This is a genomic window from Streptomyces sp. NPDC005302 (genome assembly GCF_040607345.1).
Classification (GTDB): Bacteria; Actinomycetota; Actinomycetes; order Streptomycetales; family Streptomycetaceae; genus Streptomyces.
On the sequence record NZ_JBEXGN010000001.1, the window covers coordinates 115,344 to 228,224 of the forward strand.

Consider the following 112,881-nt stretch of genomic DNA (forward strand, 5'->3'; position numbering starts at 1 on the left):
ATCGTGCCGCCGTCCGTGCCGCCGCCGAGCGTGTCCCGCGTCATGCCGTCTCCTCCGCCGACGGCACCGGCAGGAACACCGCCACCTCGTAGCCCCCGTCGTCCGTCACCCCCGCCGTCATCTCGCCGTCCAGCATCGTGACCCGCTCGCGCATGCCGGTGATGCCGTGCCCAGCGCCGTGCGAGGACTTCTCCAGCGACGTCACCGGCGCGGGGCCGTTGACTATCCGCAGGCCGAGCCCGCCGAGGACGTAACCGATCTCCACCCGGGCCGGCGCGCCCGGCGCGTGCCGCAGGGCGTTGCTCAGCGCCTCCTGGACGATCCGGTACGCCGACAGCTCGACGCCCTGCGGCAGCTCGCGCACCGCTCCGGTGACCGCCTTCTCCACGGTCAGGCCCGCCTCCCTCACGTTGGCGAGGAGCGCGTCCAGGTCGGCGAGCGTGGGCTGCGGGGCGTCCGGGGCCTCGTAGTCCTCGGCCCGCACCACGCCCAGCACCCGGCGCAGTTCGGTGAGCGCGGCGACGGCGTTCTCGCGGATCGTGACGAACGCCTGCTCCAGCTCGGGAGGGGGGTTCTGCACCCGGTAGGGCGCCGCCTCCGCCTGGATGGCGACCACCGACATGTGGTGCGCGACGACGTCGTGCAGCTCGCGGGCGATCGTCGTGCGCTCCTCCAGCAGGGTGCGCCGGGAACGCTCCTGCGCCGTCTCCGACTGGTGCGCGGTCACCTCCTGCTCCGCCGCGCGGCGGATGTTGCGGACGGTGACGACGAGCAGGGCCAGTGCGGAGACGAACAGCAGCGGGAACGTGTTGGAGCCGTAGTAGCCGCCTCCGAACAGGGCCTCGGAGAACATGCCGTACGCCGCCGTCAGCAGCCACATCCACACGGCGACGCGGGGGCGGCTGCGCAGTGCCACGACGGTCATCACCGTCACCTGCGCGACGAAGCTCCCCGGCGCCCACGGCCAGTCGCCCATGACGCCGCCGAACAGCGCGACGACCGGGGCCGCCGCGATCGAGAGCCAGAACGCGCCGATCGGGCGGGTCAGCGTGGCCAGCACGGGGAGCAGGGCGAGGAGGCCGCAGAACAGGGGCCCGAAGCCGCTGTCGCCGTCGGCGGCGGTGTAGCCCGCGGCCATCGCGATCAGGCCGGCCGCCACCACCGCCGCGTGCGGGGTCCAGGCGGCACAGGCGCGCAGGGTCCCGGAGAGACGGCGGGTGAGGGGGCCGTCCGTGCGCATCGGGGGCAGCGGACGGTAGGCGAAGACGTCGCGGAACATGTCCTGCCGCAGGTCCGCGACGAGGCGGTACTCCGGGCCGGGGTGGCTGGTGTCGGTCACGTTCGAAACGGTAGGCGGCGGGCGGCCCCCGGTCGTCACCTCCGAGGAGGGTCCTTCGGGGTCCGTCTCAGGTACTACACGCCCCGGGACCAGGAGCGGACACGCGATTTCCAGCCCCTCCGGCGTTTGAGGAGCGGGGCCGTGGAACGGGGCCGTGATTTCCAGCCCCTCCGGCGTTTGAGGAACGGGGCCGTGGAACGGGGCCGTGATTTCCAGCCCCTCCGGCGTTTGAGGAACGGGGTCCGGGGCGGAGCCCCGGGGACGGGAAGGGCAGGGGCGGAGGGGGCGAAGAAAGTCTGTGCCCGACAGGGCAGGGCCGACGAGCCGCCCGGTGTCAACTGGGCTGCTTACCAGGCCAGTTGGGCGATCTCCTCGGCAACCACCGCACAGGCGTCGGCAGCCGGATCGATGAGAGGGAAGTGACCGACGTCCTCCAGGAGCGTCAGGCCGACCACCTCACCCGCCTTGGCCGCCGCATCGGCATACGCCTCGGCGACAGCCTGCGGCACCACGACATCGTTCCGCCCCTGGACCAGGGTGGTGGCGATCCCGGTGGGCAACAGCCGGACGGGGTCGGCGTACGGCAGACGCTCGTCGAACCCGGCCTCCCCGCCGAGCAACTGCCGAGCCGCCCCGCCACAGACACCCAGCTTCTCCGCGACCTCGAAGTCCGCGATCGGAGCGAGCGCCACGACCCCGCGCAACGGCGCGGGGCGCTCGATGTGCCAGGGCGCGTCGGCGGGCAGCAGGTGACGCGCCGCGGCCCACAGGGCGAGGTGCCCGCCCGCCGAGTGCCCGACGACCACCAGGCGGCGGGGGTCGGCCCCCGGCACCGCCTCACGCACGAGCGCCGGCAGCGCGTCCAGCGCGGCGGCCACGTCGTCGAAGGTGTCGGGCCAGCGTCCGGCGACCGGACCCGCGGGGTCCACCGGCCCGCCCTGCGCGGGGATCGGGCCACCCGACGCGGGCGCCGGAGCCTCGCCGCGCCGGTACTCGACGTTCGCCACGGCGAAGCCGCGCCGGGTCAGGAAGTCCGCGAACGGGGTGACATGCCGGCGGTCGTACGGAGCCCGCCACGCGCCGCCGTGCAGGAGGACCACGAGGGGCGTGGGGATCGCCGGGTCGGGGTCGCGCGGGGCGTAGAAGTCGATCACCTGGTCGGGGTGGTCGCCGTACGCCACCGTGACGTCGGGGTCCACGGCCGGGTGGGAGAAGGCCGACGCCTCTTCGGCGTCGGAGCCGTCCTGGGGTGCGGCGTCGTCCTGCATGCTCCAACCTCTCAGCGGTGAAACGGATTTGGCGGACCAGGGAAGAATTCGGCCGTTGGCCGGGACGGTATCAGGCCGGTGACGTGCGTCGACACGGGGTTGTGACGCTCGGTGAGGGTTAAACGGTTCTGCTGTTTCGTTACGCTGGCGGTCGGCACCCCTGCCGTCCGTACGTGATCCGCGAAGGAGACCGACATGTCCGCCGAGCCCGGCACCGTACGTCCCGGCGGCCGCACCGCACGTGTCCGCGCGGCCGTCCTCAGTGCCGCCGGGGACGTGCTCGCCGAGGAGGGTTTCGCGCACCTCGACCTCGCCGACGTCGCCCGGCGGGCCGAGGTCGGCAAGACGACCGTCTACCGCCGGTGGGGCTCCGTGACGGCCCTGGTCGCCGACCTGCTCGGCGACATGGCCGAGCAGTCGCTTCCCCGCGCGGACACCGGCAGCGTGCTCGGAGACCTGCGCGCCAACGCCGACCTCGTACGGCGGACGCTCGCCGATCCCCGGCAGGGGCCGCTGTTCCGGGCGGTGATCGCCGCCGGAGCGTGCGACGCGCGGACGGCGGAGGCGTTGCGCCGGTTCTACGAGGTGCGGGTCGCCGAGTGGGCGCCCTGCGTCGAACAGGGTGTGTCCCGGGGTGAGTTGCCGGTGGGAACGGACGCGGGAGCGGTCGTGCGGGCTGTTTCGGCGCCGTTGTACTACGGGCTGCTCACCGGTGGGGCGGTGCCGAGTGCCGCCGATGCCGAGCGGGCCGCCGGCGCGGCGGTGGCCGCCGCGGCGGCGGGGGCGTTCGTCGTCGCCGGGTGACCCCTCGCGCCCGGGGGGGGTGCGACTTCTCCCGCGGGCCGGTGGGGCGGGCGGACGGGTCCTCGCCCCCTCCGCCCCTGCCCGTCCCCGGGGCTCCGCCCCGGACCCGGTTCCTCGAACGCCGGAGAGCTGCCCCCCCCCCCCCCCCCGCCCCTCGGCTGCTAGGCCAGGACCTCCGCCAGGACGCGGGCCGCCCTCTCCGTCTCCGCGAAGCCCACGTACAACGGGGTGAAGCCGAAGCGGAGGATGTCCGGGTGGCGGAAGTCGCCGACGACGCCCCGGTCGATCAGCCGCTTCATGACCGGGCCCGCGTCGGCGCAGCGCAGCGCCACCTGGCTGCCCCGCTCCGCGTGGGCGGCCGGGGTCACCGACTCGACGCGGCCCTCGGGGGTGTAGGCCGCGACGCACTCCAGGAAGAAGTCCGTCAGGGCGAGGGACTTGGCGCGGACCGAGTCGACCGAGACGCCGTCCCACACCTCCAGGGCCGCTTCGAGAGCCAGCATCGAGAGGATGTCCGGCGTGCCGACGCGGCCCCGCAGCGCACCCGGCGCGGGCGCGTACGACGGGCTCATGCCGAAGGGCTCCGCGTGCGAGTTCCAGCCGGGCAGCGGGGAGTCGAAGCGGTCCTGGAGGCCGGAGCGGACGTACAGGTACGCGGGCGAACCGGGGCCGCCGTTCAGGTACTTGTAGGTGCAGCCGATCGCCAGGTCCACGCCGTGCTCGTCCAGCCCGACGGGCAGGGCGCCCGCGCTGTGGCACAGGTCCCACACCGCGAGCGCGCCCGCCGCGTGGATCGCGCCGGTCAGGGCGGGGAGGTCGTACTGCCGGCCCGTGCGGTAGTCGACGTGGTTGAGCAGGACGGCCGCCGTGCGCGGGGAGAGCGCCGAGGGCACCTCGGCCGGTTCGACCGGGCGCAGTTCGCACCCGGTCAGACGGGCGGCCGAGGCCGCGATGTACCCGTCGGTCGGGAACGTCGTCGCGTCGACCAGGATCTCGTCCCGGCCCTCGGGGGCGAGCCGGACCGCTCCCACCAGGGCCTTGAAGACGTTGACGCTGGTCGAGTCGCCGACCACGATCTGCCCGGACGCGGCGCCGACGAGCGGGGCGATGCGGTCGCCGATCCGCTCGGGCGCGGTCCACCACCCGCTCTCCTCCCAGGAGCGGATGCGCAGTTCGCCCCACTGACGGCGGACGACGTCCTCGACCCGGCCGGGGACGTCGACCGGCAGCGCGCCGAGCGAGTTCCCGTCCAGGTACACCACGTCGTCGAGAACGAACCGCTCGCGCAGCTTGCCGAGTTCGTCGGCGGCGTCCAGCTCCGCCGCCCGCTCGGCCAGGGACTCGGGGGCTCGCTCAGACATAGGACCTCGCCGTCCACAGCTCGGGGAACACGTTCTTCTGCGCGCGCTTCTCCAGCCAGGCCACCCCGGCGGAGCCGCCGGTGCCGGTCTTCGAGCCCATCGCCCGCCGGGTGGCGACGAGGTGGTCGTTGCGCCAGCGCCACACCAGTTCGGCCACGTCGGTCAGCGCCTCGCCGAGACGCGCCAGCTCGTCGTTCTCGTCACCGGCGTACAGCGCCGTCCAGGTCGCCTCGACCTCGGGCGACGGCTCGTAGCGCCGCGACACGTCACGCTCCAGCACGGCGGCCGGGATCGCGTGCCCACGGCGCGCGAGGAGCCGCAGCACCTCGTCGTACAGGCTCGGCTCGTGCAGGGCCTTCTCCAGCTCGGCGTGCACACGCGTCGCGCCCCGGTGCGGGACGAGCATGGACGCGGACTTCTCGCCGAGCAGGAACTCCATGCGCCGGTACATCGCCGACTGGAAGCCGGACCCCTCGCCGAGGGCCGAGCGGTAGGAGTTGAACTGCGCGGGGGTGAGCTGTCCGAGCGGGCGCCAGGACGCGTTGAGCGCCTCCAGCTGCCGTACGGAACGCTTCAGCGCGGCCACCGCGACGGGGATGTCGTCCGAGCGCAGCGCCTTGGCCGCCGTCTCCCACTCGTGGACGATGACCGTGAACCACAGCTCCATGACCTGGGTCGTCACCAGGAAGACCATCTCTCCGGGGTCGTCGGAGAGGGTGTGCTGGAGGTGGGTGAGCACGTCGGCCTGTACGTAGTCCTCGTACGGCGTCGTGCCCTGGAAGTCGAGATGCGGGGTCTCGGGCTCCTGAGCCTGCGTGGGCTGAGCCTGGTGGGACATCGCTGTCTCCTGCGTTGTGCTCCGGGTAGCGGTCCGCCCCTGCCGTTACCGACACGGGGGCCCCGGTCCCCACCGGGCATCCTCCACAATCGTCCCCCGAAACCGCAAGGTCCGCCTGGTCACACCAGGCGGACCCGCGTCGGAGCCCCCGGGCAGGGCTCCCGTTGCTAGCCCAGCGTCTGGGCCGCAGTCGGCGAGGAGTCCTTCAGGAACGAGCTGCAGCGCTCGTACTCCTCCTGCTCGCCGATCGCCTGCGCGGCGCGGGCGAGGGCGTGCAGGGCGCGCAGGAAGCCGCGGTTCGGCTCGTGCTCCCACGGCACCGGGCCGTGGCCCTTCCAGCCGCTGCGGCGCAGGGAGTCCAGACCGCGGTGGTAGCCCGTACGGGCGTAGGCGTACGACTCGACGACGCTGCCCCGCTCGAACGCCTCGTCGGCGAGCTGCGCCCAGGCGAGTGAGGAGGTGGGGTACTTGGCGGCGACATCGGCGGGGGCCGTGCCGTTCGCGAGGAGCTCGCGCGGCTCCGGGTCGTCGGGGAGATGGGTCGGGGGCGGTCCCCCGAGGAGGTTCTCGTGAATCGTCATGGGTTCCAGTCTGGCGCATGCCCGCGCTCCGCCCACCGCCCGGCGGAGCGGCAACGGCACCTTTCCGGGCGGGGCGCGGTCGGGGGCTTCGCGCGGGCCCGGGCGCGGTCAGGGTGTCGGGCCGTCGCCGGAGGTGTTCGGGCCCGCCGGGCCCAGGGTGCCCTGGCCGGTGCGGCGGGGTTCCAGCGGAGGCGCCAGGATCGAGCCGTGGGTGCGGCACTCGGGGCGCCGGCAGTCGGGGGCGGGACGGCGCACCGTCGTGAAGGCGATCACCGCGCCGACCACCAGCACGCCCGCGCACAGTGGCATCGCCCGCCGGAACGCGGCGTCGAAGGCGTCCGCCGAGCGGTACGCGTCCTCCCCCATCCCGGTGAGCACGGGCAGCGCGGCCACGGCGACGAGGCCGGCCGCGCGGGCCGCCGCGTTGTTGATGCCGCTCGCGAGCCCCGCCCGGCCGGTGTCCACCGAGGCCAGCACGGTCGCGGTCAGCGGCGCGACCAGGGTGACCAGGCCGACGCCCATCACCAGCAGCGCGGGCAGCACGTCCGTGGGATACGAGGCGTCCTCGCCGACCCGCAGCATCAGCAGCATGGCCGTCGCGCACAGCAGGGGGCCGACGGTGAGCGGGATGCGCGGTCCGATGCGCTGGGCCAGCTCACCGGAGCGGGCGGAGAACAGCAGCGTCAGAACGGTGATCGGCAGCAGGGCGGTGCCGGCCTGCAGCGCGGAGTAGCCCGCCACCACCTGGAGCTGGAGCGCGGTCAGGAAGAAGAAGCCGCCGAAGGCCGCGTAGACGCACAGCGTCACCAGGTTCACCGCCGTGAACTGGCGCGAGGAGAAGATGTCCGGCGGCATCATCGGATCGGGCCGCCGCCGCTCGACCCGCACGAACGCCACGCCCGCCACGACACCCGCGACCGCCGTCACCGGCACGAGCACGGAGCCGCTCCGGGCCTCGATCAGGGCGTACGTCACCAGGGCGAGCGCGGCCGCGCCGAGGACGGCTCCGAGGACGTCGAAGCGGCGGCGCGGCGCGGCGCTCCCGTCGGCCGCCTTCCCCGCGTCGAAGGTGCCGGAGGACTCCGGGACGTGCCGCAGGGCGACGGGCACGCAGACCAGCGCGACGGGGATGTTCAGCAGGAAGACCCAGCGCCAGCCCGGCCCGTCCACCAGCCAGCCGCCGAGGAAGGGCCCGACGGCGGCCCCGACGCCCCCGAAGCCCGACCACAGGCCGACGGCCCGGGCCCGGTCGGCGGGGTGGAAGGAGGCCTGGATGATCGCCAGCGAGCCGGGGGTGAGCAGCGCCCCGCCGACACCCTGGAGCACGCGGGCCGCGATGAGGATGCCGACGTTCGGCGCGAGCCCGCACATCAGCGACGCGGCGGCGAACCACACCACGCCGACGACGAAGACCTTCCGGCGTCCGAACCGGTCGCCGAGCGAGCCGCCGAGCAGGATCAGCCCGGCCAGCGAGAGCATGTAGCCGTTGACGGTCCACTGGAGCGCGGCGAGGCTCGCGTCCAGGTCGCGGCCGATGGCCGGCAGGGCGACGTTGACGACCGTCGAGTCCAGCAGGGCCATGCTGGAGCCGAGCACCGTCGTCAGCAGGACCCACTTCCCCGCCGGGGAGCCGATCCGTAGGGCAGGTCCGACGCCAGGGTCGGGTCCGTCGTCCGATGCGTCCCGCTCGGGCACAGCCATACCCCGGAGCATACGGAAGGGCCCGGCACCGCGCGGGGTACCGGGCCCTTCCGAGGGCGGGCGGGCGCGACCGCGGACGTGCGGCCGCGGACGCGCGAGCAGGTGCGCGACTACTTGAGGCGGGTGCCCGTGGAGCGCAGGGCGGCGCAGGCCTCGGTCACGCGCGCGGCCATGCCGGCCTCGGCGAGCTTGCCCCAGGTACGCGGGTCGTACTTCGACTTGGTGCCGACCTCGCCGTCGACCTTCAGGACAGCGTCGTAGTTGCGGAACATGTGGTCCACGACCGGCCGGGTGAAGGCGTACTGGGTGTCGGTGTCGAGGTTCATCTTCACGACGCCGTTCTCCAGCGCGGTGGCGATCTCCTCGGCGGTGGAGCCGGAGCCGCCGTGGAAGACGAAGTCGAACGGGCTCGACTTGCCGTACTTGGCGCCCACACCCTCCTGGAGGTCCTTGAGGAGCTCGGGGCGCAGGACGACGTTGCCCGGCTTGTACACACCGTGCACGTTGCCGAAGGACGCGGCCAGCAGGTAGCGGCCCTTCTCGCCCAGGCCGAGGGCCTCGGCGGTGCGCAGCGCGTCGTCGACGGTCGTGTACAGCGAGTCGTTGATCTCGTGGCTGACGCCGTCCTCCTCGCCACCGGTCGGGGTGATCTCCACCTCAAGGATGATCTTGGCGGCGGCGGCCTTGGCGAGCAGCTCCTGGCCGATGGCCAGGTTGTCGGCGAGGGTCTCGGCGGAGCCGTCCCACATGTGGGACTGGAACAGCGGGTTCAGGCCCTTGGCGACACGCTCGGCGGAGACCTCGAGGAGCGGACGTACGTAACCGTCCAGCTTGTCCTTGGGGCAGTGGTCCGTGTGCAGCGCGACCGTGATGTCGTACTTCGCGGCGACGATGTGCGCGAACTCGGCGAGCGCGACGGCGCCGGTCACCATGTCCTTCTTGTGCTGGCCGCCCAGGAACTCCGCGCCACCGGTGGACATCTGGATGATGCCGTCGCTCTCCGCCTCCGCGAAGCCGCGCAGCGCAGCGTGCAGGGTCTGGGACGAGGTCACGTTGATGGCCGGGTAGGCGAACTTGCCTGCCTTCGCCCGGTCGAGCATCTCGGCGTAGACCTCGGGGGTTGCGATGGGCATCTGTCCGCTCCTTGTATGTGCGGGTCTGCGTACTGCTGCTGCCGTACGGGACTGGTGCTATGGCCCTGACCTAGGGGGGCGACGTCATCGTCGGCCCCATCTTTCCAGACGGGCCCGCCTGGTCCGCACCCCGTGTCCGGCATACGGGACCCCGCCCGCGGCGGGGTCCCGCGGGGTCGTCGTCAGTCGAGCCCCAACTCGTCCTTGGAGTAGGCGAAGAGGTACGGCACACCGGCGCCCGCCTCGATCTTCTCGGCGGCTCCGGTGGCGCGGTCGACGATCGTGGCGACGCCGACGACCTCGGCACCCGCCTCCCGGACCGCCTGGACCGCTTCGAGCGGGGAGCCGCCGGTGGTCGAGGTGTCCTCGACCACGAGCACGCGCCGGCCCTTGATGTCGGGACCCTCGACGCGGCGCTGGAGGCCGTGCGCCTTCGCGGCCTTGCGGACGACGAACGAGTCGATCTTGCGGCCGCGCGCGGCGGCGGCGTGCAGTACGGCCGTGCCGACCGGGTCGGCGCCCATGGTCAGGCCGCCCACCGCGTCGTAGTCCAGCCCCTCGGTCAGGTCGAGCAGGACCTGACCGACGAGCGGGGCGGCCTCGCCGTCCAGCGTGATGCGGCGCAGGTCCACGTAGTAGTCGGCTTCCAGACCCGAGGAGAGGGTCACCTTGCCGTGCACCACGGCCTTGTCCTTGATCTGCTGCAGCAGCTCGCCGCGTGTGCCTGACGGCGTTCCTGCGTTGACGTCACTCATGCCCGCCAGCTTAGAGGCGCCGCCAGCTCCAGGTCATGGTGGCTTCGAGGGGCTCGATGGGGGTGACCAGGCGCGGGTGGGTGTTGAGACCGTTCGGCGGGCCGGTCTGCGGCTCCACGCACACGGCGGCCTCCTGCTCGTCGTAGACGACGGCCCACTCCTCGCGGCTGGTGACCTTCAGCTCCAGCCGCTCCGGCCAGGTGAGCGTGACGTCGACTCCGTCGGGCATGCCGAAGCAGTCGTCCCAGGGGCCGGGCCGCGGGTCGAGGCGGCGGCCGGTGGGCAGGTGGTCGTCACCGCGCTCCTCCTGCCACGCGGGCAGGAAGTCGACCCGCACGTCGGCGCCGCCGTCGCCCAGGTTCCGGTGGAACCAGGGGTGCCAGCCGATCTGGGCGGGGAACGAATCCCCGTACGTCTCCACGGACATGGTGACCGTCAGCGCGTCCCCGGTGAGGGCGAGCGCCTGGGTGACCCGGCCGGGGTGCGGCCAGGGCTCCACCAGGTCGTACGTGATCACGGCCTCGTCGGCGGTGACGCGGGCTGTGCTCCAGGCGCCGTCGCGGGCGGTGCCGTGGATGGCGTGCGGCGGGGAGTTCAGCGGCATCTGCCGGACGGTCGCGCCGTCGAGGAACCGGCCGTCCCGGATGCGCCCGCACCAGGGGACCATCGGGAAGCACCCGAACTTCGCGCCCTGCCGCAGCAGTTCGACGCCGTCGACCCGCAGACTGCCGATCCGTCCGCCGTTGCCCGGCGTCACGGTCACCTCCGCGTCACCCGCGGTCAGCGTGATGTCTTCGTCGCTCACACGCCGACCCTACTGGCCGACCCCCACCCCTCGCTGTCCCACCCTCGGAGGCGCCGACCGACACACGAGCGCCACGCCACGACGGGACGCCGGCATGGACCCGAGCTCACCACACGCACCCTGACCGCCCCACCCACAGAAGCGCCGGCCGACACACGGGTATCGCGCCAAGACGGGACGCCGGCGGGGACCCGGGCTCACCGCACACGCCCCTGACCGTCCCACCCACAGAAGCGGCGGCCGACACACGGGTGTCGCGACCACGACGGGCGTCGGCCGGCGCCCACGATCCCCGCACGCAGTCAGCCGCCCGACCGCCATCCGTCAGCGAGGCCGCTGCCGTCACCGAGGCCGTCCGGCACCGCGCCGGCGGCCTACCCGGCGGTCGGCGCTCACGGTCACGGACACGACCGTCATCCGCCGCCAGGCGGCGACCCGCCCCGCCCGCCCGCCGCGCACCGGCGTTCTGCGCGAGGGTCGGCGAAGGCTCCCGTCGTCTAGCGGCGCTTGCGCAGGGCGCGGGTCACGGCGATCGCCGAGGCCACGGCGATGGCCGCGGCGGGGGCCGCCCAGCGGAGGGTGGCGCGGGCGGCGGTCGCCTCCGGGGGCGGCACGGGGGCGTAGCGGCCGCGCGGCGGGGCGTGGTCCACCTCCTCCGCGCTGCGTCCGATCATCGTCCGCCGCGCATGGGCCGCCTCGGCCATCGCGTCGTCGGCCCCCGGTGCCCCGTCCTCCACGACGAAGGCCTCTCCCCCGAAGTCGTCGTCCTCGGCCGACGGGTCGAGGGACGAGGGCGGTACGTCGGTCTCGAAGAGGCCGGACGCCTCGGCACCGGGCACCGGTTCGGTGCCCTCGCCGGAGTCCTCCCCTTCGGTTCTCTCCGCGGAGTCCGCCGCCTCGGTCCCGGCGCGGGGGCCGCTCTCGGGCCCCGCTTCCGCATCGGCCTCGGACTCGGTGTCGGAGGCGGGCCGGGGTCCGCTCGGCACGGAGTCCTCCGGGTCGCTCCCGGGCACGGGTCCACCGGCGGCGGCGTGCGGCCCGGTCCCGGTGTGGGGCCGGGCCTCGGACTCCCCGTTCTCCGGCGCGAGGCCCGTCGTCAGGGACTCCGTGAAGCGGGTCAGCAGGCGGCGGGCCGCCGCGGTGACCGAGTCCCGCGGGAGTTCGGTGACGCGGCCGTCGGCGGACGCCGTGCCGCCGTAGGTGAGCGTCGTACCGCCCTCGGACGCCGTCAGTCGCAGGGTGAGCGCCAGTTTCACCACGCCCCTGCCGCGCACCTCCGTGCCGTCGGCCTCGACGGCGTAGGACCCGTCGGCCTGGGCGGTGACCCGAAGGGCTCCGCGGTAGGTGATCGTGTGACCGGCGACGCGGACCTTCAGCCGCCCTGCGGCCCGTACGGGCAGCGGCTGCGGGGCCGCCGCCGCATCCTGCCCGGCGTCGGCGCCGGCCGACGCGTCCTGCTGGAGCCCCGGCACGGCGCGGGCGACCCGGACGGGGTCGGCCAGCGCCTCCCTGAGCGGTCCGACGGGAAACGGAACGAACACCTCATGCTCCATGTCAGCCGAGCCTACCCAGCACGCCCCGGACCGCACCCGGGTATCACGGGATTCCCGCTCCTCCTGCTCAGTCGGAGTACCGCGGGTGCACCAGCGTGGAGGGCGCGAGGGGCCGGTGCGGCCGGCAGCGGTCCGCCGCCCGGGCGTCGGCGGCCAGAGTCGCCCGGGTGAGCGTGCGCAGCCGCGGGCCGGAGGCGGGCAGCCACAGCGGCGCGGGCGAGCGGGCGGCCAGCACGAAGCCCCAGTCCCCCGGGGCGCCCGCGGAGCCGCCCGCGGTGCGGTCGGGTCCCGCGGCGAACCCGGAGTCCCGACCGCGGACCCGGTAGGGCGTGGTGCGCAGGCCCGCCGCGCGGAGCGTCGCGTCGACCGTCCAGAACACCCTCTGCCGCCCGTCGAGGGGCCCGGCGTGCACGACGAGCCGCCCTCCGGGGGCGAGGACCCGACGGGCGAGGCCGTAGAACTCCTGCGAGTACAGCTTGGTGCTCGCGGTGATGCCCGGGTCGGGGAGGTCCGAGACGACCACGTCGTACGTCGACGGCGCCCCGCGCAGCCAGGTGAAGGCGTCCGCCGTCACCTCGTGCACACGGGGGTCGTCGTACGCGTGGTGGTTGAGGGCGGTGAGCGCGGCATCGTGGCGGGCGAGCCGGACGACGTCCGCGTCGATCTCCACGACGTCGACCCGGCGCACCCCGGGGTGCCGCAGCGCCTCGCGGACGGCGAGCCCGTCGCCGCCGCCGAGGATGAGCACGCGCGCGTGCGGTCCGTTCATCGCGGGGTGCACGAGTGCCTCGTGATAGCGGCGCTCGTCGCGGCCGCTGAACCGCAGGCGGCCGTCGAGGAAGAGGTGGAGCGGGTGGCCGCGGGTGCCGCCCGCGAGGACGACCTCCTGGACTCCGCCGCGCAGCGCCACGCGGACGTCGCCTCCGTACACGGCGTGCCGCGCGGCACGCTCGAAGTCGTCGACCAGGACCGCGGCGGAGGCGAGTAGCCCGAGGACGACGACGTTGGCGACGAGCAGGGTCCAGCGCGCCCGGCGGCTCAGGTCCTTCCGGAACAGGCCGAGGACGAGGGCACCGCCCGCGACGGCGTTGACCGTGCCGGTGAGCAGCGCGCCGGTGAGCTGGCCGAGCAGGGGGAGCAGCAGGAAGGGGAAGGCGAGGCCGCCGACGAGGGCGCCCACGTAGTCTGCGGCGAACAGGTCGGCGACCGCGCCACCCGGGTCCTGGCGGCGGATGCGCTGTATCAGCTCCATGAGGAGAGGGACCTCGGCGCCGATGAGCAGGCCGATGGCCAGCGAGAAGGCGACCAGCAGCCAGCGGGATCCGTCCGCCCACAGGCCACCCCAGCCGCCGGTCCAGGCGAACACCGCGTACAGGGCCATGGCGCTGCATCCGCCGACCAGCGCGAGGGCTGCCTCGACCGCGCCGAAGCCGGCCGCGGCGCGCGGGCGCAGCCGTTTCGCGGCGAGGGAGCCGACCCCCATGGCGAAGACCATGACGGACAGCACCACGGAGGCCTGGGTGACGGAGTCGCCGATCAAGTAGGAGGCGAGGGCGACGAGTTCGAGTTCGTACACCAGTCCGCACGCCGCGCAGACGAACACGCCGGCCAGGACGAGGAAGCGGCCGACGCCCGGGCGCACGGGCAGCCGCGCCTGGCCCTGGACGTCCCAGGACGGCGGCGCGCCGGGTGGGGCGGGCGCGTGCGGGTCGATCACGCTGCGAACGCTACGTCACGGCACCACCGCGCTTCGTCACCCACACGTGTGGAAAGCGTTGCGCTTCATGGCACACGGGGCCGACGCGGGCATCTTCCCCCCGGACCCGGCACCCATGCGCCGCCCGGGGCCCGCTTCCTCAGACCCCGGACGCGCTGAGCGCGTCCGCGCGCACGCCGACCCGTGTACGCGTCGCGACCAACTGCCCGTCCTGCGGGTACGCGTGCCACGTACGCCAATGGACCTGGCCGTCGTGGCGCTGGGCGAGCATGGCGGTGAAGGCGTGCGGGCTGCCGGGGAAGACGCCGGCGAGACCCTGGGGGTGGTCCGCGACCAGCGCGAGCAACTCCTGGGCGCGGCCCGCGAAGGAGCCGGGTGACAGGACCTCGACGCGGGCGGCGAACTCGTACTCCCAGTCGCCGAACTGCTTGGCGACGCCGAGGGGCAGGGGTGTGCTGCTGCCGGGGAGGCAGGCGACGGTCTCCGAACAGCTGCCCCGCTCCTCTTCCAGGAGCACCTGGTGGGACGCGCCGAGCAGTCTCAACTGCAGGTTCGCCCCGTTCAGTTCGAGATCGAGGGTGGCGAGGGCCGGCAGCGGTTCGCGGCCCAGTGTCCAGGCGAGATCGGCCGCGCGCGTGTCGGTGTACGAGGTGTTCAGGGTCGTGAGCATGGGTCGGCTCCGCTAGCACGCAAAGGTGAGGTGGGGGTTCCGGCGCAGCCGGTCGGCACCGGGGGAACGGCCCGGTGCGCCCGGCCGGAAGGACATCCGAAGGACGGTTCCGATAGGACCATCCGATGGACTCCGAGGCCTGTCGGCCCAGGGCCGCTTAGGTGATCTACCAGGGCTGCTTCGGTGATTTAGAGGGAATCATGAACGATGGCGCCGCCACAGCGTTTTTACCCAACTTCGTAGGGTTTCCATCCCCCCGAGGGCTGCACAGCTCAACTGTTCAACTACGGCGTACGCCCGGGGGTATGGAAGTGCCCGTCGGCAGACCTCTGCCGGCGGGCATTTCCGTGCGCCGGATGCGCATTCCCCGCGATGAGCTCAGCTGCCCCGTGTCAGCTGCCTCCGCCACATCCGCCGCCGCCACCGCACGAGGACCCGCCTCCGCAGGACGAGCCTCCGCACGACGAGTGACCCCCGCAGGAGTGACCCCCGTGGCCTCCGTGGTGACCACCGGACGAACCGCCCGACGAGCAGGACGCGGCACTGCCGCCCGCCGCGGCCCCGCCGCCGGCCCCGCCGCCGGCCCACCAGCTGCTGTCGCTGCTCCCCGAGCCGCCTCCCGACCGGCCCCCGGACCGGCGCTTGCGCTTGCTGCCCCCGCTCACGGCCTTCACGAACACGACGAGCAGGACGACCGCCAGGATGATGCCGAAGATCATGGCGTCACCCTCCTTTCGTTCCCCCGAAGCGGCCCCCCGTGGGCCGTGCTTCTCGATTCCGGTCTTGCGTGACAGGGGGATGCCCTCACGCGTCACGGCCCAAAGCAGAGTTGAGGAACTCCAGAGCTTGGGCGGAGGATGGCCGCCATGACCTCCAGCGCGCGACCCCTGTTGAACCGCCGGCTCGCCGAGTTCAAAACGACGATCTTCGCCGAGATGTCCGCCCTCGCGACGAGCACCGGAGCCATCAACCTCGGCCAGGGATTCCCCGACACGGACGGTCCCGAGGAGATCCGGGAGGCGGCCGTCCGCGCGCTGCGGGACGGCCGCGGCAACCAGTACCCGCCGGGGCCGGGCGTCCCCGAACTGCGCGCCGCCGTCGCCGCGCACCAGGAGCGCCGCTACGGCCTGTCCTACGACCCCGACACCGAGGTGCTGGTCACGGCGGGTGCCACCGAGGCCATCGCCGCCGCCCTGCTCGCGCTGCTGGAACCGGGCGACGAGGTGATCGCCCTGGAGCCGTACTACGACTCGTACGCGGCGTCCATCGCCATGGCGGGCGGCACGCGCGTGCCCGTGACGCTGCGCCCCGACGACGCGGCGCCGCCCGCCGGCACTCCGGACGGCGCCGCGCACCGCCGGTTCCGCCTCGACCTCGACGAGCTGCGCGACGCGGTCACCGACCGGACCCGGCTGCTGCTGCTCAACACCCCGCACAACCCGACGGGCACCGTCCTGACCCGGGCGGAGCTGACGGAGATCGCCCGGCTCGCCGTCGAGCGGGACCTGCTCGTGGTGACCGACGAGGTCTACGAACACCTGGTCTTCGACGACGCCGAGCACGTCCCCCTGGCCACCCTGCCCGGCATGCGCGAGCGGACGGTCACCATCGGCAGCGCGGGCAAGACGTTCTCGTTCACGGGCTGGAAGGTGGGCTGGGTGACCGCGCCGCCGGCCCTGGTCGGCGCCGTACGGTCGGCGAAGCAGTTCCTGACGTACGTGGCGTCGGGCCCCTTCCAGTACGCCGTCGCGGAGGCGCTCGCGCTGCCGGACGACTACTTCGACGGGTTCCGCGCGGACATGCTGCGCAAGCGGGACGTGCTGGCGGCGGGGCTCACGGACGCGGGCTTCTCGGTGTTCCGGCCGCAGGGCACGTACTTCATCACGACCGACATCCGGCCGCTCGGCGAGTCGGACGGCTTCGCGTTCTGCCGCGCGCTGCCCGAGCGGGCCGGGGTCGTCGCCATCCCGAACGCGGTCTTCTACGACCACCGGGAGGCGGGCGCGCCCTTCGTGCGGTTCGCGTTCTGCAAGCGGACGGACGTGCTGGAGGAGGCCTCGCAGCGGCTGAAGGCGGCCTGGTAGCCCGGCCCGCACGGAACGAACCCCCTAGCACCGGCGGACGCCTCCGTCCGTGCGGCACGCCGGGAGGCGCGCATCCGTACCCGCACGGGCGCTCCCGGCTCGCGAACACCCCGTAGGGATCGCACAGTTCGGGTGTGACCCACCCGAACACCCTCGCCCGCACCGCCGTTGCGGAACCCGCCGGCCGAGCCGTCGGCCCCTCCCGCGTCGCGCGCGCCGGGTGGTCCCCCATGCTGACCGCGCTCGGACTGTTCGCCGCCGCGCGCGGGACGGGCGTCCTCGTGCTCGCCGCGACCGCGTGGGCCACCGGCAGGCATCCGGCGACGCTGCTCGCGCGGTCCTGGGACTCGCTCTGGTACCTGAGGATCGCGGCGCACGGCTACGGCCGCACCCTGCACTTCCGCCCCGGTGTCGTCTACAGCGACCTGGCGTTCTTCCCGCTGTACCCGGGACTCGTCCGCGCCGTCACCGCGCTGACGCCGCTCAACGCGAGCACCGCGGGCCTGCTGGTCTCCTGGCTCGCGGCGGCGGCCGCCGCGTGCGGGGTCTACGCGGTCGGGGCACGGCTGCGGGGCCGGGCGGTCGGAACCGCGCTGGTGCTGCTGTGGGGGCTGCTGCCGCACTCGGTGGTGCTGTCGATGGCGTACACCGAGCCCCTGCTGACCGCCTTCGCCGCCTGGTCGCTGTACGCGGTGCTCGACGGGCGGTGGGTGTGGGCGGGCTCGCTGGCCGCGCTCGCGGGGCTGACCCGGCCGAACGGCCTCGCGGTGGCCGCGGCGGTCCTCGTCGGGGCGCTGTGCGAGCTCGTGCGCCGCCGCGGCAGGGTTTCCCACAGGCTGTGGACGGGCGCCGCGCTCGCGCCGCTCGGCTGGGCCGGCTACGTGCTGTGGGTCGGCCACCGCAGGGGCGACCTGCTCGGCGGCTACTTCGCGGTGCAGCGGCACTGGGGCTCGCGCTTCGACCTCGGCGCGGGGGCCCTCCACTTCGTCCGGCACCTGCTGCTGCACGGCGGCCGGTTCGTGTTCCCCATGACGATGGTGATCGTCGCGGCGGCCGTGCTGCTGTACGCCCTGCTGATCGCGGAGCGGGTGCCGCTGCCGCTGCTGGTGCACAGCGGGGTCCTGCTGCTGATCGCGCTGGGCGGGTCGGGGTTCTTCGCGTCGAAACCGCGCTTCCTGCTGCCCGCGTTCCCGCTGCTGCTGCCGCTCGCCTCGGCCCTGGTCAGGACGGCGAGAGCCCGCCCCTGGCACGCGACCCTGGTGGTCGGTGCCCTGGCCGGGCTCTCGTTCGCCTACGGCGCGTATCTCGTCGTGGTCGCGCACACCCCGCTCTAGAGCGTGTCCACGGGGGTGCGCGAGGGGTGCGCCGCCGCGAGGAGGAGAACTACTCCTCGTCGTCCTCGGGCTTCTCCGCCTCGTTGATCTCCTGCTCCAGGCCGAGCTGCTCGACGAGCCACTTGTCGAACTCGATGGCGGCGCGGACCCAGCTGACCGTGGAGGACACGAAATGCTCCAGGCTGACGCCGGTGCCGATCAGCATCTGCGCCTCGCCGATCAGGCGGACGGTGCCGTCGTCGTGCGTGTGGCTGTAGACCTTCGGCCACAGGGTGCGGCGGTTCCAGTCGTCGATCGACTCCAGGAGCGCGGGCTTCTCCTCGAGCTGGTGCGGCCGGTCGTAGAACGTCCGCACCGAGAAGACCTGCTGGTCACCCTCGCCGCGGAACATGAAGTACGTACGGAACTCCTCCCACGGCGCCGCGAGGTCACCCTCGTCGTCGACGACGTACTTCAGCTCCATCTGCTCCAGAAGCTGCTTCACGAGGTCCTGATCCGGGACCACGGGGCCCGCGGGGCCGCCGGGCTGCGGCTCGGGCTGGCCCCCGAAGTTCGGAATCGAGGACGGGTCGATGCTCACCGTGTATTTCCCTTCGTACGGATCCTGCCATCCTCCCCCATGCGGGGCGGGGGGTGGCAACCCCTGGCCGGGCCTGTCCGCCGGGGGCTGACAAGATCCGGTCACCTGGGGGCATCGGGCCAGGTGAGGATGGGCCTCGGGGGTATGCGGGGCGTCGCGAGGAGACGCCGGGATGAACATGCACATGTCGGTCCCCGAGCGCGGCGGACCCGGGCCGCCGAGGGTCGGGCCGGTTCCGGACACGCCGGGGGCCCGCGGCGACGGAGCCGCGGGCCCTGGCCGGAACGTGTGCTCCGTGCTACAGCGTCTTACCGGTGGCGGGTCCCACGATCAGGCCGTCGCCGAAGGCGTCCACGCGGACGGTGTCGCCGTCCTTGACCTCGCCGGCCAGGATCTCCTTGGCCAGCCGGTCGCCGATGGCGGTCTGGACGAGGCGCCGCAGCGGGCGCGCTCCGTACGCCGGGTCGTTGCCCTCCTCGGCGAGCCAGGCCAGGGCCGCGTCGCTGACCTCCAGGGTGAGCCGGCGCTCGGCGAGCCGCTTGGCCAGCCGGTCGATCTGGAGGCGGGCGATGCGCTCCAGCTCCGCCTGGTCGAGCGCGGAGAAGACCACCAGGTCGTCCAGCCGGTTCAGGAACTCCGGCTTGAACGAGGCCCGGACGACGTCCAGGACCTGCCGCTTCCTGTCCTCCTCGGAGCTGAGCGGATCGGCGAGACTCTGTCCGCCGAGGAACTGGCTGCCCAGGTTCGAGGTGAGGATCAGGATGGTGTTGCGGAAGTCGACCGTCCGTCCCTGACCGTCCGTCAGCCGTCCGTCGTCCAGCACCTGGAGCAGCACGTCGAACACCTCGGGGTGCGCCTTCTCCACCTCGTCGAGCAGGATCACGCTGTACGGGCGGCGGCGCACCGCCTCGGTGAGCTGACCGCCCTCCTCGTACCCCACGTATCCGGGCGGCGCGCCCACCAGCCGGGCCACGCTGTGCTTCTCGCCGTACTCCGACATGTCGATGCGGACCATCGCCCGCTCGTCGTCGAAGAGGAAGTCGGCCAGTGCCTTGGCGAGTTCGGTCTTGCCGACGCCCGTCGGGCCGAGGAACAGGAAGGAACCGGTGGGGCGGTCCGGGTCGGCGATGCCGGCGCGGGTGCGGCGCACGGCGTCGGAGACGGCGCCCACCGCCTCGGTCTGACCGATCAGCCGGCGGCCCAACTCCTCCTCCATGCGCAGGAGTTTCTGGGTCTCGCCCTCCAGGAGGCGTCCGGCGGGGATGCCGGTCCAGGAGCCCACGACGTCGGCGATGTCGTCGGGTCCGACCTCCTCCTTGACCATGGTGTCCCGTCCGGCCTCCTCCTCGGCCTCCGACGCCTCCTCCAAGTCCCTTTCCAGGGTGGGGATCTCGCCGTACAGCAGCTTGGAGGCGGTGTCGAAGTCGCCGTCGCGCTGGGCGCGTTCGGCCTGGCCGCGCAGCTCGTCGAGCTTCTCCTTCAGCTCACCGACGCGGTTGAGGGACTGCTTCTCCTTCTCCCAGCGGGCGGTGAGCCCGCGCAGCTCCTCCTCCTTGTCGGCGAGGTCGCGGCGCAGCTTGTCCAGCCGCTCCCTGCTGGCCGCGTCGCTCTCCTTGCCGATCGCGAGCTCCTCCATCTTCAGCCGGTCGACGACCCGCTGGAGTTCGTCGATCTCGACCGGGGAGGAGTCGATCTCCATGCGCAGCCGCGAGGCGGCCTCGTCGACGAGGTCGATGGCCTTGTCGGGCAGGAAGCGGGAGGTGATGTAGCGGTCGGAGAGGGTCGCGGCGGCCACCAGCGCGCGGTCGGCGATCTGGACCTTGTGGTGGGCCTCGTACCGGCCCTTCAGTCCGCGCAGGATGGCGATGGTGTCCTCGACGGTCGGCTCGACGACCAGCACCTGCTGGAAGCGCCGCTCCAGCGCCGGGTCCTTCTCGATCCGCTCGCGGTACTCGTCGAGGGTGGTGGCGCCGACCATGCGCAGCTCACCGCGGGCGAGCATGGGCTTCAGCATGTTGCCGGCGTCCATGGCGGAGTCGCCGCCCGCGCCGGCCCCGACGACCGTGTGCAGCTCGTCGATGAAGGTGATGACCTGCCCGTCGGAGTCCTTGATCTCCGCGAGCACGGTCTTCAGCCGCTCCTCGAACTCGCCGCGGTACTTCGCGCCGGCGACCATGGCGCCGAGGTCGAGGGAGACGAGGCGCTTGTTCTTGAGCGACTCGGGCACGTCGCCCTTCACGATCCGCTGGGCGAGCCCCTCGACGACGGCGGTCTTGCCGACGCCGGGCTCGCCGATGAGGACCGGGTTGTTCTTGGTGCGGCGGGACAGGACCTGCACCACCCGGCGGATCTCCTGGTCCCGGCCGATGACCGGGTCGAGCTTGCCCTCACGCGCGGCGGCGGTGAAGTCCGTACCGAACTTTTCGAGTGCCTTGTACTGGCCCTCGGGATCCGGTGTCGTCACCCGGCGCCCTCCCCTGGTCTTCTGGAACGCCTCCAGCAGCTTTTTCGCACCGGCGCCCTGCTGGGAGAGTACGTCGCCGCTCTGGCCGCCCTTCGCGGCGATGCCGACGAGCAGGTGCTCGGTGGAGATGAACTCGTCACCCAGCTCCTTGGCGCGCTCGGCGGCGTCGGCGATGACGGCGAGCAGTTCGCGGTTGGGCTGCGGAGGCGCGACGGTGGAACCGGCCACGCTCGGCAGGCCCGCGAGCACGCGCTCGGCGCCGGCCCGCACGGAGGCCTTGTCGGCCTCCACCGCTGTCAGCAGGTCGATGATGTTCTCGTTGTCCTGCCCCTCCAGCAGAGCGAGCAGCAGGTGGGCGGGGGTCAGATCCGGGTGCCCCTCGGACACGGCGCGGCTGCTCGCCGCGTTGATCGCGTCCCGGCTCCTGTTGGTCAGCTCGGCGTCCACGTTCGCGTTCTCCTCCTCCTGGTGTCCCGACCGTTGCCTGACAGGGGCAACGTACACAAACTTGAGTCTATTCCACTCAAGGCTGGAGCGGGGCAGGAACGGAGCAGGGACGGCACGAGCGCACGGAAATGGATACGGATGGAGCGGGGCGTAGATTCAGGCCCCATGGCTTCCCCTCCCGTGGACCCGCGGCAGCCCGACGCCGCCTACCTGCGCTTCTGGCGCGAGCGCCACCTCTGCACCCTGACGACCCTCCGGCGCGACGGCACCCCGCACGTGGTGCCCGTCGGCGTCACCTACGACCCCGACGCCGGACTCGCCCGGATCATCACCGGCGGGGCCACCGCGAAGGCGGCGCACGTGCGGGCGGCGGAGCCGGACGGGGCGCGGGTGGCGGTCTGCCAGGTGGACGGCCGGCGCTGGGCGACGCTGGAGGGGCTGGCCCGGGTGTCCACGGACCCGGAGCGCGTGGCGGACGCCGTGCGGCGCTACACGGAGCGCTACGAGCGGGTGCCGTCCCCGAACCCGGCCCGCGTGGTGATCGAGATCGAGTTGACGAGGGCCCTGGGGCACGGCTGAGGACAGCGCGGCCGGGAAGGCGGCGCACCCCGTCGCCACGGCTGGTTCCGGCCCTTGCGAGGACTGGCGGAAACCCGGAGATTTCCGGGAAAACTGCAGCGGCGTCACCGTGTTCAGGTCACGGTGACGCCGCTGCGGGGGGAAGTACCTGCGCGATCTACTACGACGGGGGAATCGCGTCAGGCACTGCGGGGGGTGGCTGCGATGGTCTCTACGTCGGGGATGTCGGGTCCGGTCAGGCGGTGGTCGCGCTGATCGAGGTTCACGAAGATCATTCCGTACCGGATGGCGCACCGTACTGGCTGCGGCGCCCCCCGAGGCCGCCGCAGACACCGATAGGCCCGTACGTCCTCGTCGTCGTCGCGGGTGACGACGACGGGCTCACCGAACACGGTCACCATCAACGAGTCACCGTTGTGGGGGATGGCGGTGACCAGGTCGATGAAGTGCCAGCCGGATCGGTACGCGGTGGCCATCTCGCGCCGGAACGAACGGTCGTCGGGTGGTGTAGTCATGAGTCCACTGAAGCCTTCGTGACGTCACTCGAAGCACTGCCGGCCGGAGCCACGAAACCCCAGCCGCTGTCAGCCAGCACGATCGTCTTCACGCTGCCCCAGCCACTGTCGGCCGGCACGATCGCCTTCGCGTTGCCCCAGCCGCTGTCGGCCAGGTCCGTCCGTACGTTGCCCCAGCCGCTGTCGGCGGGCAGCGCCTTCGCGGCGTTGCCCCAGCCGCTGTCCGCGGGCAGCGCCTTCGCCACGTTTCCCCAGCCGCTGTCCAGAGCGAGCGTCGCGGGCCCGTTGCCCCAGCCACTGTCCAGAGCGAGAGCCGCAGGCCCGTTGCCCCAGCCACTGTCCAGGGAGAGAACCGCAGGTGCACTGCCCCAGCCACTGTCCGGTGGCGCCGAGGTGGTCGACGAACCCCCCGCCCCGAGACCCATGGCACTCAGGGCCCCGACAGCCACAACCGCGGAGAAAGCGGTGGCAAGTACCGAGCGAAGCATTCTCCTGTACATAGTCGGCTTCGTCCTCACTTGATCGGATCCTCTCCCCCGGTAATGAAGACGATGTCTCATTCAGGCACGTCACCACCACCGACACGATGCATCATGTTCCTGCATGTTCAGGACCCTGGGGGGTGGCGATTTGCCCATAGAACACACAAACCAGACACATCCCCATCCCGTCACGGAACTTTGTGACGAAGGGGCACGCTTGTACACGAGCGCTTTGAGCACCGGACGGATCGCCCGGGCCGAAGCGGCGGCAGCCCCATGCCTGCTGGAGTTCGCCCTGCTGCGCCCGGATCCCGACGACTCCAACTGGCTGCGCCCGGTGCCGCCGTCCGTCGCGCTCACGCAGCGCCTCCACCCTATTGAGCGCGAGATCCAGGAGCGCAGGCGGCGCACCATCGAACTGACCGAATCATTCGAGCCGTTCATGATGGTCAGCGCGATGGCACCCGCCCCCACCCACGCCATCACCGTGCTGGAGGGCATCGACCGGATCAACGCCGCCCTCGACATCGCGACCTCCGAGTGCCACACGGAGATGCTCACCATCCAGCCCGGCGGCCGGCGCAGCGAGCACATCCTGAACCAGGCCCTCGAACGGGACCGCCCGCTCACCGACCGCGGCGTCCGCATCCGCACGCTCTACCAGCACACGGTCCGCTACAGCCAGGGCACCGCCGCCTACATGGACCGCATAGCCAGCGGAAAGATCGAGATCCGCACGCTGGAGGAACTGATCGAGCGGCTCATCATCTGCGACGGAACGGTCGCCTTCATCCCCGCGAGCGACGACAACCAGTTCGCCCTCGAACTGCGCCACCCCGGCCTCGTCCGCTATCTGACCAGGGTCTTCGAGCAGCTCTGGCGGCGCGCCACCCCGCTGCGCGAGGAAGTCACCTACGAGTCCACCCCGGACGGCATCACGGGCGTCCAGCGCTCCATAGCCAAGCTCCTCATCGAGGGCCACGTGGACGAGGCCATCGCCCGCAGACTCGGGATGAACGTCCGCACCTGCCGGGCCCACATCGCGAAACTGGCGGCCTCCCTCGGCAGCGGCAGCCGGGCCCAACTCGGCTTCCTGATCGCCCAGTCGGGCATCCTGGAACAGGACCACTGAGCAGCCGGCCGCTCAGCGCTGGGCGGGCGAGCCCTGACCGGGCAGCCCCTGGACACCGGCCGCGCCCGGGCCGGCCACCGACGGGCCGGTGGCGGCCGGAGCCGCGCCGTGACGCGGGACGGTGACGGTCGCCGGCTCCGGCGAGCGCGGCGGCCCGTCCAGCCCCGCCTGCGCGATCCGCACGCCCAACTGCGTACGGCTGGCCGCCCCCAGCGTCTCGGAGAGCCGGGCGATGTGGGCCCGGCAGGTGCGGACACTGATGCCGAGGCGTTCCGCGACCACCGCGTCCTGATGCCCCTCCGCCAGCAGCGCGGCGATCGAGCGCTCGCGGTGGGTGATCCCCTCGATGCCCGTGGACGGCAGCGGCGAGGCCAGCGGGATCGCGAGACGCCACAACCGCTCGAACACCGTGACCAGGTAGTCGATCAGGGCGGGATGGCGCAGTTCCAGCGCGATCGTGCGGTCGGAGTTCGCCGGGATGAAGGCGACCTTGCGGTCGAAGAGGATGAGCCGCTCCACGACCTCGTCGAGGGTCCGGGCCTCGGCCGCGTCCCCCATCAACTCCATGTAGTTCAGCAGGCCTTGGCCGTGCCGGGCCACGTGGGTGTACAGGTCGCGCATGCGCACACCGCGCCGGCGCATCTCCAGCGCCCGGTGCAGCCCCTCCACCAGTTCGTCCTCACGCCGGATGCCGCCGGGCTGGACCGTCAGGACCTCGCTCGCGCACTCCTCGGTCGCCTTGTCCATGGCGGCCCGGATGCGCGGCAGTCCGTCCAGGACGCGGATCGCGGCGCCCTCAGCGGGTGCCTGGACGCGTCCGCCGAGCCCGGCGTACCACTCGAACGCGGACACCGCGTCGCCCACCCGCGCCTGGCTGGCGCTGACTTCCTCGTACACCCCGCGCAGCAGCCGGGTCATGACCTCCTGCGGGGAGGTCGGCACCAGCCAGCCCATGTCGTCGGGGTCGGGGTGCAGCAGCGCCAGCTCCAGCAGGCACGGCACCGCGCCGGCGTCGTCGCGGGGCACCCGGCCGCGCCGTACGGCCCGCGAGTACACCCGGTCGCCGGCCTCGCACAGTCGGTCAGCGCCGTGCGGATGCCTGTCCGTCCCGTGCCCGGCCATCTCCCACCTCTGGCTGCAGCTCCGACCTCTGGCGTGAGCCCCGCGTCAGGGCTTCCTCCGCAGCGCAACTATGCGCGGACGCGTCCGGCACCGCAACACGGCTGCGCCGTCCCGGCGAGCCGTTTCGCCCCTTCTGATCAGCATAAATCCGCACCTCCGCCCCGCCCGTTGCAACAAGCTGCAAGCAGCGGCCCCCGGACGCCCGGGACTTCACGGAATCGGCCCCCGCCGGACCTGCGGCGCACGGCTCGGGTGTGGCCGGATATCTCCCCCGGCCGCGGGCGTCCGGCGCGGAACGCGGAACGCGTCGAGGGCCCGGGGTGTGCACCCCGGGCCCTCGATGTCGTGCGCTGCCCCGCGGCCGCCAGGAGGCCCTCGCCGTCGCCGGCGGCCTCCTTGGCGGCTTCGGTCCTACTTGAGCTTCAGAGCGTCACAGGCCGCCTTGTAGGGGGCGGTGCAGATCTGCTTGACGGTGTAGATGCTGTCCTGCAGGACCGTGTCCTCGATGTTCTGCTTGGTCAGGTCGACCACGGGCACGAGCTGCGCCGGAATGTCCTTGTTCGTCGGGCTGCTCACCTTGTCGCGGGTCAGCGCGTCGAACTCGATCGAGCGGCCCTGGACCCGGGCGACCGCCATCTCGGCGGCGGCGCTCGCCTCCTGCGGGTAGGACTTGTAGACGCTCATGAACTGGTCGCCCTTGAGGATCCGCTGCACGGCGACGAGTTCGGAGTCCTGGCCGGTGACCGGCGGCACCTTGCTGACGCCCGCGCTCTTGAGGGTGTCGATGACCGCGCCCGCGATGCCGTCGTTGGCCGCGTACACACCGGCGATGTTGTCGAGGCCGACCTTCTGGATGGCCTCTTCCATGTTCGCCTTGGCGTTGACCGGGTTCCAGTCCTTGGTGTCGTACGTCTTGGCGATGATCACCTTGTCGTTGAGCTCGGACTCCGCACCGGCCTTGAACTGCGCCGCGTTCGGGTCGGTCGTCGCGCCGTTCATCATGATGATCTTCTTCGACGTGGAGTCGGCCCCCAGCGCGCCGACCAGGGCCTTGCCCTGGACCTCGCCGACCAGCTCGTTGTCGAAGGAGATGTACGCGTCGATCGGGCCCTGCGCCAGCCGGTCGTAGGCGATGACCGGGATGCCTGCGTCCTTGGCCTTCTTCACGCCCTTCGCGATCGACTTCGAGTCCACCGCGTCCAGGAGGATGACGTCGACCTTGTCGTCCACCATCTCCTGGAGCTGGGAGAGCTGCTTGCCCGCGTCCTGCTCGGCGTTCCGGTAGACGACCTCACCCTTCTTCTCGGTGAGCTTCTTGACCTGCTCCTCGATGATCGGGTAGTCGAACTTCTCGTAACGGGTGTTCTCCTTCTCCGGGAGGAGGAGGCCCACCTTGATGTCGTCGCCCTTCGTGGGGCTGGCCTTGGCGTCGCTTCCACCGAGCCCGTCGACGACCCCGCAGCCGGCGAGCGAGAGGGCGGCGGCGGACGAGGCCAGGGCTATGACGGTACGACGGAGACCGGTGTTACGAGTGTTCACATCAGGTGCCTTCCGGGCGAGGTTGCAGCATTGCGACCCAGGTGGCTGAAAGCCAACGCGGCGATCACCTCAGCGTCAAGGAGTAGCCACTTAACGAGATGGCAACAGCGTTCTGTGTTCCACAAGTGAACACGGTGGGAAGAGGTTACGCCCGAGGTTCCAGCAATCCCCTCAGCTTCACCGTCCGTCATCCACACGACGAGGACGTCGCCCCGGACCGCCCAACCCCATCCACCATGCCTTTAACGCTTGTTGACGCCCCGGTAAACCCCGGGAGACGGGCGCCGGCACGAGCCCGCGCGCGGCACCGCGTCCCGCCACCGCGCGGCGCGGGCGGGCGAACGAATGCGGTCAACCCGGCCATTTTGACCGGACGGTAAAGATCGAGCCACTGGGGACCGCGATCGGTCGAAAACGGTCACGGACTTTGCCGGGCACGCGAGAGGGGGCCCGGAGGAAGAACCTCCGGGCCCCCTCTCGGGTGCTTCGGTCACTGATCGGGCGACCTCTTGGGACGCCAGACCACCAAGGCGCTCGTCTGCTGGACCTCCTGGTACGGGACCAGGTCCCGCCGGTAGGAGGCGTGCACGGCGGCCTCGCGCTGCTGCATGGCCACCGCGGCGCCGTCGAGCGCCGACTGGAGCTCGGCGGCCCGCGACTGGAGCGCCGCCACCTGGTTCTCCAGCTCGATGATGCGCTTGATGCCGGCCAGGTTGATGCCCTCGTCCTGCGACAACTGCTGGACGGTACGCAGCAGTTCGATGTCGCGGGCCGAGTAGCGGCGGCCCCGGCCCGCGGTGCGGTCGGGAGAGACCAGGCCGAGCCGGTCGTACTGACGCAGGGTCTGCGGGTGCAGTCCGGAGAGCTGGGCCGCCACCGAGATGACGTACACCGGCGTCTCCTCGGTCAGTTCGTACGGGTTGCGCCGCCGACCGGTGGTGTCCATGGCTCCGTCATGCTCCCTTCGCGGCCTGGAACAGCTCCGCCCGCGGATCCTCACCCGCGGTCGCCTCGCGATACGCCTCCAGCGCGTCACGAGCCTTGCCCGACACGTCCTGCGGAACGGCCACCTCGACGGTGACGAGCAGGTCGCCCCGTGTGCCGTCCTTGCGGACCGCACCCTTGCCCCGGGCGCGCATGGTGCGTCCGTTGGGCGTGCCCGGCGGCAGCTTCAGCGTCACCGCGGGTCCGCCCAGGGTGGGCACCTTCACCTCTCCGCCGAGCGCCGCCTCCGTGAAGGTGACGGGCACCGTGACCGTGAGGTTGTCGCCCTTGCGGCCGAAGACCGGGTGGGCGTCCACGTGGACGGTGACGTACAGGTCGCCGGAGGGGCCCCCGCGTTCACCGGGAGCGCCCTTGCCGCGCAGCCTGATCCGCTGGCTGTCGCTGACGCCGGCGGGGATCCGCACCTGCATGGTCCGGGACGACTTGGCCCGGCCGCTGCCCTTGCAGACCTCGCAGGGGTTCTCCGAGATCAGGCCGCGGCCCTTGCAGTCCGGGCACGGGTCGGTGAGCGAGAAGCCACCGCCCGAACCGCGGGCGACCTGGCCGGTGCCGACACACGTGGGGCACACGCGGGGTGTGCCGTTCGCGTCGCCGGTGCCCGAACAGGCCTTGCAGGGGGCCTGCGAGGTCATGCGCAGCGGAACGGTCGCGCCGTCCACCGCCTCGGTGAAGCTCAGCGTCACCTCGGTGTCGATGTCCTGGCCGCGCCGGGGCTGCGTACGGGTTCCCGTACCGGCTCCGCCGCGGTTGAACAGGCCACCGAAGACATCGCCGATGCCTCCGCCGAAGCCACCGGCTCCGCCGGCCTGGCCGCCGCCCTGGGGACCGCCTCCGAAGAGGTCGCCCAGGTCGAAGTTGAAGTTGCCGCCGCCGGCGCCGGGACCCGGCCGGAAGCCGCCGTTGCCGAAGAGGGCGCGTGCCTCGTCGTACTCCTTGCGCTTCTTGGGGTCACCGAGGACGTCGTTCGCCTCGGAGATCTCCTTGAAGCGCTCCTCGGCCTTGACGTTGCCCTTGTTGGCGTCCGGATGGTTCTCGCGGGCGAGCTTCCGGTACGCCTTCTTGATCTCGGCCTCGGTGGCGTCCTTGGGGACGCCGAGGACCTTGTAGAAGTCCTTCTCGATGAAGTCCTTGGTGCTCATCCCCGACGTCCCTCCTCTCCTCGTTCAAGCTCAGCCCTCGTCCGGGCCACCGCTCTCCTTGTCCGTGGCGGTCTCGGCCGCCTCGGCCGAATCCTCGGCCTTGACCGTCTGCGCCCCGGGCTGCGGCTCGGCGACCGCCACCCGCGCGGGGCGGATGGTGCGCTCGCCGAAGCGATACCCCGGCTGCAGAATCGCCACGCACGTCGTCTCCGTGACGTCCGGCGCGTACGAGTGCATCAGGGCCTCGTGGATCGTCGGGTCGAAGGGCTCGCCCTCCTTGCCGAACTGCTGGAGCCCCATCTTGGCCGCGACGGTCTCCAGCGACTCGGCGACGGACTTGAATCCGCCCACGAGTTCGCCGTGCTCCCGCGCGCGGCCGATGTCGTCGAGCACGGGCAGGAGCTCGGTCAGGAGGTTCGCCACGGCGACCTCCTTGACCGCGATCCGGTCACGCTCGACGCGGCGGCGGTAGTTCTGGAACTCGGCCTGCAGGCGCTGGAGGTCCGCGGTGCGCTCGGTGAGACCCGTGCGTGCCTGGTCCAGCTGCGCCGTCAGGCCGGCCAACTGTGCGCTGTCGTCCCCTTCCGGGGCCGCCGCCCCCTCCGCAGAGGGGGTGGCGGACTGCGGATCGGCGTCGTCGGAGGTGGCGCCGGAGGGGACGTCGGGCTGCTCTTCGAAGCCCGGGGTCTCCTCCGTCACGCGGCACCGTCCTTACGGTCCTCGTCGACGATCTCGGCGTCGACGACGTCCTCGTCGGAACCGTCGGCCTTCGGAGCCTCGGCACCGGGGGCGTCGCCGCCCGCGGCCTGCGCGGCCTGGGCGTCGGCGTACATGGCCTGGCCCAGCTTCTGCGAGACGGCGGCGACCTTCTCGGTGGCCGTGCGGATCTCGGCGGTCTCCTCGCCCTTGAGCGCGGCCTTCAGCTCCTCGACAGAGGCCTCGACCTCGGTCTTGACGTCACCGGGGACCTTGTCCTCGTTGTCCTTGAGGAACTTCTCCGTCTGGTAGACGAGCTGCTCGCCCTGGTTGCGGGTCTCGGCGGCCTCGCGGCGGGCGTGGTCCTCCTCCGCGTACTTCTCGGCCTCCTGGCGCATCCGGTCGACCTCGTCCTTCGGCAGCGAGGAGCCGCCGGTGACGGTCATCTTCTGCTCCTTGCCCGTGCCCAGGTCCTTCGCGGTCACGTGCATGATGCCGTTGGCGTCGATGTCGAAGGCGACCTCGATCTGCGGGACGCCACGCGGGGCCGGCGGCAGACCGGTCAGCTCGAACATCCCGAGCTTCTTGTTGTACGCCGCGATCTCGCGCTCGCCCTGGTACACCTGGATCTGCACGGACGGCTGGTTGTCCTCGGCCGTCGTGAAGATCTCGGACCGCTTGGTCGGGATCGTGGTGTTGCGCTCGATGAGCTTGGTCATGATCCCTCCCTTGGTCTCGATGCCGAGGGACAGCGGGGTCACGTCGAGGAGCAGGACGTCCTTGACCTCGCCCTTGAGGACACCGGCCTGGAGGGCGGCGCCGATGGCGACGACCTCGTCCGGGTTCACACCCTTGTTGGCCTCGTTGCCACCGGTCAGCTCCTTGACGAGCTCGGCGACGGCGGGCATACGGGTGGAGCCACCCACGAGAACGACGTGGTCGATCTCGGAGAGGTTGATGCCGGCGTCCTTGATGACGTTGTGGAACGGCGTCTTGCAGCGCTCCAGCAGGTCGGCCGTCAGCTGCTGGAACTGGGCGCGCGTGAGCTTCTCGTCCAGGTGCAGCGGGCCCTCGGCGGACGCCGTGATGTAGGGCAGGTTGATCGAGGTCTCGGTGGACGAGGACAGCTCGATCTTGGCCTTCTCGGCGGCCTCGCGGAGGCGCTGGAGGGCCATCTTGTCCTTGGACAGGTCCACGCCGTGACCGGACTGGAACTGCTTGACCAGGTAGTCCATGACGCGCTGGTCCCAGTCGTCACCACCGAGGTGGTTGTCACCGTTGGTGGCCTTCACCTCGACGACGCCGTCACCGATCTCCAGGAGGGACACGTCGAACGTGCCGCCACCGAGGTCGAAGACGAGGATCGTCTGGTCGTCCTTGTCGAGGCCGTACGCCAGGGCGGCGGCGGTCGGCTCGTTCACGATGCGCAGGACGTTCAGGCCCGCGATCTCGCCGGCCTCCTTCGTCGCCTGACGCTCGGAGTCGTTGAAGTACGCCGGGACGGTGATGACCGCGTCGGCCACCTTCTCGCCCAGGTACGCCTCGGCGTCGCGCTTCAGCTTCTGCAGGATGAAGGCGCTCATCTGCTGCGGGTTGAAGCTCTTGCCGTCGAGCTCGATCTTCCAGTCCGTGCCCATGTGACGCTTCACCGAACGGATGGTCCGGTCCACGTTCGTGACCGCCTGGCGCTTGGCGACCTCGCCGACAAGCACCTCACCGTTCTTCGCGAAGGCGACGACGGACGGCGTGGTCCTGGCGCCCTCGGCGTTGGTGATGACGGTGGGCTCGCCGCCCTCCAGAACGCTGACGACTGAGTTAGTCGTGCCCAGGTCGATGCCGACCGCACGTGCCATTTCGATTCCTCCAACAATGACTTGAGTGGAACAGGCTCAAGTGTGCACGACGTCCGCCGCTCGGTCAACAGACCTGAGTCGCGGGGGCTCAACTCTTATCCGTTCCTTACGCGCAGGAAGCTCCTGACCTGCGCGTTTCACTGGGAGCTAGGGGACTTTTACCGCACCATTCGCCACATCCACCGGGCGCCGGAGGGGACCTCCGGGCCGACGCACGCTCCCGGTGACGGGTCCCCCGGGAGCGGGGATCGCATGCGGACGGGATCGGGGACGGACACCGGGGCGGCGCGGGAGGCGCCCGGGACGCAGGGCGCCCGCGGCGCCGACGACCAGCACGGCCCCCGCCACCCACCAGGCCGCCGAAGCCCCCACCCGGCCGAGATCGATGCCCAGCCCGACGAGCGCACCCGCGAACGTGGCGAGCCCCATCACGACCATGACGCCCTGCCGGGTGAGCCCCGCCCGGCGCAGCCGGTGCACCAGATGGTCGGGGGCCGACCGCAGCACCGGCCGTCCGGCGCGCCACCGGGACACGAGCACCAGGGCGGCGTCGGCGCTGACCACGGCGGTCAGCGCGAACGCGGCGCCGAACCCGGCCCCCGCGGGCCGCTCCGCGTGCACCAGCACGACGGCCGAGGCCAGCACGAACCCGGCGAACTGGGAGCCGCACCGGCCGGCCGCGATCCGGGCCGGCGGCCAGCCGTGCATCAGGAAACCGGTGAGCGCGGCGGCCAGCACGCTGAGCAGGGCCGCGAGCCCGTCCATCACCTCGGCCGCCGCGCAGCCGCTGAGCGCGAACGCGGTGACGACGCCGACGGTCCCGAGCACCCCGTCGGACTGGTCGAGCGAGCGGAAGGCGTGGGTGACGAGGACGATCCAGACGGCCGCGAGCACCCCGCCGGGCACCCCGAGCGCGTCGTAGGGCACCGCGAGGACGGCGGCACCGGCGACGGCGGTCAGCCGCAGCAGGGGCGGCACGGGCAGCAGATCGGAGGCGAGACCGGCCAGGGCGACGACGAGGCCGGCGACCAGCAGCCTGCTGGTCTCCGGACCGAGCGGGGCGACGCCGGTCCAGTCCCCGGCGCAGCCGACGAGAGCCGTCGCACCCGCCACGGCGAGACCGCCGAGCAGGGGGACGCGTCTCTCCCGGCCGGGCGGACGGGGCCGGGTGGTCCGGCCGGCGAGGAGCCCCGGCCCGCCGCCCGCACCGAGGCGCAGGGCGAGCGACCGCAGCAGCGCGGCGAGCGCGGCGGTCAGGAGCAGAGCGGCGGTGGCAGCCGCGATTCCGTACAGCACATCGCTAATTTAGGGGTAATTGTCACAGTATTGTGCGAATAACACGATCGGGTTTACGTGTCCTTGCGCCAGAACGCCCCACAGCGCGAAACGGACCTCCTGCCCGCCCGCGACGCACCCACTCAGGTTTGCCTCAGCGACGCAGATCACCGCACCTCTGGCTACAGTGCGGCGGAAGAAGTGGGTAGTCTCAGACGGACTGCATAAGTTACCGCTTAGTAATCACTTCGAGGTCGCCCTCGAAGAACACCTCGCAGGCCCGAGGAGCCCCCGAATGCAACTCGCCGCGATCATCGTGTCGCTGGTCCTGACCGTGATCGGCGTCGCCCTGATCTCCCGGGCCGTCGCGCAGATCTACCGGTTCATCAAGCTCGGCCAGCCCGTCCCCGCCGGCAGCCGAACCGACGACTGGAAGGCCCGCACCGTCACGCTGGCCAAGGAGTTCGTCGGCCACACCCGGATGAACCGGTGGGGAATCATCGGCGTCGCGCACTGGTTCGTGGCCGTCGGCTTCCTGACCCTGGGCCTGACGATCGTCACCGCCTACGGCCAGCTCTTCAAGGCCGACTGGACCCTCCCCGTGCTCGGCGGCTGGCTCCCCTATGAGCTGTACACCGAGTTCATCGCGCTGTTCACGACCCTCGGCATCCTCGTGCTGATCGCGGTCCGGCAGCTGAACCGGCCGTCCGGGCCCGGCCGCAAGTCGCGCTTCGCGGGCTCCAAGACCGGCCAGGCCTACTTCGTCGAGGCAGTGATCCTCGTCATCGGCCTCGCCATCATGACCCTGCGCGGCCTGGAGGGCGCCCTGCACGGCGTCGACCACTACGAGGCCGCCTACTGGGCCTCGTACCCCCTGGTCGCCGCCTTCAAGGGCCTGAGCCTCAGCACCCTGCAGACGCTGGTCTACCTGACCGCCATGATCAAGCTCGGCGTCACCATGGGCTGGGCGATCACCGTCGGCCTGAACACCAACATGGGTGTCGCCTGGCACCGCTTCCTCGCCTTCCCCAACATCTGGTTCAAGCGCGACTCCAAGGGCGCGACCGCCCTCGGCGAACTGCTGCCGATGACCAGCGGCGGCCAGGCCATCGACTTCACCGACCCCGGTGAGGACGACGTCTTCGGCGTCTCCCAGGTCGAGCAGTTCTCCTGGAAGGGCCTGCTCGACTTCTCCACCTGCACCGAGTGCGGCCGCTGCCAGTCGCAGTGCCCCGCCTGGAACACCGGCAAGCCCCTCTCCCCCAAGCTCCTCATCATGTCGCTGCGCGACCACGCGCACGCCAAGGCCCCGTACCTGCTGGCCGGCGGCGGCAAGACCATGGAGGGCGAGGAGAAGGCGTCCGAGGAGCAGCTCAAGGACGTCCCCGCGGCCGCTCTCGCCGAGGCCGAGCGCCCCCTCATCGGCACCGCCGAGGAGAACGGCGTCATCGACCCCGACGTCCTGTGGTCCTGCACCACCTGCGGCGCCTGCGTCGAGCAGTGCCCGGTCGACATCGAGCACATCGACCACATCGTCGACATGCGCCGCTACCAGGTGATGATCGAGAGCGCGTTCCCGTCCGAGGCGGGCACGATGCTCAAGAACCTGGAGAAGAAGGGGAACCCCTGGGGCCTCGCCAAGAAGCAGCGCCTGGAGTGGACCAAGGAGGTCGACTTCGAGATCCCCGTCGTCGGCCGCGACATCGAGGACCTCACCGAGGTCGAGTACCTCTACTGGGTCGGCTGCGCCGGCGCCCTCGAGGACCGCGCCAAGAAGACCACCAAGGCCTTCGCGGAGCTGCTGCACATGGCGGGCGTCAAGTTCGCGATCATGGGCGGCGACGAGAAGTGCACCGGTGACTCCGCCCGCCGCCTCGGCAACGAGCCCCTCTTCCAGGAGCTCGGCATGGAGAACGTCGCCGCGCTGAACATGGCGTTCGGCGAGGAGACGGACGACGAGGGCAACAGCACGCCCGAGTCGAAGAAGCCGAAGTCGGCGAAGAAGATCGTCGCCACCTGCCCGCACTGCCTCAACACCATCGGCAACGAGTACCCGCAGCTCGGCGGCGACTACGAGGTCATCCACCACACCCAGCTGCTCCAGCACCTCATCGACGAGGGCAAGCTGCTCCCGGTGACCCCGGTCGAGGGGCTCATCACCTACCACGACCCGTGCTACCTGGGCCGGCACAACAAGATCTACACGCCCCCGCGCGAGATCATGTCCGCCGTCCCGGGCCTGCGCCAGCAGGAGATGCACCGCCACAAGGAACGCGGCTTCTGCTGCGGTGCCGGTGGCGCGCGGATGTGGATGGAGGAGCGGATCGGCAAGCGCATCAACAACGAGCGCGTCGACGAGGCCCTGTCGCTGAACCCCGACATCGTCTCCACCGCCTGCCCGTTCTGCCTCGTCATGCTGACCGACTCGGTCAACGGCAAGAAGAACGACGGCAAGGCCAAGGAGTCCGTCCAGGTCGTCGACGTGGCCCAGCTCCTCCTCGACTCGGTCAGGACCCCGGTCGACGACACCGCCGGCGACGACGAGCCCCCGGCGGGCACGGCCGAGTCGGAGAACGAGCCCGAGCCGGAGCCGGTGAAGTAGCGCCCCCGACGGCCCGGTTCACCCCGGTCAGCACCGCCGACACCCCCGTGTTCCCGCGAACACGGGGGTGTCGGCGTATCCCCACCCGCCCCGGCCGCCACAAAAAATCTCGAACTCACGTACAACCCTCACCCCCCACCAGCGGTCTCCTGTTCGCCGATCACCCAGTGAACTGCCGGACGACTCATGGACAACCACCGGCAAACACGGGCAGTCGGAACCCCATTGACAGTGGATGTCCGCCAGACATCCCCGCATGCCGCAGGAGAATCCCGCATGCACAAGCGTCACCCGCACTCCGTGCGTATCGCCCTCGCGACGGCCACCGCTGCCGCGCTGACGGGCGGACTGCTCACCTTCTCGGCCGTGACCGCGACCGCCGCCGACTCCGCGCACGTCCCGCAGGCCGACTTCAACGGCGACGGCATCGGCGACGTGGTCTTCTCGGCGCACGCCGCGTACGTCGGCGGCCACAAGGCGGCCGGCCAGATCGTCGCCCTCTACGGCACCGCCACCGGCGTCTCGTCCGCCAAGCGCTCCACGATCAGCCAGGACACCTCGGGCGTCCCGGGCACCGCCGAGGCCGGCGACGGCTTCGGCGGCGAGACCGCCTACGCCGACTTCAACAAGGACGGCTTCGACGACCTCGCCGTCGCCACCCCGTGGGAGAAGGTCGACAGCGACACCAACGGCGGCACCGTCGCCATCCTGTGGGGCTCCGCCGCGGGCCTCACCGGCAAGGGCGTCACCATCGCGGACCCCTCCCCCTCCTCGCACGACTACTGGGGCAAGGACCTGGCCGCCGGCGACTTCGACGGCGACGGCAGGGCCGACCTCGCCGTCGGCAGCTCGACCAGCACGATCTACGTCTTCAAGGGCGGCTTCAGCACCTCCGGCACGCCCGGCGGCCGCTACACCGTCAAGCCCCCGATCCAGTCGGGCTCCAACGACTTCCCGTACGGGCCGCTGAGCCTGACCGCGGGCGACGTGAACGGCGACAACCGCACCGACCTCATCGTCGACGGCTTCGAGAACGCCACCGGCTGGAACACGAACTACTTCGTGCCCGGCACGGCGAGCGGCCTCAACGCGGCCTCCGCCCAGGCGCTCAAGGCCGGCCAGATCACCGGCGTCGGCGACATCAACGGCGACGGCTACGGCGACATCGTCAGCGGCGCCGGCTGGGACCACCACACCGACGAGGGCGAGACCATCCCGGACTCCTCCGACGGCGGCCAGGCCAACATCACCTACGGCTCGGCCTCCGGCCCCGCCGGCACCACCGCGATCAACCAGAACACCGGCAGCGTCCCCGGCACCTCGGAGAAGGGCGACAGCTTCGGCTGGGACCTCGACATGGGCGACGTGAACGGCGACGGCTTCCAGGACCTCGTCGTCTCCGCCCCGAACGAGGACATCGACGGGGTCACCAACACCGGCATGGTCACCGTCCTCTACGGCTCGTCGAGCGGCGTGAAGGTCTCCTCCGGCACGCAGTCCTTCGCCCAGAGCACCGCGGGCGTCCCCGGCAGCGACGAGAAGGACGACCTGTTCGGCGCCGACGTCAAGCTCGACGACGTCACCGGTGACGGCAGGGCGGACCTGCTCGTCGGCTCGTACGAGAACGCCGGCAACGGCTCGGTCACCTACCTGCCCTCCAACGGCACGACGATCACCACCTCCGGCTCCCGCACCCTGTCCCCGAGCACCTCGGGCGTCTCGACGACGGGGTCGCCGCAGTTCGGCGCCCTGTTCGCCGACTAGCCACCAGCCGGCGAGCCTTCCGCTCGCCCCGGGCCGGCCCTCGGGCCGGCCGCTCCCGCACCACCCGGGGCGCTCGTCCGCGAGCGCCCCACTCCCGACACGCCGGGCCCGAACCGCTCACGGGCCCGGCGTGTCCTTCTCTGCCCGCCGGTGTCCCACCCGACCTCCCGCCACCCCGGAGCCCGTCTTGCCCAACCTCCCTCTCCTGCCTGCCGCGAACGCCGTGCGCTCACGGATTCCGGCCGCCCTCGCCACCCTCCTCGCCGCAGGGCTGACCTCCCTCGCCCTCACGGTCCCGGCGAACGCCGCGCCTGCCCGCTACGCGGAGGACTTCAACGGCGACGGCTACCGGGACCTCGTCGTCGGCGCTCCGGACGCCACCGTGTCGGGGAAGACGGGAGCGGGTGCGGTGGTCGTCCTCTACGGCTCGGCAGCGGGGCCGGGTTCCGCCAAGAAGCAGCTGTTCTCCCAGAACACCGCAGGAGTCGAGGGGACAGCGGAGACCGACGACGGCTTCGGCGCCTCCGTGTCCTCCGCCGACCTCGACGCCGACGGCTACGCGGATCTGCTCGTCGGCGCGCCCTACGAGGACGTTCCGGGCGACCGGACACGCGGCAGCGTCACCGTCCTGTGGGGCGGCGCGCAGGGTCTGCGCGACAGCGCGGTCCTCCCCGCCCCCAGCCCGTACGAGGACGGGGACAGCGCCGGCTGCGCGTACGGGGTCGGAGTCTCGGCCGCGAACCCCCAGGCGGCTCCCGGCAGAGCCCGGGTGGCCGTGGCGGGCAGGTGCGCGAGCATCAGCCTGACCGGCCCGTTCACCCGGAGCGGGAAGCCCACCGGCATGGGCCTCAGTGTGATGGCAACCCCGTCGCTCGACGATGTCGCCCTCGGCGATCTGAGCGGCACGGGACACCCCGACGTCGTGGACATCAGCGTGGGGCTGGGCGACCTCCCCGCGGGCGGCGTGTACGTCAATCCGTCCGAGGGGTCCATGAGCGATCCCCTGCCGACGGACGGGGACAACGTGGCCATCGGCGACGTCGACGGTGACGGCTACGGCGATCTGGTGATCGGGGACCCTTCCGACAACGTCGTCGACGGAACCCCGGAGGAGGGCACCGGCCACAAGGGCGGCCAGATCGCCGTCTGGCGGGGTAGGCGGAACGGCATCGACACGACGGCCGAGCCGATCCTGATCCACCAGGACACTCCCGGAGTGCCCGGTGCGGCCGAGAGCAACGACTCCTTCGGCGCCGACGTGAGCGTCGCGGACGTCAACGGCGACGGGTACGGCGACATCGCCGTAGGGGTGCCGGGAGAGAACCTCGGCTCGCTGAGGGACGCCGGCGCGGTGATCATCGTCCCCGGCCGGGCGGGTGGCCCCACCGGTACGGGTTCCACGTCCCTCAGCCAGGACACCGTCGGTGTACCGGGCACCGCCGAGCGGGGGGACTCCTTCGGCAGGACCGTCCGGCTCACCGATGTCACCAAGGACGGCAGGCCCGAGCTCGTGGTCGGCGCCCCCGGGGAGAACAACGGCACCGGCGGCATCTGGGTGCTCAAGGGCTCCATCAGCGGCCCGTCCCCGAAGAGCTCCTACAGCGTCATGGGCGACAAGGTGGGCCTCCCCACGGAGCACTACACCAACTGGTCCTCGGTGCAGTCGTCGTGATCGGCCCGCGGCCGCGTCGATCGTTCCCGCGGCCACGCGGCGGCACCTCCGGCAGGTTCGTGCCCGCCGGAGGCGCCCCGTAGGGGCGGGTTCCGCCGTCCCGTAGGGGATGTCACAGCTCGGCAGCAAAGGCGGTCCGGATGCCCCGGGCCCGGCACGTGACTCTCCGGGAGCAGGTACGTTCGATGACGTGGCTGGATTCAGGATCGGACGCGGCGGCCGGGACAACCGTGCTTCGCAGGCGCGACCGCAACAACAACCGTCGTACGGACAGCAGGCCCCCCAGGGAGGCGGGCAGCAGCCGTACGGCTATCCGAACGCGCCTTCGCATCCGCAGTACGGGGGACAGCAGCCGTACGGCGGACAGCAGGGCGGTCCCCGGCACGGCGGTCAGCAGGGCGGCGGGCAGCCCTACCGCGGCAACGCGCAGGGCGGCTGGCCCCAGAACGGCGGCGGACAGGGTGAGCCGGAGTACTTCGGCGACGGGCACCCGCAGCAGGGCCCGGACCCGTACGCGGCGAACAGCCCTGGACACACCCAGGCCTTCTCGATCGACGAGGACCCGTACAGCCAGGGCGATACGTACCGCGCCGGCCAGGCGGCGGCTGCGCCGGTCGGACCACGGCTGCACTGGAAGGACCTGCTCAAGGGCATCGTGACCGCCCCGAACAGGACCTTCCTCCAGATGCGCGACTACGCGATGTGGGGCCCGGCCCTGGTCGTGACGTTCATCTACGGCCTGCTGGCGGTCTTCGGCTTCGACGGCGCCCGCGAGGACGCGATCAACGCGACCCTCTCCAACGCCATCCCGATCGTCCTCACGACCGCCGTCGCCATCGTCCTCAGCACGTTCATCCTCGGCGTGGTCACCCACACCCTGGCCCGCCAGCTCGGCGGCGACGGCGCCTGGCAGCCGACGGTCGGCCTCTCGATGCTGATCATGTCCATCACGGACACCCCGCGTCTGCTGGTCGCCATGTTCCTCGGCGGCGACGCGTCGTTCGTGAAGCTCCTCGGCTGGGCGACGTGGGTCGCCGCGGGCGCGCTGCTGACCCTGATGGTCGGCAAGTCCCACGACCTCCCCTGGCCGAAGGCGCTCGCCGCGTCATCCATCCAGCTCATCGCGATCCTGTCGATCATCAAGCTGGGCACGTTCTGACACCGACGGCACCAAGAACACGCAGGAGGGGCTCCCGGCACACCACCGGGAGCCCCTCCTGCGTCCCGACCGCGAACAGCCCCGAGCGTCACAGTCGTTCGTACGACGGTGGGCGGGCGCGAGTGAGATCATCGCGCATAAAACGGGGGGGGACATGACAGACACCGAGGAAGATCGGCGTTGGCCGCAGGACATCGGGCTCACGGTCGCAGCGGTCTGGGCCGGCGTCCGCGCGGTGGGCGGAAGTCAGCCGCCGTTGATCCGGTTGGGCCTGGGCATCGGGGCGTTCTGCGCGCTCATCGCACTTGCGTGGCCCCTCGTCGCCCGCGTCCGGGCGGCGGCGCGAGGCCGCAAGGCCTCTGCCGTTGAGACTGGCACCGTCGAGCGGCGGGATCCTTGACGCGAGAAGGTCTCCTGCCCGCTGTCAGTGCCGTGATCCACTCAGCGCCCTCCAGCACGTGATCGTCGGGGCGCCGGACCGCTCGCGGCCAGCCGTCGGCCGGCCTCCTTCAGTTCCAGGCGGGCCGCCGGCGTGCCCGCGGGCGTCTCCCAGAACGGATGCGCCGCGATACGCCGGGACAACGCGAGCAGGTGCCGGCGGTGCTCGGCGGCGCCCGTGTCCTGCACCGCCACGAGGCGTTCGTAGGTCACGTACCAAGCCGTCTGCGCAGCCAAAAGATCATCCGGGATGCGGTGCCTGTCCATACCCTTGATTAGATCGTACGTTCGATTTATTGCTCAAGTCGACTCCCTCGGTCATCCATGGTCGATGCCGCGCGCGAAACGCGACAGGGCCCCCGGCTCGCACCGAGGGCCCTGATGTCGTCAGCGAGAAGCCGCCGCGACGCGTTCGCGGCTCAGAGGGCTTCCTTGTTCTCCTTGGCCGCCTCGCCGGACCTGTGCACGGGAGGCAGGACACTCCACGGAAAGTTGATCCACTCGTCCGTGCGCTTCCAGACGTACTCGCATTTCACGAGTGACTGGGTCTTCTCGTAGATCACCGCGCTGCGGACCTCGGCGACGGCGCCGACGCAGAAGTCGTGGACGAGCTTGAGCGTCTTGCCGGTGTCGGCGACGTCGTCGGTGATCAGGACCTTCTTGTCGGAGAAGTCGATCGCGTTGGGGACGGGAGCGAGCATCACCGGCATCTCCAGCGTCGTCCCCACCCCCGTGTAGAACTCGACGTTCACCAGGTGGATGTTCTTGCAGTCGAGGGCGTAGGCGAGCCCGCCCGCGACGAAGACGCCGCCCCGGGCGATCGACAGCACGATGTCGGGCTCGTAGCCGTCGTCGGCGATGGTCTGGGCGAGTTCGCGTACGGCGACGCCGAACCCCTCGTAGGTGAGGTTCTCGCGCTCGGAGGACACGGTCACCGCCTCACACCTGCGTCCGGTGGAAGTTCAGGAACGACCGGGAGGCCGTCGGCCCGCGCTGGCCCTGGTAGCGGGACCCGTACCGGTCGCTGCCATAGGGGAACTCGGCCGGCGAGCTGAGCCGGAACAGGCACAGCTGACCGATCTTCATGCCCGGCCAGAGCTTGATCGGCAGCGTCGCGAGGTTCGACAGCTCCAGGGTCACGTGCCCGGAGAACCCGGGGTCGATGAACCCGGCGGTGGAGTGGGTGACCAGCCCGAGGCGACCGAGCGAGCTCTTGCCCTCGAGGCGAGAGGCGAGGTCGTCGGGCAGCGAGATGACCTCGTACGTACTGGCGAGGACGAACTCACCGGGGTGCAGGATGAACGGCTCGTCCCCCTCCGGCTCGACGAGCCTCGTGAGGTCCGCCTGCTCGACCGAGGGGTCGATGTGGGGGTAGCGGTGATTCTCGAACACCCGGAAATAGCGGTCGAGCCGCACGTCGACACTCGACGGCTGCACCATGGATTCGTCGTAGGGATCGATCCGGACCCGCCCGGCGTCGATCTCGGCCCGGATGTCCTTGTCTGAGAGAAGCACGCCCTGAGGATACGCAAGGGGCGCGGTGCCACCATCATCGCGGCGGCACCACGCACCCGCACAACGGTGACGTGACGCCCCGGCACCGGGGCGTCACGTCACCGGCTCAGCGCGTCAATGCTTCTCCATGGTCACCGGCACCACACTGCGGAGCCGGGCGCAGCGTGGGCACCGGACCAGCCGTCCGGGGCCGAGCCGCTCGGCCTGCTGCATCGGGAACGACGCGGTGTTGAACACGTGCCCCTCGGCACAACGGACGACGGTGCGCTCCATCAAGTCCCAGAGTCCCTTCCCCAAGAGCCGTTGTCAGGCTGATGCCCTGACAGCGAAAGCCACATTACGGGATCAAAGGGACGACGCTCCAGGCGGCACTCCGGTACCGTCCGGACCCGCTCGAAGGCCCCCACCGTACGCCTCAACTCCGGCCCGCCGCAGCCTCATCCACCCCGTGGAACACGGGCGGGCCCTGCGGCTTCGACGCCGGGCGCGGGGCATGAGGTAGAGTGAGCGAGCATTCGGCACCGGTTCAACCGGCGTCTTACGCGGGTGTAGTTTAGTGGTAGAACATCAGCTTCCCAAGCTGAGAGTGCGAGTTCGATTCTCGTCACCCGCTCCACAGAAACCGATGAAACCCCCAGGTCCATGACCCGGGGGTTCTTTGTTGTCCCGGTCGGGACCTGTCCGGGCCGGGACCCGGTTGTTGCTGAACCTCCCCGGGATTGTCCGTGATCGGTAACGGGCGCATCCCCCGGTGCACATCTCTCGTCCTGCCAAGTGGTCGCATCGCGACCGGGGATCGACGGGGCACTGGGCGAGAGCGGGGCGGACATGGCGCGGCACGGCGGAACGCGGGGCTGGTACGGCAAGGTGGTCGGGGCGGCACTCGGGGTGACGTTGTTCGCGGCCGGGGCCTCGGTGTGGACCGCGCAGGCCGACGCCGTGGGCGGCCCGGCGAAGGCGACCGCGCCGGCCAGGCCGGGCAATGACGTGAAGACGGTCGCGATGACCATCGCGCACGCCTCGGACAAGGGCGCACACGGAGTCAACATCACCATCGACGACGGCCCCGACCCCACATGGACCCCCCAAGTGCTGGACGTGTTGAGGGAGTACGGGGTGAAGGCCACCTTCTGCATGGTGGGGACGCAGGCGCAGGCCCACCCCGACCTCGTGAAGAAGGTGGTCGCCGCCGGGCACCGGCTCTGCGACCACACGGTGTCGCACGACACCGCGATGGACAAGAAGTCACCCGCCTACCGTTCCCAGCAGATACTCGACGCCGAACGCATGATCACCAAGGCGTCCGGGGGCGTGCGGCCGATGTACTACCGGGCCCCCGGCGGCGCCTTCACCCCCGACAGCCGCAAGCTCGCCGCGTCCCGGGGCATGCGCCCGCTGGGCTGGAACGTGGACACCAAGGACTTCGAGCGGCCGGGCACGGACGCCATCGTCACCACCGTCCAGCAGGAGCTTCCCAACGGGCCGACGCTCCTGTTCCACGACGCCGGGGGCGACCGCTCCCAGACCGTCGAAGCGCTGCGCCGGGTGCTGCCCTGGCTCAAGCAGCAGGGCTACTCCTTCGGCTTCCCCGTGCGCTGAGCCACCGCGCCCGTACGCCTCCGCCCGTATCCGCCCGCCCGAAAACCGCCTCACCCGAGCCACCGGCCCCGGCCGGTGGCTCCTTGCGTGGTCCCGGCGCCGCCCGCCGCACCGGGTGCACCCGTGCCGCACACCCCGCTCGTCTCCCGCCGCAAGGCGGCGCGTCGGCCAACCGCCCGCCACAGCCGAAGCGTTGCGGTGTCACGGCGCTGCCACAGCGGTGTCCGGAAGGGACGACGGGCGTGACCTGCGGACTCCCGGATCCCTCATAGTCGGCACAGAGCGAGAGACCGGCGGACGACGCCGGCTCCCCGTCGTCCCGCCGGAAGGAACTCCCGTGATGAACCGCCACCTGCGCAAGGCCGTCTTCGCCACCGCCGCGATCACCGCCGGGCTGCTGATGACGGCGTGCCAGAACGGCACCGACTCCGACGCGTCCGGCAAGAGCGGCTCGGGTACGTCGGCCGTCGCGGAGAAGGCCTCGGACTCCAAGAAGTCCGCGAACTCCAAGGGCGTCAGCGGATCGTTCGAGAACGGCAAGGTCGGCTACCTCGCCCCGGGCAAGTACATCGTGTCCGTGCCCGGCAGGCAGGACCAGGAGTTCTTCGTCGCCGACGACACCGAGGTCTACGGCGCCGGCACGATCTGCGGCGAGGCGGGAGCCAAGGTGGACGCGCCGTGCACGCTGGACCAGTTGGAGGCGGCGACGAAGAAGGGCGCCGTCAACGCCGACGTCCGGATGAAGAACGGCAACGCGACCCTGGTGACCGAGCGGCGCGCCGCGCAGCAGGGTTCGGGCTCCGACTCCGGCTCCGGGTCCGAGGCGAGTTCCGGCTCCGACTCCGGCTCCGACTCCGGCTCCGGTTCCCGTGACACCGCCGTCGAGGGCATCAACAAGGGCAAGGGCGTCAACGGCACCTGGTTCGGCAACGTCTCCTTCCTGGCTCCGGGCAAGTACACGGTCTCCGACATGAAGGGCAGCGAGCAGGAGTTCCTCGTCGCCGAGGACACCGAGATCGTGGGCTACGACGACATCTGCGGTGACGCGGCCCAGGCCGGCCAGGACGGCACGAAGTGCACCGAGGACGAGCTGGAGACGGCGGCCAAGAAGGGCGTCAGCGCCGAGGTCGTGATCAGCAACGGCATCGCGACCAGCATCCGCGACGACCACTGAGCCACCGGCTCACTCCCGAAGAAGGCCCCGGTCATCGACCGGGGCCCTTTTCTTGTCCGCTTCCCCACGCTTCCTTGCGCTTCCCCACGCTTCCTTGCGGTTCCCCGGCCGCTTCCCCGGCCGCCGCGACCGCTCGCCGGGGGCAGGACGCGGACGAGAGCTTCGCCACACGGCTCGCCCGGGAGTCGTTGGCCCGGGCGACGTGTCGATCGCCGCGGGCGCCACCGACATCCCTCGGCCGATCCCCTGGCCGTCACCGGGCCCCCGGTGACAAGCTGAGAAAGAACGGGGAAACGCTGCGACCCGGGCGATCCAATATCTGTGACCGCCACATGAGAAATGGACGTCGGACGCACTCAGGATTTCTTGATCCGCTTCGTGTGTGGCGTTATCCACCGCACACAGGCGATCTCGTCGTGCTACTGTCGACAACAGTTGCAGTTGTGGTTCCCAAAAACTTGTGAACTTCCACCCTATTTCTGCGGTGGAGTTCTTTTGTGTCTCCGGTCTTTTCCGGCGGGGTAATCATCACGGCGACGCGGAATCCGCGCAGTGCGGACTCCGAGCACCGTCCCGAAGGAGAATGACATGGCTACTGGCACCGTGAAGTGGTTCAACGCTGAAAAGGGCTTCGGCTTCATCGAGCAGGACGGCGGCGGCGCCGACGTCTTCGCCCACTACTCGAACATCGCCGCGCAGGGCTTCCGCGAGCTGCAGGAGGGCCAGAAGGTCTCCTTCGACATCGCGCAGGGCCAGAAGGGCCCGACGGCGGAGAACATCGTTCCCGCCTGACACCCAGACGCACAGCGCAGCTGGGGCCCGCACCTTGGGGTGCGGGCCCCAGCTCGCCGCTTTCCCGGGTACGGGGACGGGCACCGGCCGACGCGACCCGCGTCGCTCACCGCCCCGCCCCGAGAACCCCTCACCCGGACCGTCGTACGAGAGTGGCCGACCCGAACGCGGGTATGAATCCCCTCGGGACCGCCCGCGAAAATCCTGGTTCCGCCGGTGGCTCCGCCCCGGCTCCCCCTCTTCGCTTCTCGGCTCCGCCGCCGGTTTCCTCCACGGTTGCATCGACCCCAGGTTCCTCCGCGCGGCACCGTCGCCGTTTCGGACCCATCGCTTTCGGGACAGTGCCGGAATTCCGGCCCCGCGTCCCGCTCGAATTCTTCACCGCCCCGGACCGATATCGGTCCGATCCCTTTCGGTGTCGTATTTCATTCGGCTCGTTCTCGCGATTCTCTGCGCTGCACATTCGCTGCGGGAATTCCTTGATACGCGCCCGTTCAAGGAAGGTTCCGCATGAACCGCACGCGCACGAACGATCGTTTCGCCCGTACCCGATCCGAGGGCGCCGGCCCCAAGAGGAGCGGTGGCAGCCGCTTCGGGTCCGCGTCCTCGGGCCGTTCCGGCGGCCCCAGCAGGTCGAAGGGCTACGGACGCCAGCAGACCTCCCTGCAGGGCGAGTTCGCCCTCCCCGTGACGGTGACGCCCGCTCTGCCGGCCGTGGAGGCGTTCGCCGACCTGGCCCTGCCGGCGCCGCTGCTGACCGCGCTCGGGCACGAGGGTGTCAGCGTCCCCTTCCCGATCCAGGCCGCGACCCTGCCGAACTCCCTCGCGGGACGTGACGTACTCGGGCGGGGCCGCACCGGTTCCGGCAAGACGCTGGCCTTCGGCCTCGCGCTGCTCACCCGGACCGCCGGCCGGCGCGCCGAGCCGCGTCAACCGCTGGCCCTGGTCCTCGTACCGACCCGCGAGCTGGCCCAGCAGGTCACCGACGCGCTCACCCCGTACGCCCGCTCCCTGCGGCTGCGGCTCGCCACCGTCGTCGGCGGCATGTCGATCGGCCGCCAGGCCGGCGCGCTGCGCAGCGGCGCGGAGGTCGTCGTCGCCACGCCGGGCCGCCTCAAGGACCTCATCGAGCGCGGCGACTGCGCCCTCGGCGACGTCGCCATCACCGTCCTCGACGAGGCCGACCAGATGGCCGACATGGGCTTCATGCCGCAGGTGACGGAGCTGCTCGACCAGGTGCGCCCGGAGGGACAGCGGATGCTCTTCTCCGCCACCCTCGACCGCAACGTCGACCTGCTGGTCCGCCGCTACCTGAGCGACCCGGTCGTCCACTCCGTGGACCCGTCCGCGGGCGCCGTCACCACGATGGAGCACCACGTCCTGCACGTGCAGGGCGCGGACAAGAACCGTACGACCACCGAGATCGCGGCGCGGGACGGCCGAGTGCTGATGTTCCTGGACACCAAGCACGCGGTGGACCGGCTGACCGAGCACCTGCTGAACAGCGGTGTGCGGGCCGCGGCCCTGCACGGCGGCAAGTCGCAGCCGCAGCGCACGCGGACCCTGGCCCAGTTCAAGACCGGGCACGTGACGGTCCTGGTGGCGACCAACGTCGCGGCGCGCGGTATCCATGTCGACCAGCTCGACCTGGTGGTGAACGTCGACCCGCCGAGCGACCCCAAGGACTACCTGCACCGCGGCGGCCGCACCGCCCGCGCCGGTGAGTCGGGCAGTGTCGTGACGCTGGTGACGCCGAACCAGCGCCGCGACATGAGCCGGCTGATGGTGGCCGCCGGAATCACCCCGCAGACCAGTCAAGTGCGTTCGGGTGAGCCCGAGTTGGCCCGCATCACGGGTGCTCAGGCGCCTTCGGGCGTGCCGGTCGTCATCCGCGCGCCCGTGTCGGACCGCCCCCGGCGCGGGGCCTCCGGCTCCTCCCGCGGCCGGCGTGGCCGCTCCGGCCAGGGCGGCGGCCGTTCCACCGGTACGGGCGCGCACCGCACGTCCGAGGCGGGCGGGCGGCGTACCGCCGAGGCCGCCGCGCGCCCCACGGCCGAGCGCTAGTCCGGCCCGGACACGCCACGCGTCGCACGTCGGACGTCCGGTCCCGCCGCTCCCCTTCCGGGTGAGCGGCGCGGGCCGGACTCCGGTGCGGCGCACCGCCGGATCCGCTCTGCTCCGTACGTCCGCTCCGGCCCCGTACGGCTGCTCCGCCTTGTACGTCCTCTCCGCAACCACGCCGCAGGAGGCACCTTTGACGATCATTCAGCTTCCGTCGAGGCAGCAGGGTCAGCAGCAGCGGACCTGTTCCGCCGGCGCCGCCCCCGTGGGTCTCTTCGACCCGGAGGACCACTCCGGGCCGCAGGTGGGGGCCGACATGACCGTCGAGGTGGCGCTGTCCGTCATGGCGGGCGCCGGTGTCACGTACCTGCTCGTCCGCGACGAGGACGACCAGTGCACGGGCTCGGTCACCGCGGCGCAGCTCGCCGTCGTCCGCGCCGGATCCGCCTACACCGACCGCGTCCGCGTCCGGGATGTCCTCGCTCACCACCGTTCGCCGGGCGCACTCGCCCTGTCCGGCTGAGCGTCCCGCACGGCCTCCCGCGCATCGCCCGTACGCTGGGCGACACGCCCGGCCGTACTTCCCGCTTGCTTCTCCCCGTTCCTCCCTGTTCCTCCCCGTTCCTCCCGTTCCCGCTTCCTCCCGTCACCTGTGAGGCACCATGCGCTGCGTCATCGCCCGCTTCCCGTTCGATCTCACCAAGAGCGGTGTGCTGGACTCGATGAAGGGCGTCAAGCCCGAACCCATCACGGGGGAATCCGTGATCATCGGCCGCTGCCACTACCCCGTCAAGCAGGTCGGTGAGGTCATCACCCGCCAGGACCGCCGCGACTTCACCAGCGGTGAGGTCACCCGCGCCATGGCCCGCCTCGGCTTCACCTGCCGCACCCCGGAGGTGGCCCCCGCGCCGCGTGCGCTCAGCCCGCTGCAGAACGCGTCCGCGCTGCTCGGGAGCCCCGCCCCGCTCGAGCCCTGAGGGCGCCCCACACCACCGGGACGGACCCGTCGGGTCCGGACCACCTGAGCAGGTCCCCGTCATGAGGGCCCCGCCGACACCCGTCGGCGGGGCCCTCATGACGTTCCGGCCCGTGGGCCGGAACGCTTCGTCCGTGCGCCCTCACGGCCGCAGCCGATACGGCCTCAGTGGTCGGAGTAGCTGAAGTCACCCACCGTCCAGGCCCCCACGTCCCGGATCGCGACGCGGTACATGCCGCCGGTCTCGGGGATCCCGACGCTGCCCTGGAGGATGCGGGCGAGGTGGAAGTGCAGATGGGTGGGTGGCGGGGCGTTCTCGGAGCGGGCCGCCGCCGCCCGGCCGGTGTCGAAGATGTCGGAGAACGGACCGAGGCGGTCCGAGTCCCTCAGGACCTCCGACACCCGCTCCCGCCACACCGCTTCGGGGGCCAGCCGGCCTGTGATGACGGCGCCGCCGACGACCACCGTCAACGACATCTGCGTGCTGTGCCCGGACTCCACCATGGCGGAGATGTCAACGAGGAGCTCGTCAGGGTTCGACATGGAAGCCGATTCTATTCAGCAGCCCCGCTCTGCGCTCCGGTCCCCGTACACCTCAGTATTCCTGTGACCCGAGCGAACCAAAATCTATTGTTGTCACGGTAGACATCGCGCGGTCGCTTGATTAGGGTTTGTGTTGTAGACATCGCGGCCCGCCGGAGTTCCGGGTAGGCCCGACTCGACATCCGTTCAGAGGAAGGACTGAGGAAGCAGACGCCATCAGGATCGCCCCGTCCGAGAGGGATTCGGACGCGGGTACCGCAAGACCAGGATTGGAAGGTGGTCCCCGGTCACGCAATCGCGATCCCCGCTCACCCGCCCGACGCCCGGGCCCGGGAGCGGAAACAGACGGTCGGCTCCGCAGTAGAGCCGGCAGATGGTGTTCAATTTCCTTCGGGGCCCTGGTGCCGTACGGCACTGGGGCCCCTCGACGCGTGCCACAACGAGGTGAAATGACAGCGGACACTCCACTCACGGGTCGTCTCGACGACGACGACTATCCCGCGTACACGATGGGCAGGGCGGCCGAGATGCTCGGCACCACGCCGGGTTTCCTGCGGGCGATCGGCGAGGCCCGCCTGATCACCCCGCTGCGCTCGGAGGGCGGCCACCGGCGCTACTCCCGCTACCAGCTGCGGATCGCCGCCCGTGCGCGCGAACTCGTCGACAAGGGGACCCCGATCGACGCGGCGTGCCGCATCGTCATCCTTGAGGACCAGCTGGAGGAGGCCCAGCGCATCAACGCCGAGTACCGGCGCGCTGCCGCCGCCTCGGACTGATCCGGCGCCTCCACCGGCAGAACCCGTCCGAGGGACGGAGACCTCGTTGACACGGGCAGGCACCCGGCGTTGACTGACAGCCCGGTGCACAGCCGGCCCACGCCTCTCCGACGACCGTGGCAGCCGTGGTCACCGACGTGACCGGCACGGCGGCCCGCGAAGTGATCACCGAGGTGATCGTCGCCGCGACGGCAGCCCACGCGGGCGGGTCCTCGACCGTACCGACCGATCGCGTCCGCGCGCCCGGCCGGTACGACGTACAGGAAGTGGCCCACGATGATGTACGACCAGACACGCGCCCAGCAGCCCCCGGACCGGCAGCCCGGGTCCTCCGGGCGTCGCTCGGCAGGCCCGGAGCCACTGCTCGGGCCCGACGAGCGGGGCGAACTCACCCAGCGGCTCAACCACGCCCTCAACACGTTCGCGCACAACCCTCGCGAGGCACTCGGAGAGGCCGAGACCGCGTTCGACGAAGCGGCCGCCCACGTCATGAGCGCCCTCACGGAACGGCGCGCCGCCCTCCACGACGGCTGGCAGGACCGGGACCCCGAGACCCAGGGCGACGAACTCCGCCAGGCGCTGCGGGAGTACCGCGAGATCACCCAGCGACTGCTGCGCATGTGAGCCCGCCGGAGCCGCGAGGTCTTACGGAGCCGTGACATCTCGGGCGCGGTGCCACCGTGCGACGGGGTGCCGGTCCTAGCGTTCAGGGCATGCGTGTACTGGTAACCGGCGGGGCCGGGTTCATCGGAAGTCATGTCGTCGAGGCGCTGCTGGCGCGCGGGCACGAACCCGTCGTGTTCGACCTGCGGGACGGACAGGACGTACGGGACGCCGAGGCGGTCGCGGGCGCGCTCGCGGGCGTCGACGCCGTCTGCCACCAGGCCGCGATGGTGGGACTCGGCGTGGGGTTCGGCGACGCGGTCGAGTACGTGTCGCGCAACGACCTCGGGACCGCCGTGCTGCTCGCCGCGATGGCGGACGCGGGGGTGCGGCGGCTGGTGCTCGCCGGATCGATGGTCGTGTACGGGGAGGGGCGCTACGCGTGCGAGTGGCACGGCGTGGTGCGCCCGGGACCGCGGGCCGTCGCCGACCTGGACGCCGGGCGGTTCGAGCCGCGGTGCCCGCGCTGCGACGAGGAGTTGACGCCGGGGCTGGTCGAGGAGGACGCGCCCGTCGACCCGCGCAACGTGTACGCGACGACGAAGCTGGCGCAGGAGCATCTCGCCGCCGCGTGGGCCCGTTCGACGGACGGCCGCGCCGTGTCGCTGCGCTATCACAACGTCTACGGCCCCGGGATGCCCCGGGACACCCCGTATGCCGGTGTCGCCTCCTTCTTCCGTTCCGCGCTCGCCCGCGGTGAGGCGCCGCGTGTCTTCGAGGACGGCGGCCAGCGGCGGGACTTCGTCCACGTGGGCGATGTGGCCGCCGCCAACGTGGCAGCCCTGGAGGCGGATTCGGCGCCCGGAGCGCTGGCCGTCTACAACACCGGCAGCGGGGACCCCCGTACCGTCGGCGAGATGGCGCACGCGCTTGCCGCCGCGTACGGAGGACCCGATCCGGTCGTGACCGGCGAGTACCGCCGCGGCGACGTCCGCCACATCACCGCCGACTCGGCCCGGCTGCGCGCCGAACTCGGCTGGAAGGCGGAGGTCGGATTCACCGAGGGAATGCGGGAGTTCGCGGGCGCGAGGCTGCAGGGGGAGTAGGACGACGGAGGGCCGGGCCGGGGTGCGATGACGCCCCGGCCCGCTGACGTCTTCGGGGGAGACGCCTGCACGGAGGCGGCAGCGAGGGCTTAGGGCGTAGGGCGCAGGGGTGGGGCCTGGCGGCAGGCTTGGGCGTGGAATCGGGCGCCTGCGAGCGGGCGTGAGTTCGGGGGCCCGCGCAGCGGTGGGCGCGCACGGGAGCAGGAGCGGGGACGAGAGGGCCCGGGGCAGGGCAGCGGCGCGGGGCGACGCGGGAGCCTGGCGGCGGCCGCGGCATCGGCGGGCACGGGCATGCACAGGCACGGGAGCGGTAGCCGGGGCGCGGGTCCTGCCCCGGGGGCAGGCGGGAGCACAGCAGTCGCCGTGGGGTGGGCCAATGGCAGGCGCAGGTGCGGCGGGCGTAGGAGCGGCAGCCGCAGCGCGGGCGTGGATTCAACGGCGGGCGGGAGCGCAGCGGTGGTCGTGGGGTGGGCCAACGGCAGGCGCAGGTGCGGCGGACGCTGGAGCGGCAGCCGGGGCTTGGGCGTGGACTCGGCGGCGGGCGGGTGCGCAGCAGTCGCCGTGGGGTGAGTCAACGGCAGGCGCAACTGCGGCGGGGCGCTGGAGCGGCAGCCTCAGCCGCAGCGTCGGCGTGGACCCGGCGGCGGGCGGGTGCGCAGCAGTCGCCGTGGGGTGGGCCAATGGCGGGCGCTGGGGCGGCAGCCGGGGCTTGGGGTTGGGCTCGGCGGTGGGTGCCGGGGTGGGGGTGTCAGACTCCTGCCGCCATGGGCAGGGTCACTTCGAAGCGGCAGCCGCCGGGGACGTTGCGGACGGCGGCCCGGCCGCTGTGGGCCTCGACGATGCCGCGGACGATGGCGAGGCCGAGGCCGGCTCCGGCCGGAGGCGTGCGGGCGTGGGTGCCGCGCCAGCCCGTGTCGAAGACGCGGGGCAGGTCCTCCTCCGGGATGCCGCCGCACCCGTCGGTGACGGACAGGACGACACCCACGTCGGACCGTTCGGCGGTGACCGCGACCGTGCCGTCGGCGGGTGTCCGGCGGATCGCGTTGACCAGCAGGTTGCCGAGCACCCGGCTCATCTCCTTGCCGTCCACCTCGACCGGCACCTGCTCGATGCGGTCGCCGACCAGACGCACGCCGTGCTCGCGGGCCAGCGGGTCCGCCCCCGCGAGGGCGTCGCCGACGAGGTCGTAGACGGAGACGCGGGAGGGGGACAGGGCGAGGGCGCCCGCGTGGATGCGGGACAGCTCGAAGAGGTCGCCGACCATGTCGTTGAGGCGCTCGACCTCCGTGCGCATCTGACGGAGATAGCGGTGCGGGTCCGCCGCGACCCCGTCCTCCAGTGCCTCCGACATGGCGCGCAGTCCGGCCAGCGGGGTGCGCAGATCGTGCGAGATCCAGGCGACGAGTTCGCGCCGCGAGGTCTCCAGCGCCCGCTCGCGGTCACGGGACTCCGCCAGTTTGCGGCTGGTGGCGGCCAGCTCCCGGCTGAGCGCCGACAGTTCAGCCGTCGCCGGTCCGGTCGGGGCCGCGAAGTCGCCGCCGTCACCGAACGAACGGGCGGCCAGCGTCAGCGCCCTGCTGCGGGCCACCACCCACCGGCCGAGCAGCAGCGCGGTCGCGAGGGAGACCACGGCGGCCATGGCGACGACCGTGGTGACCACGTACAGGTCGTGCGAGGAGAGGAACATCGCCCACGCGACCACCAGCGTGCCCGCGAGCATCGCGCAGACGGCCACCGCGGCGACGACCGCGAGCGAGGCGGTCAGCGAGCGGCGCCGGATCAGCCACAGGACACCCGCCCCGCACAGGCCCGCCACGGCGGCGCCCAGAAAGGCGTACAGGGCCATGGCCACTATCGCGTTCACGGGCGGGCCTCTTCCTGGCGGGTGGCGGGGGAGTCGTCCGGCTGGGACGGATGGGATGGAAGGGATGGAAGGGATGGAAGGGATGGAAGGGATGGAAGGGACGGGACAGACAGGGCGGTACGGTCGGTCCGGGCCGCGTGGTCCGTGTGGTCCGCGAGCGCGGACGCGTCGCCCTCGGGGTCGGCGAAGCGGTAGCCGACCCCCCACACCGTCTGGATCAGGCGGGGGCGCGCCGGGTCGTCCTCGACCTTGCCACGCAGCCGGCGCACATGGACGGTGACCGTCGACAGGTCACCGAAGTCCCACCCCCACACCTCCCGCATCAGGTCCTCCCGCGCGTACGCCCGTCCGGGGTGCCGGAGGAAAAAGGCGAGGAGGTCGAACTCCCGCAGGGTCAGGGCGAGTTCGACCCCGTTCTTGGCGGCGCGTCGGGACGACGGGTCGACGGTGAGCCCGGCGGCGTCCAGAGGACGCGCGGCCGGGGCCGGGCGGGCCCTGCGCAGCACCGACTCGACGCGCAGGACGAGCTCCCGGGGGCTGAACGGCTTGGTGACGTAGTCGTCGGCGCCGACCTCCAGGCCGAGGATCCGGTCGTCCTCGTCGCCGCGCGCGGTGAGCATGATCACCGGTACGGGGCCCTGCGCGCGCAGCCGTCGGCACACCTCCAAGCCGTCCATGCCCGGCAGCATCAGGTCGAGGACCACCAGGTCGGGACGGTGCGCGGCGGCCCTGGCGAGCGCGGCGGGACCGTCCGCGGCCCGGTCCACGAGGTGGCCGGCGCGTTCGAGGTACCCGGAGACCACCTCGGCCACGGTCGGATCGTCGTCCACGACGAGGACACGGCTGGCCGCCACGCCCGGGGGCTCCTTCCTCGCAGCGGAACCCGAGCCGGCACGGGCGTCGGCGCCCGCGCCGGGACGCGGGCCCTCGTCGGCGCCGGTACCTGGGGATTCGTGCGGTCGATGCATGCCTTCAGCGTCCCACCCGGCCGGGCGCGGCGCGGCGTCCCACCGCCGACGTCCGAGTTTCGTAAGGTCCCGAAGTCCGGTATATCCCTTTCGTGTTCGTAGGGTGAGGCCGTGACGACCTTTCCCGTACCGAACCCGGACGTCGACGTGGTCCTGCCCTGCCTCGACGAGGCCGGCGCCCTGCCCTGGGTCCTGTCCCGCATTCCGCCCGGCTGGCGGGCGCTGGTCGTGGACAACGGCTCCACGGACGGCTCGGCCGAACTGGCCCGTGAACTCGGCGCGACCGTCGTGCGGGAGGAGCGCCGCGGGTTCGGCGCCGCCTGCCACGCCGGCCTGACCGCGGCCACGGCGGACATCGTCTGCTTCTGCGACTGCGACGGCTCCCTCGACCCGGCCCTGCTCCAGCCGTTCGTCGCCGAGGTCCTGGCGGGCGACGCCGACCTCGTGCTCGGCAGACGTCGCCCGCAGCAACGCGGCGCCTGGCCGCCGCACGCCCGCGCGGGCAACATCGCGCTGGCCCGGATGCTCCGGCGCCGGACCGGCCTGCGGCTGCACGACCTCGGGCCGTTGCGTGCCGGCCGCCGTGAGGCGCTGCTCGGGCTGGGGCTCACCGACCGGCGCAGCGGCTATCCGCTCCAGATGGTCGTCCGCGCCGCCGACGCGGGCTGGCGCGTCACCGAGCACGACGTGCCGTACCTGCCGCGCACCGGTGTCTCCAAGGTCACCGGGACATGGCGCGGCACCTGGCAGGCGGTCCGGGACATGAGCCATGTGCTGGCCGAGCCGCCGGTGTCCGCCTCCGGTGCCGAGGCCACCCGGTCCGCCGTGGGCGTGCCCTCCCAGGCCGCGCTCGGCACCGAGGCTCCGGGCCGGACTCCGGTACCCGCCTCGGCCACCGCTCCCCCACCCGCGCCGGCCCGCGTGTCCGCGGCGGCGCCCGCTTCGTCCCGAGGAGGATCCGTCCAGTGAGCCCCGCAAGCCCCGTGGACCCTGCGTGTCCTGAGCGCCCCCAGGGTCCTGAGGACGTCACCCTGCTGGTCATCGCCAAGGAACCGCGGCCCGGCCGGGTGAAGACCCGGCTCACGCCGCCGTTCACCCCCGAGGAGGCGGCGGCACTCGCCGAGGCAGCCCTCGTCGACACCCTGCACGCGGTCGCGGCGACGCCCGCGCGGCGCCGGGTGCTGGTCCTGGACGGAGCACCCGGTGCCTGGCTGCCGGACGGCTTCGAGGTCGTGCCTCAGTGCGCGGGCACGCTGGACGAGCGGCTGGCGGCGGCCTTCGCGGGCTGCGACGGGCCCGCGCTGCTCGTCGGCATGGACACCCCGCAGGTGACGCCCGAGCTCCTCACCGTGGACTTCGCCGGCTGCGACGCCTACTTCGGGCCGGCGGAGGACGGCGGCTTCTGGGCGCTGGGGCTGGCCGAACCCGACCCGGCCCTGCTGCGGGGTGTGCCGATGTCGACGGACACCACGGGGGCCGTACAGCGGGCGCGGCTCGTCGAGGCGGGGCTGCGGGTGCGGGATCTTCCCCGGCTGCGCGACGTCGACACGGCACCCGACGCGACAGCGGCGGCAGCGGCGGCGCCCGGTGGGTCCTTCGCCGCGGAACTGACGCGCCTGCGAGGCCCGGTGCCGTCTTCCCCGACGTCCCCGGTGCCGTCCCCGCTCCCGGGTCCGGTCCCGGCGCAGGCCGCGGGCCAGGACGCGACGCGGGCGACCGCCGGACGGGGTGCCGCCCGATGAGCGCCGCCCGCGGGACGACCCCGCCCGGCCTGACGGGCCCCCGAAGGCCCCGACCGGCGCCGGACAGCAGCACGCCGCGGCCGGAGACGGGGCCGGGAGCCGACGCCTGGTCCGGGACCGGTTCCGGGACAGGCGCGGAGGCCCTGCCCCGCACGAAAACCAGGCCGGGGAAGGGCTCCCGGCCAGGAGCAGTGCTCCCGCCCGGGAGGGAACCCGCGTCGGACTCGGCCCCCCGGACCGACACGGGCACCCAGCCCGCAGCCGACTCCCGGACCGGCACCGAATCCCATCCCAGTCCTACGTCGACGCTCCCGCCCGTGAAGGAACCCAGGCCGGACTCGACACCCCGGACCGACACAGGCACCCGCCCCGGAGCCGACTGCAGGACCGCCACCGAGCCCCGCCCAACGTCGACACCCCCGTCAGGGAGAGAACCCAGGTCGGGCTCGGCCCCCTGGACCGACACAGGCACCCGGCCCGGAGCCGACTCCCGGACCGCCACCCAATCCCGTCCTACGTCCACACCCCCGCCCGGGAGAGAACCCGCGTCGGACTCGACCCCCCGGACCGACACAAGCACCCGGCCCGCAGCAGACTCCCGGACCGCCACCGAGCCCCGTCCGGCCTCGGTACTCCCGTCAGGGAGGGAAGACCGGCCGGGAACGGGGCACCCCGCCGGGGTGGGGGCCAGGTCCGGGGTGGGGGTTCGCGCCGGGGCCGGGGCTCGTCCCCGGTCCGGGGCCCGGGTCGGGGGAGAAGGCGCACGCGGTGAAGGCGGTGATGGTGCCGGGCGCGGCGGTCGGTCCTGGGCCGCCGATCCCTACGCGGACGCGCTCGGTGCCGAACGGGGGCCGCTGTTCCTGCGCCGCACCGACGGCTGGCTTCTCCCGCTGGAGGTGGAGCGCTGGTGCGCCCGCGCCGACGCCGTGGACCTCCAGGTACTGGCCCACTGCGAGGGCACCGTGCTCGACGTGGGGTGCGGGCCGGGCCGGCTCGTCGCGGAACTCGCCGCCCTCGGACGGCCCGCGCTCGGCATCGACGTCAGCGAGGCCGCCGTCGCCCGTACCGTGCGGCTCGGCGGCCAGGCCCTGCGCCGGTCGGTCTTCGAGCCGCTCCCCGGCGAGGGACGCTGGGGCACCGCCCTGCTCGTCGACGGCAACATCGGCATCGGCGGCGACCCGGCCGCCCTCCTGAGCCGCACGGCCGAACTGCTCGCCCCCGGCGGGCTGCTGATCGCCGAGACGGTGGCGGGCGCGGACGTCGACGAACGCGTCGACGTCCGGATCGTCAGCGCCGCGCACCCCGGCGACGCCGTGGACGACACGGCCGGCGAGGGCTCCGACGCACGGGAAGGCGGCCCGTCCGCCGACCGGGCCGCCTTCCCGTGGGCACGGGTCGGCACCCCGGCCCTGCTGCGCCACGCGGTCCGGGCCGGCTGGCGCACGGACGCTCAGTGGGAGGCCGGCGGCCGCTCCTTCGTGGCCCTGCGCAACGACCCCGGCCGGGACGGCCGCAGGGACCGCAGGACGAGCAGCAGCGCGGACCCCGCGAACAGCGCCGCCGTGATCAGCAGCCAGTGGGCCAGGAAGCTGTCGCCGGGCAGGGCGGTGGCCGACCGGTAGTGGTCGGCCACCTGGCCGCTGATGAGCGGGTACCAGATCAGCAGCAGGATCCCGGCGAAGGCCGCCGGAACACGGACGTACATCGTCAGGTTCCGGTGGCCCGTCGCCTTCAGCGTCTCCGACACGACCCGGTCCGCGCCCGCGTACAACGGCACGAAGACCAGGTCGTGCAGGACGGCGGCGCCGACGAACCAGAGCGCCACCTGGAACCAGTCGCCCTGGAGCAGCCGCACCGCCGCGTAGGCGGCGAGCGCGAACGTGCAGGCCAGCATGCACAGTTGGAAGGGGCTGCCGATCAGGTCCCGGAGGGAGACCGGGCGCCTCTCCGGCAGCCGCGCCTCGATCCGCCGGCGCAGCGCGTCGAGGCGCCGCCGCATCGGGGGCCGGCGGCGCGCCCCGCTCTCTTCTCCCACGTCGGGCCTCCGTCGTGTCATCACAGGGCCCCGAACGTCATCCGGGAGACCCACTTGGTGTTCAGCACACCCGGCGCGGCCGGAACGATGATCCGCGCGGGATACCCGTGGTCGGGGGTCAGGTCCGCGCCGTTGACGGACAGGGCGAGCAGGGAAAGCGGATCGCGCACCTGGTTGTAGCGCAGGGCCGCCACCCGGAACGCCCCGGCCCGCTGCAGCGACTCCACGACGACGTCCGGGGCGGCGTCGGCCTCGTAGCCGACGAGCACCGCGAGGTCCCGCAGCCGTACGCCCCGCCACGCCTGGTCGGACGTCGACCAGCCCTCGACACAGGCGATGGGCAACTCCGATCCGTGCAGCGGGAGTTCCAGGAGCTGGGCGCGGCTCAGCCGGACCGTCCGTCCCTTGCCGGCGACGACCAGGCTCCAGGCCTCCGCCCCGGTCTCCTTCGGGTCGATGCCCCGCGACGCGGCCGTCTTGTTGATCTGGAAGGCGCCGGGTCCGGAACCCGGTTCGGGGCCGCCGTGCGGGGCGAGCAGCGCGGTCTCGCGCACCGGCGCGTCGAAGCTGTGGCCCACCGTGGTGGCGGCCAGAAGCAGGGACCCGCCGCCGACGAACGCGATGGCTCCGCGGCGCGAGACCGTGGGCGGCAGCGGGTCGGGGGAGATCAACTCGTCCTCGGGACGCGACGGCTCACCCGTCTCCGGTGCCGGGACCGGCTGTCCCGGCACTCGATCCCGGGCGCCCCGCTGCTCCTCCGGCGCACTCGCCGGCCCCGGGGGCACCCCCGGTCCGCCCGCGGCACCCGCGCCGCCGGACACCCTGCCCGCGCCGTCGGGCTCACGGTCCGTTTCGTCGGACGAAGGGTCCGGTCGGTCGGACAGAGGGCCGGAGTGACCGGGCGCGGCGTCCGGCGCATCGGGTTCCGGGCCCGGTCCGCCGGGCGAGGTCCTCGGCCGACCGGACGCCGAACGCGGGCCGTCCGGCGCCGAGTCCGGGGCGTCGGAAGCCGAACCCGGGCTGCCGGAGGCCGGGCCGGGCCGGTCGGAGGCCGGACCCGGGCCGTCGGAAGGCGAACCCGGCCGGCCCGGCGCCGCTCCTTGCCCGTCGGCCGTCGTACCGGGCGGGCCCGGCGCCGCGCCGGCGCCCTCGGACGCTCCCGCGCCGGTCCCCTCGGACGGTTCGCCCGCGAGGTCGGGCCACCCGCCCGGCCGGCGCATCTCGCGCAGGTTGCGCAGGGCCATCGGCACGCGCAGGACCGCGTGGGTCACGAAGGCGGCGATGAACACCCAGGCGCCGTAGAAGTGCAGCGTGTAGAAGGAGCCCGGGAAGATGTAGTCGAGCTGGATGTTGAGCACGCCGGTGGTGAACTCGAAGAGGGCGCCCCCGACGAGCAGCAGCAGGGAGAGCCGTTCCAGGGCGTGCGCGAGCGAACGGGCCGGCGGCAGCGCGAACAGCTTCGGGACGACCGACCACAGCTTCGCCAGCAGTACGGGGATCAGCGTGATGCCGAGCGTGACGTGCACGCCCTGCGTGAGGCGGTACAGCCAGACCGGATGGGTCGGCCAGGAGAACAGGTAGAACCCCAGGATCCCCTTGTCGGGGGTCTTGTCGTTCACCGCCGCGAGGTTCGGGTTGTACGCGGCGTACGAGAGCAGCCCGGTCACGAACATCACCGTGATGCCGACGAGCAGCACCACGCCGAGCACGGAGGTGAACCAGGGACCGCGCAGCGGGCTGCGCCAGAACGCGGGTGAGGAGGGGGACCGTGACATGCCCTGACCGTAGGCCGCGGGGACCCCCCGAACGGGTTCTCAAACCATGACGAAACTCTGACGTCCACCCCTGTCACGGCTTTGTCGAGGGCTGTCCGGCCTAGTGTGCGAGCGTGAACCGCGATCTTCCCCGCGACATCCCCGGCGACCTCCCCCGCGATCTGCTCGACGACCGCCCCGGAGGCGCGTCCCGCGCCACGTCCCCGGCCCCCGCTCCAGCTCCGGACAGATTTCGGGGCGGGTCGCGGGTCCTGGCCGCCGCCGGTTCCCGGGTCCGGGCACGGGCCCGCTCCCGCGAACTCTCCGGCGCGCTCCTCGGCGACCGGCCGCGGGAGGTCCGCCGCGACCTGGCGGTCGCCGTCGCCGCCGCGCTGCTCGTCGCGACGGCGGCGGTCGTCGGGTACGCCATCGAGCACAGCGACGGCACCCTGTTCGTCAGCGCGGCCCCGCTGTACGGGCGCTGGGGACCCCACGTCGGACCCGGCACCGCCGCCGCGATCGCCGTGGCCGCCGCCGTCGTCACGTACGGACCGTCCCTCGCCGCCCGGCTGCCCTGGCGGTGGCTGCTGCCCGCCGCGTGGGGCACGGGGACGGCGTGGACGTTCTCCCTCGCGCTCATCGACGGCTGGCAGCGGGGTGTGGCCGGACGCCTCACCGCACGGTACGAGTACCTCCAGGTCATCTCCCCGGTGAACCGCTTCCACGACATCCCGGCCACCCTGCGGGACTTCACCCACCACATCCTGATCCACTCCCCCGGCCACTGGCCCGCGCACATCGCCGGGCACCCGCCGGCCGCCACCCTCACCTTCGTGTACCTCGACCGGATCGGGTTGGGCGGCGGGGCCTGGGCGGGCGTCTGGTGCGTGACCGTCGGCGCGACGGCGGCGATGGCGGTACTGGTCACCGTCCGTGTGCTGGCGGGAGAGGCACTCGCCCGGCGGGCGGCGCCCTTCCTCGTCCTCGCCCCGGCGGCCGTCTGGATGGGCACCTCCGCGGACGGCTACTTCGCCGCGGTCGCCGCCTGGGCCGTCGCCCTGCTCTCCCTCGCGGTCACGGGACACCGGCCCCGGACGGCCGGCCTCGCCTCCGGGCTGCTCCTCGGCCTCACCGCGTATCTCTCGTACGGGCTGACCCTGTTCGCCGTGATCGCGGGCGCGGCGGTGCTGCTCGGCTCGCGGCCCCGGCTCCGCCCGCTGCCCTTCGTGCTGGCCGGACTCACCGTCGTGCCCTTGGTGTTCACGCTGCTCGGCTTCAACTGGTGGGAGGCGTACCACCTGCTGGTCACCCGCTACTACGAAGGCGCGGGCGGCGTCCGGCCGTACGGCTACTGGGTCTGGGCGAACCTCGCCTGCACGGTACTGATCGCGGGCCCGGCGACGGTCGCGGGCCTGCGCCGGGCGGGAGTGACGACCGTGCGCCTGGCCGCGACGGCCCCCCGGGCCCCGTCGCCCCGCACGCCCCTGCCCGCCCCCGCCCGGCGGCCCGGTACCGCCACCACCACCGCCGCCGGTACGGACACCGACACCGGCTCGGCCGCTCCCCGGCTCGCCGTCCTCGTCGTCGCCGCGCTGATCGCGCTGCTCGCCGCCGACCTCTCCGGGATGAGCAAGGCGGAGACCGAACGCATCTGGCTGCCGTTCGTCCTGTGGATGCTCCCGGCGGCCGCGTTCCTCCCCCGCCCCCGCGCCTGGCTGATCGCCCAGGCGACGCTGGCGCTGCTCCTCAACCACCTGCTGCTGACGGGCTGGTGACCGTCCGGGCCGGCTGAAGGCCGCGAGGAACGGGAACGGGCCGGCCCCGGGGATCCAGGACCGGCCCGACAGGGGGGAACGTCAGGTCACGTCGACGAAGTCGCTGGTGGACGTGGCCGTACCCGTCGTGGAGGTGCCGCCGAAACTCCAGCGCCAGTAGCCGTCGGCGTTCGCCGTGACGGTGGTCCTGAGCGCTCCGGTGGATCCGGACTTCACCGTCTTCACGGTGGAGTACGTGGAGCCGCCCTTCGGACGGAACTGGAGCTTCGCCGACTGCGCGGCGTAGCCCGTGTACGAGTGCTTCACCCAGTCGGCCCGGGTCAGGCTGCCCGTGACCGTGATCGTCCTGCCCTTGGCCACCGGCTCCGGGGAGGCGTTGACGGTGGCCTTCGCCCAGCGCCTGACGGAGACAGTGCCCGGGGCGGTCTTGTACTCCTCGGCCTTCAGCGAACCGCTGGACTTGAACAGGCGCATCGCCAGACCGATCTTCCAGGTCGTGGCGTCACCGTTGGAGTCGAGGTCGTAGCGCGGGTCGATGTACAGCTCGCCCTTGCACGTCTCCTTGCGCGCGCTCTCCTCGTAGCAGGTGTAGCTGCCCATGTAGAGGCCCCCGTCGTCGGCGCCCGCCGCGGCGCTGGTGCCGTGGTAGAGGAAGGGATGGGCATCCCAGTCGAACGGGTCGTCCGTCGAGTAGCCGGACGGCAGGGTGATGCTGAAGGTGACCGGAGGTTCCTTCTCGTCCGATGTGCCGACCACGATCGGCAGGCCCTTGTTGACGACCACGTTCGACACGGTGATGCCGGTGGTCGCCGCCTGGGCCTCGGGAACGGTCAGCACGGAGAGCGCCGCGGCCCCCACGATCGCCGCCACGACTCCGGTTTGTCTGCCAGGGTTCATTCGCACCTCTTCGCTGCGCTCTGCGGAACCGCCCGAACGTGTGAACGTTCAACCAGCGGGAGGTGGAGGTTATCAAGCCATGATCACCGCGTCATCAGCCACCGAGACCCCCACGGCCGGCGGGCCGGAACGTGCCGTCGGCGCATACGCGGCCCCGGGCCACGCCGAAATGAACCGGACGGCCGCCCCGTGCGTCCCCGTACCGGTCGCGCGCGTTCGCCGCGACCGGGACGCGGGTGGATCGGGTGGACGGGGAGGACCGGATGGGCGGGCGACACAGCATCAGGGGAACCGTGGGCGTCGTGGCGGCGAGCGTCGCGGCACTCGTGGCGATACCGGGAGCGGCGGTCCAGGGTGCGACGGCGGCCGGGGTCTCGGATGCCGGGCGGACCACGGAGTGTGCCGGCGCCCGGCCGGTGGGCAGCCTGCCGGGGCCGGGGCCCTCGCTGTTCCGGGTGCTGGACTACGTCCAGAAGCGCGGCGACACCCGCTTCCGGAACGTCTTCACCGGCCTCTCCGTCGACGAGGGACGGCGGACCGCCGACGTCTACCGCATCCCCTCCCGGGCGTTCGACGCGGACGTCTGCGCCCACGCGGGGAAGGGCGTACGGGTGCGCCTGCACGCCACGGACGTCACCGCGGTGCGGCTCAACGCCCTGGTCGAGCGGGTCGGCGACGACATGGACCGGTGGGACGGCCGGTTCGAGCTGCGCGAGGTGGGTCCGGACCAGCGGGGCTTCGTGCTCTTCGGCGTCGACGACCCGGCGGCGGCCGAGCCGGTCCTGCGGAAGGCCTTCGGCCCGTTCTGGGCGCGGCACATCAAGGTGCGGCACGCGGAGCGGGCCTCGGCCCTCTGACCCGTCTCCGACGTGTTCGAACGGTCCGTCGGACCTGCCCGGGCCCGGCTTGCAGGGGCGTGGACCACCTGCCTATGGTCGCGCGTATGCAGTCCTACACCATCGGCCAGGCCGCCCGGCTCCTCGGGGTGAGTCCCGACACCGCCCGGCGCTGGGCGGATGCCGGGCGGGTGACCACGCATCGCGACGAGGGCGGCCGGCGGCTCATCGACGGCCGCGACCTCGCCGCGTTCTCGGTGGAGTTGGCCGGAACCGGCGGTGAGGACGGCGTCCCCTCCTACACCTCCGTGCGCAACGCCTTCCCCGGCATCGTCACCGCCGTCAAGCTCGGCGACGTCGCGGCCCAGGTGGAGATCCAGGCGGGACCGCACCGGCTGGTCTCCCTGCTGACCCGCGAGGCCGTCGAGGAACTCGCCCTGGAGGTCGGCATGGAGGCCACGGCCCGGGTCAAGTCGACCAACGTGCACATCGACCGGACCTGAACCGGGTCCGGGCCGGCCGGGCTCGGGCTCCGGGGGGACTCAGGTCGTGGGCGCGGTCGTGGGCGTGGTCGTCGAGTACGAGTGGGCTCCCGTGCCCGCGAGCGCGCCCCCGTCGACGATCAGGTACTCGTCGCGGATCGGCGTGCCGTCCAGCCAGGACTCCAGGATCTCCCGGGTGCCCGCCGCGTAGCGGGTCTGCGCGGAGAGCGAGGAACCCGAGATGTGCGGGGTCATCCCGTGGTGCGGCATGGTCCGCCACGGGTGGTCGGCGGGGGCCGGCTGCGGATACCAGACGTCACCCGCGTAGCCGGCCAACTGCCCGCCGCGCAGGGCCCGGTCGACCGCGTCCCGGTCCACGATCCGGGCGCGCGCCGTGTTGATGAGGTAGGCGCCGCGCTTCATCGCGCCGAGCAGCTCGTCTCCGAACAGGCCCTCGGTCTCCGGGTGCAGCGGGGCGTTGACGGTGACGACGTCGCAGTGCGGCGCCATGTCCGCGGCGGACGCGTGGAAGGTGAGCCCGAGTTCCCGCTCGACCTCCTCCGGCAGCCGGTGCCGGTCGGTGTAGTGCAGCTTCACGTCGAAGGGCGCGAGCCGGCGCAGCACCGCGAGCCCGATGCGCCCGGCGGCGACGGTCCCGACGTGCATGCCCTCCAGGTCGTACGAACGGGCCACGCAGTCCGCGATGTTCCAGCCGCCGTCGAGCACCACCTGGTGCGAGGGCAGGTAGTTGCGGACCAGGGAGAGCGTCATCATCACCACGTGCTCGGCGACGCTGATGCTGTTGCAGTACGTCACCTCGGCGACGGTCACGCCGTGCTCGATGGCCGCGTCGAGGTCGACGTGGTCGGAGCCGATGCCGGCGGTGACCGCGAGCTTCAGATTCTTGGCGGCGGCGAGGCGCTCGGGGGTGAGGTAGGCGGGCCAGAACGGCTGGGAGATGACGACGTCCGCGTCCGCGAGTTCACGGTCGAAGACGGAGTCGGCGCCGTCCTTGTCGGAGGTGACGACGAGGGTGTGACCGCGCTCCTCCAGGAAGCGCCGCAGGCCGAGTTCGCCGGTCACGCTGCCGAGCAGGGTCCCCGGGGTGAAGTCGGTGCCCTTCGGGGTGGGCGTGGTCTGGCCGCCGGGGTAGTGGTCGATGACGGGCAGGTCGTCCCGGGCGTACGTCGTGGGGTATCCGTCGGTCGGGTCGTCGTACAGCACGCAGAGCACCTTGGCCATGACGCGGCTCTCCTCAACTCCGTTGTTCGGAAGGTGCTTTCCACCATCCTCGGGGCCGAAGGCGCTGGTCAAAGCGAACCTCGCTATGTGCCGATAGCCGGCGGCTATGAGCGGGCCCGGCCCAGGTGCTCGTTCAGCAGCGCGTCGAGCGCGTCCCGTACGCCCGCCTCCCTCGCCACCGTCAACAGGGCCTGGGCGAGGACCGACCGGGGTTCGTGCCGGGCGACCACGAGGCCGACCCTGGGGCCGTGCGCGGGACCCTCCAGCGGCACCACCCGCATCCCCTCCGGCACCCCGAACATGTGCAGCCAGGCATGCGAGATGACGCTCGACCAGCGGCCCCCGGGCAGGTGGGCGTACAGCCCGGCGACGCTGTCCGACTCGATCGACGGGTTCGCCCGGGCGCCGTCGGCGGCGAAGCACTCGTCGATGATCCGCCGGTTGCGCATGCGCGGGCCCAGCAGACACAGCGGGAGGGCCGCGGCCCGCGCCCAGCGGGCCGTCGTCGCGCCGGCGAGGGGGCCGCCGACCGGCGTGAGGAGGACGTACCGCTCCTCGTACAGCGGGAAGCGGCGTACGTGCCGCAGGTCCTCGGCGTCGAGGTACGTCATCGCGGCGTCGAGTTCGAACTCGGCGAGCCCGTGGTTGATGTCCGCCGACGACAGCGACTCCAGGCTGACCCGGGCCGCCGTGTGCCGCTCGCAGAACGGGGTGGTGAGCAGGGAGGCGGCGGGCAGCGCGGTGGGCACGACGCCCAGGCGCAGCGTGCCGGTCAGTCCGCCGCGCAGCGCCGACAGTTCCTGGTGCAGGGCGTCGCGTTCGGCGAGGATCCGGTGCGCCCAGGCGAGCACCACCTCGCCCTCCGGGGTGAGGCCCTCGTAGCGCCGGCCGCGTCGCACGATCGGCACGGCCAGTTCGTGTTCCAGGCGGCGTATGGCCGCGGACAGCGAGGGCTGCGAGACGAAGCAGGCCGCCGCCGCGCGCGCGAAGTGCCGTTCCCTGGCGAGCGCGACCAGATACTCCAGCTGACGCAGCAGCATGCGCCCCCTCCCGTCGGCGGGCCAGCGTCGCAGACACCGGACACCTCTGTCACGGTCACGGCCGTGCCGGGCGGCGCGGGCGGCAGAGCAGGGCGGCCCGCAGGTCGAGCCGGTCGTACAGGCTCGACAGGTCCCGCCCGGTGAAGTGCTCGACGCGCTGCACGCGGTAGTGGACGGTGTTGACGTGCAGATGGAGGGCCTCTGCGGTGCGCGACCAGGATCCGTCGCAGGCGAGGAAGATCTCCAGGGTCTCCAGCAGGGCCGCGGAGGACGCGTTGCCGGCCTCGAAGAGGGGGCCGAGCACGGTCCGGCTGAACGCCGTACGCACTTCGGCGGGTATGCCGGTGAGGAGCGTGCCGAGGCCGGTGAGCGACGCCGCGTCGACGAGCGCGGACGCGTCGGGCGAGGTCGTGCGCGCGGAGGCCAGCGCGTAACGGGCCTGTGCCAGCGCCCCGTTCAGCCCGTCGGCGCTGTCGGACCGGCCGGTCCCCGCGTGCAGCGCGACGCCGGGCTCGGCGCGGGACAGCAGTTCCCAGACGGCGGGCAGGTCCGGCCCGGCTCCGGTCGCGGGACGTACCGCGTGCGCGGTCCGGGGAGCGGGGACCGCACCGGACTCCCAGGCCGGCCGCCCGGCGCGCGCCGCCGCCGCGTCCTTGCCGGGCCCTCCCCGCCCGCGTACCGCTGCCGTCCCCGTCGCGGGATCCGGCGTGTCGTCCCGGAGCACGGCGAAGGCCGTGCCGTCGGGGAGCCGTCCCACCACGGCGTGCCGCGGGCCCAGGTGGGCGACGGCCTCGGCCAGCGCACCCTCGGCACGGCCCGCCGCGCCCGTCCGGCCGGCGCTCTCGGCGCCCCCGGCCCCGATGGCCGTCGCCTCGGCGACGATCACCCGGTAGAGCCCCTCGCCCTCCAGTTCGCAGACCCGCAACGCCGCCTGGAGGGAGAGCGGTTCGGATCCCGAGGGCAGGGCCAGCAGGGCACCCAGCTCGTCGGCCGCCTGCTGCTCGGCGGCGCCGCGGCGGGTCAGGGACTCCTGGCAGCGGGCCAGCACCTCGGCGACCTCCCGCAGCATCCGCGGCGGGGCGTCGTCGGCCTCCGGAAGGTGCAGATACCAGCGCTCGTACGGGGAGACGGTCTCGCAGTCGACCGGCACGGTGACCCCCGTCGCGCCCTCGACCAGCGCCGGCGCCTCGTGGGCCGGCACCGGGGCGGCTCCCTCGGTCGCCGCGACCGTGCGGCCGGACGCCGTGAGGACGTACGCGCGGGCCCGGCCGAGGTGCGCGAACGCGGCCTCGACGACGGCGGCGGGCCCCGCCTCCCGCGCGAGGAGCCGGTTCAGCCGGCCGCGCACGGCGCCCGGCAGCGCCTGGAGACGGCTCAGTTCGCCCCACTGCTGGAGATAGACGGTGTCCGTGATGGCCCGGAACATGATGTGGGCCGGGACCGCCGCGACCGCCAGCCCGTGCCGGCGGCAGGCCGTCACGAGGTCCTCGGGCACCGCGCCGTGGGTCTCCTCGCCGGCCAGCAGGACCGCGGCGCCCGCCGCGCTCAGCGCGGAGACGAACCGCTCGGCCCGGTCCGCGCCGCCCTCGCGGCTCCACCACACCAGACCGCTCAGCACGACCTCGCCGGGGCGCACGAACCGGGCGGGGTCCTCCAGGTCGGTGGCGGTCACCCCGCTGATCTCCTGCCTCAGCTGTGGCTCCTCGGCCCACAGCAGGCGCAGACCGAGGGACTCGTCGTTCAGGAGATGGTCGACGTACATGTGCGGGAGCTCCTTGTGCGGCCGCCGGGCAGGGGGCCCGACACCCGGCATCTCGCATTCACCAGGCGAGTGCGAGTCACAGCATCGTAAATGCAAGGTGAAACGAGCGGAACGCCTCTTGGTTGATCATCCAACCACCCCGCTGGAAACGTCGGTGTTTCCGTGCTGTGAACCAGTCGTCCCGGACCGGTCCGCGTTGCTTCACTGGCGGTCATGGACCTGAACACGGTGGTGGAGACCCGAGACGCCCGCGACCCGGCGCCCTGGCGGCCCGGCGACGCCTGGCTGGGCGGCGGCACCTACCTGTTCTCCGAGCCGCAGCCGCACCTGCGGCGGCTCGTCGACCTGAGCCGCACGGGCTGGACACCCGTCACGACCCTGCCCGACGGCTCGGTGGAGATCGCGGCGACCTGCACGATCGCCCGGCTCTCCTGGTTCGCCGCCGGCCTGCCGGCCACGGCCGCGCCCCTCTTCGAGCGGTGCTGCCGCGCCTTCCTCGCCTCGTTCAAGATCTGGAACATGGCCACGGTCGGCGGCAACCTCTGCAACGCCCTGCCGGCCGGCCCGATGATCTCGCTCACCGCCGCACTCGACGGCGAGATCCTGCTGCTGGCCCAGGACGGCTCGCGGCGCCGGGTCCCGGTCACGGACTTCGTGACCGGCGCGGGCCGCAAGGTCCTCACCGAGGGCGAACTGCTGCGGTCGGTCACCCTGCCCGCCCGCGCCCTCGCCTGCCGCACCGCGTTCCGGCAGGCGTCCCTGTACGGGCTCGGCCGCTCCGGTGTGCTCGTCATCGGCACCCTCGACCCGGTCGACCACTCCCTCGCCGTCACCGTCACCGCCGCGACCGTGCGCCCCGTACGGCTGTGGTTCCCGCTGGTGCCGGACGCCGGCCGGCTGAAGGCCGCCATCGCGGCCGCCGTCGCCGGCCACGAGTGGTTCGACGACATCCACGGGCTGCCCGCATGGCGGCGGCACATGACGTTCCGCTACGCGGAGGAGATCCGCCGCGAACTGGAGGACGGTTCCTGATGAACTTCTCTGTCGACGTCAACGGCAGGCCCTTCTCCGAGCCCCCGCGGCCGGGACAGTGCCTGCGCACCTACCTGCGCGACCGCGGCTGGTTCGGGGTGAAGAAGGGCTGCGACGCGGGCGACTGCGGAGCCTGCACCGTCCATGTGGACGGCGAACCCGTGCACAGCTGCCTCTACCCCGCCTTCCGCGCCGAGGGCCGCTCCGTCACCACCGTGGAGGGCCTGGCCGCACCGGACGGCGAACTCCACCCCGTCCAGCGGAAGTTCCTCGACGCGCAGGGCTTCCAGTGCGGGTTCTGCACCGCCGGCTTCCTGATGACGACGGCCGCTCTCGACGAGGACCAGCTCACCGACCTGCCCCGGGCGTTCAAGGGCAACCTGTGCCGCTGCACCGGCTACCGGGCCATCGAGGACGCCGTCCGCGGTGTCCGCCACGCCGAGGCGCCCTCCGCCGGCGAGGCCGTCGGCCGCAACCTGCCCGCGCCCGCCGGACCCCAGGTCGTCACCGGCACCGCCCGCTACACCTTCGACGTCGACATCCCGGGGCTGCTGCACATGAAACTGCTGCGCTCCCCGCACGCCCACGCCCGCATCACCGGCATCGACACCTCCGCCGCCCTGCGGGTGCCCGGCGTGCACGCCGTCCTCACCCATCACGACGCCCCCGAACGGCACTTCTCCACCGCCCGCCACGAACACCCCGAGGAGGACCCGGACGACACGCGCGTCCTCGACGACACCGTCCGGTACATCGGCCAGCGCGTCGCCGCCGTCGTCGCCGACAGCGAGGGCGCCGCCGAGGAGGGCTGCCGCCGCGTCGAGGTGACGTACGAGGTGCTGCCCGCCGTGCTCGACCCCGAGGAAGCGATGCGGCCGGGCGCCCCGGTCGTGCACGACAAGGACGCGGCCACCGCCCGGATCTCCCGCCCCCGCGACAACGTCGTCGGCGAGGCGCACGGCGAGATCGGCGACGTCGAGGCGGGCTTCGCCGCGGCCGACGTCGTGTACGAGGACACCTACCGCACCCAGCGCGTGCAGCACGCCAGCCTGGAGACGCACGGCGCGGTCGGCTGGTTCGACGAGGACGACCGGCTGAACGTGCGGACCAGCTCCCAGACGCCGTTCCTGACCAGGCGCGCCCTGTGCGCGCTGTACGACCTGCCCGAGGAGCGGGTGCGGGTCGTCGCGGGCCGGGTCGGCGGCGGCTTCGGCGGCAAGCAGGAGATGCTCGTCGAGGACGTCGTGGCCCTCGCCGTGCTGCGGCTGCGCCGCCCGGTGAAGCTGGAGTACACCCGCGCCGAGCAGTTCTACGGGGCGACCACCCGGCACCCGTTCACCATCCGGGTGAAGGCGGGCGCCCGCGCCGACGGCACCCTCACCGCGCTCCAGCTCCGCGTCGTCTCCAACACGGGCGCCTACGGCAACCACGGACCGGCCGTCATGTTCCACAGCGTCGGCGAGTCCCTCGCCGTCTACCGCGCCCCGCACAAGAAGGTCGACGCCTTCTCCGTCTACACGCACGCCGTCCCGGCGGGCGCCTTCCGCGGCTACGGCCTCGGCCAGGTGATGTTCGCGATGGAGTCGGCCCTCGACGAACTCGCCCGCCGGCTCGGCCTGGATCCGCTGGAGTTCAAGGCGAAGAACATCATCGGCCCCGGCGAGGCGATGATCACCCCCGGCGGCGAGGAGGAGGACCTCCACATCGCCAGCTACGGCCTCGACCAGTGCGTGGGAATCGTCCGCGCCGCCCAGCGCGAACCCGTCACCGAGGCCGCACCGGAGGGCTGGCTGGTCGGCGAGGGAGCGGCCCTCGCCATGATCGCGACGGGCCCGCCCGGCGGCCACATCGCCGACGCCCGTGCCGCCCTGCTGCCGGACGGCGGCTTCGATCTCGCCGTCGGGACGGCCGAGTTCGGCAACGGCACCACCACCGTCCACCGGCAGATCGCCGCCGGTGGACTCGCCACCACCGTCGACCGCATCACGATCCGGCAGTCCGACACCGACGTCGTCCGCCACGACACGGGCGCGTTCGCCTCCACCGGAACCGTGGTCGCCGGCAAGGCCACCCTGCGCGCCTCCCGCGCCCTGGCCGACCAGCTCCTCGACTTCGCCGCCGCCCATCTGCGGGTGCCGCGCGCCGACTGCCGGCTCGTCGAGGAGGCCGTCGCGCACACGGGCGGCCGGCTGACCCTGAAGGAGCTGTACGAGGCGGCCCGCGCCGTCGGGGTCACGATCGCCGCCGACGGGCACTTCGGCGGCACCCCGCGCTCCGTCGCCTTCAACGCCCAGTGGTTCCGGCTGGCCGTCGACCCCGGCACCGGGGAGATCCGCATCCTGCGCAGCGTGCACGCCGCCGACGCCGGCAAGGTCATGAACCCGATGCAGTGCCGCGGCCAGGTCGAGGGCGGGGTCGCCCAGGCGCTCGGCGCGACCCTCTTCGAGAACGTCCGGCTCGACGCACGCGGAGAGGTGGAGACAGCCGCCTTCCGCCGCTACCGCCTCCCGCAGTACGCCGACATCCCGCGCACCGAGGTCCACTTCATGGAGACCGCCGACGCCATCGGGCCGCTCGGCGCCAAGTCGATGAGCGAGAGCCCCTTCAACCCGGTCGCACCGGCCTTCGCGAACGCCCTGCGCGACGCGACGGGCCTGCGCTTCACGGAGCTGCCGGTCACCCGGGACCGGGTCTGGCTGGCCCTGCACCGGGCCGCGCGGGACGGTCGGCCCGGTCAGCCCGCCGCGGCCGGGGACCAGGCCGGGTAACAGCCGTCCACCCGGATGGCGTTGATGCCGCTGATGTGGCGGGCCCCGCACCGGTCCTGCGGAAGGACCAGCTGCGGGCCCGCCCGGTCGAGCGGCGTGCCGTCGATGCCCACCGCGAGCAGGACGGGGGCGTCCGCGAAATCCGGGTCGATCTCGGCCCAGGTGAGCAGGGCGTGGTGACCGTCCGCCCCCGCCACCGCGATCAGGAAGCGCAGCCGGTCCTTGCGGCGGGCCGGGTCGAAGCGCGGTCCGGCGTCGCGCAGCACGTCGTGCAGCAGGGGTCCCGCGAAACCGTGGTGCTGCACGCCGCTGGTCGCACAGTCGAAGCTCACCTGGACGCGGTGCTGGGGCCAGGCGAGCAGGTCGGGCACCGTCAGCCGCACCGGCCGGGCGAGGTCGCCGGTCAGCGCGAGTTCGGCGAGCGACGGCGCGGGCGGAGTCGGCTGTGTCAGGGACTGGCTCACGGGGCAGCACCTCCCGCAGAACGGTACCCAGCGGGAGGTCCCCTACAAACGCACATGCGGACATCCCAACCGCGAACCCACAGCTCATGCGATGCAACAGGAGACTTCCCGCTCGCATCTGCGTCACTATGATCTGGGCATGCTGAAGAAAGCTCAGGACTGAAGAGCACGACGGAGGCTTCAGCGACAGCGAGCTGCAGCGTTTTCCGTTTTTCGTTTTCCGAGGGAGTAGATCCGTGATGACCCGATCCGCGCGCCGGACCCGCCGCACCACCCGGAGCCTTCAGGTGGCCGGCGTCAGTGCCGCCGCGCTGCTGGCCCTGAGCGCCTGCTCCTCCTCCGACGACTCGTCGGACGCCTCGTCGACGCCGAAGTCCTCGGCCTCCTCCTCGCCGAAGCTCACCGGCACGGTGACCGTCTTCGCCGCCGCCTCGCTCAAGGAGAGCTTCACCTCCCTCGGCAAGGAGTTCGAGCAGGCCCACCCGGGCACGAAGGTCACCTTCAACTTCGGCGGCAGCGACACCCTCGCCGCGAGCATCACGAGCGGCGCCCCGGCGGACGTCTTCGCGGCGGCCAGCCCGAAGACCATGGCGATCGTGACCGACAAGAAGGACGCGGCGACCACCCCCGCCACCTTCGTGCGCAACCAGCTGGAGATCGCCACCCTGCCCGGCAACCCGGACAAGGTCGCCTCCCTGAAGGACCTCACCAAGTCCGGCCTGAAGGTCGTGCTCTGCGACAAGACGGTGCCGTGCGGCGCCGCCGCGCAGAAGGCGCTGGACGCGAGCCACCTCAAGCTCACCCCGGTCTCCTACGAGCAGGACGTCAAGAGCGCCCTGACCAAGGTGGAGCTCAAGGAGGCCGACGCGGCGGTCGTGTACAAGACCGACGTGAAGGCCGCCGGTGACAAGGTGGAGGGCGTGGAGTTCCCCGAGTCCGCCGACGCCATCAACGACTACCCCATCGCCCTGCTCAAGGACGCGCACAACGCGGAGGCGGCCAAGGCGTTCATCGCCCTGGTGCAGTCCCCCGAGGGCCAGAAGGTCCTGACGGCGGCCGGGTTCCTGAAGCCCGCCGCCTGACCCGCCGCTCCACCCCGCCCCGCCCCGGCACGCGTCGTCCGGCGCGTGCCGCCCGGCACGGCCTCTTGCCGCCGGAGTCCCCCGCCCGTCTCCTGAAGACATGAGTGATCCCGTGCCCGCGCTCGACAAGTCCGACGCCCCGGCCGACACCCTGACGGGTGGGCCGCGGCGCGGACGTGCCGGGAAGCGGGCCGGATCGGGCGGCGGCCGGCTCCGGGGCGGGGCGCCGCTGCCCCTGCTGCTGCCGGCCCTCGTCGGGCTGACGTTCCTGCTCCTGCCGCTGCTCGCACTGATCGTGCGGGCGCCCTGGCGCAGCCTCCCGGACCAGCTGGCCAAGCCCGAGGTGTGGCAGGCCCTCCAGCTGTCCCTCTTCTCGGCCACGGCGGCCACCGCGGTCAGCCTGGTGCTCGGCGTGCCGCTCGCCTGGGTGCTGGCCCGCACGGACTTCCCCGGACGCGGGCTCGTCCGGGCGCTGGTCACCCTGCCGCTCGTGCTGCCCCCGGTGGTCGGCGGTGTGGCCCTGCTGCTCGCCCTCGGCCGCAACGGCGTGGTCGGCAAGCTCCTCGACTCCTGGTTCGGGATCACGCTGCCCTTCACCACGGCCGGGGTCGTCGTGGCCGAGGCGTTCGTGGCGATGCCGTTCCTCGTCATCAGCGTCGAAGGCACCCTGCGGGCCGCCGACCCGCGCTACGAGGAGGCCGCCATGACGCTCGGCGCCTCCCGCTTCACCGCGTTCCGCCGGGTCACCCTGCCGCTGATCGCCCCGGGTATCGCCGCCGGTGCCGTCCTCGCCTGGGCCCGCGCGCTCGGCGAGTTCGGCGCGACGATCACCTTCGCGGGCAACTTCCCGGGCCGCACCCAGACCATGCCGCTCGCCGTCTACCTCGCGCTGCAGAGCGACCCCGACGCGGCGATCGCGCTGAGCCTCGTGCTGCTCGCGGTGTCCATCGCGGTACTCGCGGGACTGCGGGACCGCTGGATCACGGCGTCATGACCGGCGTCCACGCGAGGGAGAGCACACGATGACCGAGACGACCCCGGCCGCCGTGGCCGCGCCGTCCGGCAAGGGGCTGGACGCCCGGCTCGTCGTCCGGCGCGGCACGTTCCACCTCGACGTCGAGCTGAGCGCCGCCCCCGGTGACGTCGTCGCCCTCCTCGGCCCGAACGGCGCCGGCAAGACCACGGCCCTGCGCGCACTGGCCGGACTCACCCCGCTGTCCGAGGGCGGCCGGCTGCGGCTCGACGGCGCCTCCCTGGACCGCACACCCCCCGAGTCCCGCCCGGTCGGCGTCGTCTTCCAGGACTACCTGCTCTTCCCGCACCTGTCCGCCCTCGACAACGTCGCCTTCGGGCCGCGCTGTCAGGGAGTGCCGAAGGCGGAGGCGCGCGCGCAGGCCGCCGCCTGGCTGGACCGCATGGGCCTGGCCGAGCACGCGGGGGCCAAGCCGCGCCGGCTGTCCGGCGGCCAGGCGCAGCGCGTCGCCGTCGCCCGCGCCCTCGCCACCCGGCCCCGGCTGCTGCTGCTCGACGAGCCGCTCGCCGCGCTCGACGCCCGTACCCGCCTGGAGGTCAGGTCCCAACTGCGGCGGCATCTGGCCGAGTTCGAGGCGGTCGCCGTCCTGGTGACGCACGATCCGCTGGACGCGATGGTGCTGGCCGACCGGCTCGTCGTCATCGAGGACGGCCACGTCGTCCAAGAGGGCGGCCCGGCGGAGATCGCCCGCCGGCCGCGCACCGACTACATCGCCCAGCTCGTCGGCCTCAACCTCTACCGGGGCGAGGCCGCGGGCCACACCGTACGGCTGGACGCGGGCCCGGAGATCACCACGACCGAGGAACTCCGGGGGCCCGTCTTCGTGGCGTTCCCGCCGAGCGCCGTCACACTGCACCGCGACCGCCCCACCGGCTCCAGCGCCCGCAACGTGTGGCGGTGCGCGGTGCGGGGTCTGGAGACCCACGGCGACCAGATCCGCACGGATCTCACGGGTGAACTCCCCCTCGCGGCGGACCTGACGACGGTCGCCGCAGCCGAACTCGACCTGCGCCCGGGCGCCCCGGTCTGGGCCACAGTCAAGGCTGCCCAGACCCACGCCTATCCGGCCTAGCCCCCGGCCACTCCCCGGCGCCCCCCCTAGTCGTGCTCCGGGACCGCCGCCGCCCGCACCATCACGCAGTCGAACTCGACCACCCGGCCCGTCGTCTCTTCGCGTGTGACGGGGTACATGCCGGTGATCTCGAAGCCGTTCTCCTCGTACAGCGCGATCGCCTCGTCCATCCGCGGGCTGCCCTCGTACAGGCGCAGTGCCGCGACCTCCGACTGCATGCCGACGAACTCCGCGACGCGGTCCCCGGCGCCCGCGAACACCTCCAGGTCGTATCCCTGGGTGTCCATCTTCAGGTAGGGGCGGGGGTCGGCGATCCCGTCGAGCGCCTTGTCCATCATCCCGTCGAGCCGGCGTACCTCGATCTCCTCCGTCCGCGACGCCGCGAAGCGCTTGTAGCGGCCCTTGCCGTAGTCGCTGGGCGGGAGAAGGGAGTTCATGGACTTCCAGTCGACGTGGATGGACAGGCTCGTGTCCTCCCGTCCCAGGCCCATCGGGAAGACGAGCCAGTCGGGGTCGCCCTCGGCCGCCTTGCGGAGTCTGCCGAAGGTCTCCGTCGCCGGTTCGAAGGAGACGATCCGCCCGGTGTAGCCAAGACGGCGCAACTGGCGCGCGTACTGGCCGGAGTTGGCGCCCACGTCGAAGACACAGTTCACCGCGTACCGGTCGAGCAGGGCGGTGACGTGCTGGCCGCACAGGTAGGAGGCGGCCGCCAACTGGAACCTGCGTTCGTCCGCCGCGGTCCTCTTCTCGTCGAGCAGCAGCCGGGCGCCGCTGTCCCCGAGGGGCACATGCCGGTAGGCGGCGGTCCGCCCGCTCAGCACCAGATCGGCGCCCCGGCCGAGCGCGACGCGTCTGCGCACTCCGCGCCGGTAGACCAGCGCCGTACCCGATCCGAGGTCCAGCACCCGCACCCCGATGCGGGGCAGCAGACCGAGCAGCTTTCGGTGAAGGGTCGCCATGGCCCCACCCTGGCAGACTCCAACCCGTCTCCACCGGGCGTTTGTTGAACCCCTTGCGCCCCACGTGGTAGAGGCAGGGGGTGACCTCTCCTGACACCGGGATCCCGGACCTGGCCGCCGCCCTCGACATGCGACCGCACCCGGAGGGCGGCTGGTTCGTCGAGACCTGGACGGCGCCGCAGGCCTTCCGTCCCGACGGCTACCCCGGCCCCCGCGCCGCCGCCTCCGCCATCTACTTCCTCCTCACCCCCGGCGACACCTCCGCCTGGCACACCGTCCGCTCCGACGAACTGTGGCTCTGGCACCGCGGTGGCCCCCTGGATCTGCTGCTCGGCGGTGAGGGCGAAACTCCCGAGTCGCCCCCGAAGGTCGTCCGTCTCGGCCCCCGCGTCGAAGCGGGCGAACACCCCCAACTCCTCGTGCCGGGCGGTGTCTGGCAGTCGGCGCGCCCGGCCGGCGACGAGGAGGTGCTGGTCAGCTGTGTGGTGGCCCCGGGCTTCGACTACGAGGACTTCCGGCTGCTGGACTGACGACTTCGGTGGCCGATCCGGCCGCCTGCCCCGCACTCAGGGGTGCCGCGGCCGGCCCGGGACGCCTTTGTGACGTACGTCGTTGGTTGCGGATCATCCGGGTGGGGCATCACCCGTGGGCAGGACCGGCCGCGCACCGTTCGCGCGGGGTCCCGCCCGACGGGGACGGAGCCGTCGAGCGGGCGCCGGATGTCCTGGGAGGGGGAAGAGAGGTGTCAGTCATGCGTGCGCACCAGCGCACCGTCCGGCCGACCGCCCGCGTGGAGTACACACTGCCGCGTACGGCCGTCTCGGCGGGCAGGGCCCGCAAACTGACGACGGCGTTCCTGACCCGGCAACGGCCACTTCTCGCGTCACCGACCGCCGACCAGGTGGACGACGCGACCCTGATCGCCTCCGAACTGGTCGCCAACGCCGTGCGGTACGGGCGTACGGGCTGCCGGTTGCGGCTCCAGCTGGGGCACGGAGTGGTGACGGTAGAGGTCCACGACGACAGTCCCGGGCAGCCGAAGGTCGGCGTCCTGGACACCGAATCGGAGAGCGGCCGGGGGCTGGCGATGGTCCAGCAGCTCGCTCACAGCCTGGAGGTCGTCAGCACGAGCTTCGGCGGGAAGACCGTCCGGGCCGTCCTGGCGATGTGACGACCGCACGTCACCGCCGGTGGCGTGCTCATGATGCGCCTCGATCGAACCGTTGATCCGCGTTTGGCTTCACGGAAAACGGGAACAGGCCGCTGACAATGTCGTCGGAAATTCATTCAGTGCTGAACCGCCGAAGCGCTGGAGCACTTGTGCGCAAAAAGCAGATGGCCGGGGCCCGCACCTTACGGTGCGAACCCCGGCCATCCGGTGTCCCGGACTAGGCGGGGACGATGTTCTCCGCCTGCGGGCCCTTCTGGCCCTGCGTGACGTCGAAGGTCACCTTCTGGCCTTCCTGGAGCTCACGGAAGCCAGAGGTGGCGATGTTCGAGTAGTGAGCGAAGACGTCGGCGCCGCCGCCATCCTGCTCGATGAAGCCGAAGCCCTTTTCCGCGTTGAACCACTTCACGGTGCCAGTAGCCATGTCAAATCTCCTTCGGGGCAAAGCTCGAAGGCCCACACTGTGTGGACCTGCGTCGCCGCAATGATTGCCCCAACCGGAATGCACCGGAAAAACTTTGGGAACCACAACTGCAACTGAAATCGACAGTAGCACGCCACGAGCCCGGAAGGGCGCGCACTATCTCACCCCGGCGTGGGGAATATCAAAACCTCGCGGGATCGCTGCCCAAATTCTGTAACGGCCGATGTAGATATCCCCGCCGGGTGAAGAAACGCTCACCGAGCGCGCCCGGCGGCCGCCCGGTTCGCCCGGTCCCGCCGCCCTCACGCGTCCTGCGGGCTGGTGCCCCGCAGCTCCTCGTTGATCCGCAGGGCTTCGTCGAGGCTGTCCTCCAGCGAGACGATGCGGCAGGCGGCTTCGACGGGCGTTCCCTGGTCGACGAGGTCACGGGCGCGGGCCGCGGCGCGGAGCTGCCTGCGGGAGTAGCGCCGGTGGCCGCCGTCGGAGCGCAGCGGGGTGATCAGTCCGGCCTCCCCGACGGCCCGCAGAAAGGCCGGGGTGGCGCCGATCAGCTCGGCGGCACGGCCCATCGTGTAGGCGGGGTACTCGTCGTCGTCGAACCGGTCCGTGGCGTTCATGGTGCTTCCCTGGAGCGCGTGCATCACCTTCCACTCTGGCAGATCCGGGCCCGCCGCGGCCGGAATCCGCGGGGGAGGACGGAGCGGGGGCCGGCACCCACGCGCACTCACCCGGACGGCCCGGTGCGCTGGTGGGAGACCGTGGCCGGTGGTGGCGTGGGAGGACACACGCCCGACCTCGGGACCGTCCTCGGGAGGCCACCGCATGAACCGTTCGTCCTGTCTCCTCGCGTCCGCCCTCACCGCGGGGATGCTGCTGTCGACGGCAGCCTGCTCCAGCGACGACGGCAACGCCTCCGGCCGTACGGACCGCTCCGCGTCCCCCGCCGCCGCTTCGGCCTCCCCCGTCTCCGCGTCGCCCGTGGCGGACGAGCCGCGCGCCGCGACGTCCTCCGCCTCGCCGGCCGTCCGCGAGCTGACCAAGGACGAGGCGCACACGGCGCTGATCACCAACTCGGACCTGGGCTCGCAGTGGACGACCTCGGAGGGGGCCGCGACCTGGCGCGACGCGCTGCTGAAGAGCAAGGTCGACGCGTCGCAGTTCGTCACGGACAAGGGGAACGCGGCCGACTGCCAGAAGCTGCTGGACGGCCTGTACGCCGAGGACCTGCTGGGCAAGCCGAAGGGCGAGAGCGCGGACACCGGCTTCGACGACAGCGACGACGAGGCGCAGATGCGCTACGAGGTCGCCGCCTACGGCAAGCAGGCGCTGGACGATCGGTTCACGTGGCTCGACTCGCTGCCGGCCAAGTGCGACCAGTTCACGGCCGTCAGCACCAAGGGCGGCCGGCAGACGGTCCAGGTCATCCACACGGACCTGGACGACGCGGGCGACGCCCGCAAGGGCCTCCAGATCAAGATGACCGGCGACCTGGACGACAACCCCGACACCCTGACGCTCGACTTCGCCGCGGTCCGCGTCGGCGACAGCGCCCTCTCCCTCACGAACGGCGGCCTCTCGGGAGCCGAACACGACTCCACGACCCAGGCCACCGAGGCGGGCGCCGACCGTCTGAAGGACGTCCTGAACGGAAAGTCCCCGAAGCCCACACAGGGTTGAGGAGAGGGGGCCACCGGCCTCCAGCACGCCACCGGGCGGGGTCCGGGCGACGGGCCCCGCCGGCCGCGGGAGCAATCGGGACGATCCGATGCCGGTGATCGGAGGCGGGGGATAAGGTTCCCCCGATGCGCAGGGTGTGGGGCGCGTCACATATGGCAATGGGAAACAGGCCGCTGCGGCACGCTCGCACGGCTGTGCATCTGGGGGGCCTCATGCACGAGATGATCAAGGGTGCCAACGTCGGTCTGACGTCGTTGAGCACGGACGTCGGCTCGGTGATGGTGAGCCTGGGCTGGAGCAGTCCGACGGGGGAGGGCGACGCGGACGTCTCCGTGCTGCTGCTCACCGCCGACGGCAAGGTTCGCAGCGACGCGGACTTCTACTTCTACAACAACCCGGTGGCGCCGGACGGCAGCGTGCAGCTGCTGGGCAAGGCTCCGACGGACGGCGGCAGCGAGGACCGCATCACCTTCGACCTGTCCGCGATCCCGCCGCGGGTCGAGCGGATCGTCGTCGCCGCGAGCCGTCACGAGGGCGCCGGGTTCGGAGAGCTCGACGACCTGCGGATGAGCGTCGCGGATGCCTCGGGCGAAGGGCTGCTGCGGTTCTCCGTCGAGGAGGCGGGAGCGGTCGGCGCACTGCTCTTCGGCGAGTTCTACCGCCGTTCCGGGGACTGGAAGTTCCGCGCGATCGGTCAGGGCTACGGGTCCGGTCTCGCCGGTCTGGCCACCGACTTCGGCGTCGACATCGACGACGCGGCGGAGCCCGAGCCGGAGGCGACCGTCGAGCAGGCCGTCGTCGAGGCCGCCGCGGCGGTGCTGGAACAGGCGGTGCCCGAACCGGCGGCGGCCGCCGCGCCCCGGGCCGAACCCCGTCCTCGTACGGCGAAGAAGAAGGTCACCCTGCCCAAGGTGGCGAAGAAGTCGCTCGCCGAGAACGACGCGTGGCGCACGGCCCGGCTCTTCCCCGCCTCGGCACTGAAGAGCGACCGCGAACGGGAGACCCGGGCGACCTCGGTCCTCCTGTCGGTGATGACGCAGGTGCCGGAGTTCGGCCGCCGGCTCACCGCCGGTTTCGGCGCGCCGGCCGGGCGGATGGAGACGTTCACCGAGGTCACGCTGCCCAACGGCGACTCCCCGAGGCGCCCGGACGGGGTCATCCGCGTCGAGCGGGCGGGGAAGCTGTGGACCGCGCTCGTCGAGACGAAGACGAACGGCAACGCGCTCAGGCAGGAGCAGGTGCAGGCGTACGTCGACATCGCGGCCCGGCGCGGGTACGAGGCCGTGATCACGCTCTCGAACGACGTCGAACTGGACGGCAGTCCCCTGATCGAGGTCAAGACGGACGGCCGGCGCAAGAACAAGGTGGCGCTCTGGCATCTGTCCTGGGCCGAGGTGACCCACCAGGCGCAGATGCTGATCCGCCACGAGGGCGTCGCCAACGGGGCGCACGCCTGGCTGCTCCAGGAGCTGCTGCACTACCTCCAGCACGAGAACTCCGGCTGTCACGGGTTCCAGAACATGGGACCGGCCTGGGTGCCCGTGCGCAAGGGGATCGACGACGAGACCCTGTGCCAGGGCGACGCGCGCGCCGTGGACGTCGTGGAGAGCTGGGAGCGGCTCGTACGGCAGGTGTGTCTGCGGCTCGGCGGCGAGCTCGGGCAGAAGGTGCTTCCCGTCCAGCGGGCCAGGCGGGGAGCGGAGCCGCACGCCCGGCGCGCCGCGCTCGCCGACCGGCTGTGCCGTGACGGAAAGCTGGACGCCGAGCTGCGCATCGAGGGCACACCCGGTGTCCTCGCGCTCTGCGCGGACCTGCGGACGGGCAAGCTGCGGACGTCGATCGAGATCCCGGCACCGGAGCAGGGGTATCCGCTCACCTGGGCCAAGCGGCTCGTGCGGCAGCTGGACGAGGCACCGGCCGACGTGCACGTGGAGACGCTGGTCGCCGGGGACGCGGGCGGGCCGCGGGGGACTCTGGAGCGGCTGCGGCCGGAACCGGCGGACATGCTGCCCAGGAACGGTGCTCAGATCACCGGGTTCCGGCTGTCGCTCTTCCGGGGCATGGGAAACACCCGGGGCAACGCCGAGTCGGGCTTCATCCGAAGCGTCGACGACTCCGTCGACCGCTTCCACACGTATGTCGTGGAAAACCTCGACCGCCGCGCACCGCGGCCCCGGCAGCCGGTGGTGGGGGCTGCCGCGGGCTGAGGTGGCGGGCCGGGGTGGTGTCAGGGAATGTGCGTCAGAGCCGGTCCATCCGGGTGTAGGGACTCAGGACGCGGACCTGGCGAGCGCCGAAGTCGACGAGCATCGCAATGCCCTCTTCGACGCCGACGATCGTGCCCAGGCCGTACTGGTCGTGGGAGACACGGTCTCCGAGGCTGAACTCCTTGGCCACGGGGACGACCGGGGCGGCGAAGGGGCTGGTGGGCAGGTGGCGCCGGGGCGCGGAGGGTTTCGTCATCGTGTTGCCAGTATGGGCCCTATTCCGGCGCGCGGTAGGGCTTGATGGTCTCGATCCCGCTCCGACTCGGTGTCCCGGGGCGCCCGGGAACACGGGTGGGACGGGAGTCCGGCCCGGCCTCCCGGCCGGTCCCGCCAGGCGTTCGCTGAGGTCAGCCGCGGGGGTCGGCCCCGGTGATCATCCTGGCGCGCGGAGCGGTCCACCGGGCGGGCAGGCCGCGCGCGAGACGGAGATCTCCGTGGCGGGTCCGCGGCCGGGCGGACCCGGGATCGCGGGTGCCCGGCGGGACGGGTCTCCGGGGGGCGTACGCCCGCGCGTCGGGGGCCGTGGGAGACGCGGACGCGGTGGCCGTGGCGGTCCCCGAGCCCGTGGCCCGGGCTGCTCCGACCCGGCCGGGAGGCGTCCGGCGGCCGGCCGCCCCGGCCCGTCGTCGCTCGGGGACGCGAGCGGGCGGGGCGCCGGACATGTCGCACTTGGATTCGAGGAGCGGACGATCCCCCGCCCGCTCCGGCGGGGTCAGCCGACGAGCAGCTCGCGGCGCAGGTCGCGCAGTTCCCCGGAGTCGATGTGCAGACCCTTCCTCAGGTACGAACCGAAGTCGCCGTACGTGGAGCGGACCTCGTCGAATCCGGAGTTGAGGTACTCGGCGCGGACGTCCAGCAGCGGCTTGTAGACGGCCGCCTGGGCCGGGGGCATGGAGGCGAGCGCGGCGGCGTTGGCGGCGGCGCGGTAGGTGTTGCTGGCGAGGTAGTCGTTCATCACGGTGTCGCGCGGGACACCGAGGGCGGTGAGCAGGGCGGCGCTGGACCAGCCGGTGCGGTCCTTGCCGGCGGTGCAGTGGTAGAGCACTCCGTCGCCGTCCGCGGCACCGGCGTAGACCGTGCTGTACGCGGCCCGCGCGGAGTCGCCGCTGACCATGAACTTCTCGCCGTCCACCATCATCGTGACGGCCTCGGCCCCGGTGGCCGGCATCGCCGAGTAGGCGGGGGATCCGGCGAGCACGTCGGCGACCGTGTAGGTGGCGCCCGACGGCACGCGGTCGGGGGCGGCCGAGCGCTCCGACTCCATCCGCAGGTCGTACACGGCGTGTACGCCGAGCCGCTTCAGCTTCGCGAGGTCGGCGGCGGTGAGCTTGTCCAGCGCGTCGGAGCGGTAGATCTCGCCCATCTTCACCCAGTGGCCGTCGCCGGTGCGGTAGCCGCCCGCGTCCCGGAAGTTGACCGCGCCGTCGAGCTTGATGAGGCGGTCGGCGAGGCGCAGCGAGCCGCCGCGCTCGGGGACCAGGTCGAACCACTGCCGGTCGGCGGCGGGCAGGCCGCGCACGGTGACATCCCCCGTGGCGCCGCCGCGGGCGACGACCCGCCCGGCCGCCCGCACGACCACCTGGCGCACGCCGGGGGCCTTCCACACGATGCGGTACGAACCGTCGTCACCGGCGGTGACGGTCGCGCCGGTGAAGGGGATGCGCTGCGAGGCCGCGTGGTGGGCCGAGCCGTGGTGGGCCGGCGCGTGGAGCGGAGCGGCTGAGGCGGCGGGGGCGGTCACGGAGACGGCCGTCAGAGCGAGCACGACGCCGGTGAGGGAAGCGATCTTCATGACCGGATAGTTGGCTGTTGAAACAAACTCCCGGTGTACACGGCGGGGCACCACGAGGACCCCGGGATGTCGGACCGGCGGCCGGATCCGGCCGAGGTGGGGACGGCCGCCCGCCGGTCCACGGACCCGCGGGTCAGCTCAGTCGAGCGCGCTCGTCGTCCGCCACTGGTTCCAGGTCAGGTTCCAGTCGCCGTAGCCGTTGCCGACGGCGACCGTGTCGCGGGAGCCGACGACCTTGATGACGTCGCCGGGGACGACCTCGTCGTAGAAGCGCTTCGCGGTGCCGTCGGTGGCGAGTCCGACGCAGCCGTGGGTGACGTTCTGGCGGCCGCCGTAGGTGTCCGCCTTCGGGTTCTGGTGGAGGTAGGTGCCCGAGGTGGTCAGGTGGACGGCGTAGGCGTAGTAGCCCGCGTAGGCGTCGCCGTAGCCGACCGACCGCGAGTCCATGAAGACGCGGGTCGCCTTGTCGGAGACGACCATCGTGCCGTTCCAGGTGTCCATGCCCGGGGCGCCCGCGGTGATCGGGACGCGGCGCGAGGAGCCGTCCTTCGCCACCGTCATGACGTGGGTGCGGACGTCCACCGTGGCGACGAGGGAGCGGCCGACGGTGAAGTGCCGGGTGATGCCCGCGCCGGCCCGGACGGTGACCGCCGTGCCGGGCTTCCAGTAGGCGCGGGGCCGGAAGTCGACGCGCTGCCCGTCGAGGAGGTTGCGGTCCTTCACCCAGCCCCAGGACCCCTCGACGTCGGCCGTCACCTTCAACCGCCGCTCCACATCCGCCCGTTCGGCGGCCGGCACCGGGCGGTCGAAGGTCACCGATATCGGCATGCCGACGCCCACGGTCTGTCCGTCGGTGATGTTGATGTGCGCGCCGGGCAGCGGAGCGGGCGGTGTGGCCGACGGTTCCGGGCGCGTACTGCCCTTCGGGCCGACGGTCCCGGTGGCCGTGGCGGCGGGCCGGTCCTCCGCGCCGCCCGAGCCGCCGTCGGCCACCGCCCGCGCCGAGCATCCGGTGAGCGCGAGCGCGCACACGGCCGCCGCGCCCCAGGCGCGGGTGAACCGGCCCCGGCCGCCGCTGAGTTCCGTGGTCATGGTGATCCCCCTGTGATGTGTTTCGATGTGCGACGTACGGGACCTGTACGCACGGCGCCCCCGGCCGGGTTGCACGCGGCCGGGAGGAAATCCGCACCATCCGGCGGGGGACATGACCGAGGAAGAGTTCGACGCGTTCTACGCGGCCGCGTTCCCCCGGCTGACCGGCCAGCTCTACGCATTCACCGGAGACCACGGCGAGGCGCAGGACGTCGTCCAGGAGGCGTTCGTGCGCGCCTGGGACCGGCGGCGGGAGTTCCTCGCCGAGGGCGCGCCCGAGGCGTGGATACGGACGGTCGCGATACGACTCGCGGTGAGCCGCTGGCGCCGTGCGCGCCGCTGGCTGGAGCTCGTACGCCGCACTGCGCCGCCCGAGCACACCCCGGGCCCGGGTCCCGAACGGGCCGCGCTGGTCGCCGCGTTGCGCTCGCTGCCCGAGGCGCAGCGGATGGCGGTCGTTCTGCACCATCTGTGCGACCTCAGTGTCGAGCAGGTAGCCTCCGAAACCGGTGCTCCCGTCGGCACGGTCAAGGCCCGGCTGTCCCGGGGCCGGACCGCGCTGGCACGGGTGCTCTCGGAGGACGCGGCCGACCCTGCCGGTTCCGCGCGTCCACCGGATGACGCGGGCCCGTCGGACGACGGGGAGAGGGAGGACGACCATGTCCGATGAACTCACCTCTGGACTGCGGGAGTTGGCCGCCGAGGGAGAGGCGTCTCCGTCGCTCACCGGCGCGGAGATCCGCGGCCGGGCGGGACGCCGCCGGCGTCGCCGCCGTACGGCACTCGCCGCTGCCGGGGCCTGTGCAGCGGGCGCGCTCGCCCTGGTCGTCGTGGTGAGCCTGGGCGGCGGCACCGACCGCGGCACGCCCCCGGCCGCGAGCCCCGCCGGTACACCGGGCGTGCCGGTGACGCCGGACGCCACGGTCGATCTGTCCCGGCGCGCTCTCTCGGCGTCCGGCCGCACCATGCCGCTCACCGCGGGGACCGCGAGGACTCCCACACCGACGGGCCGGATGACGGTCACCGCCAAGGAGAAGGTCAGGCGGATGGTCGCCGCGGAGGTCGGCCTCGGGGAGAAGTACGACGTCAAGATCCCGTGGGTGATCGAGCTCACCGGCTCCGACGGCACGAAGAGCTTCGTCGCCGCCCTGACGTACGACGCGAAGGCACCCGGAAACTACGACCGGACCAACGGCTGGATCGGGCTGCGCCCGCACGACGCGCAGTGGCTGTACACGCGGCTCGACGTGGGCGCGGTGGTCGACATCGAGGGGTCGTCCGGGTCGACGGGCGGACCGGAGACGACGGGGACGACCACGGGCAGCGGCTCCGGGGCTTCGGGCGGCTGACTCCGGGCGCCGGTTCCCCTGCGGGCCGCACGGACCCCGTGGCCGCGCCGGCCGGGGTCATGCCGCGGACGTGCTCCGGCTGTCGGCAGGCGTGGCGAGGTGCGTGTCGAGCGCCGCGAGGTGGGCGTCGAGCGCGGCGAACGTCTCGGCTGGCCGCTCGATCTGCGGCAGGTGGCCGGCCTCGGCGATCGTCTCGAACCGGGCCCGCGCGAAGGCGGCCGCGAAGGCCCGCCCGTAGGCCGGTGTGACGACGCGGTCGCTCTCGCCCCACAGCACCAGCGCCGGGATCCGCACCCGCCCGAGCCGGTTCAGCAGCTTCGGGTCGTGCATGTACGGGTCACCGGCGAGGATCCGCATGGTGGCCATGTTGGCGCGCTGGGCGGCGATCCGCTCCTCGCCGAGAGCCGCCGGGTCCACGGCGAAGCGGGCCGGGTCGTGGAACGAGTACGCGGCGAGCTCGTCCGGACGGAGCCCGAAGACGTCACGGACCGGCTCCCCCGGGACGGCCACGCCCGCGGCGTTCAGCAGCACGAGCGAGCCGATGACCGCTCCGTCGTCGCGGAAGGCCATCTCGGCGCCGGTCCAGCCGCCGAGCGAGGAGCCGACGACGAGGACGTCACGGTGGCCCTCGTCCTTCAGCCAGTGCAGATACGCGATGGCCAGGTCGTCGACGCCGGTGAACCAGTCGGGGCGCTCGGTCCCGTTCCAGCCCGGGTGCGTGGGGACGACCGCGCGCATGCCGTGCCGGCCGGCCAGGTGCGCGGCGATGCCCTGGACGGTGGCGGGTCCGCCACCGCCGTGCAGGACGAGGGCGAGCGGGCCGTCGGCGGGGCCGCTCTCGGTGAGGCTCAGGGGGAGGTCGGGGCGCGGGAAGACGGTACGGGTACGGGTCGGGATCTCTGTCTCGTTCATGCGCCCCACGGTATCTACGCATGCGTATATACGCAAGCTTAGATACTCGACTAGGATGACGTCATGACCGCGAACCATGAGGAAGCGGGGGCCGCGGACGCCGGATCCCGTCATCGCCCCGTCGATCTCGAAGAGCTGGGCCGCGCCGTGAAGGAGGCGCAGTACCGGCACCACCGCACGCTCGACACCCGGCTGGCCGAAGTCGGCACGACACTGGCCCAGTGGGACGCGCTGCGGGCGATCGCCCGGACGCCCGGCGCGTCCGCGCACGAGCTGGCGGTCGCCACCTTCCAGGGCGACCAGGCCTTCGGCACCCTGGCGTCACGGCTCGCGGCGCAGCACCTCGTCGAGCGGCGCCCGGGCCACGGCCGCCGAATCGAGCACCACCTGACGGAGGCCGGCGAGCGCGTCCTCGCCGCGGGCCGCACCGTCACCCGCGAGGTGCTCGCCGCGTCCTTCGACCCCCTGACGGAGCCCGAACGAGCCACACTGCTCGCCCTGTTGCGCCGCGTGGGCCCTCCGGGCGAGACACCCTAAGATTCGTGACCATGGAAATATGGGGTCTTTTTCTCGCAGCACTGATGATCGCGAGCTTCGCCGGGGTCGAAGCCCGACTCGGGCGCACCCACCGGAAGGTCGCCCGCGTCGAGCGTCAACTCGACCTGATCATGGGTCATCTCGGCATCCAGGAGGAGCAACCGTCGCTGCCGCGGGTCACCGAGCTGCTGCGGGACGGCAAGAAGATCGAGGCGATCAAGGCGTACCGCGAGGCCACGGGGGCGGAGCTCCTGGAGGCGAAGCAGGCCGTGGAGCGTATGAACTGACGACCGCCCCGCCGATCCCCGCTCCCCCACCCAGCCCGGCCCGGTACGCCGGGACCGATACGGCGGGACCGGGACCGGCCGGGCTCGGCGTCCGGCGGGCCCGCCGTCCGGCTGCCGCTCGCGGGACACCGGACCGCCCGGGGCCGTCAGAGCGGGGGTTGTGCCGGGGCCGGGCCCAGGGTCGTGGTGCCGGGGGCCGTGCGGTGGCCGAGGCCTGTGCGGTAGGCGTCCAGGGCCGCCTCCACGCGGCCCGTGCGGCGCAGCAGGTCGCCCAGCAGCCTGCACAGGTCGGCGAGGTCACCGGCCGCGCCGGCCCGTTCCAGGAGACTCATCGCCCGGACGTAGTGCTCCTCCGCGGCCTCCGTGTCCCGGGCGTCCTCCGCGATGATGCCGAGCAGCCGGTGCGCGGCGGCGGAGTGGATGGCGCCGCGCTCGGAGTTCAGGTCCCCGAGCACCTGGCGCAACAGGGAGCCGGCCTCGTCGGACTTGCCCCGACGGTGCAGCACGTCGGCCAGTTCCACCGCGACCTGGCTGGTGTAGAGCGCGGCCCGCTTGGCCGAGAGCATGGCCTGCGCCTCGCGCAACTCGGTCTCCGCGTGCTCCAGTTCGCCGTTCTGCGCGTACAGGTATCCGCGCATCCAGTGACAGTTGGCGAGTTCGGTGCGGATCTGGAGCTGCCGGTAGAGCTCGGCGGCCTTGCCGAGGGACACGTCGGCCTCGGCGATCCGCCCCTCGGCGATCATCGTCCGCGCCACCGAGCGGTGCATGCGCGCCACCAGGGCCGGATCGCCGACCTGCGGCGCGAGGGCGAGGGCGAACTCGGCGGCCTGCGCGGCCCGGGCATGCGCGCCCATGTCCATGTAGGGCGCTATGACACCCGTGTACAGGAGGAGGAGCGCGTCCGGGTCGTGCAGGCCGGTCCGGTTCAGCTCGTCGAGCGTGGACTCGAACAGGTAGCAGGCGTAGCGGAGTTCACCGGCGAGATAGTGGGAGGTCGCCCGGCCGCGCACCGCCGGCACCCGCTGTGGCAGCGGGGCGTCGCCGAGCCGCTGCTCCGACTCCTCGAAGCGCCGTCGTGCCGTCTCCAGGTCTCCGGTGTCCAGGGCGCATTCGCCGAGCCCGAGCAGCGCCGCCGCCTCCTCGGTCTCCAGCCCGTGCGCGACCGCCTCCGCGAGCAGCGCGGTGTACGCCTCGGCCGCGACCTCGGCCTCACCGGTGGCGAGCGTGCGCTGCGCGTCGGTCAGCCGCAGCCGCAGGTCGGTGGCGAGGTGGGCGGGCCGCCCGGTCGCCAGCTCCTCGTAGGCGATGCCGAGCCGCTCCGCTATGTGCCGCAGTGCCGGCTCGGAGGCCCGCACGCGTCCCGCCTCCAGGGTGGAGATGTACGCCGGCGTATAGGCGGGTTCCGCCAACTGTTTCTGCGTCAGACCGCGTTTCGTCCGCAACTGCTGCACCCTGCGCCCGATGATCTCCGGGCCGTCCCGCTCCGCCATGGGTTAAGCATGCCATTAAGCCGAGTTAAGTCGGTCCGGCTTTTGACTATTGTCCAACTCCCTTGGCCCCCTTGCGAGGTGGGCCCGGAAGCCTCTACGTTAAGCGGCGGATTAAGCATGCTTAATACGCCGCTGTTGTTGTGAGGTCACCGTGCTCCGACGTATTTCCGCGCGCTACTCCAGAGGGTTTCTCGCCGCGCTCCTCGCGGTCGCCGCGCTGGTGACGGTGGCGAACGTCGGCCCGGCGAGAGCGGCCGTACCGAGCGGTGCGGCGCACACGTCCGAGCGGGGAGCCCTGCCCGCCGGACACTGACCGGGCCCGCGCCGGACCCGTCGGCCCCGCGCCGGCGGGCGACCGGACGGCGCCGTCCGCGCGTCCTCTCCCGCCCGGACGGCGCCCGCCGCCCCGCTCCCTGCCCGCGGCACGCGGCGCGGCATACGCTGGCCGGGTGACCTCAGCCGCAGCCCGCACCGCACTGGACCTCACCGCCGACCTCCCGGTCCCCGCCCTGGAGGACTTCTACCGGGACCTGCACCGGCATCCCGAACTCTCGCTCCGCGAGCACCGCACCGCCGCCGCCCTCGCGCGGCGGCTGCGCACGTCCGGGTACGAGACGACCGAGGGCGTGGGCGGTACGGGCGTGGTGGGCGTCCTGCGCAACGGGGACGGGCCCACCGTCCTGCTGCGCGCCGACATGGACGCGCTGCCCGTTCCCGAGCAGACCGGTCTGCCGTACTCCTCGGGGACCGACGGGGTCATGCACGCCTGCGGTCACGACCTGCACGTCACCTGGCTGGCCGGGGCCGCCGACGCGCTCGCCGCCGGACGCGACACCTGGTCCGGCACGCTCGTCCTGGTCGGACAGCCCGCCGAGGAGACCGGCGAGGGCGCGGCCCGCATGGTCGAGGACGGCCTGCACGAACGCTTCCCGCGGCCCGACGTGCTGCTCGGCCAGCATGTGGCGCCCGGTCCCGCCGGCCTGTACGCGCACTCCCCGGGGCTCATCATGTCCGCCTCGACCGACATCGACATCGTGGTGCACGGCCTCGGCGGCCACGGTTCGCGGCCCGAGTCGACGGTCGACCCGGTGGTGACGGCCGCGTACATCGTGACGCGGCTCCAGACGGTCGTCAGCCGGGAGATCGCGGCCCGCGACTCCGCCGTGCTGACCGTCGGGCGGATCGAGGCGGGCACCCGGCACAACATCATCCCGTCCGAGGCCCGGATCTCCCTCAACCTGCGGACCCAGTCGCCGGGGGTGCGGGAACGGATGATCGCCGCCGTGCGGCGGGTGGCGGCCGGCGAGTGCGCGGCTGCCGGCTGCCCGGTCGAGCCCGACGTCATCGTCGGCAACGACTTCCCCGTGACGGTCAACGACATCGAGACCGACCGGCGGATCGCCGCCGTGCACGGCGAGGTCTTCGGCGCCGGGACGATCCTCGACCCCGGCCCGGCGATGGGCAGCGAGGACTTCTCCCGGCTCGCGGCCGGCGGACTCCCCTATTCCTTCTGGTTCGTGACCAGCACCCCGGCGGACGTCTGGAACACGGCCCCCGGGGGCGACGACCTCATGGCCCGGCTGGAGGCGGTGCCCAGCAACCACAGTCCGCACTTCGCCCCGGACCTCTCCACGGTCGCGCCGGGCGTACGGACCCTGGTGTCGGGGGCACTGGCCTCGCTGTCCGCCTGAGCCGTCCGTACGACCCGGCCGGCGTCCCGCCCGCTCAGGCCTGCGTCTGCAACTGGCGCAACTGCTGCCGGACATGGTCCAGCGCGCCCTCCCGGCGTCCGGGCACCCGGAGCCTCAAGGCGGCCAGTTCCGCGCCGAGTTCGCGGGCCCGTGCCGGTTCGCCGACACGGCCCCACTGGTGGTGCGCCCGGTCCACGGCCGACTCCACCTCCGCCGCGTCCGGGGCCTGTCCCGCGTCCAGCCGGGCCGCCGCCACCGCCAGCCACGTACGACAGCTGCGTTCCGGGTCCCCCGCGAACATCGCCAGGTCGGCCCGTACCTCCATCCAGTGCAGCACCTGCTCGGAGCGGGCCCCGTGCACCCGTGCCGCCTCCTCCTCCCACGTCCCCGCCAGCGCGAGCGCCTCGCCGTGCCGGCCCGCCCGCACAGCGGTGGTGATCGTCTCGTGGGGATCGAGGGGAGCCGGACTCCGCTGCGGGGACGGGCCGGAAAGCGCCACGGAGGCGGCACCGGCGGGTCGCTCCGCCGGTGGGACCGGTGCCGGTGACCGCGGGGTCGCCTGCGCGGCCGGGGCCGTGCGCGGTTCACCACCGGGCGGCATGGGGGGCAGCGGCGGTGCGGTGGGGAGCGACGCGGTGACGAGGGAGGCCGCACTGCCGGTGCGGCCGGCCTCCGGCGGGGCGTGCGGGGGCAGCGGGGTCACCGGCGTGAACTCCGGCGCGGGCGGCCAGGGTTGTCCGGCCCAGGACTGACCGGGGGCGGCCTGGAAGGCGGGGGCCCCGGCCTCCGGGACCACCGCCGCCGGAAGCGTCGCGGCCGGAATCACCGCGGCCACGACCGGACCGCCCCGAGCCGCGGGACCGCCCGAAGCGACAGGCGCCACAGGAGAGTTCTGCCCGGGCGCGAACACGAGGTCAGCCGGTCCCGGCCGGCCCGTCTCCTCGCCCGACGTCCTCGTCAGGGCCTGCTGGTGCAGGTGGGGCAGCGGCGGGCGGTGGCCGCTGCGCAGCAGGGTGGCCACCGCCTTCATGTACGTGGGGTGAGCCACCGTACGACGCGGGGGCGGCGGGGCGACCCTGCCGTAGAGCGCGGTCGACGGACCCGCGGTGAGCGGGCGCCCGGAGAGCAGGGACCAGGCGTCCGCGTCCGCGTGGAGATCGACGAAGACGCTGGTCAGACCAGGTGGGCGCAGCCGCAGCTCCTCGGCTACCCAGTGCCAGGGGAAGGCGGTGTAGCGCACCGTCGCCGGAGTGGTGCGGGCCAGCGCGAGATGGGGGAGCCGCTGCCGGCGGTCCAGCTGGAGCTGCCCGGTGACGAACATCGTCAGCGGTCCCGGCGCCGTCGCCGCGGCCCGCAACCGGGTCAGCACGGCCTGCGGCTCCAGCGGATCGGCCAGCTCCACCACGTTCGCGGTCTCGGTGCCCGACAGCACCGCCGGGGCGACGGCCGCGAGTACGGGGAGCACGGACGCGGCGTCCACCAGACACCCCTTGCCCACCGGCGAGGCCGCGAGAAGCAGCACGGTTCCGGGCATCGGTTCCCTCCCCCATCGATCACGTACGTCAGCACCGTAACCGCTGCGCATGCAAAGGGGGGACGTGACGGCTGGGAACCCCCGCCCTCGCCGCGGCTCCCGGCCACCCGGGATCCGCCCGCTAGGTGACGTCGTTCAGGTCGCCCGCGTAGCCGCGCGCCCGGCGCCGTACGGCGAAGATCGTCGTGTCGTCGGCGAGACGGCCCGCCGAGTGCTCCAGCGTTCCGGCGCGGACGAGTTGGACGAGGAGCGCCGGTGCGGCGACGGACGGGTCCCTGGTCACCGCGGCGGCGACCGCGTCGCGCAGCGGGAAGAACTCGCCCGACGCGTCGCGGGCCTCGGTCACCCCGTCGGTGACCAGCAGCAGCGTCTCACCGGCGGCGAGCGGGACGCGGAGCACCGGCGGCGGCTCGGTCGCCAACTCGCTCAGTCCGAGCGGCAGTCCGTCACCGGGCGGCAGGCTCCGCACCCCCGCCGGCCCGACCACCAGGGGTGGTTCGTGGCCGAAATTGATGACCTCGACGGTGGCCGGGGTGTCCTCGGGGAAGGCGACCAGGACACCGGTAGCGAACCGGTCGCCCTCGTCACGGCCGAGCGCCGCGGAGTAGCCGAGGTGCCGCAGCATCCGCACCTCCAGACGTCCGGCGACCGTCTCCAGGAACGGCTCGTGGTACGCCGTCTCGCGGAACGTGCCGAGCAGCGCGGCCGCCGCCTCCACCGCGCCGAGCCCCTTGCCCTGGACGTCGCCGAGCAGCAGCCGGGTGCCGTGCAGTCCCGGCTGGATGTCGTAGAAGTCGCCGCCGACGCGGGCCTCGCTGTCGGCCGTGAGGTAGACGGCCGCGTGGTCCAGGCCGCCCCAGCCCGGCGCCATCGGGCGCAGCACCGTGCGCCGGGTCGCCTCGGCGACGTCCTGCATGTGCAGCATCCGCCGCTCCCCGCGTACCCGTACCGAGCACGCGAGCACCGCGAGCATTCCGCCGGCCAGCACGAGGATGAAGTCCGGCAGGCCGGTCTGGAGCTGGTGCGGCCAGGAACTGTCGATGACGACATAGGTGAGCAGGGACAGCAGCGCGAGGGCCGCCGTGCCCCACACCCCGCAGAGCGCGGCGGCGATCGCGGGCACCAGCGCGACCCAGGAGATGATGCGGAACCGGCCGGAGGTGTTCGCGTCGAGCAGCGCGATGCCGACGAGCAGCAGGACCGGAGGCATCCAGGCGACACTGCGCCCGCGCAGCAGCAGCGGCTTCTGCCGCTGGACGGCGTCCCGCCGCCCGGCACGCGGGAGTTGGTCGAGCAGGGATCTCCGGGCGGCCACCGTGCCGTACCGCCTCTTCCTCCAGGGCCGGGCGTCGCGGACCCGGGCTGATCCGGGCGACACCCCCCGGCCTCTCTCAGTACGCCACCGACATCCGGGCGTGCGGGTGGACGGGCATCTCCAGCTGGTCGACGAACGCCATCGCGTAGTCCTCGGCGCTGATCCGGCTGTTGCCCTCGGCGTCGAAGAGCATGCGGTCGCCGCCGATCCTGAACTCGCCCGTCCGTTCGCCCGGGCCGATCTCCGCCGCGGGCGAGACGTACGTCCAGTCGAGGTCCTCGACGTCGCTGCGGTAGAAGGCGAGGGTGTCGCGGTGGGCGAGCGCCTCGGGCAGGTAGGCGTCCGGGAAGTCGGGCTGTTCGCAGGCGGCCTGACCGGGCGCGACCTCCAGGGTGCCGGCGCCGCCGACGATCACGAGCCGCCGCACCCCCGCCGCCCGGACCCCGTCCACCAGGGACTGGTTGAGGGCGAGGAAGGGTTCGCGCGGATCCGAGCCGTCCCGGGGCGGCACACACGCCGACGCCACCGCGTCCGCGTCGGCCACCAGCTCGGCGACCTTCGACGGGTCCGAGGCGTCGGCGGCCGTCGCGGCGATACCGGGCACGGGGGACTGCCCGGACCGGCTCACCGCGACGACCTGGTGTCCGCGCGCCGAGGCCTCCGTGGCGATACGGCTGCCGACCATGCCGGTGGCGCCGAAGAGTACGAGCTTCATGGACCTCAGCGAAGCACGCGACCATGATCACCGCATCCCGGCATGCGGCCGGAAGGAGCACGCCCGTACCTCCGGCGCGGCGTGGGAGGAGCGGGGGGCGTCCCGCCGAAGGAGTGGCCTCGGGGGCGCTCCCGTCCCGAGTTGCCAGGGCCTCGGGCGGGGTGTGACCTGGAAGGCGGGGGCGAGCAGAGAGGAGTCCTCCCATGGCGCAAGCCGCACCCGTGTCAGGGACACCGCGCACCTCCGGACCGATCGACGTGTTCGGGCCCCGCGCCCACAGCATCGGCAAGTGGTCGGTGCCCGTCGCCACCGGTCTCGTCTACGGCTTCTGGGCCGCCAACATCAACCGGGACGCCGGCGCCTTCACGGGCTGGAACGTGCTGTTCGGCTTCGTGTCCGCGATCGTCTTCGCGGCCGCCTTCTACGCCGTCCTCACGCTGACGAGGGCGACCCACCCCGCCCTGCACGCCCTGGCCTGGACCGTGTTCGCGGGCTGTGCGTTCGGGTTCATCTACAGCCAGACGGACACGACGATCCTGCGGTCGGTGTTCATGTCGCTGGGAGTCTCCGTGGGCGTGTTCGCCACGACCTTCTACCACTACTACACGCACGAGGACGCGCAGGGCAGAACGCGGTGACGGTGACGCCGTGACGCGTGCGCGAGGCCCCGGCTGACCGCCGGGGCCTCGTGCGTTCCCTCACCTCACCCGCTCACCCGCTCACCTGCCACCCGGGACCCAGTCCCAGGAGTCCGGGGAGGAACCGGAGACGGTCCAGGTCCACGAACTGGAGACGCTGAAGGTCCAGGAGCCGGAGCCGTCCGGACTCCAGCCGGGGTCCTGGCTCAGGTCCCGGTCGTCGTGGTCCCAGTGCGCGTCGTGCCACACACCGTCCTTCTCACCGGGGCACGGGTCCGAACAACTCGGCACCCGGTGGCCGCCGGTGTCGACGAAGGCGGCGGCGGCCCAGGCGTGCGCGCCCACGAGCCAGTACCAGCTCGTGTCGCCGAGAACGCTCTGCCCGCTGACCGCGCACTGGACGCGGTCCTGGCTGCCCGGTGGGAGCGCGGCGACGACCGGTGAGGTCGTGCTGGGCTGGAGCCGGACGTTCAGTTCCCCGCCGGAGACGACGGTTCCCCGGACGGGGCCTTCCGAGCCGTCGGCGGGCGCCGACGGGGCCGCCGCCATGGAGGTGCCGGCGGCGGCGATGAGGACACCGCCGCTGAACAGGGCCGCGGCCAGAGTCCGCAGGGCCGGGGTGGTGCGCATGTCGGCCTCCTTCTCCCCAGTTTTCCCGAGATCCAGGTAACACCCGTTCGAGTGAGGCCTCCACCTGAGCGGCCGAAGGCCATGGGGCCACTGGGACGCGGGGGGCCGGGCCGGGTGCCGTAAGGCGTCCGGAGCCCGCCGGCCCGGCCGAGGGGACCCCCGGGCCCCTGGTACCGCGGGCCCCGTTCGGCTGGTCGTCTGCGCCCATTTGCAGTCAACCCGCTCGCGGGCGGCGGTGCGGAGGCCTTGCCTGGAGAGGTGTCCCCTCGTCTCCGGAGCGTCCTCTCGGCGGTGCTGATCGTCCTCGCCTGCGTCCTCGCGCCGCTCGGCGCGCTGTCGACGTGGGCGATGTACGGAATCGGCGACTCGGGCCGGTACGAGGCCACCGTGGCGCCGCTCGCCGCCGACGCCGACGTCCGTGACGCGGTGGCCGCCGGTGTCACCGACGGCATCCTGCGCGAGGTCCACGTACGTCCGAGGCTCCAGGGGCCCGTCAACCACTTCGTCCGCGACGCCGTCCGCTCGTTCACCGAGACCGAGGCGTACCGGACGGCGTGGGAGACCGCCAACATGGCCGCCCACGACGCGGTGATGCGGGCGCTGCGCGACGACCGCGAGGGCGCCGTGACCGTCGACCTCGCGCCCGTCACCGAGCGGGTCAAGCTCCGGCTCGCCGCCGACCACATGCCGCTGGCCGACCGGATCCCCGTCGAGCACAACGAGATCACCGTGCTCGGGGCCGAGGACCTGGCCCGGCTCCGGAAGGGGTTCCACGTGCTCGAAGTCGCCGGATTCTGGCTGCCCGTGGCGTCGGTCGTCTTCGCGGCGGCCGGGATCGTCCTCGCCCTGTGCCGCCGCCGTGCGGTCCTCGCCACGGGCATCGGCACCGCGCTGGGCGCCGCGCTGCTCGGCGTGGCGGTCGCCGTCGGCCGCGGTCTCACCCTCGCCGGGCTGCCGGACGGCGTGTCCCGCACGGCCGCCGGCGCGGTCTACGACGCCCTCACCGAGACCCTGCGGTTCGTCTCCTGGCTTCTCCTGGCCATCGGTGTGACGGTCGCTCTGGGCGCCGCGCTCACCGGCGCGTACGCCCGCTACCGGCGGCCGGCCGCCGCGCCCCCGCCGACCCCCGCGGAGCAGTCCACGCGGGTCGGCGCCTGATCGGACCCGTCCGCCGGGCGACCGGCACCGGACGGCCGGCGCGCCGGCCACCTGCCGAGGGACCCGTCGCCCCCGGTGACCGGCGCGGCGCCCCGCGCTCCCCGCGTCCCGCCACCTGGGCAACGCTCCCCCCGTACGCCCCGTCTTCGGGGGAGGATGCGGACAGCCCACACGGACGAGCGGAAGGCCGGGAGTTGGACACTGCGGCGGCTGACCGGCGGGACGCGGAGGAGCCCGCGTACCCCGGGCGGAGGAAGCGGCACGACGGCCGCACCGTCGCGGCCTGGCTCGCCGGACTGCTGCTCGCCGGGGTGAGCGTCGTCGCCGGATGCCGGGTCGCCGACATCGACGGGATCACGCCCGTACCGCAGTTGCTCGCCTTCCTGCCGTGGCTGCTCGTGCCGACCGGGATCGCGCTGCTGCTAGCCCTCCTCGCCCGCCGGCGGACGCTCCTCGTGTGGGGAGTCGTCGTCCTCGGCTTACTCGCCTGGTACATCGAGCCCTACGGCAGGACCGGCGGGCCGGGCGGACCGGCGCTCGCCGAGCTGCGCGTGATGACGTCCAACGTGGAGTTCGGCCAGGGGACCGGCGCCCTCATCGACACCGTCCGGCGGCGCAAGCCCGACATCCTGTTCGTGGAGGAGTGCGAGTACGGCTGCTCGCGGGCCCTGGAGGACGCCTTCGGAGGCGACGGCGGCACCCTTCCGTACCGGGAGGCCGTCGAGGGGGCGGGGTCCGACGGATCGGTCGTGCTGAGCCGCTTCCCGCTGCGCGGCGCCGGCGGAGTGCGCGGCACCATGGGCATGCCGGGCGCGGTCGCCGACGTACGCGGCCACGCCGTCGGGCTGCAGCTCGCCCACCCGATGCCTCCGCTCCCGGGCCAGGTCGGCGTCTGGCGGCGGGAACTCGGCGCCCTGCGCCACTACGCGGCGAACAGCCGCGGGCCGACGATCGTCGCCGGGGACTTCAACGCCTCCCAGGACCATGCCGCCTTCCGCCGCATCCTCGACACCGGGCTGCGCGACAGCGCGCGGCTCTCCGGTTCACCGCGGACCCCGAGCTGGCCCGCCAGGACCACGCCGGAGTTCGGCGCGCAGATCGACCACGTCCTCGTCTCCGCCGACTTCTCCGCCCGGCGGGCCGCCTTCCTGCGGATCAGCGACACGGACCACCGCGCTCTCGTCGTCGATCTCACCCTCCACCAGCGGGGATGAGCACCCGACGACCCCGGACGAGCCGCGGAAACCGCCATACTCGGGACATGCCCCGCGCGTTCACCGTCGGCCTCACCCCGCCCGACTGGCTGGTCAGGAACCTCACCCCGCTGCGGGCCCCGGTCAACCGGGCCGCCGTCGCCCGGGCCGCCGTCTCCATGGCGCTGCCGCTCGCCGTCGGCCTCGCCTGCGGGCAGCCCGCGTACGGCGCCCTCGCCTCCATGGGCGCGCTGTCCGGAGTCATCGGCGACACGGCCGACGCGTACCGCATGCGGATCTTCAACATCGCGGTGCCGCAGCTCTTCGGCGCGGTCGGCGTCACGATCGGCGCCCTGGTCTTCGGCCACGGCTGGGTCGCCGTCGGCGCCGTGACCGGCGTCGCCCTCGTCTCCGGGATGATGTCCTCGATCGGCGCCGTCGCCTCCGTCGCCGGACTGCTGCTCCTCCTCAACTGCGTGATCGGCGCCGGGATCCCGCTCCCCGGCTCCTGGTGGCTCGCCCCCGTCCTGCTCTCCGGCGGCGGCCTGCTCGTCCTGCTGCTGGCGCTGCTGGCCTGGCCACTGCGGTCGGGGGTACCGGAACGGGCCGCCGTCGCCGACACCTACCGCAAGGTCGGGGACCTGCTCGCCGCGAGCGGCACCGGCGCCTACGAGGACCTCCGCCTCACCGTCACCCGCTCCCTCAACGAGTCCTACGACGTCGTCCTCGCCCGCCGCGTCTTCCACCACGGCCGCAGCCCCGACCTGGTACGGCTGCTCGCCCAGCTGAACGCCCTCACCCCGGTCGTCGAGTCCGCCCCCGTCGCCCACCAGCGGGGCACCCCCCTGACCGCCGCCGTCCCCGCCGCCATGCACCTGCTCGCCGAGGCCGTCGAGACCGGCTCCACCACCCCCGTCGAACTGCGGCTGCCCGCGCCCGCCGGCGAGACCGCCCGGGCCGTCGACCACGCCGTGCGGCACGCGGCGGGCGTCGTCACCGACGTGGCGCCCGACCCCCTCGACGACCGTCTCGGCCGTCCCGCCACCCTCCGCGTGCGCGCCGCGCGCGCCACCCGGGGCGTCCTGATGTCCGCCGCCTCCTGGCGCTACGGCATCCGGCTCGCCCTGTGCATCGGCATCGCCCAGATCCTGGTCTCGACCGTCGCCGTGCCACGCTCCTACTGGGTCGCGCTCACCATCACCTTCGTCATGAAGCCCGACTTCGGGTCCGTGTTCTCCCGGGCGCTGCTGCGCGCGCTCGGCACGGTCGCCGGTCTCGTCGTCGCGGCCGCGGTACTGACCGTGGTGCCGCGCGGCTGGGCGGACGTCGGCGTGATCCTGGTGCTCGCGCCGCTCATCCCGGCGCTGACACCCCGCGGTTACGGCTATCAGACGGCGGCGATCACCCCGGTGATCCTCCTGCTGTCCGACATCCTCAATCACCAGGGCACCGGCCTGGTCGTCCCCCGTCTCGTCGACTCCCTCATCGGCTGTGCGATCGCCCTGGTGGCGGGGTATCTGCTGTGGCCGGAGAGCTGGCACGCCCGGGTCGGCGACCGGCTCGCGGACGCGGTCGCCGACACCGCCGAGTACGTCGAGCTGGCGTTCGGCAACCTCGCCGCCCCCGCCGCCCGCGCGCGCACCAGGCGCCGCCTGTACCGCGACCTGTCCTCCATTCGTACGGAGTTCCAGCGCGCCCTGACCGAACCGCCGCCCCACGGGCGCCGGGCCGCCGCCTGGATGCCGCTGGTCGTCGCCGTCGAACGGATCGTGGACGCGACGACCGCCGCGCGGGTCCGCGTCCGGGAGGGAGCGGCCGAACCGTCAGCCGTCGAGATCACCACCATCGCGCGCCAGCTACGGGAGCTTTCGGACGGACTCCGCGCATCGGACGTCCTCGTCGCCGTCCGTACGGATCTGACCGGCCCGTCGGGCAGCGTGCTCGAACCGGTGCGCCAGGAGGTCGCGGCGGCCCGCGCCATCGCTACCCCGCACTGAGGGCACACGCAGAGTGAACAGGGCTGCCCCGCAAGGGGGTTGACCAGCCTGCTGACCAGCGGGCCGCCCCTGCCGAAGATCACCTTCTGTGGCCGCTAACCTTACGTGTCCGTCCTGGCCAGGGATTGACGGGATCAACTCACGCGAAGGGTTGCGCACATGGGCATTCTCACTCTCCTGCGGAATGCGTTCGGCCGCTCACGCAAGGGTCGTGACGCCGACGCGGAGACCTCGCGAGAGGCAACGCCGACGGTTCCGGCTCCTTCTCAGGAGGCCGAACCGACTCCGGCCCCCGCTCCGGAGACCGACCCGGTCTCCACCCGGCTCCCCGACCCCGAGCCGAAGATCCCGTCCCCCTCGACCGAGCCGGACCCCTCCGTCGTCGACGATCTCGTCTCGGCCGCCTTCGACAACGTGACGGTCCCGAAGCAGACGTCCTCCCCCAGGGAGGAGTCCCCGTCGACCCCGGAGCCGACCACCCCGGAGCCGGCCGCCGAGGTCGAGGCCCCGGTCGCGGTGACTGAGCCGGCCGCCGAGGCCGAGCCCGAGGCGGAGCCCGTCGTCGACGCCGGACCGGTGGTCGAGGCCGAGCACGTCGTCGTCGCCGAGGCGGGCCCCGTCGCGGTGATCGAGCCCGAGCCGACGACGGAGCCCGCCGCCGCGGTCGAACCGGTCGAGGTCACCGAGCCCGAGGCACCCATCGAACCGGCGACGGTGATCGAGCCCGAGGCAGAGGCGGCACCCGTGGCGGAGCCGGTGGCCGAGGCAGCACCCGTGGCGGAGCCGGCGGCCGAGGCAGCCCCCGTGGCGGAGCCGGCGGCCGAGGCAGCACCCGTGGCGGAGCCGGCGGCCGAGGCAGCCCCCGTGGCGGAGCCGGCGGCCGAACCTGCGGTGGTCGTGCCCGCGGTCGCCGACGGCGGGGAGGATCCACAGGATCGACCCGAGCCGGTCGTCGAAGGCAGCACGGGTGGTGCGGGTGGGAGCACTCCCGCCGAAGGCGAAGCCGAGGCGGCCGAGCCGGTCACCGTGGCCGAGCCGGTCACAGTGGCGGAGCCGGAGACGCCGGTCACGGCAGAGGTCACCCCGGTGGCCCCCGTGGCCGCCGCAGCCCCCGGAACCCCGGCGGTCCCCCTGACGAGGGTCAAGTCGAAGGCCCCGGCGCTGGCAACGGCGTACAGGGAAGCGGGTACCGCGCTGAAGAAGCGGGACCTGACAGGCACCCGCGCCAGGATCTACCTCGTACTCGACCGCTCCTCGTCGATGCGCGCGTACTACAAGGACGGCTCCGCCCAGGCCCTGGGCGAGCAGGCCCTCGCCCTCGCCGCCCACCTGGACCCGGAGGCGGCCGTCCACGTCGTCTTCTTCTCCACGGAGCTGGACGGCACCGGCACCCTCACCCTCGGCGAGTTCGAGAACAAGGTCGACGACCTGCACGCCGGCCTCGGCCGCATGGGCCGTACGAGCTACCACGCGGCCGTCGAGGAAGTCGTCGCGCACTACCAGAAGGCGGACACCACGGACCCGGCCCTGGTGATCTTCCAGGTGGACGGCGCCCCCGACGCCAAGACCCCGGCCACCCAGTCCCTCGCGGACGCGGCCAAGGACCACCCCGGCGTCTTCTTCTCCTTCGTCGCGTTCGGCGAGCCGGAGAACAAGGCCTTCGACTACCTCCGCAGGCTGAAGACCGGCAACACGGCCTTCTTCCACGCGGGCCCGACCCCGCGCGAACTGACGGACGCCGAGGTCTACGACGGCGTGCTGGAGAACTGGCGCCCGTAGGTCACCCGGCCATCCCGCAGCGCAGCGCCCGGCCGCCCCCTTCCCACCCTGCAGAACGGGAAGCGGGCGGCCCGCGCGTGTCGGCTACGATTTCAAGGTTCACCGATGACGACGCGCCGGCCGGGGAACCGAGGCGGTCGTCACCCCACGTAGCGACTTGGGAGCAGCCCGCGATGGCTCGACACCTCATCACCAGCGCCCTTCCGTACATCAACGGGATCAAGCACCTGGGCAACATGGTGGGGTCCATGCTCCCGGCGGACGTGTACTCCCGGTACCTCCGCCAGCGCGGCCACGAGGTCCTCTACATCTGCGCGACGGACGAGCACGGCACCCCCGCCGAACTGGCGGCCAAGGAGCGGGGTCTGCCCGTCGACGTGTTCTGCGCGCAGGCGCACGACGCGCAGAAGGCGGTGTACGACGGCTTCGAGCTGGCCTTCGACTACTTCGGCCGCAGCTCCAGCGCGCAGAACCGCGAGATCACGCAGCACTTCGCGCGCCGCCTGAACGAGAACGGCTTCATCGAGGAGCGCGCGATCCGCCAGGTGTACTCGCCGACGGACGGCCGCTTCCTCCCGGACCGTTACGTGGAGGGCACCTGCCCGCACTGCGGTTACGACAAGGCCCGCGGCGACCAGTGCGAGAACTGCACGCGCGTCCTCGACCCCACGGACCTGATCAACCCGCGTTCGGCGATCTCCGGCTCGACGGACCTGGAGGTCCGCGAGACGAAGCACCTCTTCCTCCTCCAGTCGAAGCTCCAGCACGAGGTCGAGGAGTGGGTGGCCCGTCACGAGTCCGAGTGGCCGCAGCTCGCCTCCTCCATCGCCCGCAAGTGGCTGACCGAGGGCCTGCACGACCGCGCGATCACCCGTGACCTGGACTGGGGTGTCCCGGTCCCGGCCGACACCTGGCCCGAGCTGGCGGCCGAGGGCAAGGTCTTCTACGTCTGGTTCGACGCCCCGATCGAGTACATCGGCGCGACGAACGAGTGGGCCGACCTCGACGCGGAGAACCGCGACTGGAAGTCCTGGTGGTACGACGCGGACTCCGGCGACAACCCGGTCCGGTACACGCAGTTCATGGCGAAGGACAACGTGCCCTTCCACACCGTCATGTTCCCGGCCACCGAGTTGGGCGTGCGCGAGCCGTGGAAGAAGGTCGACTACGTCAAGGCCTTCAACTGGCTGACGTACTACGGCGGGAAGTTCTCCACGTCCCAGAAGCGCGGTGTCTTCACCGACCAGGCCCTGGACATCCTGCCCGCCGACTACTGGCGCTACTTCCTCATCGCGAACGCCCCCGAGTCCGACGACTCGTCGTTCACCTGGGAGCACTTCACGGCCACGGTGAACAAGGACCTGGCCGACACCCTCGGCAACTTCGTCAACCGCGTGCTGTCCTTCTCCAAGAAGCGCTTCGGTGAGGAGGTCCCGGCGGGCTCGGAGGCCGGTGAGGCCGAGACCCGGCTGGGCGAGGAGATCGCGGGCCTGCTCGCCGAGTACGAGACCCAGATGGAGGCCCTCCAGTTCCGCAAGGCGGCCGCCGCGCTGCGCGCCCTGTGGTCGGCCGGCAACTCCTACCTGGAGGAGAAGGCCCCCTGGCTGGAGATCAAGACCAGCCCCGAGGGCGCGGCGCTGACCCTGCGCACGGCGATGAACCTGATCCACCTCTACTCGGTGGTCTCGGAGCCCTTCATCCCGTCGTCCGCCCGCGCCATGCGCTCGGCCTTCGCGCTGGCCGAGGACACGGCGACGTGGGTCACGCAGGACGAGGTCCGCGCCCTGTCGTTCGTGCCCTCCGGCACCCCGTTCACAGTTCCCCCGGTCCTGTTCGCGAAGATCACGGACGAGGACCTGGAGTCGTACAAGGAGCGCTTCGGCGGCGCCCCCGAGTAGGCACCTGATTCAGGCCAAGGGGCCCGGCACCACACGGTGGTGCCGGGCCCGTTCGGCACCCACGGTCCATGGGGTGGCCCTGACTTCTGGCATGACCCCGATCACCCGTATGGTTTCCGCCATGGCAGTCCCCGAGGTCATTCCGATCGCCTACGAACCGAAGCGCCGCACCGAGACCATCGGCCGGTACGCGGACGGTCAGTTCCTGGCGTCGATCACGTACGCCTTCCCCGAAGGGTTCCGTCCCGACGACGGCTGGGAAGAGCACAAACGGCTCTACACCGTGCTCCACACCTTCGACCCCGAGGGGCGCTACCGCGACTCGGAGATCTGGTGCGCCGGCACATGGGCCGAGCAGCAGAGCGACCCGCACGGCGACACCTCCGTGCTCTCGCGCGCCCGCGTCCACCTGGCCAAGCTGCTGCGCAGCCTGCCCCGGCGCTCGTACACGGACATCGCGATCCGCCCGTTCCAACTCACGGTCGACGGCGTGCTGTTCGGCCTGCTGACCGGAGTCGACGAGGGCGACCCCTGGGCGGAGCTCTACCCCGACCGCCTCGGCTTCACCGAACCGTGGGACGGCACGTACGACACCTGAGCCGACCGCCCCGTAGGATGCGGCCGTTGAGGCACACGGGACCACCGCGTCACGTGTGACCGCCGGGTTGTACGGGCTGGGGGGCTCAGATGCGGGTGCGGAAGAACGGGTGGCTGCTGGCAGGCGCCGCGCTGACGGCGTGGGGGCTCACCGCGTGCTCGGGCACGGGCGGGGAGACGTCCGCCGCCCCGGCGTCGAGTGCCGCCTCCAGAACGACCGCGGCCGACGCGGCCACGCCGCAACCTCCGCTCTCCGCGGGGGCCTTGAAGGCGGCCGCGCTCACCGAGGCCGATGTGCCGGGAAGCCCGGGCGTCTCGGCGGACGAGCGTCGGCCCGCCGACACCAAGAGCACCTTCCCGCCGGCCTCGGACCCCTCCTGCCAGAAGATGCTGGACGCCCTCGGCGCCCACGGCGCGTCGGCCGTCGTCGACCAGGTCTTCAACTGGAAGGGCAGCATCTGGGCGGGCGGCGGCACCCTCGCCTCCTACAAGGGCACCGCCGCCGAGAAGGCGTTCGGCCAGGTCCGTACGTCCCTGACGACCTGTTCCGATTTCACGGGCGTCGGTTACACGGGGAAGTACACCGCGCATGTCGGCCGCGAGAAGATCCCCCGCCTCGGCGACGAGTCGATCGCTCTCCGGATCACCGTCCCGGTCAAGCAACCAGCCGGTCTCCGCAGCGGCAAGCGGGTCTCCGTCCGGAGCGAACAGCACGTCCTGGTCCGCGTCGGCAACGTCACCGCGTGCTTCACGATGCTGAACATGGACCACGACGACCACTTCCCGCTCGCCCTCATCCGCAAGGAACTGGCCCGCATAGCGAAGGCCCAGCAGGCCTGAGGGGGAAGGCCGAACCGCCCGGCGCCGTCGAACAGCGGCGTGCCGGGCCCTCGGGCGCGGGGAGTCAGGCCCCCTGCGGAGACGCCGATGGCTGGGATTCCGTGGTGTCGTGGGTTTCTGCCGGGGTCACGCCCATCGTGAGGTGGGCGCGGACGCCACGGGCCATGTGCTTCCTGTCGTACGCGAGGTACAGGAGGCCGCCCTCGTGGCCGTTGTCCGGGTAGATCGTGTCCTCGTCCAGCGTGGTGCGGGTGGTGGTGTTCGTGGAGTACGGCGTGACCTCCGCCGATGCCAGGACAGCGTTCTCCGCGAAGAAGAGCTGACCCGTGTGGCAGGTGTGGCCGCCCTCGTAGCCCGCGTCGGTCCAGGTGCCGTCCACGTGCACCTTCACGTGGATGTGGACGCAACGGCCCTGGTACCAGCCGGGGAAGACCGTCCTGAAGGTGACGTGGCCGTGCTTGTCCGTCCGCCACGTACCGCGCAGATACCGCTCGTCGTCGGTGGGTTCGGCGTGGCCGCCACCGCCGCCGCCCGGGCCGCCGGGGCCGCCCGTCGGGGGTTCGCCGGTCGGCGTGCCGGTCGGGGGTTCGCCGGTCGGGGGAGTCCCGCCGCCCCCGTTGCTCATGGACTCGTAGCCGGAGTACACGCCCAGCGCCGAGCAGTGCCAGATGTCGACCGCGGCGTTCCGGACCGGTCTGCAGGTCTCCGCGTCGATCACCGTGAGCGCGAGGGTGAGCGGGATGCCCTCCTCGTCCTCGGTGATGTCCTGACGGATCTTGTCCGCGTCGATGTAGTAGGGGCCCTCGGTGGTCTCCGAGGTCAGCCGATAGCAGGTCGCCGCGTCCGACGGGGACGACGGCGTGCCGGCCGCCCGGTCGTCGGCGAACGCGGTCGCGGCGACGCCGCTGCCCACACCCACGGCCGCCACCGCCGCTCCACCTGCGACGACGAACGTACGCCGGGTCATGTTCCTTTGCTGCGAGGGTTCTTGAGGCTCGGTCATGCGGCGGAACGTAGGGATTCCACCTGTCAGCAGCATGGGTGCGGGCTGTGGTCTCCCCAGGTACGCGAAAGTGGCCCGGAACCGTCGTCGGTTCCGGGCCACTCCGCCGTGCCGGGCCCGCTTCCGGGCCGGCACTGCCGCTGTGTCGCGCCTACTTCGGCTGCGGCTTGCGCACCGTGAGGTGCAGTTCGCGCAGCCGGGTCTCGTCCAGCTCCGTCGGGGCGCCCATCATCAGGTCCTGGGCGTTGCCGTTCAGCGGGAACGCGATCGTCTCGCGGATGTTCGGCTCGTCCGCGAGCAGCATGACGATGCGGTCGACGCCCGGGGCGATCCCGCCGTGCGGCGGGGCGCCGAAGCGGAAGGCGCGCAGCATGCCGGCGAACTGCTCCTCGACGGTCTCCCGGTCGTAGCCGGCGATCTCGAAGGCCTTGAGCATGATCTCGGGCTCGTGGTTCCGGATCGCGCCGGACGACAGCTCGACGCCGTTGCAGACGATGTCGTACTGCCAGCCGAGGATGTCCAGCGGGTCCTGGGTCTCCAGGGCCTCCAGACCGCCCTGCGGCATCGAGAACGGGTTGTGCGAGAAGTCGAGCTTCCCGGTCTCCTCGTCCTTCTCGTACATCGGGAAGTCGACGATCCAGCAGAACCGGAAGACGCCCTCCTCGAAGTTGCCGGAGCGCTTGGCGGCCTCGACCCGCACCGCGCCCATGATCTTCGAGACCTCGTCGAACTCACCCGCGCCGAAGAACACCGCGTGGCCCGGCGCCAGCGAGAGGCGCTTGGTCAGCTCGGCGACGTTCGCCTCGGTGAGGAACTTGGCGATCGGGCCGGACAGCGCACCGTCCTCGCCGACCCGCACCCAGGCCAGGCCCTTCGCGCCCTGCTCGACCGCGTAGTCACCGAGGCCGTCGAAGAACTTGCGGGACTGGCCGGACACGTCCGGCACCGGCAGGGCACGCACGTGCTTGCCGGCGAACGCCTTGAACTCGGAGCCCTCGAAGACGTCGGTGATGTCGACGAGCTCCAGCTGGGCGCGCAGGTCCGGCTTGTCGGAGCCGTACTTCAGCATCGACTCGCGGAACGGGATGCGCGGGAACGGCGAGGTGACGTGACGGTCACCGCCGAACTGCTCGAACAGCTCCGTCATGAGCTTCTCGATGGGCTGGAAGACGTCCTCCTGCTCGACGAAGGACATCTCGACGTCGAGCTGGTAGAACTCGCCCGGCGAACGGTCCGCGCGGGCGTCCTCGTCGCGGAAGCAGGGCGCGATCTGGAAGTACCGGTCGAAGCCGGAGATCATCAGCAGCTGCTTGAACTGCTGCGGCGCCTGCGGCAGCGCGTAGAACCTGCCCGGGTTCAGCCGGGAGGGGACCACGAAGTCGCGCGCGCCCTCGGGGGAGGTGGCGCTGAGGATCGGGGTCGCCATCTCGTTGAAGCCCAGCGCCGTCATCTTGTGACGGATCGCGGAGATCACGGCCGTGCGCAGCAGAATGTTGCGGTGCATGCGCTCGCGGCGCAGGTCGAGGAAGCGGTACTCCAGGCGCCGCTCCTCGTTGACCCCGTCCTCGGCGTTGATCGTGAAGGGCAGCGGCTGGGCGGCACCGAGCAGCTCGACCTCACCGACCTCGACCTCGATCTCGCCGGTCGGCAGCTCCGGGTTCACGTTCTCCGTACCGCGGGAGACGACCTTGCCGTCGATACGGACGGTCGACTCCTTGGAGACCTTGTCGAGGGCCTCGTAGGCAGGCGTGCCGGGGCGCGCGACGAGCTGCGTGATGCCGTAGTGGTCGCGCAGATCGATGAAGAGGATGCCACCCAGGTCTCGGCGATTGTGCAGCCAGCCGCTCAGCCGGACGTCGCTGCCGACGTCAGAGGCGCGGAGCTCGCCGCAGGTGTGGGACCTGTACCGATGCATCGTCGTTTCATCCAGTCTTCGCGGATTGGGGGCGTGTTTCACGTGAAACACCCCCAGGGTACCGGGCAGCTCAGGATCGCCTCCCCACCATTTACCGGCTCGACGCCCCCGGCAGCCCGGGGACCCCGGGCCGGACAGCGCCGCGGCCCGGACGAGGCCGGCGACCCGGACCGTTCCGCGCCCCGCGCAGCCCTTGTCCCGGACGGCTTCGGTGGCAGGCACCGATCACCTGTTCCTACAGTGGGCCCATGCGCACTGGTGAGCCCCTGCCCGCTGTGGGGGACGTCCTGGCCACTCTGGCGACCGGCCTGTGGCGCTGGGACAACGCCGCGGGCCTCGTCACCTTCGACGCGGAGGCTGCCCGTCTCATCGGCCTGCCCGCGGAGCAGGCGACCCTCACCGAAGCGGGCGTGCGCTCCCATGTGCACCCCGTCGACTGGAACGAGATGGACGGGGTGGTCCAGCTCGCGGTGGCCGAGGGCACGCTCGCCGAGGCCCGGATGCGCATCATGGACGGGCACGGGCGGGTACTGCGCACGGTCCGTAGCCGCTCCAGACCCACGGTCGACCCCGAAACGGGCCACTACGAGCTGGTCGGCACCCTCCAGGAGGTCACCGAGCAGCCTCCGGGCGCCGCCGCCCGCACCCCGGTCACCGGGGACTGGCGCCGCTCGCGGGAGGCGTTCCTGCTGGACGCGGGACGGGCGCTGGCCGAGGCCCGCTCCACCGCGGAGGTGCTGCGTGTCGCGGCCGGGCTGTCCATGCCCGGCTTCTCCCCGGACGGACTCGCCGTCTTCGGCGCCGAGGGCGACCGGCTGACGATCATCGGCCACCACGGGCACCAGCCGGGCGACGAGGGTCCCTTCACGCACATGTCGCTGGCCACGGACTACCCGGCCGCCGAGGTGGTCCGCACGGGCCGGGCGGTCTATCTCTCCTCCCCGGAGGCCTACAAGGAGCGCTACCCGGTCTCCTGGCCGCTCGCACAGCACTTCGGGCGGCAGTCCTGGGCGTTCCTGCCGCTCACCGTGGCGGGCAGCACCATGGGCGCCTGGATGGCGGCCTTCACGTATCCCGTCTCCTTCACGCCCGACGAACGCTCGGTCCTCACCACCGTGGCCCGCATGCTCGCCCAGGCACTCTCCCGCGCCGGCGCCGCCGAGACCGAGCGGGAGCTGACCGACGGTCTGCAGCGCTCGATGATGCCGACGCTCGGCCCGCAGATGCCGGGCATGAGCGTCGCGGCGCGCTATGTCCCGACCGGCGGCGGACTCCAGGTCGGCGGCGACTGGTACGACGTGATCCCCCTGCCGACCGGCCGCTTCGCGCTGGTCATCGGCGACGTCCAGGGCCACGACGTCCGCGCGGCGGGCCTGATGGGCCAGCTCCGGATAGCGCTGCGCGCGTACGCCTCCGAGGGCCACCGCCCGGACGCGGTGCTGTCCCGGGCCTCCCGCTTCCTCTACGGGGTCATGGACTCGGTGACGTACGGGTCGAGCGGCGGCGCCGACGACGGCGACGGCGAACCCGGCGACCTGCGCTTCGCGACCTGCCTCTACGTCGAGGTCGACCCGGCGACCGGCACCCTCGACATCGCTCGCGCCGGGCACCCCGACCCCGCGATACGTATGGCGGACGGAACGGTGCTGATGCGCTCCACCGCGGGCGGGCTGCCGCTCGGCATCGACCCGGACGCCGACTACCCGACCACCCGGCTCGTCCTGGAGCCGGGCGAGACGATGCTGGTCTGCACCGACGGGCTCATCGAGACCGGCGGCCACGACCTGGACACCGGCTGGCGGCGGATCCGCCGGACGCTCGAGTCCCACGACGGCGACATGGAGGCCCTCGCCGACGCCCTTGTGCAGGCCGTGCACGGACCCTCCTCGCACCACACCACCGGCCCGCTGGCGGACCGCCGCGAGGACGACATCGCCGTGCTGCTGCTGTCCCGGGAGGCGGAGCGCGGCTACGGCGGCGCGACGCCCACCGTGCGGCCGACGGTGCGCCGCACGATGCTGACCGTGGCGCAGGCCGAGCCCGAGCGGATCGCGAGCGCCCGCCAGCAGCTGCGCGAGCTGCTGCACGACTGGGCCTCCGCCGACCAGCTCGACTCCGCGGTCCTCCTCGTCTCCGAGATGATCACCAACGTCCTCGTGCACACCGACGCCGACGCGCTGCTCGCGGCCGCGGTGACGGGCGAGCCGGGGAAGCGGCGGATGCGCATCGAGGTCACCGACGGCAGCGACGACCTGCCGCACCGGCGTGACCCCGGGGAACTGGCCTCGTCCGGACGCGGACTGGTCCTCGTGGAACTGCTCGCGGACGCCTGGGGGGTGGACCCGCGGGGCGAGGGGAAGAGCATCTGGTTCGAGTTCTCGGAGGAGCAGGATCCGGAAGCCGCCAGGGCGGAGACCACCCGGGACGCCGCCATGCTGGAGGCGCTGGAGGCGTTCGGCGACGCGGCCGACTTCGAGGACGCGGCCGGCTTCGCGGGGACCACGCGGCCCGGGGCGACCGGCGCTCCCGGGAACACGGGCGGTCCGGGGCGGACCCCGGGCCCCGCGGACGAGGGCGACCTCGGGAAGGCGGCGGAGGCCGGACCCGGGCCCGCGGGCTACGGCTCCTCCGAAGGTCCCGGTACGCCGGGCACCCCCGGTGCCGCCGGCCCGCCCGGCCCGTAGAGCTCGCGGAGTTCGTGGACGACCCCGAAGACCGCCGCGGTCAGCGGGACGGCGAGCAGCATGCCCAGGATCCCGGCGACGGACGCGCCCGCGGTGATCGCCAGCAGCACCACCGCCGGATGCATCTGCACCGTCCGGCTCTGGATCATCGGCTGGAGGACGTGCCCCTCCAGGACCTGCACCGCGACGACGACCCCGAGCGCCCACAGGGCGATGACGAACCCGCGGTCCGCGAGCGCGACCAGTACGGCGACCGCGCCGGAGATGAACGCGCCGAGGTAGGGCAGGAACGCGCCCACGAAGACGAGCGCGCCGAGCCCCACCGCGCCCGGCACGCGCAGGATCAGCAGGCCGACGGTGATACACAGGGCGTCGATGAGCGCGATGAGGGTCGTTCCGCGCATGAACCCCTCGACGGCCCCGAAGGCCCGCCGGGCCATGGCCTCGACGAGGTCGGCGGTCCCCCGGGGTGCCAGCGTGCGCAGGGCCCCGGCCACGCGGTCGGAGTCCCGCAGGAAGAAGAAGACGAGCAGCAGGGCGAGGACGGCCATGGCGAGGGTCTCGCCGACGACGCTGACCCCGCTGATGACGTTGGCCGCGGCCGTGCCGCCGAACTTGGCCAGCAGTTCCTTGGAGTGGGCGGCGAGATCGTCGAGCGAGGTGCCCGCCGCGCCGAAGTGCTCGGCGACGGAACGGGCCGCCTGCCGCAGCGAGGTGACGATCTGGCCGCCGGTGTGGATGAGCGCCGCGACGACGATGTAGACGGCGCCGCCGACCACCACGGCCACCGCGACACAGGTGAGCGCGGCGGCCAGCGACTGGTTGACCCGCATCTTCAGCAACCGGCGGTACAGCGGCCCGAGCAGGGCGGTCCCGAGCAGGGCGAGCAGCACGGGGACCACCGCCGTGCGGAACTCCCCGCACAGGAGGATTCCGACCCAGCCCACCCCGGCCGCGAGCAGGATCACGACGCACCAGGCCGCCAACCGCCGGGCGCCTTCGGGGAGTAGCTGCACCTCCTCACCTGACCATGCGTCAGCCCGGGCGGCGCTCCGGGGCGGCCGAACGAGGGAGGCGGGGAAGGAGTCGGCGGGGGAGGGGGGAGCGGCGGGGGCACGGGGAAGCCCCGTCCGCCGTGGCGGACGGGGCTTCCCGTGTTCAACGCTCGTGAGCGACGGCCCGGCCCGCGGGCCGCTCGCCCGGGAGGACCCGGCCTCGCTCAGAGGCCGCCCTCCGACATGCCGTGCACCGCGGGGACCGTCCCGAGGCGGCCCTTCTGGAAGTCCTCGAAGGCCTGCTGCAGCTCGTCGCGGGTGTTCATGACGAACGGGCCGTAGTGGGCCATCGGCTCGCGGATCGGCTGCCCGCCGAGGAGGACGACCTCCAGGTCGGGGGTGTTGGAGTCCTGCTGCTCGTCCGCGCGGACGGTCAGCGAGGAGCCCGCGCCGAAGACGGCGGTCTGGCCGGTGCGCACCGGCCGGCGGTCCGCTCCCACGCTGCCGCGTCCGGCGAGGACGTACGCGAGGCCGTTGAAGTCCTCGCGCCACGGCAGGGTGATCTCGGCGCCCGGCCGCACCGTGGCGTGGACCATGGTGATCGGCGTGTGCGTGATGCCGGGGCCCTGGTGACCGTCGAGCTCACCGGCGATGACGCGCAGCAGCGCGCCGCCGTCCGGGGTGCTCAGGAGCTGCACCGTCCCACCGCGGATGTCCTGGTAGCGGGGGGCCATCATCTTGTCCTTGGCGGGGAGGTTCACCCACAGCTGGAGGCCGTGGAAGAGACCGCCGGACATGACGAGGGACTCCGGGGGCGCCTCGATGTGCAGCAGGCCGGAGCCCGCCGTCATCCACTGGGTGTCACCGTTGGTGATGGTGCCGCCGCCACCGTTGGAGTCCTGGTGGTCGAAGACGCCGTCGATGATGTAGGTCACGGTCTCGAAGC

At 72.5% G+C, this 112,881-nt stretch carries 102 protein-coding genes and 1 tRNA gene (2 of these 103 running past the window's edge); 49 read left to right on the forward strand and 54 right to left on the reverse strand.

The genetic code is table 11. The features are described from left to right. The 3 genes from ABZT74_RS00470 to ABZT74_RS00480 all read right to left on the reverse strand — a co-directional run. On the reverse strand, positions 1-44 hold the 5' end (the start) of the coding sequence (locus tag ABZT74_RS00470) for a response regulator transcription factor (RefSeq protein ID WP_356170685.1). The gene continues 658 nt to the left of window position 1, outside the view; 44 of the gene's 702 nt are visible here — the first part of the coding sequence; the start codon lies at positions 42-44; its stop codon lies off the left edge, out of view. Beyond that, positions 41-1,279: a histidine kinase gene (locus ABZT74_RS00475; protein ID WP_356170881.1), complete on the reverse strand. Its 1,239-nt coding sequence runs from the start codon at positions 1,277-1,279 to the stop codon at positions 41-43. Before ABZT74_RS00475 ends, ABZT74_RS00470 begins: the two co-directional genes overlap by 4 nt. Before the next feature lie 407 nt (positions 1,280-1,686). Continuing rightward, positions 1,687-2,607 (reverse strand): alpha/beta hydrolase, encoded by a 921-nt coding sequence (locus ABZT74_RS00480; RefSeq protein WP_356170688.1) that lies wholly within the window; start codon positions 2,605-2,607, stop codon positions 1,687-1,689. Between the two features lie 195 nt (positions 2,608-2,802). Here ABZT74_RS00480 and ABZT74_RS00485 point away from each other — a divergent pair, with 195 nt between their 5' ends. Next, on the forward strand, positions 2,803-3,411 hold the full coding sequence (locus tag ABZT74_RS00485; RefSeq protein WP_356432650.1) for a TetR/AcrR family transcriptional regulator: 609 nt from the start codon (positions 2,803-2,805) through the stop codon (positions 3,409-3,411). 161 nt (positions 3,412-3,572) lie between these two features. On the opposite strand, the gene kynU is transcribed toward ABZT74_RS00485, so the two are convergent. The 11 genes from kynU to ABZT74_RS00540 all read right to left on the reverse strand — a co-directional run bounded on the left by kynU (position 3,573) and on the right by ABZT74_RS00540 (position 15,244). Beyond that, the gene (kynU, locus tag ABZT74_RS00490) at positions 3,573-4,772 is read right to left on the reverse strand and encodes a kynureninase (RefSeq protein ID WP_356432653.1); all 1,200 of its coding nucleotides are present in this window, start codon (positions 4,770-4,772) and stop codon (positions 3,573-3,575) included. Then, positions 4,765-5,610: a tryptophan 2,3-dioxygenase family protein gene (locus tag ABZT74_RS00495; RefSeq protein WP_356170696.1), complete on the reverse strand. Its 846-nt coding sequence runs from the start codon at positions 5,608-5,610 to the stop codon at positions 4,765-4,767. Before ABZT74_RS00495 ends, kynU begins: the two co-directional genes overlap by 8 nt. A gap of 167 nt (positions 5,611-5,777) precedes the next feature. Continuing rightward, positions 5,778-6,191, reverse strand: a complete 414-nt coding sequence (locus ABZT74_RS00500; protein ID WP_355880242.1) for a DUF3151 domain-containing protein — start codon at positions 6,189-6,191, stop codon at positions 5,778-5,780. Between the two features lie 108 nt (positions 6,192-6,299). Next, positions 6,300-7,892, reverse strand: a complete 1,593-nt coding sequence (locus tag ABZT74_RS00505; RefSeq protein ID WP_356170698.1) for an MFS transporter — start codon at positions 7,890-7,892, stop codon at positions 6,300-6,302. A 110-nt stretch (positions 7,893-8,002) separates the two neighbouring features. Further along, on the reverse strand, positions 8,003-9,025 hold the full coding sequence (gene fbaA / locus ABZT74_RS00510; protein WP_355880236.1) for a class II fructose-bisphosphate aldolase: 1,023 nt from the start codon (positions 9,023-9,025) through the stop codon (positions 8,003-8,005). Between the two features lie 182 nt (positions 9,026-9,207). Next, positions 9,208-9,780, reverse strand: coding sequence for an orotate phosphoribosyltransferase (gene pyrE / locus ABZT74_RS00515; RefSeq protein ID WP_355880233.1), 573 nt, complete (start codon positions 9,778-9,780; stop codon positions 9,208-9,210). A gap of 10 nt (positions 9,781-9,790) precedes the next feature. Next, positions 9,791-10,585 carry an aldose 1-epimerase gene (locus tag ABZT74_RS00520; protein WP_355880230.1) on the reverse strand — a complete coding sequence of 265 codons (795 nt, stop codon included), beginning with the start codon at positions 10,583-10,585 and terminating at the stop codon, positions 9,791-9,793. Between the two features lie 497 nt (positions 10,586-11,082). Next, a complete protein-coding gene (locus ABZT74_RS00525) occupies positions 11,083-12,138 on the reverse strand; it encodes a carbon monoxide dehydrogenase (RefSeq protein WP_356432656.1) in 1,056 nt (351 codons plus the stop codon). 67 nt (positions 12,139-12,205) lie between these two features. Continuing rightward, positions 12,206-13,855, reverse strand: coding sequence for a polyamine aminopropyltransferase (locus ABZT74_RS00530; protein WP_355880224.1), 1,650 nt, complete (start codon positions 13,853-13,855; stop codon positions 12,206-12,208). 139 nt (positions 13,856-13,994) lie between these two features. Continuing rightward, on the reverse strand, positions 13,995-14,525 hold the full coding sequence (locus tag ABZT74_RS00535) for a DUF2617 family protein (RefSeq protein ID WP_355880221.1): 531 nt from the start codon (positions 14,523-14,525) through the stop codon (positions 13,995-13,997). A gap of 392 nt (positions 14,526-14,917) precedes the next feature. After that, the gene (locus ABZT74_RS00540; RefSeq protein WP_356432659.1) at positions 14,918-15,244 is read right to left on the reverse strand and encodes a hypothetical protein; all 327 of its coding nucleotides are present in this window, start codon (positions 15,242-15,244) and stop codon (positions 14,918-14,920) included. Positions 15,245-15,382: 138 nt separating this feature from the next. Here ABZT74_RS00540 and ABZT74_RS00545 point away from each other — a divergent pair, with 138 nt between their 5' ends. Further along, positions 15,383-16,609, forward strand: a complete 1,227-nt coding sequence (locus tag ABZT74_RS00545; RefSeq protein WP_356432662.1) for a pyridoxal phosphate-dependent aminotransferase — start codon at positions 15,383-15,385, stop codon at positions 16,607-16,609. Between the two features lie 134 nt (positions 16,610-16,743). Then, entirely contained in the window at positions 16,744-17,943 is a 1,200-nt protein-coding gene (locus ABZT74_RS00550; RefSeq protein ID WP_356432665.1) for a mannosyltransferase family protein, read from the forward strand. Positions 17,944-17,992: 49 nt separating this feature from the next. Here the strand turns inward: ABZT74_RS00550 and ABZT74_RS00555 are convergent, their stop codons facing one another. Both ABZT74_RS00555 and clpB read right to left on the reverse strand, forming a co-directional pair. Further along, a complete protein-coding gene (locus ABZT74_RS00555; RefSeq protein ID WP_355880211.1) occupies positions 17,993-18,523 on the reverse strand; it encodes a YbjN domain-containing protein in 531 nt (176 codons plus the stop codon). A gap of 298 nt (positions 18,524-18,821) precedes the next feature. Further along, a complete protein-coding gene (gene clpB, locus ABZT74_RS00560) occupies positions 18,822-21,434 on the reverse strand; it encodes an ATP-dependent chaperone ClpB (protein WP_356433019.1) in 2,613 nt (870 codons plus the stop codon). 165 nt (positions 21,435-21,599) lie between these two features. Here clpB and ABZT74_RS00565 point away from each other — a divergent pair, with 165 nt between their 5' ends. Then, a complete protein-coding gene (locus tag ABZT74_RS00565; RefSeq protein WP_356432668.1) occupies positions 21,600-22,013 on the forward strand; it encodes a TIGR03618 family F420-dependent PPOX class oxidoreductase in 414 nt (137 codons plus the stop codon). A 179-nt stretch (positions 22,014-22,192) separates the two neighbouring features. On the opposite strand, the gene ABZT74_RS00570 is transcribed toward ABZT74_RS00565, so the two are convergent. After that, complete coding sequence (locus ABZT74_RS00570; RefSeq protein ID WP_355872996.1) at positions 22,193-22,528, reverse strand: hypothetical protein; 336 nt, start codon at positions 22,526-22,528, stop codon at positions 22,193-22,195. Next, positions 22,525-22,953, reverse strand: a complete 429-nt coding sequence (locus tag ABZT74_RS00575) for a hypothetical protein (RefSeq protein WP_356170718.1) — start codon at positions 22,951-22,953, stop codon at positions 22,525-22,527. The genes ABZT74_RS00570 and ABZT74_RS00575 overlap by 4 nt, the downstream gene beginning before the upstream one ends. A 178-nt stretch (positions 22,954-23,131) precedes the next feature. Between ABZT74_RS00575 and ABZT74_RS00580 the strand changes: the two genes are divergently transcribed. Continuing rightward, entirely contained in the window at positions 23,132-24,142 is a 1,011-nt protein-coding gene (locus tag ABZT74_RS00580; protein ID WP_355873001.1) for a helix-turn-helix transcriptional regulator, read from the forward strand. A 12-nt stretch (positions 24,143-24,154) separates the two neighbouring features. Here the strand turns inward: ABZT74_RS00580 and ABZT74_RS00585 are convergent, their stop codons facing one another. The 7 genes from ABZT74_RS00585 to ABZT74_RS00615 all read right to left on the reverse strand — a co-directional run bounded on the left by ABZT74_RS00585 (position 24,155) and on the right by ABZT74_RS00615 (position 32,792). Further along, positions 24,155-25,264, reverse strand: coding sequence for a helix-turn-helix transcriptional regulator (locus ABZT74_RS00585; RefSeq protein ID WP_356170721.1), 1,110 nt, complete (start codon positions 25,262-25,264; stop codon positions 24,155-24,157). Positions 25,265-25,675: 411 nt separating this feature from the next. Then, positions 25,676-26,803 (reverse strand): substrate-binding domain-containing protein, encoded by a 1,128-nt coding sequence (locus ABZT74_RS00590; protein ID WP_356170724.1) that lies wholly within the window; start codon positions 26,801-26,803, stop codon positions 25,676-25,678. Between the two features lie 490 nt (positions 26,804-27,293). Beyond that, positions 27,294-27,749 (reverse strand): helix-turn-helix domain-containing protein, encoded by a 456-nt coding sequence (locus tag ABZT74_RS00595; protein WP_355873009.1) that lies wholly within the window; start codon positions 27,747-27,749, stop codon positions 27,294-27,296. A 7-nt stretch (positions 27,750-27,756) separates the two neighbouring features. Continuing rightward, on the reverse strand, positions 27,757-28,947 hold the full coding sequence (dnaJ, locus tag ABZT74_RS00600) for a molecular chaperone DnaJ (protein WP_355873012.1): 1,191 nt from the start codon (positions 28,945-28,947) through the stop codon (positions 27,757-27,759). 30 nt (positions 28,948-28,977) lie between these two features. Then, complete coding sequence (gene grpE / locus ABZT74_RS00605; RefSeq protein WP_356432672.1) at positions 28,978-29,646, reverse strand: nucleotide exchange factor GrpE; 669 nt, start codon at positions 29,644-29,646, stop codon at positions 28,978-28,980. Beyond that, entirely contained in the window at positions 29,643-31,496 is a 1,854-nt protein-coding gene (gene dnaK / locus ABZT74_RS00610; protein ID WP_355873016.1) for a molecular chaperone DnaK, read from the reverse strand. Before dnaK ends, grpE begins: the two co-directional genes overlap by 4 nt. A gap of 147 nt (positions 31,497-31,643) precedes the next feature. Continuing rightward, positions 31,644-32,792, reverse strand: a complete 1,149-nt coding sequence (locus tag ABZT74_RS00615; RefSeq protein ID WP_356432675.1) for an MraY family glycosyltransferase — start codon at positions 32,790-32,792, stop codon at positions 31,644-31,646. A gap of 274 nt (positions 32,793-33,066) precedes the next feature. On the opposite strand from ABZT74_RS00615, the gene ABZT74_RS00620 reads away from it, so the two are divergent. The 4 genes from ABZT74_RS00620 to ABZT74_RS00635 all read left to right on the forward strand — a co-directional run bounded on the left by ABZT74_RS00620 (position 33,067) and on the right by ABZT74_RS00635 (position 39,968). Further along, positions 33,067-35,373 carry a (Fe-S)-binding protein gene (locus ABZT74_RS00620; protein ID WP_356432678.1) on the forward strand — a complete coding sequence of 769 codons (2,307 nt, stop codon included), beginning with the start codon at positions 33,067-33,069 and terminating at the stop codon, positions 35,371-35,373. Between the two features lie 276 nt (positions 35,374-35,649). Then, a complete protein-coding gene (locus ABZT74_RS00625) occupies positions 35,650-37,137 on the forward strand; it encodes an FG-GAP and VCBS repeat-containing protein (protein ID WP_356432681.1) in 1,488 nt (495 codons plus the stop codon). A 187-nt stretch (positions 37,138-37,324) separates the two neighbouring features. Beyond that, the gene (locus tag ABZT74_RS00630; protein ID WP_356432684.1) at positions 37,325-38,809 is read left to right on the forward strand and encodes a VCBS repeat-containing protein; all 1,485 of its coding nucleotides are present in this window, start codon (positions 37,325-37,327) and stop codon (positions 38,807-38,809) included. A 109-nt stretch (positions 38,810-38,918) separates the two neighbouring features. Next, positions 38,919-39,968, forward strand: a complete 1,050-nt coding sequence (locus ABZT74_RS00635; protein ID WP_355873028.1) for a Yip1 family protein — start codon at positions 38,919-38,921, stop codon at positions 39,966-39,968. A 441-nt stretch (positions 39,969-40,409) separates the two neighbouring features. On the opposite strand, the gene ABZT74_RS00640 is transcribed toward ABZT74_RS00635, so the two are convergent. From ABZT74_RS00640 to ABZT74_RS00655, 4 genes are all read right to left on the reverse strand, one after another. Further along, positions 40,410-40,673 carry a hypothetical protein gene (locus ABZT74_RS00640; protein WP_356170745.1) on the reverse strand — a complete coding sequence of 88 codons (264 nt, stop codon included), beginning with the start codon at positions 40,671-40,673 and terminating at the stop codon, positions 40,410-40,412. A gap of 152 nt (positions 40,674-40,825) precedes the next feature. Further along, on the reverse strand, positions 40,826-41,335 hold the full coding sequence (locus ABZT74_RS00645) for a phosphoribosyltransferase (RefSeq protein WP_355873411.1): 510 nt from the start codon (positions 41,333-41,335) through the stop codon (positions 40,826-40,828). Positions 41,336-41,345: 10 nt separating this feature from the next. Further along, the gene (gene dcd / locus ABZT74_RS00650) at positions 41,346-41,921 is read right to left on the reverse strand and encodes a dCTP deaminase (protein WP_266457691.1); all 576 of its coding nucleotides are present in this window, start codon (positions 41,919-41,921) and stop codon (positions 41,346-41,348) included. 114 nt (positions 41,922-42,035) lie between these two features. Continuing rightward, a complete protein-coding gene (locus ABZT74_RS00655; protein WP_355873035.1) occupies positions 42,036-42,194 on the reverse strand; it encodes a hypothetical protein in 159 nt (52 codons plus the stop codon). Positions 42,195-42,463: 269 nt separating this feature from the next. Between ABZT74_RS00655 and ABZT74_RS00660 the strand changes: the two genes are divergently transcribed. The 7 genes from ABZT74_RS00660 to ABZT74_RS00690 all read left to right on the forward strand — a co-directional run bounded on the left by ABZT74_RS00660 (position 42,464) and on the right by ABZT74_RS00690 (position 48,524). Next, a tRNA-Gly gene (locus ABZT74_RS00660) sits at positions 42,464-42,537 on the forward strand. A gap of 212 nt (positions 42,538-42,749) precedes the next feature. Continuing rightward, positions 42,750-43,520 (forward strand): polysaccharide deacetylase family protein, encoded by a 771-nt coding sequence (locus ABZT74_RS00665; protein ID WP_356433021.1) that lies wholly within the window; start codon positions 42,750-42,752, stop codon positions 43,518-43,520. 340 nt (positions 43,521-43,860) lie between these two features. Beyond that, positions 43,861-44,694, forward strand: coding sequence for a hypothetical protein (locus ABZT74_RS00670; RefSeq protein ID WP_356432688.1), 834 nt, complete (start codon positions 43,861-43,863; stop codon positions 44,692-44,694). A gap of 588 nt (positions 44,695-45,282) precedes the next feature. Further along, positions 45,283-45,486, forward strand: coding sequence for a cold-shock protein (locus ABZT74_RS00675; protein ID WP_030224351.1), 204 nt, complete (start codon positions 45,283-45,285; stop codon positions 45,484-45,486). A gap of 510 nt (positions 45,487-45,996) precedes the next feature. Beyond that, positions 45,997-47,550: a DEAD/DEAH box helicase gene (locus ABZT74_RS00680; RefSeq protein WP_355873042.1), complete on the forward strand. Its 1,554-nt coding sequence runs from the start codon at positions 45,997-45,999 to the stop codon at positions 47,548-47,550. 262 nt (positions 47,551-47,812) lie between these two features. Continuing rightward, positions 47,813-48,070 carry a hypothetical protein gene (locus ABZT74_RS00685; protein WP_355873417.1) on the forward strand — a complete coding sequence of 86 codons (258 nt, stop codon included), beginning with the start codon at positions 47,813-47,815 and terminating at the stop codon, positions 48,068-48,070. 139 nt (positions 48,071-48,209) lie between these two features. Continuing rightward, positions 48,210-48,524 carry an SCO5918 family protein gene (locus ABZT74_RS00690; protein ID WP_356170765.1) on the forward strand — a complete coding sequence of 105 codons (315 nt, stop codon included), beginning with the start codon at positions 48,210-48,212 and terminating at the stop codon, positions 48,522-48,524. A gap of 164 nt (positions 48,525-48,688) precedes the next feature. On the opposite strand, the gene ABZT74_RS00695 is transcribed toward ABZT74_RS00690, so the two are convergent. Beyond that, on the reverse strand, positions 48,689-49,066 hold the full coding sequence (locus ABZT74_RS00695; RefSeq protein WP_355873047.1) for a hypothetical protein: 378 nt from the start codon (positions 49,064-49,066) through the stop codon (positions 48,689-48,691). 449 nt (positions 49,067-49,515) lie between these two features. Between ABZT74_RS00695 and ABZT74_RS00700 the strand changes: the two genes are divergently transcribed. The 3 genes from ABZT74_RS00700 (at position 49,516) to ABZT74_RS00710 (ending at position 51,551) form a co-directional block, all read left to right on the forward strand. Next, positions 49,516-49,842 carry a MerR family transcriptional regulator gene (locus ABZT74_RS00700; protein ID WP_355873050.1) on the forward strand — a complete coding sequence of 109 codons (327 nt, stop codon included), beginning with the start codon at positions 49,516-49,518 and terminating at the stop codon, positions 49,840-49,842. Between the two features lie 279 nt (positions 49,843-50,121). Continuing rightward, on the forward strand, positions 50,122-50,466 hold the full coding sequence (locus ABZT74_RS00705) for a hypothetical protein (protein ID WP_355873419.1): 345 nt from the start codon (positions 50,122-50,124) through the stop codon (positions 50,464-50,466). A gap of 89 nt (positions 50,467-50,555) precedes the next feature. Beyond that, complete coding sequence (locus ABZT74_RS00710; RefSeq protein WP_356170768.1) at positions 50,556-51,551, forward strand: NAD-dependent epimerase/dehydratase family protein; 996 nt, start codon at positions 50,556-50,558, stop codon at positions 51,549-51,551. 748 nt (positions 51,552-52,299) lie between these two features. Here ABZT74_RS00710 and ABZT74_RS00715 read toward each other — a convergent pair. After that, positions 52,300-53,415: a HAMP domain-containing sensor histidine kinase gene (locus ABZT74_RS00715; RefSeq protein WP_356170772.1), complete on the reverse strand. Its 1,116-nt coding sequence runs from the start codon at positions 53,413-53,415 to the stop codon at positions 52,300-52,302. Continuing rightward, positions 53,412-54,383, reverse strand: a complete 972-nt coding sequence (locus tag ABZT74_RS00720) for a response regulator transcription factor (protein ID WP_356432692.1) — start codon at positions 54,381-54,383, stop codon at positions 53,412-53,414. The genes ABZT74_RS00715 and ABZT74_RS00720 overlap by 4 nt, the downstream gene beginning before the upstream one ends. Positions 54,384-54,494: 111 nt before the next feature. Here ABZT74_RS00720 and ABZT74_RS00725 point away from each other — a divergent pair, with 111 nt between their 5' ends. The 3 genes from ABZT74_RS00725 (at position 54,495) to ABZT74_RS00735 (ending at position 57,747) form a co-directional block, all read left to right on the forward strand. Beyond that, a complete protein-coding gene (locus tag ABZT74_RS00725; protein ID WP_356432694.1) occupies positions 54,495-55,352 on the forward strand; it encodes a glycosyltransferase family 2 protein in 858 nt (285 codons plus the stop codon). Positions 55,353-55,366: 14 nt separating this feature from the next. Beyond that, entirely contained in the window at positions 55,367-56,125 is a 759-nt protein-coding gene (locus ABZT74_RS00730; RefSeq protein WP_356433023.1) for a DUF2064 domain-containing protein, read from the forward strand. Between the two features lie 698 nt (positions 56,126-56,823). After that, complete coding sequence (locus ABZT74_RS00735; protein WP_356432696.1) at positions 56,824-57,747, forward strand: methyltransferase domain-containing protein; 924 nt, start codon at positions 56,824-56,826, stop codon at positions 57,745-57,747. A gap of 433 nt (positions 57,748-58,180) precedes the next feature. Here ABZT74_RS00735 and ABZT74_RS00740 read toward each other — a convergent pair whose 3' ends face one another. Continuing rightward, positions 58,181-59,935, reverse strand: coding sequence for a molybdopterin-dependent oxidoreductase (locus ABZT74_RS00740; protein WP_356432698.1), 1,755 nt, complete (start codon positions 59,933-59,935; stop codon positions 58,181-58,183). Between the two features lie 347 nt (positions 59,936-60,282). Between ABZT74_RS00740 and ABZT74_RS00745 the strand changes: the two genes are divergently transcribed. After that, positions 60,283-61,689, forward strand: a complete 1,407-nt coding sequence (locus ABZT74_RS00745; protein ID WP_356170898.1) for a hypothetical protein — start codon at positions 60,283-60,285, stop codon at positions 61,687-61,689. An 81-nt stretch (positions 61,690-61,770) separates the two neighbouring features. On the opposite strand, the gene ABZT74_RS00750 is transcribed toward ABZT74_RS00745, so the two are convergent. Further along, positions 61,771-62,586, reverse strand: coding sequence for a hypothetical protein (locus tag ABZT74_RS00750; RefSeq protein WP_356432700.1), 816 nt, complete (start codon positions 62,584-62,586; stop codon positions 61,771-61,773). Positions 62,587-62,849: 263 nt separating this feature from the next. Between ABZT74_RS00750 and ABZT74_RS00755 the strand changes: the two genes are divergently transcribed. Both ABZT74_RS00755 and ABZT74_RS00760 read left to right on the forward strand, forming a co-directional pair. Next, complete coding sequence (locus tag ABZT74_RS00755; RefSeq protein WP_356432702.1) at positions 62,850-63,443, forward strand: hypothetical protein; 594 nt, start codon at positions 62,850-62,852, stop codon at positions 63,441-63,443. An 86-nt stretch (positions 63,444-63,529) separates the two neighbouring features. Beyond that, entirely contained in the window at positions 63,530-63,925 is a 396-nt protein-coding gene (locus tag ABZT74_RS00760) for a helix-turn-helix transcriptional regulator (protein WP_356432704.1), read from the forward strand. Positions 63,926-63,964: 39 nt separating this feature from the next. On the opposite strand, the gene ABZT74_RS00765 is transcribed toward ABZT74_RS00760, so the two are convergent. The 3 genes from ABZT74_RS00765 to ABZT74_RS00775 all read right to left on the reverse strand — a co-directional run bounded on the left by ABZT74_RS00765 (position 63,965) and on the right by ABZT74_RS00775 (position 67,948). Next, positions 63,965-65,146, reverse strand: coding sequence for an NAD-dependent formate dehydrogenase (locus ABZT74_RS00765; protein WP_356432706.1), 1,182 nt, complete (start codon positions 65,144-65,146; stop codon positions 63,965-63,967). A gap of 104 nt (positions 65,147-65,250) precedes the next feature. Next, positions 65,251-66,186 (reverse strand): LysR family transcriptional regulator, encoded by a 936-nt coding sequence (locus tag ABZT74_RS00770; RefSeq protein ID WP_356432708.1) that lies wholly within the window; start codon positions 66,184-66,186, stop codon positions 65,251-65,253. A gap of 55 nt (positions 66,187-66,241) precedes the next feature. After that, on the reverse strand, positions 66,242-67,948 hold the full coding sequence (locus tag ABZT74_RS00775; protein WP_356432710.1) for a helix-turn-helix domain-containing protein: 1,707 nt from the start codon (positions 67,946-67,948) through the stop codon (positions 66,242-66,244). Positions 67,949-68,161: 213 nt separating this feature from the next. Between ABZT74_RS00775 and ABZT74_RS00780 the strand changes: the two genes are divergently transcribed. Together ABZT74_RS00780 and ABZT74_RS00785 are read left to right on the forward strand one after the other, a co-directional pair. Continuing rightward, on the forward strand, positions 68,162-68,980 hold the full coding sequence (locus ABZT74_RS00780) for an FAD binding domain-containing protein (protein ID WP_356432712.1): 819 nt from the start codon (positions 68,162-68,164) through the stop codon (positions 68,978-68,980). Then, positions 68,980-71,748, forward strand: coding sequence for a molybdopterin-dependent oxidoreductase (locus tag ABZT74_RS00785; protein WP_356432714.1), 2,769 nt, complete (start codon positions 68,980-68,982; stop codon positions 71,746-71,748). The genes ABZT74_RS00780 and ABZT74_RS00785 overlap by 1 nt, the downstream gene beginning before the upstream one ends. Here the strand turns inward: ABZT74_RS00785 and ABZT74_RS00790 are convergent. Next, a complete protein-coding gene (locus ABZT74_RS00790; RefSeq protein ID WP_356170805.1) occupies positions 71,715-72,212 on the reverse strand; it encodes a molybdopterin-dependent oxidoreductase in 498 nt (165 codons plus the stop codon). The genes ABZT74_RS00785 and ABZT74_RS00790 overlap by 34 nt on opposite strands. A 239-nt stretch (positions 72,213-72,451) precedes the next feature. Here ABZT74_RS00790 and modA point away from each other — a divergent pair, with 239 nt between their 5' ends. The 3 genes from modA (at position 72,452) to ABZT74_RS00805 (ending at position 75,399) form a co-directional block, all read left to right on the forward strand. Continuing rightward, positions 72,452-73,294, forward strand: a complete 843-nt coding sequence (gene modA / locus ABZT74_RS00795) for a molybdate ABC transporter substrate-binding protein (RefSeq protein WP_356170808.1) — start codon at positions 72,452-72,454, stop codon at positions 73,292-73,294. Between the two features lie 100 nt (positions 73,295-73,394). Beyond that, positions 73,395-74,288, forward strand: a complete 894-nt coding sequence (gene modB, locus ABZT74_RS00800) for a molybdate ABC transporter permease subunit (RefSeq protein WP_356170811.1) — start codon at positions 73,395-73,397, stop codon at positions 74,286-74,288. A gap of 28 nt (positions 74,289-74,316) precedes the next feature. After that, positions 74,317-75,399: an ABC transporter ATP-binding protein gene (locus ABZT74_RS00805; RefSeq protein ID WP_356432717.1), complete on the forward strand. Its 1,083-nt coding sequence runs from the start codon at positions 74,317-74,319 to the stop codon at positions 75,397-75,399. 26 nt (positions 75,400-75,425) lie between these two features. Here ABZT74_RS00805 and ABZT74_RS00810 read toward each other — a convergent pair whose 3' ends face one another. Then, entirely contained in the window at positions 75,426-76,358 is a 933-nt protein-coding gene (locus tag ABZT74_RS00810; protein WP_356432719.1) for an FkbM family methyltransferase, read from the reverse strand. Between the two features lie 80 nt (positions 76,359-76,438). On the opposite strand from ABZT74_RS00810, the gene ABZT74_RS00815 reads away from it, so the two are divergent. Beyond that, a complete protein-coding gene (locus ABZT74_RS00815; RefSeq protein ID WP_355873106.1) occupies positions 76,439-76,888 on the forward strand; it encodes a cupin domain-containing protein in 450 nt (149 codons plus the stop codon). 221 nt (positions 76,889-77,109) lie between these two features. After that, positions 77,110-77,529, forward strand: a complete 420-nt coding sequence (locus ABZT74_RS00820) for an ATP-binding protein (RefSeq protein ID WP_355873108.1) — start codon at positions 77,110-77,112, stop codon at positions 77,527-77,529. Between the two features lie 217 nt (positions 77,530-77,746). Here the strand turns inward: ABZT74_RS00820 and ABZT74_RS00825 are convergent, their stop codons facing one another. Continuing rightward, on the reverse strand, positions 77,747-77,950 hold the full coding sequence (locus tag ABZT74_RS00825) for a cold-shock protein (protein ID WP_020871138.1): 204 nt from the start codon (positions 77,948-77,950) through the stop codon (positions 77,747-77,749). Positions 77,951-78,252: 302 nt separating this feature from the next. Beyond that, entirely contained in the window at positions 78,253-78,567 is a 315-nt protein-coding gene (locus tag ABZT74_RS00830; RefSeq protein ID WP_356170823.1) for a MerR family transcriptional regulator, read from the reverse strand. A 205-nt stretch (positions 78,568-78,772) separates the two neighbouring features. On the opposite strand from ABZT74_RS00830, the gene ABZT74_RS00835 reads away from it, so the two are divergent. Both ABZT74_RS00835 and ABZT74_RS00840 read left to right on the forward strand, forming a co-directional pair. Next, the gene (locus ABZT74_RS00835; protein WP_356432722.1) at positions 78,773-79,627 is read left to right on the forward strand and encodes a hypothetical protein; all 855 of its coding nucleotides are present in this window, start codon (positions 78,773-78,775) and stop codon (positions 79,625-79,627) included. A 212-nt stretch (positions 79,628-79,839) separates the two neighbouring features. After that, the gene (locus tag ABZT74_RS00840) at positions 79,840-81,834 is read left to right on the forward strand and encodes a TerD family protein (protein ID WP_356432724.1); all 1,995 of its coding nucleotides are present in this window, start codon (positions 79,840-79,842) and stop codon (positions 81,832-81,834) included. Positions 81,835-81,868: 34 nt separating this feature from the next. Here the strand turns inward: ABZT74_RS00840 and ABZT74_RS00845 are convergent, their stop codons facing one another. The 3 genes from ABZT74_RS00845 to ABZT74_RS00855 all read right to left on the reverse strand — a co-directional run bounded on the left by ABZT74_RS00845 (position 81,869) and on the right by ABZT74_RS00855 (position 84,778). Beyond that, positions 81,869-82,090, reverse strand: coding sequence for a hypothetical protein (locus ABZT74_RS00845; protein WP_081218430.1), 222 nt, complete (start codon positions 82,088-82,090; stop codon positions 81,869-81,871). A 516-nt stretch (positions 82,091-82,606) separates the two neighbouring features. After that, the gene (locus ABZT74_RS00850; RefSeq protein WP_356432726.1) at positions 82,607-83,686 is read right to left on the reverse strand and encodes a tyrosine-protein phosphatase; all 1,080 of its coding nucleotides are present in this window, start codon (positions 83,684-83,686) and stop codon (positions 82,607-82,609) included. Between the two features lie 138 nt (positions 83,687-83,824). Further along, a complete protein-coding gene (locus ABZT74_RS00855; protein WP_356432728.1) occupies positions 83,825-84,778 on the reverse strand; it encodes a L,D-transpeptidase in 954 nt (317 codons plus the stop codon). Between the two features lie 112 nt (positions 84,779-84,890). Between ABZT74_RS00855 and ABZT74_RS00860 the strand changes: the two genes are divergently transcribed. Both ABZT74_RS00860 and ABZT74_RS00865 read left to right on the forward strand, forming a co-directional pair. Continuing rightward, a complete protein-coding gene (locus tag ABZT74_RS00860) occupies positions 84,891-85,448 on the forward strand; it encodes a SigE family RNA polymerase sigma factor (protein WP_356432730.1) in 558 nt (185 codons plus the stop codon). Beyond that, positions 85,438-86,127 (forward strand): L,D-transpeptidase, encoded by a 690-nt coding sequence (locus tag ABZT74_RS00865; protein ID WP_356432732.1) that lies wholly within the window; start codon positions 85,438-85,440, stop codon positions 86,125-86,127. The genes ABZT74_RS00860 and ABZT74_RS00865 overlap by 11 nt, the downstream gene beginning before the upstream one ends. A gap of 57 nt (positions 86,128-86,184) precedes the next feature. Here the strand turns inward: ABZT74_RS00865 and ABZT74_RS00870 are convergent, their stop codons facing one another. Next, positions 86,185-87,039 carry an alpha/beta hydrolase gene (locus ABZT74_RS00870; RefSeq protein WP_356432734.1) on the reverse strand — a complete coding sequence of 285 codons (855 nt, stop codon included), beginning with the start codon at positions 87,037-87,039 and terminating at the stop codon, positions 86,185-86,187. A 63-nt stretch (positions 87,040-87,102) separates the two neighbouring features. On the opposite strand from ABZT74_RS00870, the gene ABZT74_RS00875 reads away from it, so the two are divergent. Both ABZT74_RS00875 and ABZT74_RS00880 read left to right on the forward strand, forming a co-directional pair. Continuing rightward, on the forward strand, positions 87,103-87,576 hold the full coding sequence (locus ABZT74_RS00875; protein WP_356432736.1) for a MarR family winged helix-turn-helix transcriptional regulator: 474 nt from the start codon (positions 87,103-87,105) through the stop codon (positions 87,574-87,576). Between the two features lie 11 nt (positions 87,577-87,587). Further along, on the forward strand, positions 87,588-87,863 hold the full coding sequence (locus ABZT74_RS00880; protein WP_355873428.1) for a ribosomal protein L7/L12: 276 nt from the start codon (positions 87,588-87,590) through the stop codon (positions 87,861-87,863). 146 nt (positions 87,864-88,009) lie between these two features. Here the strand turns inward: ABZT74_RS00880 and ABZT74_RS00885 are convergent, their stop codons facing one another. Further along, complete coding sequence (locus tag ABZT74_RS00885) at positions 88,010-89,353, reverse strand: helix-turn-helix domain-containing protein (protein ID WP_356432738.1); 1,344 nt, start codon at positions 89,351-89,353, stop codon at positions 88,010-88,012. A 151-nt stretch (positions 89,354-89,504) separates the two neighbouring features. Here ABZT74_RS00885 and ABZT74_RS00890 point away from each other — a divergent pair, with 151 nt between their 5' ends. Both ABZT74_RS00890 and ABZT74_RS00895 read left to right on the forward strand, forming a co-directional pair. Next, positions 89,505-89,666, forward strand: a complete 162-nt coding sequence (locus ABZT74_RS00890) for a hypothetical protein (protein WP_356170844.1) — start codon at positions 89,505-89,507, stop codon at positions 89,664-89,666. Positions 89,667-89,802: 136 nt separating this feature from the next. Beyond that, the gene (locus tag ABZT74_RS00895) at positions 89,803-91,044 is read left to right on the forward strand and encodes an amidohydrolase (RefSeq protein WP_356432739.1); all 1,242 of its coding nucleotides are present in this window, start codon (positions 89,803-89,805) and stop codon (positions 91,042-91,044) included. Between the two features lie 34 nt (positions 91,045-91,078). Here the strand turns inward: ABZT74_RS00895 and ABZT74_RS00900 are convergent, their stop codons facing one another. The 3 genes from ABZT74_RS00900 to ABZT74_RS00910 all read right to left on the reverse strand — a co-directional run bounded on the left by ABZT74_RS00900 (position 91,079) and on the right by ABZT74_RS00910 (position 94,608). Beyond that, positions 91,079-92,578 (reverse strand): hypothetical protein, encoded by a 1,500-nt coding sequence (locus tag ABZT74_RS00900; RefSeq protein WP_356432741.1) that lies wholly within the window; start codon positions 92,576-92,578, stop codon positions 91,079-91,081. Positions 92,579-92,699: 121 nt separating this feature from the next. Then, positions 92,700-93,893 (reverse strand): PP2C family protein-serine/threonine phosphatase, encoded by a 1,194-nt coding sequence (locus ABZT74_RS00905; protein WP_355873139.1) that lies wholly within the window; start codon positions 93,891-93,893, stop codon positions 92,700-92,702. 76 nt (positions 93,894-93,969) lie between these two features. Then, positions 93,970-94,608 (reverse strand): NAD(P)H-binding protein, encoded by a 639-nt coding sequence (locus ABZT74_RS00910; protein ID WP_355873142.1) that lies wholly within the window; start codon positions 94,606-94,608, stop codon positions 93,970-93,972. A gap of 203 nt (positions 94,609-94,811) precedes the next feature. On the opposite strand from ABZT74_RS00910, the gene ABZT74_RS00915 reads away from it, so the two are divergent. Beyond that, the gene (locus tag ABZT74_RS00915) at positions 94,812-95,246 is read left to right on the forward strand and encodes a hypothetical protein (protein ID WP_355873144.1); all 435 of its coding nucleotides are present in this window, start codon (positions 94,812-94,814) and stop codon (positions 95,244-95,246) included. 81 nt (positions 95,247-95,327) lie between these two features. On the opposite strand, the gene ABZT74_RS00920 is transcribed toward ABZT74_RS00915, so the two are convergent. After that, the gene (locus ABZT74_RS00920; protein WP_356432743.1) at positions 95,328-95,876 is read right to left on the reverse strand and encodes an SH3 domain-containing protein; all 549 of its coding nucleotides are present in this window, start codon (positions 95,874-95,876) and stop codon (positions 95,328-95,330) included. A 258-nt stretch (positions 95,877-96,134) separates the two neighbouring features. On the opposite strand from ABZT74_RS00920, the gene ABZT74_RS00925 reads away from it, so the two are divergent. From ABZT74_RS00925 to ABZT74_RS00955, 7 genes are all read left to right on the forward strand, one after another. Next, positions 96,135-97,034: a hypothetical protein gene (locus ABZT74_RS00925; protein ID WP_356170858.1), complete on the forward strand. Its 900-nt coding sequence runs from the start codon at positions 96,135-96,137 to the stop codon at positions 97,032-97,034. 296 nt (positions 97,035-97,330) lie between these two features. Continuing rightward, complete coding sequence (locus tag ABZT74_RS00930) at positions 97,331-98,248, forward strand: endonuclease/exonuclease/phosphatase family protein (RefSeq protein WP_356433025.1); 918 nt, start codon at positions 97,331-97,333, stop codon at positions 98,246-98,248. A gap of 47 nt (positions 98,249-98,295) precedes the next feature. Continuing rightward, entirely contained in the window at positions 98,296-100,224 is a 1,929-nt protein-coding gene (locus tag ABZT74_RS00935) for an FUSC family protein (protein WP_356432745.1), read from the forward strand. Positions 100,225-100,383: 159 nt separating this feature from the next. After that, positions 100,384-102,003 (forward strand): VWA domain-containing protein, encoded by a 1,620-nt coding sequence (locus ABZT74_RS00940; protein WP_356432747.1) that lies wholly within the window; start codon positions 100,384-100,386, stop codon positions 102,001-102,003. 173 nt (positions 102,004-102,176) lie between these two features. Next, positions 102,177-103,901, forward strand: coding sequence for a methionine--tRNA ligase (gene metG, locus ABZT74_RS00945; RefSeq protein WP_356170866.1), 1,725 nt, complete (start codon positions 102,177-102,179; stop codon positions 103,899-103,901). A gap of 121 nt (positions 103,902-104,022) precedes the next feature. Beyond that, on the forward strand, positions 104,023-104,499 hold the full coding sequence (locus ABZT74_RS00950; RefSeq protein WP_356432749.1) for a hypothetical protein: 477 nt from the start codon (positions 104,023-104,025) through the stop codon (positions 104,497-104,499). 89 nt (positions 104,500-104,588) lie between these two features. Then, positions 104,589-105,338 (forward strand): hypothetical protein, encoded by a 750-nt coding sequence (locus ABZT74_RS00955; protein WP_356432751.1) that lies wholly within the window; start codon positions 104,589-104,591, stop codon positions 105,336-105,338. A gap of 64 nt (positions 105,339-105,402) precedes the next feature. On the opposite strand, the gene ABZT74_RS00960 is transcribed toward ABZT74_RS00955, so the two are convergent. Further along, entirely contained in the window at positions 105,403-106,341 is a 939-nt protein-coding gene (locus ABZT74_RS00960) for an intradiol ring-cleavage dioxygenase (RefSeq protein ID WP_356432753.1), read from the reverse strand. Positions 106,342-106,492: 151 nt separating this feature from the next. Continuing rightward, positions 106,493-108,256: an aspartate--tRNA ligase gene (aspS, locus tag ABZT74_RS00965; protein WP_356432756.1), complete on the reverse strand. Its 1,764-nt coding sequence runs from the start codon at positions 108,254-108,256 to the stop codon at positions 106,493-106,495. 248 nt (positions 108,257-108,504) lie between these two features. On the opposite strand from aspS, the gene ABZT74_RS00970 reads away from it, so the two are divergent. After that, a complete protein-coding gene (locus ABZT74_RS00970; protein WP_356432758.1) occupies positions 108,505-110,940 on the forward strand; it encodes a SpoIIE family protein phosphatase in 2,436 nt (811 codons plus the stop codon). On the opposite strand, the gene ABZT74_RS00975 is transcribed toward ABZT74_RS00970, so the two are convergent. Next, the gene (locus ABZT74_RS00975) at positions 110,874-111,956 is read right to left on the reverse strand and encodes an AI-2E family transporter (RefSeq protein ID WP_355873176.1); all 1,083 of its coding nucleotides are present in this window, start codon (positions 111,954-111,956) and stop codon (positions 110,874-110,876) included. The genes ABZT74_RS00970 and ABZT74_RS00975 overlap by 67 nt on opposite strands. 203 nt (positions 111,957-112,159) lie before the next feature. Next, positions 112,160-112,881, reverse strand: partial view of a pirin family protein gene (locus tag ABZT74_RS00980; RefSeq protein ID WP_355873178.1) — the 3' portion only. It continues 250 nt past the right edge of the window; 722 of the gene's 972 nt are visible here — the last part of the coding sequence; its start codon lies beyond the right edge, outside the window; the stop codon is at positions 112,160-112,162.

Bases quoted from the DNA above. Each gene is read 5' to 3' on its own strand.
- ABZT74_RS00475 (WP_356170881.1), bottom strand. From the start codon at position 1,279: ATGTTCCGCGACGTCTTCGCCTACCGTCCGCTGCCCCCGATGCGCACG.
- ABZT74_RS00480 (WP_356170688.1), bottom strand. From the start codon at position 2,607: ATGCAGGACGACGCCGCACCCCAGGACGGCTCCGACGCCGAAGAGGCG.
- ABZT74_RS00485 (WP_356432650.1), top strand. From the start codon at position 2,803: ATGTCCGCCGAGCCCGGCACCGTACGTCCCGGCGGCCGCACCGCACGT.
- kynU (WP_356432653.1), bottom strand. From the start codon at position 4,772: ATGTCTGAGCGAGCCCCCGAGTCCCTGGCCGAGCGGGCGGCGGAGCTG.
- ABZT74_RS00495 (WP_356170696.1), bottom strand. From the start codon at position 5,610: ATGTCCCACCAGGCTCAGCCCACGCAGGCTCAGGAGCCCGAGACCCCG.
- ABZT74_RS00500 (WP_355880242.1), bottom strand. From the start codon at position 6,191: ATGACGATTCACGAGAACCTCCTCGGGGGACCGCCCCCGACCCATCTC.
- ABZT74_RS00505 (WP_356170698.1), bottom strand. From the start codon at position 7,892: ATGGCTGTGCCCGAGCGGGACGCATCGGACGACGGACCCGACCCTGGC.
- fbaA (WP_355880236.1), bottom strand. From the start codon at position 9,025: ATGCCCATCGCAACCCCCGAGGTCTACGCCGAGATGCTCGACCGGGCG.
- pyrE (WP_355880233.1), bottom strand. From the start codon at position 9,780: ATGAGTGACGTCAACGCAGGAACGCCGTCAGGCACACGCGGCGAGCTG.
- ABZT74_RS00525 (WP_356432656.1), bottom strand. From the start codon at position 12,138: ATGGAGCATGAGGTGTTCGTTCCGTTTCCCGTCGGACCGCTCAGGGAG.
- ABZT74_RS00535 (WP_355880221.1), bottom strand. From the start codon at position 14,525: ATGCTCACGACCCTGAACACCTCGTACACCGACACGCGCGCGGCCGAT.
- ABZT74_RS00540 (WP_356432659.1), bottom strand. From the start codon at position 15,244: ATGATCTTCGGCATCATCCTGGCGGTCGTCCTGCTCGTCGTGTTCGTG.
- ABZT74_RS00545 (WP_356432662.1), top strand. From the start codon at position 15,383: ATGGCCGCCATGACCTCCAGCGCGCGACCCCTGTTGAACCGCCGGCTC.
- ABZT74_RS00565 (WP_356432668.1), top strand. From the start codon at position 21,600: ATGGCTTCCCCTCCCGTGGACCCGCGGCAGCCCGACGCCGCCTACCTG.
- ABZT74_RS00570 (WP_355872996.1), bottom strand. From the start codon at position 22,528: ATGACTACACCACCCGACGACCGTTCGTTCCGGCGCGAGATGGCCACC.
- ABZT74_RS00575 (WP_356170718.1), bottom strand. From the start codon at position 22,953: ATGGGTCTCGGGGCGGGGGGTTCGTCGACCACCTCGGCGCCACCGGAC.
- ABZT74_RS00580 (WP_355873001.1), top strand. From the start codon at position 23,132: ATGTTCAGGACCCTGGGGGGTGGCGATTTGCCCATAGAACACACAAAC.
- ABZT74_RS00585 (WP_356170721.1), bottom strand. From the start codon at position 25,264: ATGGCCGGGCACGGGACGGACAGGCATCCGCACGGCGCTGACCGACTG.
- ABZT74_RS00595 (WP_355873009.1), bottom strand. From the start codon at position 27,749: ATGGACACCACCGGTCGGCGGCGCAACCCGTACGAACTGACCGAGGAG.
- dnaJ (WP_355873012.1), bottom strand. From the start codon at position 28,947: ATGAGCACCAAGGACTTCATCGAGAAGGACTTCTACAAGGTCCTCGGC.
- dnaK (WP_355873016.1), bottom strand. From the start codon at position 31,496: ATGGCACGTGCGGTCGGCATCGACCTGGGCACGACTAACTCAGTCGTC.
- ABZT74_RS00620 (WP_356432678.1), top strand. From the start codon at position 33,067: ATGCAACTCGCCGCGATCATCGTGTCGCTGGTCCTGACCGTGATCGGC.
- ABZT74_RS00625 (WP_356432681.1), top strand. From the start codon at position 35,650: ATGCACAAGCGTCACCCGCACTCCGTGCGTATCGCCCTCGCGACGGCC.
- ABZT74_RS00635 (WP_355873028.1), top strand. From the start codon at position 38,919: ATGTCACAGCTCGGCAGCAAAGGCGGTCCGGATGCCCCGGGCCCGGCA.
- ABZT74_RS00640 (WP_356170745.1), bottom strand. From the start codon at position 40,673: ATGGACAGGCACCGCATCCCGGATGATCTTTTGGCTGCGCAGACGGCT.
- ABZT74_RS00655 (WP_355873035.1), bottom strand. From the start codon at position 42,194: ATGGAGCGCACCGTCGTCCGTTGTGCCGAGGGGCACGTGTTCAACACC.
- ABZT74_RS00665 (WP_356433021.1), top strand. From the start codon at position 42,750: ATGGCGCGGCACGGCGGAACGCGGGGCTGGTACGGCAAGGTGGTCGGG.
- ABZT74_RS00670 (WP_356432688.1), top strand. From the start codon at position 43,861: ATGAACCGCCACCTGCGCAAGGCCGTCTTCGCCACCGCCGCGATCACC.
- ABZT74_RS00675 (WP_030224351.1), top strand. From the start codon at position 45,283: ATGGCTACTGGCACCGTGAAGTGGTTCAACGCTGAAAAGGGCTTCGGC.
- ABZT74_RS00680 (WP_355873042.1), top strand. From the start codon at position 45,997: ATGAACCGCACGCGCACGAACGATCGTTTCGCCCGTACCCGATCCGAG.
- ABZT74_RS00690 (WP_356170765.1), top strand. From the start codon at position 48,210: ATGCGCTGCGTCATCGCCCGCTTCCCGTTCGATCTCACCAAGAGCGGT.
- ABZT74_RS00695 (WP_355873047.1), bottom strand. From the start codon at position 49,066: ATGTCGAACCCTGACGAGCTCCTCGTTGACATCTCCGCCATGGTGGAG.
- ABZT74_RS00700 (WP_355873050.1), top strand. From the start codon at position 49,516: ATGACAGCGGACACTCCACTCACGGGTCGTCTCGACGACGACGACTAT.
- ABZT74_RS00705 (WP_355873419.1), top strand. From the start codon at position 50,122: ATGTACGACCAGACACGCGCCCAGCAGCCCCCGGACCGGCAGCCCGGG.
- ABZT74_RS00710 (WP_356170768.1), top strand. From the start codon at position 50,556: ATGCGTGTACTGGTAACCGGCGGGGCCGGGTTCATCGGAAGTCATGTC.
- ABZT74_RS00720 (WP_356432692.1), bottom strand. From the start codon at position 54,383: ATGCATCGACCGCACGAATCCCCAGGTACCGGCGCCGACGAGGGCCCG.
- ABZT74_RS00740 (WP_356432698.1), bottom strand. From the start codon at position 59,935: ATGTCACGGTCCCCCTCCTCACCCGCGTTCTGGCGCAGCCCGCTGCGC.
- ABZT74_RS00750 (WP_356432700.1), bottom strand. From the start codon at position 62,586: ATGAACCCTGGCAGACAAACCGGAGTCGTGGCGGCGATCGTGGGGGCC.
- ABZT74_RS00755 (WP_356432702.1), top strand. From the start codon at position 62,850: ATGGGCGGGCGACACAGCATCAGGGGAACCGTGGGCGTCGTGGCGGCG.
- ABZT74_RS00760 (WP_356432704.1), top strand. From the start codon at position 63,530: ATGCAGTCCTACACCATCGGCCAGGCCGCCCGGCTCCTCGGGGTGAGT.
- ABZT74_RS00765 (WP_356432706.1), bottom strand. From the start codon at position 65,146: ATGGCCAAGGTGCTCTGCGTGCTGTACGACGACCCGACCGACGGATAC.
- ABZT74_RS00770 (WP_356432708.1), bottom strand. From the start codon at position 66,186: ATGCTGCTGCGTCAGCTGGAGTATCTGGTCGCGCTCGCCAGGGAACGG.
- ABZT74_RS00775 (WP_356432710.1), bottom strand. From the start codon at position 67,948: ATGTACGTCGACCATCTCCTGAACGACGAGTCCCTCGGTCTGCGCCTG.
- ABZT74_RS00780 (WP_356432712.1), top strand. From the start codon at position 68,162: ATGGACCTGAACACGGTGGTGGAGACCCGAGACGCCCGCGACCCGGCG.
- ABZT74_RS00785 (WP_356432714.1), top strand. From the start codon at position 68,980: ATGAACTTCTCTGTCGACGTCAACGGCAGGCCCTTCTCCGAGCCCCCG.
- modA (WP_356170808.1), top strand. From the start codon at position 72,452: ATGACCCGATCCGCGCGCCGGACCCGCCGCACCACCCGGAGCCTTCAG.
- modB (WP_356170811.1), top strand. From the start codon at position 73,395: ATGAGTGATCCCGTGCCCGCGCTCGACAAGTCCGACGCCCCGGCCGAC.
- ABZT74_RS00805 (WP_356432717.1), top strand. From the start codon at position 74,317: ATGACCGAGACGACCCCGGCCGCCGTGGCCGCGCCGTCCGGCAAGGGG.
- ABZT74_RS00810 (WP_356432719.1), bottom strand. From the start codon at position 76,358: ATGGCGACCCTTCACCGAAAGCTGCTCGGTCTGCTGCCCCGCATCGGG.
- ABZT74_RS00820 (WP_355873108.1), top strand. From the start codon at position 77,110: ATGCGTGCGCACCAGCGCACCGTCCGGCCGACCGCCCGCGTGGAGTAC.
- ABZT74_RS00825 (WP_020871138.1), bottom strand. From the start codon at position 77,950: ATGGCTACTGGCACCGTGAAGTGGTTCAACGCGGAAAAGGGCTTCGGC.
- ABZT74_RS00830 (WP_356170823.1), bottom strand. From the start codon at position 78,567: ATGAACGCCACGGACCGGTTCGACGACGACGAGTACCCCGCCTACACG.
- ABZT74_RS00835 (WP_356432722.1), top strand. From the start codon at position 78,773: ATGAACCGTTCGTCCTGTCTCCTCGCGTCCGCCCTCACCGCGGGGATG.
- ABZT74_RS00840 (WP_356432724.1), top strand. From the start codon at position 79,840: ATGCACGAGATGATCAAGGGTGCCAACGTCGGTCTGACGTCGTTGAGC.
- ABZT74_RS00845 (WP_081218430.1), bottom strand. From the start codon at position 82,090: ATGACGAAACCCTCCGCGCCCCGGCGCCACCTGCCCACCAGCCCCTTC.
- ABZT74_RS00850 (WP_356432726.1), bottom strand. From the start codon at position 83,686: ATGAAGATCGCTTCCCTCACCGGCGTCGTGCTCGCTCTGACGGCCGTC.
- ABZT74_RS00855 (WP_356432728.1), bottom strand. From the start codon at position 84,778: ATGACCACGGAACTCAGCGGCGGCCGGGGCCGGTTCACCCGCGCCTGG.
- ABZT74_RS00860 (WP_356432730.1), top strand. From the start codon at position 84,891: ATGACCGAGGAAGAGTTCGACGCGTTCTACGCGGCCGCGTTCCCCCGG.
- ABZT74_RS00865 (WP_356432732.1), top strand. From the start codon at position 85,438: ATGTCCGATGAACTCACCTCTGGACTGCGGGAGTTGGCCGCCGAGGGA.
- ABZT74_RS00870 (WP_356432734.1), bottom strand. From the start codon at position 87,039: ATGAACGAGACAGAGATCCCGACCCGTACCCGTACCGTCTTCCCGCGC.
- ABZT74_RS00875 (WP_356432736.1), top strand. From the start codon at position 87,103: ATGACCGCGAACCATGAGGAAGCGGGGGCCGCGGACGCCGGATCCCGT.
- ABZT74_RS00880 (WP_355873428.1), top strand. From the start codon at position 87,588: ATGGAAATATGGGGTCTTTTTCTCGCAGCACTGATGATCGCGAGCTTC.
- ABZT74_RS00885 (WP_356432738.1), bottom strand. From the start codon at position 89,353: ATGGCGGAGCGGGACGGCCCGGAGATCATCGGGCGCAGGGTGCAGCAG.
- ABZT74_RS00900 (WP_356432741.1), bottom strand. From the start codon at position 92,578: ATGCCCGGAACCGTGCTGCTTCTCGCGGCCTCGCCGGTGGGCAAGGGG.
- ABZT74_RS00910 (WP_355873142.1), bottom strand. From the start codon at position 94,608: ATGAAGCTCGTACTCTTCGGCGCCACCGGCATGGTCGGCAGCCGTATC.
- ABZT74_RS00915 (WP_355873144.1), top strand. From the start codon at position 94,812: ATGGCGCAAGCCGCACCCGTGTCAGGGACACCGCGCACCTCCGGACCG.
- ABZT74_RS00920 (WP_356432743.1), bottom strand. From the start codon at position 95,876: ATGCGCACCACCCCGGCCCTGCGGACTCTGGCCGCGGCCCTGTTCAGC.
- ABZT74_RS00935 (WP_356432745.1), top strand. From the start codon at position 98,296: ATGCCCCGCGCGTTCACCGTCGGCCTCACCCCGCCCGACTGGCTGGTC.
- ABZT74_RS00940 (WP_356432747.1), top strand. From the start codon at position 100,384: ATGGGCATTCTCACTCTCCTGCGGAATGCGTTCGGCCGCTCACGCAAG.
- metG (WP_356170866.1), top strand. From the start codon at position 102,177: ATGGCTCGACACCTCATCACCAGCGCCCTTCCGTACATCAACGGGATC.
- ABZT74_RS00950 (WP_356432749.1), top strand. From the start codon at position 104,023: ATGGCAGTCCCCGAGGTCATTCCGATCGCCTACGAACCGAAGCGCCGC.
- ABZT74_RS00955 (WP_356432751.1), top strand. From the start codon at position 104,589: ATGCGGGTGCGGAAGAACGGGTGGCTGCTGGCAGGCGCCGCGCTGACG.
- ABZT74_RS00960 (WP_356432753.1), bottom strand. From the start codon at position 106,341: ATGACCGAGCCTCAAGAACCCTCGCAGCAAAGGAACATGACCCGGCGT.
- aspS (WP_356432756.1), bottom strand. From the start codon at position 108,256: ATGCATCGGTACAGGTCCCACACCTGCGGCGAGCTCCGCGCCTCTGAC.
- ABZT74_RS00970 (WP_356432758.1), top strand. From the start codon at position 108,505: ATGCGCACTGGTGAGCCCCTGCCCGCTGTGGGGGACGTCCTGGCCACT.